The sequence below is a fragment of the Klebsiella sp. F11 genome, assembly GCF_056712265.1.
Genome location: NZ_CM160060.1, coordinates 619591 through 733011, shown reverse-complemented (window position 1 = coordinate 733011; position 113421 = coordinate 619591). Strand labels below are relative to the sequence as shown.

General features: G+C 59.8%; 103 protein-coding genes, 1 tRNA gene, 2 pseudogenes and 1 riboswitch (2 of these 107 cut by a window edge). Of the genes and pseudogenes, 47 read left to right on the top strand and 59 right to left on the bottom strand.

Annotated elements, in window-relative coordinates:
• Together AC1M2H_RS03700 and AC1M2H_RS03695 are read right to left on the bottom strand one after the other, a co-directional pair.
• Positions 1-386 carry the 5' portion of a flavin-containing monooxygenase gene (locus AC1M2H_RS03700; RefSeq protein WP_480150341.1) on the bottom strand. The gene continues 880 nt to the left of window position 1, outside the view, so only the first 386 of its 1266 coding nucleotides appear in the window; it begins with the start codon at positions 384-386; its stop codon lies beyond the left edge, outside the window.
• 343 nt (positions 387-729) lie between these two features.
• Entirely contained in the window at positions 730-1659 is a 930-nt protein-coding gene (locus AC1M2H_RS03695) for a LysR family transcriptional regulator (protein WP_480150340.1), read from the bottom strand.
• A gap of 530 nt (positions 1660-2189) precedes the next feature.
• Here AC1M2H_RS03695 and AC1M2H_RS03690 point away from each other — a divergent pair.
• Positions 2190-3680, top strand: coding sequence for an aldehyde dehydrogenase (locus AC1M2H_RS03690; RefSeq protein ID WP_480150339.1), 1491 nt, complete (start codon positions 2190-2192; stop codon positions 3678-3680).
• A 48-nt stretch (positions 3681-3728) separates the two neighbouring features.
• A complete protein-coding gene (locus tag AC1M2H_RS03685) occupies positions 3729-5111 on the top strand; it encodes an aspartate aminotransferase family protein (RefSeq protein ID WP_480150338.1) in 1383 nt (460 codons plus the stop codon).
• A gap of 64 nt (positions 5112-5175) precedes the next feature.
• Here the strand turns inward: AC1M2H_RS03685 and AC1M2H_RS03680 are convergent, their stop codons facing one another.
• From AC1M2H_RS03680 to AC1M2H_RS03655, 6 genes are all read right to left on the bottom strand, one after another.
• On the bottom strand, positions 5176-6549 hold the full coding sequence (locus AC1M2H_RS03680) for a purine-cytosine permease family protein (protein WP_480152309.1): 1374 nt from the start codon (positions 6547-6549) through the stop codon (positions 5176-5178).
• Positions 6550-6800: 251 nt separating this feature from the next.
• A complete protein-coding gene (locus AC1M2H_RS03675; protein WP_480150336.1) occupies positions 6801-8267 on the bottom strand; it encodes an aldehyde dehydrogenase in 1467 nt (488 codons plus the stop codon).
• Between the two features lie 11 nt (positions 8268-8278).
• Complete coding sequence (locus AC1M2H_RS03670; protein WP_480150335.1) at positions 8279-9316, bottom strand: LLM class flavin-dependent oxidoreductase; 1038 nt, start codon at positions 9314-9316, stop codon at positions 8279-8281.
• Positions 9317-9335: 19 nt separating this feature from the next.
• Complete coding sequence (locus AC1M2H_RS03665; protein WP_480150334.1) at positions 9336-10262, bottom strand: flavin reductase family protein; 927 nt, start codon at positions 10260-10262, stop codon at positions 9336-9338.
• On the bottom strand, positions 10249-11094 hold the full coding sequence (locus AC1M2H_RS03660) for an alpha/beta fold hydrolase (protein ID WP_480150333.1): 846 nt from the start codon (positions 11092-11094) through the stop codon (positions 10249-10251). The genes AC1M2H_RS03665 and AC1M2H_RS03660 overlap by 14 nt, the downstream gene beginning before the upstream one ends.
• Positions 11066-11668, bottom strand: coding sequence for an amino acid synthesis family protein (locus tag AC1M2H_RS03655; protein ID WP_480150332.1), 603 nt, complete (start codon positions 11666-11668; stop codon positions 11066-11068). Before AC1M2H_RS03655 ends, AC1M2H_RS03660 begins: the two co-directional genes overlap by 29 nt.
• Before the next feature lie 493 nt (positions 11669-12161).
• Between AC1M2H_RS03655 and AC1M2H_RS03650 the strand changes: the two genes are divergently transcribed.
• From AC1M2H_RS03650 to AC1M2H_RS03640, 3 genes are all read left to right on the top strand, one after another.
• A complete protein-coding gene (locus AC1M2H_RS03650) occupies positions 12162-12839 on the top strand; it encodes a GntR family transcriptional regulator (protein WP_480150331.1) in 678 nt (225 codons plus the stop codon).
• A 3-nt stretch (positions 12840-12842) separates the two neighbouring features.
• Positions 12843-13133, top strand: coding sequence for a DUF1330 domain-containing protein (locus AC1M2H_RS03645; RefSeq protein ID WP_480150330.1), 291 nt, complete (start codon positions 12843-12845; stop codon positions 13131-13133).
• Positions 13134-13408: 275 nt separating this feature from the next.
• Positions 13409-13597, top strand: coding sequence for a hypothetical protein (locus tag AC1M2H_RS03640; RefSeq protein WP_480150329.1), 189 nt, complete (start codon positions 13409-13411; stop codon positions 13595-13597).
• A 282-nt stretch (positions 13598-13879) separates the two neighbouring features.
• Here the strand turns inward: AC1M2H_RS03640 and AC1M2H_RS03635 are convergent, their stop codons facing one another.
• Complete coding sequence (locus AC1M2H_RS03635) at positions 13880-15061, bottom strand: aminotransferase-like domain-containing protein (protein WP_480150328.1); 1182 nt, start codon at positions 15059-15061, stop codon at positions 13880-13882.
• Positions 15062-15182: 121 nt separating this feature from the next.
• Entirely contained in the window at positions 15183-17054 is a 1872-nt protein-coding gene (gss, locus tag AC1M2H_RS03630; RefSeq protein WP_480150327.1) for a bifunctional glutathionylspermidine amidase/synthase, read from the bottom strand.
• Positions 17055-17275: 221 nt separating this feature from the next.
• Here gss and AC1M2H_RS03625 point away from each other — a divergent pair, with 221 nt between their 5' ends.
• Entirely contained in the window at positions 17276-17836 is a 561-nt protein-coding gene (locus AC1M2H_RS03625; RefSeq protein WP_480150326.1) for a DsbA family protein, read from the top strand.
• 145 nt (positions 17837-17981) lie between these two features.
• Positions 17982-18848 (top strand): glutathione-dependent disulfide-bond oxidoreductase, encoded by an 867-nt coding sequence (yghU, locus tag AC1M2H_RS03620; RefSeq protein WP_480150325.1) that lies wholly within the window; start codon positions 17982-17984, stop codon positions 18846-18848.
• Between the two features lie 32 nt (positions 18849-18880).
• Here yghU and AC1M2H_RS03615 read toward each other — a convergent pair whose 3' ends face one another.
• Complete coding sequence (locus tag AC1M2H_RS03615) at positions 18881-19168, bottom strand: DUF2623 family protein (RefSeq protein ID WP_480150324.1); 288 nt, start codon at positions 19166-19168, stop codon at positions 18881-18883.
• A 79-nt stretch (positions 19169-19247) separates the two neighbouring features.
• Positions 19248-20135: a YghX family hydrolase gene (gene yghX, locus AC1M2H_RS03610; protein ID WP_480150323.1), complete on the bottom strand. Its 888-nt coding sequence runs from the start codon at positions 20133-20135 to the stop codon at positions 19248-19250.
• 147 nt (positions 20136-20282) lie between these two features.
• Here yghX and mgrA point away from each other — a divergent pair, with 147 nt between their 5' ends.
• Positions 20283-21323 carry an L-glyceraldehyde 3-phosphate reductase gene (gene mgrA, locus AC1M2H_RS03605; protein ID WP_480150322.1) on the top strand — a complete coding sequence of 347 codons (1041 nt, stop codon included), beginning with the start codon at positions 20283-20285 and terminating at the stop codon, positions 21321-21323.
• Between the two features lie 41 nt (positions 21324-21364).
• On the opposite strand, the gene AC1M2H_RS03600 is transcribed toward mgrA, so the two are convergent.
• From AC1M2H_RS03600 to exbB, 3 genes are all read right to left on the bottom strand, one after another.
• The gene (locus AC1M2H_RS03600) at positions 21365-21859 is read right to left on the bottom strand and encodes a TIGR00645 family protein (protein WP_464415133.1); all 495 of its coding nucleotides are present in this window, start codon (positions 21857-21859) and stop codon (positions 21365-21367) included.
• A 139-nt stretch (positions 21860-21998) separates the two neighbouring features.
• Positions 21999-22424 carry a TonB system transport protein ExbD gene (gene exbD, locus AC1M2H_RS03595; protein WP_480150321.1) on the bottom strand — a complete coding sequence of 142 codons (426 nt, stop codon included), beginning with the start codon at positions 22422-22424 and terminating at the stop codon, positions 21999-22001.
• Positions 22425-22430: 6 nt separating this feature from the next.
• A complete protein-coding gene (gene exbB / locus AC1M2H_RS03590; RefSeq protein ID WP_480150320.1) occupies positions 22431-23162 on the bottom strand; it encodes a tol-pal system-associated acyl-CoA thioesterase in 732 nt (243 codons plus the stop codon).
• Positions 23163-23411: 249 nt separating this feature from the next.
• Between exbB and metC the strand changes: the two genes are divergently transcribed.
• Positions 23412-24599, top strand: coding sequence for a cystathionine beta-lyase (gene metC, locus AC1M2H_RS03585; RefSeq protein WP_480150319.1), 1188 nt, complete (start codon positions 23412-23414; stop codon positions 24597-24599).
• Positions 24600-24729: 130 nt separating this feature from the next.
• Positions 24730-25389 carry a DedA family general envelope maintenance protein YghB gene (gene yghB / locus AC1M2H_RS03580; RefSeq protein WP_480150318.1) on the top strand — a complete coding sequence of 220 codons (660 nt, stop codon included), beginning with the start codon at positions 24730-24732 and terminating at the stop codon, positions 25387-25389.
• 52 nt (positions 25390-25441) lie between these two features.
• Here yghB and AC1M2H_RS03575 read toward each other — a convergent pair whose 3' ends face one another.
• The gene (locus AC1M2H_RS03575; RefSeq protein WP_480150317.1) at positions 25442-26341 is read right to left on the bottom strand and encodes an AraC family transcriptional regulator; all 900 of its coding nucleotides are present in this window, start codon (positions 26339-26341) and stop codon (positions 25442-25444) included.
• 196 nt (positions 26342-26537) lie between these two features.
• On the opposite strand from AC1M2H_RS03575, the gene yqhD reads away from it, so the two are divergent.
• Together yqhD and dkgA are read left to right on the top strand one after the other, a co-directional pair.
• Positions 26538-27701, top strand: coding sequence for an alcohol dehydrogenase (gene yqhD / locus AC1M2H_RS03570; RefSeq protein WP_480150316.1), 1164 nt, complete (start codon positions 26538-26540; stop codon positions 27699-27701).
• Between the two features lie 145 nt (positions 27702-27846).
• Entirely contained in the window at positions 27847-28674 is an 828-nt protein-coding gene (gene dkgA, locus AC1M2H_RS03565) for a 2,5-didehydrogluconate reductase DkgA (RefSeq protein ID WP_480150315.1), read from the top strand.
• 128 nt (positions 28675-28802) lie between these two features.
• Here dkgA and AC1M2H_RS03560 read toward each other — a convergent pair whose 3' ends face one another.
• From AC1M2H_RS03560 to AC1M2H_RS03540, 5 genes are all read right to left on the bottom strand, one after another.
• Positions 28803-30977 (bottom strand): YgiQ family radical SAM protein, encoded by a 2175-nt coding sequence (locus AC1M2H_RS03560; RefSeq protein WP_480150314.1) that lies wholly within the window; start codon positions 30975-30977, stop codon positions 28803-28805.
• A gap of 121 nt (positions 30978-31098) precedes the next feature.
• Entirely contained in the window at positions 31099-32511 is a 1413-nt protein-coding gene (gene ftsP, locus AC1M2H_RS03555; protein WP_480150313.1) for a cell division protein FtsP, read from the bottom strand.
• Between the two features lie 84 nt (positions 32512-32595).
• Positions 32596-33333: a 1-acylglycerol-3-phosphate O-acyltransferase gene (plsC, locus tag AC1M2H_RS03550; RefSeq protein WP_426812386.1), complete on the bottom strand. Its 738-nt coding sequence runs from the start codon at positions 33331-33333 to the stop codon at positions 32596-32598.
• Between the two features lie 253 nt (positions 33334-33586).
• Positions 33587-35845 carry a DNA topoisomerase IV subunit A gene (gene parC / locus AC1M2H_RS03545; protein WP_480150312.1) on the bottom strand — a complete coding sequence of 753 codons (2259 nt, stop codon included), beginning with the start codon at positions 35843-35845 and terminating at the stop codon, positions 33587-33589.
• A 147-nt stretch (positions 35846-35992) separates the two neighbouring features.
• On the bottom strand, positions 35993-36400 hold the full coding sequence (locus tag AC1M2H_RS03540; protein WP_480150311.1) for a YgiW/YdeI family stress tolerance OB fold protein: 408 nt from the start codon (positions 36398-36400) through the stop codon (positions 35993-35995).
• A 151-nt stretch (positions 36401-36551) separates the two neighbouring features.
• Here AC1M2H_RS03540 and qseB point away from each other — a divergent pair, with 151 nt between their 5' ends.
• From qseB to AC1M2H_RS03520, 4 genes are all read left to right on the top strand, one after another.
• Positions 36552-37211 (top strand): quorum sensing response regulator transcription factor QseB, encoded by a 660-nt coding sequence (qseB, locus tag AC1M2H_RS03535; protein WP_480150310.1) that lies wholly within the window; start codon positions 36552-36554, stop codon positions 37209-37211.
• Positions 37208-38557: a quorum sensing histidine kinase QseC gene (gene qseC / locus AC1M2H_RS03530; RefSeq protein WP_480150309.1), complete on the top strand. Its 1350-nt coding sequence runs from the start codon at positions 37208-37210 to the stop codon at positions 38555-38557. Before qseB ends, qseC begins: the two co-directional genes overlap by 4 nt.
• A gap of 106 nt (positions 38558-38663) precedes the next feature.
• Positions 38664-39245, top strand: a complete 582-nt coding sequence (locus AC1M2H_RS03525; protein ID WP_480150308.1) for an NAD(P)H-dependent oxidoreductase — start codon at positions 38664-38666, stop codon at positions 39243-39245.
• A 35-nt stretch (positions 39246-39280) separates the two neighbouring features.
• Positions 39281-39595, top strand: a complete 315-nt coding sequence (locus AC1M2H_RS03520) for a putative quinol monooxygenase (RefSeq protein ID WP_480150307.1) — start codon at positions 39281-39283, stop codon at positions 39593-39595.
• 85 nt (positions 39596-39680) lie between these two features.
• Here AC1M2H_RS03520 and parE read toward each other — a convergent pair whose 3' ends face one another.
• From parE to nudF, 5 genes are read right to left on the bottom strand one after another with little or no spacing between them, the layout of a single operon-like run.
• A complete protein-coding gene (parE, locus tag AC1M2H_RS03515) occupies positions 39681-41576 on the bottom strand; it encodes a DNA topoisomerase IV subunit B (RefSeq protein WP_464415129.1) in 1896 nt (631 codons plus the stop codon).
• Positions 41577-41606: 30 nt separating this feature from the next.
• Positions 41607-42182: an esterase YqiA gene (gene yqiA, locus AC1M2H_RS03510; protein ID WP_480150306.1), complete on the bottom strand. Its 576-nt coding sequence runs from the start codon at positions 42180-42182 to the stop codon at positions 41607-41609.
• The gene (gene cpdA / locus AC1M2H_RS03505; RefSeq protein WP_480150305.1) at positions 42182-43009 is read right to left on the bottom strand and encodes a 3',5'-cyclic-AMP phosphodiesterase; all 828 of its coding nucleotides are present in this window, start codon (positions 43007-43009) and stop codon (positions 42182-42184) included. The genes yqiA and cpdA overlap by 1 nt, the downstream gene beginning before the upstream one ends.
• A gap of 24 nt (positions 43010-43033) precedes the next feature.
• The gene (locus tag AC1M2H_RS03500; protein ID WP_041147275.1) at positions 43034-43456 is read right to left on the bottom strand and encodes a DUF1249 family protein; all 423 of its coding nucleotides are present in this window, start codon (positions 43454-43456) and stop codon (positions 43034-43036) included.
• Positions 43453-44085, bottom strand: a complete 633-nt coding sequence (gene nudF / locus AC1M2H_RS03495) for an ADP-ribose diphosphatase (RefSeq protein ID WP_480150304.1) — start codon at positions 44083-44085, stop codon at positions 43453-43455. Before nudF ends, AC1M2H_RS03500 begins: the two co-directional genes overlap by 4 nt.
• Before the next feature lie 195 nt (positions 44086-44280).
• Here nudF and tolC point away from each other — a divergent pair, with 195 nt between their 5' ends.
• The 3 genes from tolC (at position 44281) to AC1M2H_RS03480 (ending at position 47759) form a co-directional block, all read left to right on the top strand.
• Positions 44281-45753: an outer membrane channel protein TolC gene (tolC, locus tag AC1M2H_RS03490; RefSeq protein ID WP_480150303.1), complete on the top strand. Its 1473-nt coding sequence runs from the start codon at positions 44281-44283 to the stop codon at positions 45751-45753.
• Positions 45754-45924: 171 nt separating this feature from the next.
• Positions 45925-46593 (top strand): DUF1190 family protein, encoded by a 669-nt coding sequence (locus AC1M2H_RS03485; protein WP_480150302.1) that lies wholly within the window; start codon positions 45925-45927, stop codon positions 46591-46593.
• 5 nt (positions 46594-46598) lie between these two features.
• On the top strand, positions 46599-47759 hold the full coding sequence (locus AC1M2H_RS03480) for a glutathionylspermidine synthase family protein (RefSeq protein WP_480150301.1): 1161 nt from the start codon (positions 46599-46601) through the stop codon (positions 47757-47759).
• Between the two features lie 49 nt (positions 47760-47808).
• Here AC1M2H_RS03480 and ygiD read toward each other — a convergent pair whose 3' ends face one another.
• The gene (gene ygiD, locus AC1M2H_RS03475; RefSeq protein WP_480150300.1) at positions 47809-48600 is read right to left on the bottom strand and encodes a 4,5-DOPA-extradiol-dioxygenase; all 792 of its coding nucleotides are present in this window, start codon (positions 48598-48600) and stop codon (positions 47809-47811) included.
• A gap of 200 nt (positions 48601-48800) precedes the next feature.
• On the opposite strand from ygiD, the pseudogene AC1M2H_RS03470 reads away from it, so the two are divergent.
• A pseudogene (locus tag AC1M2H_RS03470) lies at positions 48801-48920 on the top strand (zinc transporter ZupT); the annotation flags it as partial.
• 55 nt (positions 48921-48975) lie between these two features.
• On the opposite strand, the gene ribB reads toward AC1M2H_RS03470, so the two are convergent.
• Complete coding sequence (ribB, locus tag AC1M2H_RS03465; protein ID WP_045856843.1) at positions 48976-49629, bottom strand: 3,4-dihydroxy-2-butanone-4-phosphate synthase; 654 nt, start codon at positions 49627-49629, stop codon at positions 48976-48978.
• A 105-nt stretch (positions 49630-49734) separates the two neighbouring features.
• Positions 49735-49886, bottom strand: a riboswitch (FMN riboswitch).
• 120 nt (positions 49887-50006) lie between these two features.
• Between ribB and ubiK the strand changes: the two genes are divergently transcribed.
• Complete coding sequence (ubiK, locus tag AC1M2H_RS03460; protein WP_480150299.1) at positions 50007-50276, top strand: ubiquinone biosynthesis accessory factor UbiK; 270 nt, start codon at positions 50007-50009, stop codon at positions 50274-50276.
• A gap of 31 nt (positions 50277-50307) precedes the next feature.
• Here ubiK and glgS read toward each other — a convergent pair whose 3' ends face one another.
• From glgS to AC1M2H_RS03440, 4 genes are all read right to left on the bottom strand, one after another.
• Complete coding sequence (gene glgS / locus AC1M2H_RS03455) at positions 50308-50517, bottom strand: cell surface composition regulator GlgS (protein WP_480150298.1); 210 nt, start codon at positions 50515-50517, stop codon at positions 50308-50310.
• 262 nt (positions 50518-50779) lie between these two features.
• On the bottom strand, positions 50780-52213 hold the full coding sequence (gene hldE / locus AC1M2H_RS03450) for a bifunctional D-glycero-beta-D-manno-heptose-7-phosphate kinase/D-glycero-beta-D-manno-heptose 1-phosphate adenylyltransferase HldE (protein ID WP_283825010.1): 1434 nt from the start codon (positions 52211-52213) through the stop codon (positions 50780-50782).
• 58 nt (positions 52214-52271) lie between these two features.
• Entirely contained in the window at positions 52272-55109 is a 2838-nt protein-coding gene (gene glnE, locus AC1M2H_RS03445) for a bifunctional [glutamate--ammonia ligase]-adenylyl-L-tyrosine phosphorylase/[glutamate--ammonia-ligase] adenylyltransferase (RefSeq protein WP_480151826.1), read from the bottom strand.
• 21 nt (positions 55110-55130) lie between these two features.
• Positions 55131-56429 (bottom strand): CYTH domain-containing protein, encoded by a 1299-nt coding sequence (locus AC1M2H_RS03440; RefSeq protein ID WP_480150297.1) that lies wholly within the window; start codon positions 56427-56429, stop codon positions 55131-55133.
• Positions 56430-56643: 214 nt separating this feature from the next.
• On the opposite strand from AC1M2H_RS03440, the gene AC1M2H_RS03435 reads away from it, so the two are divergent.
• Positions 56644-57264: a TIGR04211 family SH3 domain-containing protein gene (locus AC1M2H_RS03435; protein ID WP_480150296.1), complete on the top strand. Its 621-nt coding sequence runs from the start codon at positions 56644-56646 to the stop codon at positions 57262-57264.
• Positions 57265-57325: 61 nt separating this feature from the next.
• The gene (locus AC1M2H_RS03430; RefSeq protein WP_480150295.1) at positions 57326-58567 is read left to right on the top strand and encodes a multifunctional CCA addition/repair protein; all 1242 of its coding nucleotides are present in this window, start codon (positions 57326-57328) and stop codon (positions 58565-58567) included.
• Between the two features lie 11 nt (positions 58568-58578).
• On the opposite strand, the gene bacA is transcribed toward AC1M2H_RS03430, so the two are convergent.
• Both bacA and folB read right to left on the bottom strand, forming a co-directional pair.
• Positions 58579-59400 carry an undecaprenyl-diphosphate phosphatase gene (gene bacA / locus AC1M2H_RS03425; RefSeq protein WP_480150294.1) on the bottom strand — a complete coding sequence of 274 codons (822 nt, stop codon included), beginning with the start codon at positions 59398-59400 and terminating at the stop codon, positions 58579-58581.
• Between the two features lie 224 nt (positions 59401-59624).
• The gene (gene folB / locus AC1M2H_RS03420; RefSeq protein WP_480150293.1) at positions 59625-59993 is read right to left on the bottom strand and encodes a bifunctional dihydroneopterin aldolase/7,8-dihydroneopterin epimerase; all 369 of its coding nucleotides are present in this window, start codon (positions 59991-59993) and stop codon (positions 59625-59627) included.
• A gap of 230 nt (positions 59994-60223) precedes the next feature.
• Between folB and plsY the strand changes: the two genes are divergently transcribed.
• Together plsY and AC1M2H_RS03410 are read left to right on the top strand one after the other, a co-directional pair.
• On the top strand, positions 60224-60844 hold the full coding sequence (plsY, locus tag AC1M2H_RS03415) for a glycerol-3-phosphate 1-O-acyltransferase PlsY (RefSeq protein WP_480150292.1): 621 nt from the start codon (positions 60224-60226) through the stop codon (positions 60842-60844).
• Between the two features lie 210 nt (positions 60845-61054).
• On the top strand, positions 61055-62524 hold the full coding sequence (locus AC1M2H_RS03410; protein ID WP_480150291.1) for an MFS transporter: 1470 nt from the start codon (positions 61055-61057) through the stop codon (positions 62522-62524).
• A 151-nt stretch (positions 62525-62675) separates the two neighbouring features.
• On the opposite strand, the pseudogene AC1M2H_RS03405 reads toward AC1M2H_RS03410, so the two are convergent.
• Positions 62676-62759, bottom strand: a pseudogene (locus tag AC1M2H_RS03405) (short-chain dehydrogenase); the annotation flags it as partial.
• Between AC1M2H_RS03405 and AC1M2H_RS03400 the strand changes: the two are divergent.
• The 8 genes from AC1M2H_RS03400 (at position 62749) to AC1M2H_RS03365 (ending at position 69479) form a co-directional block, all read left to right on the top strand.
• Positions 62749-63573: an urease accessory protein UreD gene (locus AC1M2H_RS03400; RefSeq protein WP_480150290.1), complete on the top strand. Its 825-nt coding sequence runs from the start codon at positions 62749-62751 to the stop codon at positions 63571-63573. The pseudogene AC1M2H_RS03405 and the gene AC1M2H_RS03400 overlap by 11 nt on opposite strands.
• A 9-nt stretch (positions 63574-63582) precedes the next feature.
• Positions 63583-63885, top strand: coding sequence for an urease subunit gamma (locus tag AC1M2H_RS03395; protein WP_480150289.1), 303 nt, complete (start codon positions 63583-63585; stop codon positions 63883-63885).
• Between the two features lie 9 nt (positions 63886-63894).
• Positions 63895-64215: an urease subunit beta gene (locus AC1M2H_RS03390; protein WP_480150288.1), complete on the top strand. Its 321-nt coding sequence runs from the start codon at positions 63895-63897 to the stop codon at positions 64213-64215.
• The gene (gene ureC / locus AC1M2H_RS03385) at positions 64208-65911 is read left to right on the top strand and encodes an urease subunit alpha (RefSeq protein WP_480150287.1); all 1704 of its coding nucleotides are present in this window, start codon (positions 64208-64210) and stop codon (positions 65909-65911) included. The genes AC1M2H_RS03390 and ureC overlap by 8 nt, the downstream gene beginning before the upstream one ends.
• A 9-nt stretch (positions 65912-65920) precedes the next feature.
• Positions 65921-66418, top strand: a complete 498-nt coding sequence (ureE, locus tag AC1M2H_RS03380) for an urease accessory protein UreE (protein ID WP_480150286.1) — start codon at positions 65921-65923, stop codon at positions 66416-66418.
• On the top strand, positions 66419-67093 hold the full coding sequence (locus AC1M2H_RS03375; RefSeq protein WP_480150285.1) for an urease accessory protein UreF: 675 nt from the start codon (positions 66419-66421) through the stop codon (positions 67091-67093).
• Between the two features lie 8 nt (positions 67094-67101).
• Positions 67102-67719, top strand: a complete 618-nt coding sequence (gene ureG, locus AC1M2H_RS03370) for an urease accessory protein UreG (RefSeq protein ID WP_041147299.1) — start codon at positions 67102-67104, stop codon at positions 67717-67719.
• A 152-nt stretch (positions 67720-67871) separates the two neighbouring features.
• Entirely contained in the window at positions 67872-69479 is a 1608-nt protein-coding gene (locus AC1M2H_RS03365) for a purine-cytosine permease family protein (protein WP_480150284.1), read from the top strand.
• 42 nt (positions 69480-69521) lie between these two features.
• Here AC1M2H_RS03365 and tsaD read toward each other — a convergent pair whose 3' ends face one another.
• Complete coding sequence (tsaD, locus tag AC1M2H_RS03360) at positions 69522-70535, bottom strand: tRNA (adenosine(37)-N6)-threonylcarbamoyltransferase complex transferase subunit TsaD (RefSeq protein ID WP_480150283.1); 1014 nt, start codon at positions 70533-70535, stop codon at positions 69522-69524.
• Positions 70536-70884: 349 nt separating this feature from the next.
• Between tsaD and rpsU the strand changes: the two genes are divergently transcribed.
• The 3 genes from rpsU (at position 70885) to rpoD (ending at position 75070) form a co-directional block, all read left to right on the top strand.
• Positions 70885-71100, top strand: a complete 216-nt coding sequence (gene rpsU / locus AC1M2H_RS03355) for a 30S ribosomal protein S21 (protein WP_001144069.1) — start codon at positions 70885-70887, stop codon at positions 71098-71100.
• A 229-nt stretch (positions 71101-71329) separates the two neighbouring features.
• Positions 71330-73075: a DNA primase gene (dnaG, locus tag AC1M2H_RS03350; RefSeq protein ID WP_480150282.1), complete on the top strand. Its 1746-nt coding sequence runs from the start codon at positions 71330-71332 to the stop codon at positions 73073-73075.
• A gap of 150 nt (positions 73076-73225) precedes the next feature.
• On the top strand, positions 73226-75070 hold the full coding sequence (rpoD, locus tag AC1M2H_RS03345; RefSeq protein WP_480150281.1) for an RNA polymerase sigma factor RpoD: 1845 nt from the start codon (positions 73226-73228) through the stop codon (positions 75068-75070).
• 75 nt (positions 75071-75145) lie between these two features.
• Here the strand turns inward: rpoD and mug are convergent, their stop codons facing one another.
• Complete coding sequence (gene mug, locus AC1M2H_RS03340) at positions 75146-75652, bottom strand: G/U mismatch-specific DNA glycosylase (RefSeq protein WP_480150280.1); 507 nt, start codon at positions 75650-75652, stop codon at positions 75146-75148.
• 124 nt (positions 75653-75776) lie between these two features.
• On the opposite strand from mug, the gene AC1M2H_RS03335 reads away from it, so the two are divergent.
• Positions 75777-75852 (top strand) — tRNA-Ile (locus AC1M2H_RS03335).
• An 84-nt stretch (positions 75853-75936) separates the two neighbouring features.
• On the opposite strand, the gene AC1M2H_RS03330 is transcribed toward AC1M2H_RS03335, so the two are convergent.
• The 11 genes from AC1M2H_RS03330 to AC1M2H_RS03280 form a co-directional block, all read right to left on the bottom strand.
• Positions 75937-77265: an HlyD family type I secretion periplasmic adaptor subunit gene (locus AC1M2H_RS03330; RefSeq protein ID WP_480150279.1), complete on the bottom strand. Its 1329-nt coding sequence runs from the start codon at positions 77263-77265 to the stop codon at positions 75937-75939.
• Complete coding sequence (locus AC1M2H_RS03325; protein ID WP_480150278.1) at positions 77262-79064, bottom strand: type I secretion system permease/ATPase; 1803 nt, start codon at positions 79062-79064, stop codon at positions 77262-77264. Before AC1M2H_RS03325 ends, AC1M2H_RS03330 begins: the two co-directional genes overlap by 4 nt.
• A gap of 50 nt (positions 79065-79114) precedes the next feature.
• Positions 79115-79678 (bottom strand): heme acquisition protein HasA, encoded by a 564-nt coding sequence (locus tag AC1M2H_RS03320; protein ID WP_480150277.1) that lies wholly within the window; start codon positions 79676-79678, stop codon positions 79115-79117.
• Positions 79679-79756: 78 nt separating this feature from the next.
• Positions 79757-82426 carry a TonB-dependent receptor gene (locus AC1M2H_RS03315; protein ID WP_480150276.1) on the bottom strand — a complete coding sequence of 890 codons (2670 nt, stop codon included), beginning with the start codon at positions 82424-82426 and terminating at the stop codon, positions 79757-79759.
• A gap of 134 nt (positions 82427-82560) precedes the next feature.
• The gene (locus AC1M2H_RS03310; protein WP_480150275.1) at positions 82561-83541 is read right to left on the bottom strand and encodes a FecR family protein; all 981 of its coding nucleotides are present in this window, start codon (positions 83539-83541) and stop codon (positions 82561-82563) included.
• 73 nt (positions 83542-83614) lie between these two features.
• Complete coding sequence (locus AC1M2H_RS03305; RefSeq protein WP_480150274.1) at positions 83615-84112, bottom strand: RNA polymerase sigma factor; 498 nt, start codon at positions 84110-84112, stop codon at positions 83615-83617.
• 124 nt (positions 84113-84236) lie between these two features.
• Positions 84237-84794 (bottom strand): histidine phosphatase family protein, encoded by a 558-nt coding sequence (locus AC1M2H_RS03300; protein ID WP_480150273.1) that lies wholly within the window; start codon positions 84792-84794, stop codon positions 84237-84239.
• Positions 84785-85843, bottom strand: coding sequence for an MBL fold metallo-hydrolase (locus tag AC1M2H_RS03295; RefSeq protein WP_480150272.1), 1059 nt, complete (start codon positions 85841-85843; stop codon positions 84785-84787). The genes AC1M2H_RS03300 and AC1M2H_RS03295 overlap by 10 nt, the downstream gene beginning before the upstream one ends.
• Positions 85840-86868, bottom strand: coding sequence for an ABC transporter ATP-binding protein (locus AC1M2H_RS03290; RefSeq protein ID WP_480150271.1), 1029 nt, complete (start codon positions 86866-86868; stop codon positions 85840-85842). The genes AC1M2H_RS03295 and AC1M2H_RS03290 overlap by 4 nt, the downstream gene beginning before the upstream one ends.
• On the bottom strand, positions 86856-88568 hold the full coding sequence (locus AC1M2H_RS03285; RefSeq protein ID WP_480150270.1) for an ABC transporter permease: 1713 nt from the start codon (positions 88566-88568) through the stop codon (positions 86856-86858). Before AC1M2H_RS03285 ends, AC1M2H_RS03290 begins: the two co-directional genes overlap by 13 nt.
• 3 nt (positions 88569-88571) lie before the next feature.
• Complete coding sequence (locus AC1M2H_RS03280) at positions 88572-89549, bottom strand: ABC transporter substrate-binding protein (RefSeq protein WP_480150269.1); 978 nt, start codon at positions 89547-89549, stop codon at positions 88572-88574.
• Positions 89550-89682: 133 nt separating this feature from the next.
• On the opposite strand from AC1M2H_RS03280, the gene AC1M2H_RS03275 reads away from it, so the two are divergent.
• Complete coding sequence (locus AC1M2H_RS03275) at positions 89683-90471, top strand: DeoR/GlpR family DNA-binding transcription regulator (protein WP_480150268.1); 789 nt, start codon at positions 89683-89685, stop codon at positions 90469-90471.
• Positions 90472-90475: 4 nt separating this feature from the next.
• On the opposite strand, the gene dhaR is transcribed toward AC1M2H_RS03275, so the two are convergent.
• A complete protein-coding gene (gene dhaR, locus AC1M2H_RS03270) occupies positions 90476-92389 on the bottom strand; it encodes a dihydroxyacetone kinase operon transcriptional regulator DhaR (RefSeq protein ID WP_480150267.1) in 1914 nt (637 codons plus the stop codon).
• A 118-nt stretch (positions 92390-92507) separates the two neighbouring features.
• Positions 92508-93605 carry a glycerol dehydrogenase gene (locus AC1M2H_RS03265; RefSeq protein ID WP_480150266.1) on the bottom strand — a complete coding sequence of 366 codons (1098 nt, stop codon included), beginning with the start codon at positions 93603-93605 and terminating at the stop codon, positions 92508-92510.
• Between the two features lie 604 nt (positions 93606-94209).
• On the opposite strand from AC1M2H_RS03265, the gene dhaK reads away from it, so the two are divergent.
• The 4 genes from dhaK (at position 94210) to AC1M2H_RS03245 (ending at position 99082) form a co-directional block, all read left to right on the top strand.
• Positions 94210-95280 (top strand): dihydroxyacetone kinase subunit DhaK, encoded by a 1071-nt coding sequence (dhaK, locus tag AC1M2H_RS03260; protein WP_480150265.1) that lies wholly within the window; start codon positions 94210-94212, stop codon positions 95278-95280.
• A gap of 10 nt (positions 95281-95290) precedes the next feature.
• Positions 95291-95923 (top strand): dihydroxyacetone kinase subunit DhaL, encoded by a 633-nt coding sequence (gene dhaL, locus AC1M2H_RS03255; protein WP_480150264.1) that lies wholly within the window; start codon positions 95291-95293, stop codon positions 95921-95923.
• A gap of 10 nt (positions 95924-95933) precedes the next feature.
• On the top strand, positions 95934-97355 hold the full coding sequence (gene dhaM / locus AC1M2H_RS03250) for a dihydroxyacetone kinase phosphoryl donor subunit DhaM (RefSeq protein WP_480150263.1): 1422 nt from the start codon (positions 95934-95936) through the stop codon (positions 97353-97355).
• A 77-nt stretch (positions 97356-97432) separates the two neighbouring features.
• A complete protein-coding gene (locus AC1M2H_RS03245) occupies positions 97433-99082 on the top strand; it encodes a glycerone kinase (RefSeq protein ID WP_480150262.1) in 1650 nt (549 codons plus the stop codon).
• Between the two features lie 84 nt (positions 99083-99166).
• Here the strand turns inward: AC1M2H_RS03245 and AC1M2H_RS03240 are convergent, their stop codons facing one another.
• Positions 99167-99943, bottom strand: a complete 777-nt coding sequence (locus AC1M2H_RS03240; RefSeq protein ID WP_480150261.1) for a siderophore-interacting protein — start codon at positions 99941-99943, stop codon at positions 99167-99169.
• A 236-nt stretch (positions 99944-100179) separates the two neighbouring features.
• Here AC1M2H_RS03240 and AC1M2H_RS03235 point away from each other — a divergent pair, with 236 nt between their 5' ends.
• Together AC1M2H_RS03235 and ygjG are read left to right on the top strand one after the other, a co-directional pair.
• Positions 100180-100725: a PadR family transcriptional regulator gene (locus AC1M2H_RS03235; protein ID WP_480150260.1), complete on the top strand. Its 546-nt coding sequence runs from the start codon at positions 100180-100182 to the stop codon at positions 100723-100725.
• A gap of 253 nt (positions 100726-100978) precedes the next feature.
• Positions 100979-102358 carry a putrescine aminotransferase gene (gene ygjG / locus AC1M2H_RS03230; RefSeq protein ID WP_480150259.1) on the top strand — a complete coding sequence of 460 codons (1380 nt, stop codon included), beginning with the start codon at positions 100979-100981 and terminating at the stop codon, positions 102356-102358.
• Positions 102359-102492: 134 nt separating this feature from the next.
• Here the strand turns inward: ygjG and AC1M2H_RS03225 are convergent, their stop codons facing one another.
• The 8 genes from AC1M2H_RS03225 to lsrA form a co-directional block, all read right to left on the bottom strand.
• Positions 102493-102972, bottom strand: coding sequence for an Hcp family type VI secretion system effector (locus AC1M2H_RS03225; protein WP_480150258.1), 480 nt, complete (start codon positions 102970-102972; stop codon positions 102493-102495).
• 199 nt (positions 102973-103171) lie between these two features.
• Entirely contained in the window at positions 103172-103885 is a 714-nt protein-coding gene (locus tag AC1M2H_RS03220; RefSeq protein ID WP_480150257.1) for a hypothetical protein, read from the bottom strand.
• A 618-nt stretch (positions 103886-104503) separates the two neighbouring features.
• Positions 104504-104797 (bottom strand): (4S)-4-hydroxy-5-phosphonooxypentane-2,3-dione isomerase, encoded by a 294-nt coding sequence (gene lsrG, locus AC1M2H_RS03215; RefSeq protein ID WP_480150256.1) that lies wholly within the window; start codon positions 104795-104797, stop codon positions 104504-104506.
• Positions 104794-105681: a 3-hydroxy-5-phosphonooxypentane-2,4-dione thiolase gene (gene lsrF, locus AC1M2H_RS03210; protein WP_480150255.1), complete on the bottom strand. Its 888-nt coding sequence runs from the start codon at positions 105679-105681 to the stop codon at positions 104794-104796. The genes lsrG and lsrF overlap by 4 nt, the downstream gene beginning before the upstream one ends.
• Positions 105682-105692: 11 nt before the next feature.
• The gene (gene lsrB, locus AC1M2H_RS03205; RefSeq protein WP_480150254.1) at positions 105693-106706 is read right to left on the bottom strand and encodes an autoinducer 2 ABC transporter substrate-binding protein LsrB; all 1014 of its coding nucleotides are present in this window, start codon (positions 106704-106706) and stop codon (positions 105693-105695) included.
• A gap of 21 nt (positions 106707-106727) precedes the next feature.
• Entirely contained in the window at positions 106728-107714 is a 987-nt protein-coding gene (lsrD, locus tag AC1M2H_RS03200) for an autoinducer 2 ABC transporter permease LsrD (protein WP_480150253.1), read from the bottom strand.
• Positions 107714-108748, bottom strand: a complete 1035-nt coding sequence (lsrC, locus tag AC1M2H_RS03195) for an autoinducer 2 ABC transporter permease LsrC (RefSeq protein ID WP_480150252.1) — start codon at positions 108746-108748, stop codon at positions 107714-107716. Before lsrC ends, lsrD begins: the two co-directional genes overlap by 1 nt.
• Entirely contained in the window at positions 108745-110232 is a 1488-nt protein-coding gene (gene lsrA, locus AC1M2H_RS03190; RefSeq protein WP_480150251.1) for an autoinducer 2 ABC transporter ATP-binding protein LsrA, read from the bottom strand. The genes lsrC and lsrA overlap by 4 nt, the downstream gene beginning before the upstream one ends.
• 219 nt (positions 110233-110451) lie before the next feature.
• On the opposite strand from lsrA, the gene lsrR reads away from it, so the two are divergent.
• From lsrR to AC1M2H_RS03175, 3 genes are all read left to right on the top strand, one after another.
• Complete coding sequence (lsrR, locus tag AC1M2H_RS03185; protein ID WP_045856735.1) at positions 110452-111423, top strand: transcriptional regulator LsrR; 972 nt, start codon at positions 110452-110454, stop codon at positions 111421-111423.
• Between the two features lie 37 nt (positions 111424-111460).
• On the top strand, positions 111461-113044 hold the full coding sequence (gene lsrK, locus AC1M2H_RS03180; RefSeq protein WP_480150250.1) for an autoinducer-2 kinase: 1584 nt from the start codon (positions 111461-111463) through the stop codon (positions 113042-113044).
• A gap of 181 nt (positions 113045-113225) precedes the next feature.
• Positions 113226-113421, top strand: the start of a protein-coding gene (locus tag AC1M2H_RS03175; RefSeq protein WP_480150249.1) for an oxidoreductase. The gene runs 1826 nt beyond the window's last position; the window shows 196 of its 2022 coding nt (coding positions 1-196); it begins with the start codon at positions 113226-113228; its stop codon lies beyond the right edge, outside the window.

Sequence of the window (113421 nt, the reverse complement as noted above, 5' to 3'; positions counted from 1 at the left end):
CGCTGCGCTTCGATCACCCCATCCGTCGTTTCAACGGTGAATCCGGGGCGCCCGCTGTTGCGAACCGCGCTTTTGACCTCCACGCCGGTACGCACCGGCAGAGAGAATTTCCTGACGTAATCTTCAAAGTATTGCGCCACGTCGTCCTTGGGAATAAAGCTATCCGGCTGGCCGCCTTTAAACTCCATTCCCGGGAAGCGGTCGTGCCACGCCGGGCCGTTCGCCACCAGAGAATCCCAGCGTCCGGTGCGCCAGGCCTCCGCGATACGGTTTTTCTCGATAACCAGATGCGAGATCCCCAGCTGAGTCAGGTGCTCACTCATGGCAATACCGGCCTGACCACCGCCAACAATCAGCGTATCAATTTCTGTTTTTTCTACGGTCATAAATGTGTCCTTCGAATGGAGTTTAATCGCCAGGAATAAACCACTGCGCAGGACCGAGGTTAATAAACAGTAACAAACAGGTAAATTATTATAAATTTAGAACCTGAGAATAAAATAGTGAGGCAGAGCGCAGCACCTTGAATATAAAAGATAAAATCACGGCATCGCAAAACAGCCGTCGAATATTTTATGCTTAATGATGATTTATCGTGGGTAAGAGAGCAAAGGCGAGAGGGTATAAAAAATATATGCAGAGGATCGTTTTTTTATATTCAGAAAATAAAGCGCGCAATATAAAAACGGCCCATGCGAGCGTGGGCCGCTGCGCTGAATAAAATCCGCGTCAGGCCACCCGCACCTCCTGCTGCGGCGGACTGAGCACCGCGTTGCGGCAATATTCCATAAACAGCTTAGCGGGATTCGTGGGCTCGCTGCTGCGCAGATGGGCCATTACCAGCGTCGAGTTGGCCATCTCATCCTGAATATCGACGCAGCGCACCCGCTGTCCGTCGTAGGTGATATCAGAAACAGGGCGGGTCACCAGAACCGAAAAGCCCAGCCCCTGGCCGACCATGCAGCGCACCATCTCAATCGACGGCGAACTATAGGCCACCTGCGGGTTGTAGCCTTTATCTTTGAAAATACTGATGAAATAGTTACGGCTGGGGACGACATCCAGCAGCACCATCGGCAGATGGCTCAGCTCCGACAGCTTAACCGACGCCCGCTGCGCCAGCGGGTGGCTCGCCGGCAGCAGCGCGTAGGGCTTTTGCGGGGCGTTCAGGCTCTCGGTCTGAATGGAAATATCCAGTTCGAGATCGTACATAAACGCCAGGTCGAAGCGGCCGCGGTGCAGGCCGTGGGTAATTTCATGCTGCTCGCCGTCGTAAATTTTGATGGTGATATCCGGATAAATAGTCTTAAACCCGGCGATCAGCGACGGTAAATAGAGCGGCGCCGCGGTCTCAAAGCAGCCGATAGAGATAATTCCTGACACCAGCTCGTTGTCGGCCCTCGAGTTTTGCTCGAACTGGTACGAGAGCCGGAGCAGCTCCTTCGCTTTTTCATAAAAGCGCTGCCCACTGGAGGTCATGGAAACCCCCTGCGCATGATGGCGAATAAAAAACTGCTGCTCAAACATATCTTCCAGCGTCTTAACCGCAATGGAGATAGACGGCTGCGCGATATGCAGCTGCCGGGAGGCTTCAGCAATGCTCTCCGCTTCGACAACGGCAACAAAGTATTTGAGCTGTTTCAGGGTGAAATGGGGCATACGATACCTTATTTTTTATTGGCAAAGAGATAATCTGAACAGGATTAAACTATGCTCCCCCTCGGGCGCAACCCCGCCGGCAAATAAAGATCAACAATCCGACATCGGTCAGACTTTTACAGAAAATTAACATTCAGGCGCTGAAAAAACGGCGGCCTCGTCACGTGACGGCGGCATTGCGGCGACGGCTAAAAAAGAGCGGTTATATTTTTTTAGTTCCTTTATACCATTTCTGGAAATATTAAATATCGCCAGACGCGCCATCATAAGCCGACGTTAAAAGTCCGTCGTGAAAATAAAATCCCTTTAATTACATATTATTAAAAAATAAGGCAACGAATTCTTTTGAGCAGCGTCACATAAAGCGCCATCGCAGAAATCATCGCGCCGGCGGCTCTTTGCCGGGCTAACAAAGTTTTTTATGGAGGTTACCTAAATTTTTAGTCCTTTCTCACTCCTCCCCCCTCCGGCATCATGAATTAACGGCAACAAATAAATAACAATTACGCAACACAGTAACGGAGAGGCTTATGACTGACAGAAACTATTGGCAGAGCAGGCTGCAGGAGCAGCGCTTTATCAGCCATGCCATTGTCGATGGCCACCCCTACCTCGCCAAAAGCCGCCGCGTTTTCCCGGCGATCAACCCCGCGTCCAACGCGGTGCTCGCCGAGGTCACGGCGCTTCAGGCAGAAGATATTGCTATCGCAGTGCAATCCTCCCGTAGGGCCTTTGACTCAGGCATCTGGTCGGGGCTCTCCGCGCAGGAGCGCAAGAGCGTTCTGCTGCGGCTATCGGCGCTGATCCTCGAGCATCGCGAAGAGCTGGCGCTGCTGGAGAGCGCGAGCATGGGCAAACCGGTCAACGACGCGCTGAACGTCGACGTCCCCGGGGCGGCGCACGTTTTCGCGTGGTACGCCGAAAGCGTGGATAAAATTTACGATGAGGTGGCGCCTGCGAAAAAGGGCTCTCTGGCGACAATCACCCGCGAAGCAATCGGCGTCGTGGCGGCCATCGTGCCGTGGAACTTCCCGCTCGACCTCGCCTCATGGAAGCTTGGCCCGGCGCTGGCGGCCGGTAATAGCGTGATCCTCAAGCCCTCCGAGAATTCGCCGTTTTCGGCGCTGCGCCTCGCGGAGCTGGCGCTTGAGGCGGGCCTCCCGGCGGGCGTGCTGAACGTCGTCACCGGCCTGGGTACCGAAGCCGGCAGCGCCTTAGGCCTGCATAACGACGTCGATACCATCACCTTCACCGGCTCTACCGCCGTCGGCAAAGCCTTTATGGCCTACTCCGCGCAGTCCAACCTCAAGCAGGTCTGGCTGGAGTGCGGCGGCAAAAGCGCCAATATCGTCTTCGCCGACTGTCAGGATCTCGACCTCGCCGCCGAGAAAGCGGCTTTCGGCATCTGCTTCAACCAAGGCGAAGTCTGCTCGGCTAACTCTCGCCTGCTGGTTGAGCGGACGATTTACGCCGAATTTATCGCGAAGCTGCAGGAAAAAATGCGGGCATGGGCGCCGGCTCACCCCTTCGATCCTGAGGCCAAAATGGGCGCGATGGTCAGCGCGGCGCATGCGCAAAAAGTCATCAGCGCCATCCGCGCGGCCGAACGCGCCGGCGCCTGGGTACTCATCGGCGGCCGCGATATCGAGATCGACGGCGTCGCGAACTACGTGGAACCGACGCTGATTGAAGCCTCGAATACCGACGCCGCCCTGTGGCAGGAGGAGATTTTCGGCCCGGTGCTTGCCGTAATGCCTTTTGATGACGAGCAGCAGGCCGTCACCCTGGCCAATCAGCATATTTACGCCCTCGCCGCCTCGCTGTGGACCGACGATCTCCACCGCGCCCATCGCGTTGCCGGACGACTTAACGCCGGTACCGTATCGGTGAATACCGTTGACGCGCTGGACGTCACCGTGCCGTTTGGCGGCAATAAGCAGTCTGGTTTTGGCCGCGACCTGTCGCTGCACGCCTTTGATAAGTTCACCAGCCGCAAAACGACCTGGTTCCAGTTTCGCTAGCACCCGGCAGCTTGCGCATTTTTAGATTCCCCTTACAGGAGAGAGAAGATGACTACCCCGAATAACCCGCAGCGCAGCACCACGGATTATCAAAGCGCGGATGCCGCGCACCATATCCACGCCTTTCTCGACCAAAAGGCGCTGAACGCCGAGGGGCCTCGCGTAATGGTACGCGGGGAGGGCCTGTACCTTTGGGATAACGACGGCAACAAGTATCTCGACGGCATGTCCGGCCTGTGGTGCACCCAGCTCGGCTACAGCCGCCAGGATCTGGCGGATGCGGCGGCGGCGCAGTTCGCTAAGCTGCCGTATTACAATATGTTCTTCCATACCACCCACCCGACGGTGATCGAGCTCTCCGAGCTGCTGTTCAGCCTGCTGCCGCCGCACTACAGCCATGCGATTTACACCAACTCGGGTTCTGAATCGAACGAAGTGCTGATCCGCACCGTTCGCCGCTACTGGCAGATCCTCGACAAGCCGCAGAAGAAGGTGATGATTGGCCGCTGGAACGGCTATCACGGCTCAACCCTGGCCGCCACCGCGCTGGGCGGGATGAAGGCGATGCACAGCATGGGCGGCATGATCCCCGACGTGGCCCATATCGATGAGCCCTACTGGTACATGCACGGCGGCAGCCTGACGCCGCACGAGTTTGGCCTGCGCTGCGCCGGTCAGCTTGAAGAGAAAATCCTCGAGCTGGGCGCGGAAAACGTGGCCGGTTTTATCGCCGAGCCGTTCCAGGGCGCGGGCGGGATGATTTTCCCGCCGGAAAGCTACTGGCCTGAGATCCAGCGCATTTGTCGGAAGTACGATGTCCTGCTGTGCGCCGATGAGGTTATTGGCGGCTTTGGCCGAACCGGCGAGTGGTTCGCGCATCAGTACTTCGGCTTCGAGCCGGATACGCTGTCCATCGCCAAAGGGCTGACCTCCGGCTACGTGCCGATGGGCGGCCTGGTGCTGAGCAAACGCATGGCGGAAGTGCTGGTTGAAAAAGGCGGCGTCTTCGCCCACGGCCTGACCTACTCCGGCCACCCCGTTGCCGCCGCCGTGGCGATTGCCAACCTGAAGGCGCTGCGCGATGAAAACCACGTCACCAACGTGCGCGATAACACCGGCCCGTATCTGCAGAAAACGCTGCGCGAGGTGTTCGACAATCACCCGCTGATCGGCGAAGTTCAGGGCGCCGGCCTCGTCGCCGCCCTGCAGTTCGCGGAAGATAAAAGCACCCGCCGACGCTTCGCCAATGAGAACGAGCTGGCCTGGCGCTGCCGGACCATCGGTTTTGAGGAGGGGGTGATTATTCGCTCGACGCTGGGGCGGATGATCATGGCGCCGGCGCTGATCGCCGGACGCAGCGAGCTGGACGAGCTGGTTGAAAAGACCAAACGCGCCGTCGACCGTACGGCGAAGAAGGCCGGCCTGCTGTAAACACTCTGCCCGCCGACAGACCGGCGGCAGCACAGGCGCGGGCATCCAGCCCGCGCCGCATCCTTCAGGAACCGTTATCCAACAGACCGTGCGTAACGCGCTCCTGCTCACGCATCTCCAACGGCAACGGGTCCCGGCGATGAAAACGCAGATACGCCGCGCTGGTCAGGACCAGGCTTATCATCCACGAAATATCGGCGCCGGGGATCAGGTGCGCCCAGGGTCCGGTAAAAAAGGCGTTTTCAACAAACGGGATCTGAACCAGCACCCCGGCAAAGTAGATCAGCAGCGCGCGACCGTTCACCAGACCGTAGCGCCCGCCGTCCGCGCTAAAGATGGCCGCAATATCGTAGCGCTGCTTGTTGATAACGTAGAAATCGAGCAGATTGATCACACACCACGGGATCAGCACGCCGATCAGCGCCCAAATCAGATTGAGGAAAAAGGCGACAAAGTTGGCCGCTGCCGCCACGGAAACCAGCACGCCCCCCGCCAGAACAATGGCCGAGAAAATCATTCGCACCCGAGCATCCGGCCGCCACTCCGGGCGAAAAGTCTGTACGGCGGTAATCAGCGATAGCACAGATCCATACAGATTCATCGAGTTATGGCAGATAATATTCAACAAAAACAGCACCATCAGAATCGGCCCCAGCCAACCCGTCGCCTGGCGCACCGCCATCATCGCATCGCCTTCACCGCCCACCGTATTGATGGCCACCACGCCGACCATAAACGCCAGAATGGTGCCGCTGCAGGCGCCAAGCCAGGTGCAGATAAATGGTTTAAAGACGCCGATACCGGCGGGTAAATAGCGCGAGTAGTCAGAGGTATAGGGTGAGAAGCTCATTTGCCAGACCGCACAGATGCAGAAGGTCGCAAACCATCCGCTGAGGCTAAACGCGCCGCGATGCCAGAAGCTGGCGGGCAGCGGCTGCAGCAGCATGATGACAAGCCCCGCCACCAGCGCAATCCCCATGATCCAGGCGCCAATTTTATTAATGCGATGGATAAAACGATAGCCAATCACGCCGATAATCGTCGCCGCAATGGCGCCAATAACCGTCGCGCTGGTCACCGGCAGCGTGGGGATCACGTTATTGATGACCTTGCCGGACAGCGTAACGTTAGAGATAAAAAAGCCCAGATAGATCGCGGTGGTAAAAGCCACCACCAGCAGCGAGCCGTAGCGGCCAAACTGGGCCCGGCTTTGGACCATCTGCGGGATACCCACCCGCGGCCCCTGGGCCGACGTCAGGGCCAGAAATACGCCCCCGAACATATGGCCGGCAACAATTGCGCTGACGGCCGACAGAATATTGAGATGGAAGGTCTGGACAGATATTGCTCCGGTCACCACGGCCAGAGGGGCAATATTGGTACAGAACCACAGGGTGAACAGGCTGCGCGCCTGACCATGCCGCTCGTTCTCGGGCACATAGTCAACCGTCTTATTTTCAATTACGTGACTCCGGGACATTCGATCCTCCGCTAATGGGGATTTTTTATTTAATGTGTAGGGTTCGGATACTAAAAAAAGAGCATGACCTGGCCTGGGCTCATCATGATCCCGGTGGACTACAGGCTGGGTGGGTTATTCCATTAAGACAGCGGCCGCGCGCTCTTCATGAGACAACGGCAGCTGCCGTCGCGCCGGCCATAGCGCGACGAATACCGATCGAGCGTGATTCAGCGCATGATAAAAGGGTCGTCGATAGGCTCATCGCTGGTGCGTAGCCATACCGTTTTGGTGGTGGTGAACTCCAGCGCCGCCTCCATTCCCCCTTCCCGACCGTGGCCGGAGAGGCCGTAGCCGCCAAAGGGCGCCAGCGGGGAGACCATCCGGTAGGTGTTGATCCACACCACGCCGCAGCGCAGGTCGCGCGTCGCGCGATGGGCTCGCGCCAGGTCGCGGGTGAAAACCCCCGCCGCCAGGCCGTAATCTGTGGCGTTAGCCAGGCGAATCGCCTCGGCTTCGTCGCGAAAGGTCACGACGGAGAGAACCGGACCAAAGAGCTCGCGAACAACGCTTTCGGCCTGCGGCACGGAGGAGCAGTCGAGTATCGTTGGCGGAAAGTAATAGCCCGGGGAATCGACGGAATAATTACCGACGATGCAGCGCGCGCCCTGCTCCAGAGAACGATTAACAACCTCTTCAATGAGCGATTTTTGCCGTTTGGTGCATAGCGGACCAAACTGCGTCGCCGCATCGTCAGGAGCGCCGATAACGATGCGCTCCACGCGCACCACCAGCTTTTCGAGCAGCCGTTCCTTCACGCTTTCGGCAACCAGCAGCCGCGAGCCGGCCACGCAGCTCTGCCCCGATGTGGCAAAAATCGCCGCCACCTGGGCGTTAGCGGCGCTATCCAGATCGGCATCGTCAAACACGATAAACGGCGATTTGCCCCCCAGCTCCAGCGTGGTTTTACTGAGGTTTCGCGCACTATTACGCACGATATGGCGCGCCGTTTCCGGCCCACCGGTGAAGGCGATATGGGCAACGTCAGGGTGCGTGGTCAGCACGGTGCCGCACTCCTCGGCAAATCCGGTAATCACGTTGCAGACTCCCGGCGGGAAGCCGGCCTCAGCGATCAGGCGAGCAAAGGCCAGCAGGGGCGCCGGTGCGCTTTCCGCGGCTTTCACCACCAGGGTGCACCCCGCCGCCAGCGCCGGGCCGATTTTCACCGCCGACAAAAACAGCTGGCTGTTCCACGGAATAATTGCCGCTACCACCCCTACCGGCTCGCGCCGGGTCCAGCTCTCGGTGTCCGCCTTATCGATGGCCAGCGTCCGTCCCTCCATCTTATCCGCCAGGCCGGCGTAATAGCGGTAGTACTCCGCGACGTAGGCGATCTGCGAGCGGGTTTCGCGAATAATCTTCCCGGTATCCGCGGTTTCAAGCCGCGCCAGCTCTCCGGCATGTTGTTCCACCAGATCCGCCAGCTTCAGCAGCAGCTTCCCCCGCGCGCTGGCGGTCAGCCCGCGCCACTCCGGGGCCTCAAAGGCGCGCTTCGCAGCGGCAACCGCGCGGTTCACCTCGTCGCTTCGCGCCTCGGCTATCTCTGCCCACGGCTGCGCCGTGGCCGGGTTAAGCGATACGAAGCTGGCGGCACCAGATTCAAAACGACCATCAATATAGAGCTTGAACGATTCCATCTCGGCACCTGTTAATGAAATTCGGGCATAACCTGCTGGATAAAGCGGGTCAACGAGGCTTTCTTACGCGCGAACGGCATTCCGCTGTCGATCCACAGGGCAAACTCGTCATAACCCAGCGCCTCATACTTCTTCAGCCGGGTAATCACCTCGTTTGGCATACCGATAGCGAGATTTTTGCGCATCGCCTCCGCGGAGTAGTAGCCGTTAGCCGCAATCTCCTCCTCGCTCAGCGGCTGAATAAGTCCCTGGCTGACCGGACGCTCGTTTTTAAACCAGGCGCCAAAGTAGTTGTAAAAGCGGTTCAGCTCCCGCGCTGCCTGACAGGCATCGGCTTCATCTTCCGCCACAAAACCGTGCTGGAGCAGCATAATTTTCAGCGGTTTTTCCGGCGCCAGGCGGGCGCGCGTTTCGTGGAAGCACTCGGCGAGGCGGACGATCTCCTCTTCACCCTGGTGCAGCGGCGTCACCTGCACGTTACAGCCGTTGGCCACGGCAAACTCATGGCTGTTGGGGTCGCGGGCGGCAATCCAGATCGGCGGATACGGCTGCTGCTTCGGCTGCGGCGAAGAGGTGGATGACGGGAACTGCCAGAACTCCCCCTGATGAGCATAATCGCCCTCCCACAGTTTTTTCACCGCCGGCACCAGCTCGCGCATCCGCTGCCCGGCTTCCCAGGCGGTGAGGCCGGGCATCATGCGCTCATACTCGTAGCTATAGGCGCCGCGAGCGATCCCCAGCTCCAGGCGACCGCCGGTAATTATATCGGTCATCGCCGCTTCCCCGGCCAGCCGCAGCGGGTGGTTAAACGGGGCAACGATGGTGCCGGTACCCAGGCGCACGTTTTTGGTTCGGTTGGCTAAATCGGCAAGGTTGATAAACGGATTCGGCGCAATCGTGAAATTCATACCGTGGTGCTCACCGGTCCAGATAGCGTGCATTCCCGCCTGGTCAGCCATTTCACATAGCGTCATCATCTCGCTGTAGAGCCGATCCTGCGGCTCATCCGGCGAGATTCGTTCCATATGGATAAATAATGAGAGTTTCATCAGAGGCTCCAGATTAGGTTCAGCTGGCGAATTGTTTGACCAGGCCGTTGAGCTCGTCGCCGTAATAAATGCTGTAATTACCGACGGCATTTTCCCGAACAAAGCGGTTCATCAGCGATTTCAGCGCCGAGTCACTAACCGGCAGCGCGGCGATTTTTTCCAGATCGAACCACTGCGCGTTTTGCAGCACCGGCAGCTCGCCTTCCGCCTCGGTCGGCAGCGCGCACAGGAAGACAATATGCTGCTTGTTGTTCTGGCGATCTTCATAAACCGAGTAGACAAACCCCGGACTGGCGTGAACGCCCAGTTCGCTGATTAGCGCGTTGAGGGTATCGCTGACGCTGCCCTTTGCGACGCTGCGGGTCGGCAAACGATAGCTGCCCTCATGCCCGACCATCACCGCCCGGCCCTTGAGCTCAATCAGCGCGCTGACCTCAACGCTGAGCCGGTTAATTAGCGCTTGCGCGTTGTGGTACGGCGTGAAATATGCGCCGCGGTAGTAGCCCAGGCCGGCCGTACCGGTCGAGTCAAAGTCCTCGACCCTGCCAATTAAAATGGCGTGGTCGCCAGCGTCCACCACCTGCTCCAGCGCGCAGTCAAACCATGCGGAACAGTCATCAATCAGCGGCGTACCGTTTTCGCTGGCGCGCCAGTCGATCGCCCCAAAGCGATCGTCGACCTTCTGCGCAAAGATATTGGAAGTCTCCTGCTGCTGCTCGGCAAGAATGTTAATGGCAAAAAAACGGCACTCGGTAAAGTTGGCGTAATTTGCCGAACGCTTATCGATGCTGACCAGCAGCAGGGCCGGATCCAGCGAGACCGATGAGAATGAGTTAGCGGTGAAGCCAATGGGTTCGCCGCTTTTATCGCGGCTGGTCACCACGGTGACGCCGGTCATGAAGGCGCCAAACGCGTCGCGAAGCTGTCTACGTTTATCTGTTTGCATAAGAAAGTCCTGCCGTTTCGGTTCTGTTGCCCTGTGACGCGGGGTCGTACTGCAAAAAGCTCAGCATTTCATGATTTACCCGTCGGGCATCGGTCAGGCTGACCATATGCCGCGCGCCGGCCACGATCACCGCCTGCCCCTGCGGCGCCGCGGCGGCCATCTCCCGCACCATTTGCGGGCTGGAGTTAGCGTCCAGCTCGCCGGTGAGCACCAGCACCGGACAGCGCATCTCCTGCCAGCGATCGGCGTACAGCCGGTCGCCGTCGGCGAAGGCCTGATAGGCCGCGGCGTAGCCCTGCGGATTGACTTCGGCCAGCCAGCCCCCGACCTGCTCGCGCAGAAGAGCCTCGCGCGCATCGTCGCTAAACCAGCGCGAGAGCGGCGAATCGAGCTGAGCTTCGCCCGCCGCCAGCTCACTGGCGCGCTGCCGCACCGCGCGGCTGGCGGCCTCATTGCGGCGATAAACGCCGCTCATCACCACGGCATGGCTAATCTGCTGCGGATGATCGATTGCCAGCCCGGCGGTAATCAGCGCCCCCATAGAGTGCCCGGCAACGGCAAAACGCGCCTCCGGCTGGGTGTGAAGAAAATCGGATAGCCAGCCAACATAGTCCGTCAGGGTGACGGGCTGACGGAACGCATCGCTCTTCCCGTGTCCCGGCATGTCAACGGCGATCACCCGAAAATCACGGCTTAGCGCCTCTATCTGCGGATACCACGAGGCCGCATTCATACCGACGCCGTGAATCAGGACCAGAGGCTTGCCTTCGCCCGCCTCCAGGTAGCTGACCCGCATCTGGCGGTCAGACAGCAGCTGGGTTTTGCGCATCATGGCCTAACTCTTTCAGGTCGGAATAACGGTTGCCAATGCGGTGATGCGGACGGCCGCCGGTTGCGGCGCCTAAGGCCACCAGGATTTCGTCATAGCGCGGCGCATCGCTGATATTGAACTGCATCGTCAGATAGTGCTCGCGGCTGCCTTCGTCGTTTTTATGCATCATCGGGATGAGCACCGCCGAGTTAGCCGGACCGCGCGTATTGTTGAAGGCCAGATAGTTTTTGCTCTGCACCGCGCTGCGGTAATGATTACCGAAATGCAGGGTGTGAATCAGCGCGGAGGCGTGTTCCAGCTCGCCGTCGAGACCGACAACCGCGCTCTTGCCAAAGGCTTCGATATTCTCGCCGCTGCCCGTCTCGTTGATAATCAGGCGGGTCAGCAGTTCGCCCAGAATCGGCGCAAACTCACGGATCTGCGGCGTCAGGTCATCGACAAAACCCTGCCCTGCCCACGGGTTGCGAATGACCGCCGCGGCAGCAATCATCACCAGCGGTTTCGCCGCCGCTTTACCTCCATCAACATAGACCGTTTCCGTTGTGACTAACGTTTTACGAATCGCGGGATGCATAAACTCTCCTCAACATGGTTAATGAATTGCTAATTAAATGTTTCGGGAGTGGTATAGCATTGGCGAAATTAAGCTGTCAAAATATGGTATACCATAATACGGTATGATTAATTTTGCGGTTTTGTCATCTCCCTGACAGCCTGCGGTACGAAGTAACTCAGTGATTACCTTCGCGTTTAGCCAAGGGGAACCGTTGACCGATTTGGCAAATACGTCCCCCGCGGCTCGCCTTCGGGATGGCGGAGAGAGGCGAACAAAAGAATAATAAAATCAACAAAGTAATTAATTTTTCGCCGGGAGATGTTTTTTTATTCAGCAGAGTTTAGATTTGTGAGCCAGCGCAATTTTGCTCATTTCAGACCACGGAAAAGCGGGGTTATCCTGCATGAGCGGGCATTGCGTCACCGAACAAAAGGGTGCTAATAGTAAAACGATTCTCCTCTGCGGGCCGTGTAGCCGCTTTTGACTCATTCGATAAACACAGAGGGATTTGATGGTTGATAACCATTCGCTAAAAATTGAGACCGTACCGGTCACGCTGCGCGAGCTGGCCCTGACCAAGGTCCGTCAGGCGATTATCGCCGGCTATTTCAAAGCCGGCGACCGGCTGGTTGAGCGCCAGCTTACCGAACAGCTTGGCGTCAGCCGCAGCGTGGTAAGGGAGGTCATTCGCTATCTTGAAGCCGAGGGGCTGATCGAAACCCTGCCCAAAAAAGGGCCGATCGTTGCGGTGCTCAATTGGGAGAGCGCCGAGCAGATTTACAACATTCGCATGCTGCTTGAGCAGGAGGCGGCCTGGGATTGCGCCAGGCTGGCAAATGCGGAGGATAAAGCTCGCCTGTATGCGCAGCTGCAGCAAATTGCCCAGGCCTCGCGCGAGCATGACGATATCAAACGCGTTGAGGCTTCTCAGGCCTTCTATGAGACCCTGTTTCAGGTTGCGAAGCACACTATCGCGTGGGAAATCGTGCAGCGCCTCAATAGCCGAATCAGCCGCCTGCGCGCGCTAACGCTGGCGTCGCCCGAACGCCAGGTCGCCGGCTTTGAGCGGATGTCGCGCATTTATCACGCCATCGACAGCAACGATCCGCCGCTGGCAAAGCAGGCGGTTTTTGATCACCTCAGCGAAGCCTCGCTGCTGGCAAAAGAGATCCTTTCCCGACAGGAGTAGACGATGGCAGCGTACTGGATTGCCCACGTGAATATTCACGATCCGGAGCAGTATCAACGCTATATGGATTTAGCGCCGGCGGCCTTTAGCCGCTATAACGCGCGCTTTGTTGCCCGCGGCGGCCAGGCGCAAACCCTCGAGGGCCAGCCCTTCGCCAAACACGTGCTGATTGAGTTTGCCGATATGGAAAGCGCCCTGGCCTGCTACCACTCCGCCGAGTATCAGCAGGCCAGGGCGGCGCGAGCGGAAGTTGCCGAAGCGATGATTACCCTCGTCGAAGGCCTGCCGACCTGATGACCCGAACGCCCACATTCCCGCGGGCGTCCGCCGGAGGCCGGGACGGCACCAATTTCATCTTAAACGTCGCCCCGCCGATGAGTTGCGCAGCACCCGGCGGGATCGACGAAACGTTACGCGATGCGTAAAGGTGAAACAGAAATTATGTTGCAAAAAATCAGGGAGTTCGCTTGCATAACCGTTGGCAATGGCTGCTGTTACCATAAAAAGTAGTTGATCTGATACGCACAAGCTCTTATTTTGCTTATCAGTTTTTCAAACGAGATAAAACCATGCCTACTATTACAGCCGGTAGTATGAAAGAAGCCAAAGAATTAATTAACTGCGGAAAATACAGGGAAATTGTTCTTAACTTTGATATTGATGCCGACGATTTTTTCACCCTCGCGACATCCCAGCACACCACCAAAATCACCATCTCCGACAAAAGCACCCACTCACCGGTAAAATTAGAAAAATAATTAAAAACCTCTGAGGTATTTCTTATGTTGCTATTTATTGGCACAGCGGCAGTTGCTTTTCTCTCTTCATTAATGCTGATCTGGCTCGACGATCGCATCAGCGAGCAGGATTAACCTCCAGCGCGCAGTTCTCTTCTCTTATTTTACATGCCCGTATGCGCTCGTCATGAAGCGCTACGGGCTGTTCCAGCAGGCGTCATTCAACCAGGCTACGGCTCATCGTTGTGCGGAAAAGCGTGAAGGCTCCGCGCCGTCTGGCGACGCGGAGTAAAAGCGCGGTAATTACAGCGACTTTGCCAGGCGTTCGACGGCGGTCAGCAGACCCGCTTCCGACACCGTTGAGTAGGAGAGGCGCAGGGTGCGGGTGTCCGGATTATCGTTATAGAACGCTTCGCCCGGCACGTAGACCACGCCGTTTTCGAGGGTCTTTTTCATCCATTCCATGGTATCGAACGGATAGCGGAAGCGCGCCCACAGGAACATGCCGCCTTTTGGTCGGCTGAACTCCAGATGCTCGCCAAGCTGGCTCTCAAGGGCATCGGCCAGCGCGACGCACTTCTTGCGATAGTCTTCGCGAATCAGGGCGATCTGGCTCTCCAGGCGGTTCATCGCCAGATATTCCGCGGTAATCACCTGCGACAGCATGTTGGTGTGGAGATCCGCCGCCTGCTTAACGATCACCGTCTGCTGCGCCAGCCAGTCCGGCATCACGATCCAGCCAATGCGCATCCCCGGGGCGAGGATCTTGGAGAACGTCGAGGTGTAGACCACCTGGTCTTCGCAACCGAGCTCCTGCGCGTACTGATACAGCGGACGGCGAACTTCGTCGGTAAAGCTGATTTCGCCGTAGGGATCGTCTTCGATAATCACGAAATCATGCTGCTTCGCCAGCTCAACCACCCGACGGCGGCGATCGGCGCTCAGGGTTTTGCCGCCCGGGTTGCCGAAGGTTGGCACCAGGTACACGGCCTTCACCTTCGTTGTCTCCAGCAGGTCCGCCAGCTGTTCCACCAGCATGCCGTCGTCATCGGTATCGACGCTAAGGATATTCGCCTGCGCCAGCTGGAACACCTGCAGCGCGGCCAGATAGGTCGGGCGCTCGACGACGATCGCATCGCCCGGATCGAGCAGCGTACGGGCGACGATATCCAACGACTGCTGCGAGCCTGAGGTGATATAGACGTGGCTTGCCGGGCAGGCAACGCCGCGCGCCTGACACAGCTCGCTGACGGCCTGACGCAGCGGCGGGTAGCCTTCGGTCAAGCCGTACTGGAACGCATCGTTGAAGCGCCCGCCCATCGCCTGCTGCACCGCCAGATTCAGGCCTTCGGTATCAAACAGCTCCGGAGCCGGGATCCCACCGCCCAGTGAAATAACGCCGGGAAGTTTACTGTGCTTGAGAAGTTCGCGGACGGCGGAGGGCTTGAGTTCCCCCGCGCGGGCGGCGAGTCGCCGATCGTGCATATTATTTTCCTTTTCTGTCTGTCTTGTTGTTGTGGTTTGTTAACTATTTGGTACCAAAATACCCCGGCAGCGCGACGCCTGCCGGGGATTTTGCGGGCCGTGCGATTCGGCGCCGCCGGGATTATCGTCTATCGTTGTCTTTCAGCACAATTAGCGGTTCGATATCGCTCTCTTTTTTGACCACCAGCGAATCGTCGCCGCGCAGGCAGGTGCCGCCGTAGTTGCCGCCAACGGTAAAGGTGCACACCTGGATGTATTTACCATCCACTTTCGGCAGGCACCACAGCTGCTGGTAAATATTTTTGCGATCGACAAACCGCCCGCTGGTCTTATCCAGCACCTCGTCGTCGGGGCTTATCAGATCGATGTTGTTCCCGCAGCGCCCGGAGATGGGCTTAATCGCATAGCCGGTTTTCGCCAGATCGTCGTTAACGACAAAATCGGTATCCAGCAGATAGCGATGATTCGGGAACAGCGACCACAGCACCGGCAGAATCGCCTTGTTGCCGGGGATCACCGTCCACAGCGGTTCGAATACCAGCACTTCGGGGCGCAGCAGAACGTCAATCAGCCGCACCTCATTTTGCGGATGGCCGGTGCGGATCGGCACGGCGGCGTACTCGTCGGCGCTGACCTCGCGTACCTGCTCGATGGCGGTTTCCCATGCCCAGGTTTTCCAGACGCAGTTAACCAGCCGCCCGTCGCCGTCAATCAGCTGCCCGGCGGCATCCCAGCGCAGCTCGTCGAGGCCAAAGAGGATCTTGCTGTCGAAGCCGGCCTGGGTGAGCGAGCGCTGGATAAACAGCGCGTGATAGTTCTCCTCCAGATCCTTATCCTGCATGATGTGCACAAAAGGCCGCGCCCGGCTGTGCTTCCACGCCCCCGCCAGCTCATCCAGCAGATCTTCCGCCGGGTTATGCCCGCTGCCGTAGTAGCCCTGCTTCAGCCACTGTTCGAGGATCAGCCCGCCTTCGGTATGACACGAGGCGGAGTCGGCATTGTATTCATAGACCTTCAGCCCGCGATCGTCCATGCAGAAATCCATGCGGCCGGTAATCATATGGTGGCGACGCCGCTGCCAGGAGAGGCGCAGGCGCGGCCAGAGAATTTTTGGGATATCAAACAGCGCCAGCAGGCTGTCGTCTTTCATCACCTTATCGGTGGCGTGCAGGTACATCAAATGCAGCTCGTTGGTCGCCTTGATCAGCTCCTGCTCGGCGCTTTCGGTAATGGTGAAATACTGGTAAGGGTCAGCGTTAATAAAGTGGCCGTTGGCGTCGACGTAGGCTTTTTGCAGCGTATCTTTCTCGTTCAGCCACTTGCCGCGAAACTGCCCGTTGTTCGGCAGGCGGGCGCCGCGAATGGCCATCGCCTCGCCCGGCAGCATCGGCTGCGGCAGGCTGTGCTCGGTATCGGCGGTCTGGATCATCCAGCCGAGGATTTGGGTATCCGCAAAGGTATCTTTCAGGGTATAGACGCCCTCCTTCACCTCGAGGGTTAGCTCACGCGTCCACTGCTGGCCCTGCGGCAGCGGCCTGTGGATAACGTTTTGCTCGGCGATCCTGACCTTATTCCCCACCAGTTGGGTAATCACCGCCACGTGGCCGGTATGCTTGAACTCGCCGCCCTTCTGCCAGACCAGCAGAGAGCCCGCCATCGGCGGACGACGCGAGCCGTTAGCAAAGGCCTGCAGCGGCAGGATATTGTCGTTAACCACCTCGCGCAGAAAGCGCAGGGAGAAGATTTCATACGCCATGCCGACGTCGGTGAAGACAAAACCGTAGGTGAGAAACAGGAAGCGGCGCGCGAACTCGACGCACTGCCATTTGTGCCCCATATACTCGTTGTTGATATAGCTGCGGAACGTGGCGTCATCCGGATAGTCTTGCGGATTTAAGCTGCTGTAGTTCGATGAATAGATTGCCACGCCGCCCGGCGCGTAGCCTAACAATGTACCAAAAGGGGCATCGCTGCTTGTCGATCCTTTGCTCATTAGCCTGACCTCAAATTAATGCAGCCCGGGCAGTTGGCGGAACAAAACTCCCTCTTCTTATCCTGCCGCAGGCACTTACCAGACAGAGGTGGAATAATGATACCACTCATTCGGTTTGCGAATTGTGCCCTTACGGAAAATAACCCTGCGCCGCAGGGCAAAAGTGATATCGTTTATCTCAGATATAACAACAAATCGCGAATTAACGTCAGGAGTTGATTATGAGCACACAACCGCATCTGCAAGCACAACCGCTGGTCTGGGGACATGGTCCGCGTACTTTTGAGGTTTTTCTGGAGCCAACCTGCCCGTATTCGGTACGCGCATTCAATAAGCTCGACGACCTGCTCGACGAGGTCGGCGCGGATAACGTGACCATCAAAATTCGCCTGCAGTCCCAGCCCTGGCATATGTTCTCGGGGGTTATCGTGCGCTGCATTCTGGCGGCCTCCACCCTGCCGCACGGCAGAGAGCAGGCGCATAAAGTGCTTAAAGCGGTGGCCGATCATCGCGAAGAGTTTGAATTTACCGACCACTGCAGCGGGCCGAATATGAACGCCACGCCGCAGCAAATCGTCGAGCGTATCGAGCGCTACAGCCACGTTTTACTGTCCGACGCCTTCGCCCGCCCGGAGCTGCAGGCGGAGATCAAATGGCACAGCAAATATGCGCGCCAGAACGGTATCCACGTCTCGCCGACCTTTATGGTCAACGGGCTGGTGCAGGCGGATCTCGGCAGCGGCGACGATATCAGCGTCTGGGCCGCGCGGATAATGGCCTGATTTAGGGCGTTGCCCCGGCGAGCGTAACGCGGCCGGGGAAGCCGTCCGGGAATATCGGCAGCGGGTGAATAAGCCTCACACTGTTAAATCCTTAATACGCCACCTGCTACACTCCCTGAACACCTCACTACAAAGGCAGAGCAGCATGTCAGAGAATAACTACCAACCCCCGAAAGTGTGGGAATGGAAGCAGAACAACGGCGGCGCGTTCGCCAACATCAACCGTCCTGTCTCCGGCGCAACCCATGAACAAGAGCTGCCGGTCGGCTCGCATCCGCTACAGCTTTATTCCCTGGGAACGCCTAACGGCCAGAAGGTGACGATCCTGCTGGAAGAGCTGCTGGCGCTGGGCGTGAGCGACGCGGAGTATGACGCCTGGCTGATTCGGATCGGCGAAGGCGATCAGTTCTCAAGCGGCTTCGTTGCGGTGAACCCGAACTCAAAAATCCCTGCCCTGAGCGATCGCTCAACCACGCCGCCAACGCGCGTGTTCGAGTCCGGCAGCATTCTGCTTTATCTCGCGGAGAAGTTCGGTTTCTTCCTGCCCAAAGATCCGGCCGGACGCACCGAGACGCTGAACTGGCTGTTCTGGCTGCAGGGCGCGGCGCCGTTCCTCGGCGGCGGTTTTGGCCACTTCTTCAACTACGCGCCGGTGAAAATCGAGTACGCTATCGACCGCTTCACCATGGAAGCCAAGCGCCAGCTCGACGTGCTGGACAAACAGCTCGCCCGCAGCCGCTACGTAGCCGGTGAAGAGTACACCATCGCCGATATGGCTATCTGGCCGTGGTACGGCAACGTGGTACTCGGTGGCGTCTACAACGCCGCCGAATTCCTCGACGCCGGGAGCTATAAAAACGTTCTGCGCTGGGCGCAGGATGTAGGCAGCCGTCCGGCGGTTCAGCGCGGACGGATCGTTAACCGCACCAACGGCCCGCTTAACGAACAGCTTCACGAGCGCCACAGCGCCAGCGACTTCGATACCCAGACCGAAGACAAGCGCCAGGCATAAGCCCCCCAGCCGAAGGCTTCGGCCTTCGGCTATTAGCGCTCCAGGCGGTATCCCGCCATAAAGTAGCGCATCGCGGTGCAGGAGCTCCCCTCCTTAAAGAAATCCATAACCATGTTCCGGTCCAGGCCGTAGCGACGGGTCAGTACCCCCGCCTCCCACGCGCTAAGCTGGCGATCGCCGGTCTTTTCAAACATCCGCTGAGAATAGCCAAGCACAAACCCGCGCATATAGTCGGCACAGAAATTCGCGGCGCTGCTGGCGCTGTCAGCCTGAGCCGCCTGTAGCCCGGCCATTAAACCTTTACCAAAATGGTTATCCATCGCTTTCCCCCCAATCGTTATATACAAAATTATATAGCGATTTTTTAAGCAAGGGGTAGCGCTATTTCAGCCGATCGCGCTAGCGCAAATACTTCCCGAACCAGGCGAGAGTTCTCCGCCACGCCAGCTCCGCGGCGGCCCGGTCGTAGCGCGGCGTAGAGTCATTATGGAAGCCGTGATTAACCCCCTGATAAATATAGGCCTCATAGATCTTATGCTGCGCTTTCAGCGCCTCTTCGTAGGTCGGCCAGCCCTGGTTGATGCCGCTATCAAGGCCGGCGTAGTGCAGCAGCAGCGGCGCCTGAATCTTGTCGACCTCGTTGAGCGGCGGCTGCCGGCCGTAGAACGGCACCGCGCAGGCCAGTTCGGGGATCGCCACCGCGGCGGCGTTGCAGACGCCCCCGCCGTAGCAAAAGCCGGTGATGCCGACTTTTCCCGTCGCCTGCGGATGCTTCGCCATAAACGCCACCGCGGCAAAAAAGTCGTTCATCAGCTTCACGGGATCGACTTTCTGCTGCAGCTCCCGCCCCTCATCATCGTTGCCGGGATAGCCGCCGACGGAGCTCAGGCCGTCCGGCGCCAGGGCGATATAGCCCGCCTTCGCCACCCGCCGGGCAACGTCTTCAATATAGGGGTTGAGGCCGCGGTTCTCGTGCACCACTACCACCGCCGCGGCTTTGCCGGTCATCTTCGTCGGCGTTACCTGGTAAGCGCGCACTTCGCCATGCCCGTCGGGAGAGGGGTAGTGAATATACTCCGCGCGGATATCCGGGTCGGTAAACGCCACCTGTTCCGCAAGGGCATAGTTGGGTTTCAGCAGGTTAAACAGCGCCAGCGCGGTCATTCCGCCCACCGTATATTTCCCCGCCAGCTGGAGAAATTCGCGTTTGCTGATTTTGCCGTGGGCATAGTAGTCATAGTACTCGAGCAGCTGCTGCGGAAAATCTTTGGCCGTCAGTCGCGTCATCGCATGTTCTCCGTAAGTGAAGGCCCTTTAAGCAAAGCATAAGCTCGCCGGGATGCCAGAAATCTCGCGCAGTGTGATCCAGCAAACGCCTGCTCAGCGGTTTAGCGTATAAAGTAGAACGTCGTTTTAAATTAAAAAGGAGAGAGCATGTCCTGGTTCGCTAACCCTGGCCGCTACGATCGGATGCAGTATCGCTACTGCGGCAAAAGCGGCCTGCAGCTGCCCGCGCTATCGCTGGGCCTGTGGCACAACTTTAGCCACGGTAATGCCCTCGATGACCAGCGCGCCCTGCTTCGCAAGGCCTTCGATCTGGGCATTACCCATTTTGACCTGGCCAATAACTACGGGCCGCCGCCCGGCAGCGCCGAGGAAAACTTCGGCCGCCTGCTGCGCGAGGAGTTTGCCGCCCACCGTGACGAACTCATTATCTCGACCAAAGCCGGCTATTCCATGTGGCCGGGGCCCTATGGATCCGGCAGTTCGCGTAAATATCTGCTGGCCAGCCTCGACCAGAGCCTGCAGCGCATGGGGCTGGATTACGTCGATATTTTCTATTCCCATCGCGTGGATGAGAACACGCCGATGGAGGAGACCGCCGCCGCGCTGGCGCAGGCGGTGCAGAGCGGTAAGGCCCTGTACGTCGGCATCTCCTCCTATTCGCCGGAACGCACGCAGCAGATGGCGGCGCTCCTGCGCGAGTGGAAAATTCCGCTGCTGATCCATCAGCCCTCCTATAACCTGCTTAACCGCTGGGTCGACAGCAGCGGACTGTTGGATACCCTCGAGGAGAATGGCGTCGGCTGTATCGCCTTTACGCCGCTGGCGCAGGGCCTGCTGACCGGCAAGTATCTTCAGCAGATCCCGGAAGGTTCGCGGATGTTCTATGAAGGGAAGCGAGATCGCGGCCTGACGGAAACGATGCTCAGCGAGTCGAACGTCCGGAGCCTGCGCCTGCTGCAGGAGATGGCGCACGACCGCGGTCAGAGCATGGCGCAAATGGCCCTGAGCTGGCTGCTGAAGGATAACCGGGTGACCTCGGTACTGATTGGCGCCAGCCGTCCGCAGCAGCTGGAAGAGAACGTCCAGGCGCTGGAAAACCTGACGTTCAGCGCCGAAGAGCTGACGCAGATCGACCAGCACGTGGCGGATGGTCAGCTCAATTTGTGGCAGGCTTCGTCGGATAAGTAAACCGCTGGCCCGGTAGCTAAACGCCGCCGGGCAGTCAGGAATCAGTGCTTAACTTTGGTCAGGCGATCGAGATAGCCCATCACAAACGCCGACAGCACAAAGGTCAGGTGGATAATGACGTACCACATCAGCTTATTGTCCGGCACGTTCTTCGCGTCCATAAACACCCGCAGCAGGTGGATGGAGGAGATAGCGACGATGGCGGCTGCCACTTTATTTTTCAGCGAGGTGGCATCCATTTTCCCCAGCCAGCTGAGCTTCTCTTTGCCCTCGTTGATATCCAGCTGAGAGACAAAGTTTTCATACCCCGAGAACATCACCATCACCAGCAGGCCGCCGACCAGCGTCATATCCACCAGCGACAGCAGGGTCAGGATCAGGTCCGACTCCCCTACGCTGAAGATCTGCGGCAGGATGTGGAGAATCTCCTGAAAAAATTTGATCGACAGCGCCACCAGCCCCAAAGAGAGACCAAAATAAACCGGTGCCAGCAGCCAGCGTGAGGCGTACATGGCATTTTCCAGAAAACGTTCCATAAGACCCTGTAAGTTAAAAAAATGAGCGGCATTATATCGCAACCCGCCAGCCTGAATGCAACATCCCGTCGGCGCAGCGGATCGGCAGACGTAAAAAAGGCTGGCGCAAGGCCAGCCTGGGGAGAGATGTCGGTGAGGGCTACTGCGCTTTAACGGTCTCTTCGCCCACCAGACCAATCTTCAGATAGCCCGCCTGATGCAGGGTATCCATGACCTTCATCATCGTCTCGTAGTCCACGGTTTTATCGGCGCGGAAGAAGACGGTGGTGTCTTTTTTACCTTCGGTCAGCGTATTCAGCGCATTAACCATCGTCTCTTCGGTAACCGGATCGTTGCCGAGGAACATGGTTTTATCCGCCTTCACCGACAGGTAGATCGGCTTTTCCGGACGCGGCTGCGGCTGGCTGGAGGACGCGGGCAGGTTCACCTTCACATCAACCGTCGCCAGCGGGGCCGCCACCATAAAGATAATCAGCAGCACGAGCATGACGTCGATAAACGGCGTCACGTTAATATCGTGCATTTCGCCGTTATCATCGAGATTTTCGTTAAAATGCATCGCCATAAAGCATCAACCTACTCGTAATTTCTGCGCGGTACGTACCGGCGTAGTGCCGCTGGCGCTGAGGTCCAAATCGCGGCTTTGCAGCAGCAGAACCTGGGCAGCAACGTCGCCGAGAGTGGCTTTGTAGCTGCCGATCATGCGGGCGAAGACGTTATAGATAACCACCGCCGGGATAGCGGCAAACAGGCCAATTGCCGTTGCCAGCAGCGCTTCCGCGATGCCCGGGGCGACAACCGCGAGGTTGGTGGTTTGCGTCTGCGCGATGCCGATGAAGCTGTTCATGATGCCCCAGACGGTACCGAACAGGCCGACGAACGGGGAGATGGCGCCGATGGTCGCCAGGTAGCCGTTACCGCGGCCCATATAGCGACCGACAAACGCCACGCGGCGCTCAAGGCGGAAACCGGTACGTTCTTTAATACCTTCGTTATCTTCGACGCCAGCCGAGAGCTCGAGCTCGTTCTGCGCTTCGTTGATAAGCTGTGAGCTCAGGCTTTTAGGATGGAAAGCGTTGGCGATATCGCTGGCCTGATCGAGGGAGCGCGCTTCGCCGAGAAGGTGCTGTTCGCGCTTGAGGCGGCGCTTGCTGGAGAGGATTTCCGCACCCTTGCCGAAGAAGATAGCCCATGTGACTATCGACGCCAGAATCAGGCCGATCATCACGACCTTAACGACAATATCGGCATGATGATACATACCCCAAACGGAAAGATCCGCCTGCATCAAATTATTACCCACTCTGAGTCTCCAGGACGTAAATCACAAAATCTGAGCACAATAATATCAAAACGGCATCGAATTGATAGTGGTTCTCATTAGTATTTACACTGTGCAGCAAATCACGTTTATTTTCCCTGCGCTTACGCAGTAAAAAAGTGGCCGCCGGGGGATTTGGTAAAATTTTTGCCTGTATCCGCCGTAAGCCGGTACACATCCGGGTATTCATGCTAGTTTAGACGTCCAGACGTATAAAAACAGGCAAAAAACATGGCTGACAAACATCTTGATACCTCCCTGGTCCAGGCCGGGCGCAGTAAAAAATATACCTTAGGATCGGTCAACAGCGTGATTCAGCGCGCTTCATCGCTGGTGTTCGACACCGTCGAAGATAAGAAACACGCCACCCGCAACCGGGCGAAGGGCGAGCTGTTTTACGGCCGTCGCGGCACGCTGACCCACTTCTCGCTGCAGGAAGCCATGTGCGAGCTGGAAGGCGGCGCCGGCTGCGCCCTGTTCCCCTGCGGCGCGGCGGCGGTGGCTAATACGATTCTGGCGTTTGTTGAGCAGGGCGATCACGTTCTGATGACCAATACCGCCTACGAGCCGAGCCAGGATTTTAGTACCAAAGTGCTTGCCAGGCTCGGCGTAAGCACCGGCTGGTTCGATCCGCTGATTGGCGCCGATATCGCCCGCCTGGTCCAGCCGAATACCCGCGTGGTGTTCCTCGAGTCTCCGGGGTCGATAACTATGGAGGTTCACGACGTTCCGGCGATCGTCGCGGCCGTACGCAGCGTCGCCCCCGAGGCAATCATTATGATCGACAACACCTGGGCGGCTGGCGTGCTGTTCAGGGCGCTGGATTTCGGCGTCGATATCTCGATTCAGGCCGGCACCAAATACCTGATTGGCCACTCCGATGCGATGGTCGGCACCGCGGTCGCCAACGCGCGCTGCTGGGACCAGCTGCGCGAGAACGCCTATCTGATGGGGCAGATGCTCGACGCGGATACCGCCTATATGACCAGCCGCGGCCTGCGCACTCTCGGCGTGCGTCTGCGTCAGCACCACGAGAGCAGCCTGCGCATCGCCGAATGGCTGGCGCAGCATCCGCAGGTGGCACGGGTCAACCATCCCGCGCTGCCGGGCAGCAAAGGGCATGAATTCTGGAAGCGCGACTTCACCGGCAGCAGCGGCCTGTTCTCGTTTATTCTCAATAAGCGGCTGAACGATGCCGAGCTGTCCGCTTATCTGGACAATTTCAGCCTGTTCAGCATGGCCTACTCCTGGGGCGGTTTTGAATCGCTAATCCTGGCGAACCAGCCGGAGCACATCGCCGCCATCCGCCCCGAGGCAGAAGTCGATTTCAGCGGCACGCTGATCCGCGTCCATATCGGTTTAGAAAATGTTGACGATCTGTTGGCGGATTTAGCGGCGGGCTTCGCGCGTATCGTGTAAAGTGACGGCCAGTGGCAATAATTGCGGACGTTCTGTTAGAGGCGGCCGCTTTTGTTGCGCCCGGGATCAAGGTGTTCTGGGCTCTTCAGGAGTACACTAGGCAAAAATACGGTACCACTTAGGAAAGTCCATGGTTGTTATTCAAGAGATTGTCGCCGCGCTCTGGCAACATGATTTTGCCGCATTGGCGAACCCTCACGTTGTGGGCGTTGTATATCTGGTCATGTTCGCGACCCTGTTTCTCGAGAACGGTTTGCTGCCGGCCTCATTTTTACCCGGAGACAGCCTGCTGCTGCTCGCCGGTGCGCTGATTGCTAAAGGCGTCATGGACTTTGTGCCCACCCTTGCCATTCTGACGACGGCGGCCAGCCTCGGCTGCTGGCTGAGCTATGTCCAGGGGCGCTGGCTCGGCAATACCGAGACCGTGAAGGGCTGGCTTTCCCATCTGCCGCAAAAATATCATCAGCGTGCGACCTGCATGTTTGATAAGCACGGGCTGCTGGCCCTGCTGGCCGGTCGTTTCCTGGCCTTTGTCCGCACCCTGCTGCCTACGATGGCCGGGATTTCGGGGCTCTCCAACCGCCGCTTCCAGTTCTTCAACTGGCTCAGCGCGCTGCTGTGGGTCAGCGTGGTCACCGGACTCGGATATGCGCTAAGCATGATTCCTTTCGTCAAGCGCCACGAAGATCAGGTAATGACCTGCCTGATGGTCCTGCCTATCGCTCTGCTGGTTGCCGGCCTGCTGGGTACGCTGCTGGTGGTCATTAAGAAAAAGTTCTGCAGCGCCTGATTGACCTTTCCGGGAGGGCGCCAGTGCGCCTTCCCGAAGCGTGCGTTTCCCGTTACATCCCCTGAATCGTTCTGATCCGCGCTGCATCTTCGCCCGGCGTCATGCCAAAATAGCGCTTAAACTCCCGGCTGAACTGCGACGCGCTTTCGTAGCCTACGCGCATCGCCGCCGCGCTGGCCTTCATCCCGTCGTGGATCATCAGCATCCGCGCCTTATGCAGGCGATAGCTTTTCAGATACTGCAGCGGCGAGGTGCTGGTGACCGATTTAAAATTGTGATGAAACGCCGAGACGCTCATATTGGCCTCCGCCGCCAGCTGATCGACGCTCAGGTTCTCGGTGTACTGGCTTTCAATGCGTTTGAGGACGCGGCTGATCAGGCTGAAGTGCGTTTGTCGGCTGACCAGCGCCAGCAGCGCGCCGCCGCACGGTCCGGTCAGCACGTAGTAGAGCATCTCGCGAATAATCTGTTTGCCCAGAATGCGCGCATCCAGCGGCCGTTCCATCACGTCCAGCAGCCGTTCAGCGGCGCACAGAATCTCCTCAGAGAGCGCCGCCGAATTGATTCCGCTCGATGCCACCGCGGGCTGGAAGCGCTCATCCTCGCCAATATCCATCAGCAGCTCCTGCAGCTGCAGAATATCCACGTTCAGCCGCAGCCCCGCCAGCGGAACCTCCGGCGTCGCGAAGGTCTCGCACTCAAACGGCAGCGGTACCGTCAGCAGCAGATATTCATTGGTGTCGTAACGGAAAGTCCGCTCATTTATGTAGCCAATTTTATGACCGGAAAAGAGAAAAACGATGCCCGGCTGATACATCACCGGCGTGCGCGTCCCCGGCTGCGTACCGTACAATAAGCGAATATCAGGCAGCAGCTCACTGAGTTTTTGTTCGTTATTTTTCAGCGTATTAACTTTTTCAGTTAGCAGCTGACAGATCCGGGAACGCTTCATTTACGGTGACTCTCCAGTCGTTTTTTCACGACTTTATTGTGCGCATTCCGCAGCTTTTTCTCCAGCCCTACGGAGAAATGGGCAAGACATCGGCAGGAATGTGCATTGAGGGGAACGGGTGACGGGACCACAATGTCCGTCATCTGGCCGGGATATCTTCTCCGTCGGCAGTTTTCTCTTATTGAGGTGATGAGCAATGAACAATTTCGATCTATATACCCCAACCCGTATCCTGTTTGGTAAAGGCGCCATCGAAAACCTGCGCGATCAAATCCCGGCGGGAGCCCGCATTCTGGTCACCTACGGCGGCGGCAGCGTGAAAAAAACCGGCGTGCTGGATCAGGCCCTGAGCGCGCTGAGCGACTTTGAGGTACTGGAATTCGGCGGCATTGAACCGAACCCATCCTACGAAACGCTGATGAACGCGGTCAAAATTGCCCGTGAACAGCAGATCACCTTCCTGCTGGCGGTGGGCGGCGGTTCCGTACTCGACGGGACAAAGTTTATCGCTGCGGCCGCGCATTATGATGAAAACGTCGATCCGTGGGAAATCCTCGAAACTCACGGTAAAAACGTCAAAAACGCGATCCCGATGGGCTCCGTGCTGACCCTGCCGGCGACCGGTTCCGAGTCCAATAAAGGCGCCGTCGTTTCGCGTAAAACCACCGGCGACAAGCGCGCCTTTATGTCTTCCCACGTGCAGCCGGTGTTTGCGATCCTCGATCCGGTTTACACCTACACCCTGCCGCCGCGCCAGGTTGCCAACGGTGTGGTTGACGCATTTGTCCATACCGTTGAGCAGTACGTGACCTATCCGGTTGATGGCAAAATCCAGGACCGCTTTGCCGAAGGCATCCTGCTGACCCTGATCGAAGATGGCCCGAAAGCGCTGCAGGAGCCGGAGAACTACGACGTGCGCGCCAACATTATGTGGGCCGCCACCCAGGCGTTAAACGGCCTGATCGGCGCCGGCGTTCCGCAGGACTGGGCAACGCATATGCTGGGACATGAGCTGACCGCCATGCACGGCCTCGATCATGCCCAGACCCTGGCCATCGTTCTGCCGGTGCTGTGGAATGAAAAACGCGATGCCAAACGCGCTAAGCTGCTGCAGTACGCCGCCCGCGTGTGGAATATTACCGAAGGCTCTGAAGATGAGCGCATCGACGCGGCCATCGCCGCAACGCGCAATTTCTTCGAACAGCTCGGCGTGCCGACTCGCCTGAGCGGCTACGGTCTAGACGGTAGCTCCATCCCGGCGCTGTTGGCTAAACTGGAAGAACACGGCATGACTCAGCTCGGTGAAAACCAGGATATCACTCTCGACGTCAGCCGCCGTATTTACGAGGCTGCACGCTGATTTTCCCCTGCTGATATCCCCTCTCCTTCTCATCTTCGGATGCGAAGGAGAGGAGTTTGACTACCGTTTTTAGCTATTTCGTCCAGACTTAATGCTATCCCTTAGCGAGATGTACCCCGCTAAGCTTCATTAACAGGAGGAAGGCATGACACATCCAACCGTGATAAAACTGCACGACGGCAACCTGATGCCACAGCTGGGTCTCGGCGTGTGGAAAGCAGGCAACGAGGAGGTCGTCTCCGCCATTCACAAGGCGCTGGAAGTCGGTTATCGCTCTTTTGACACCGCCGCCGCGTACCAAAACGAAGCCGGCGTCGGCAGCGCGCTGAGCCAGGCAGACGTCCCTCGCGATGAGCTGTTTATCACCACCAAGCTATGGAACGACGATCAAAAACGCCCGCATGAAGCCCTGCAGGAGAGCCTGAGCAAGCTGCAGCTCGACTACGTCGATTTGTATTTAATGCACTGGCCGGTTCCGGCGATCGACCATTTCGTTGAAGCCTGGAAGGGCATGATTGAGCTACAAGAACAGGGGCTGGCCAAAAGCATTGGCGTCTGTAATTTCCAGGTCCACCATCTGCAGCGGCTGCTTGACGAAACCGGCGTGGTGCCGGTGATTAATCAGGTCGAACTCCATCCCCTGCTGCAGCAGCGCCAGCTGCACGCCTGGAACGCGACGCACAAAATCCAGACCGAATCCTGGAGCCCGCTGGCTCAGGGCGGCGAAGGCGTATTCGATCAGAAAATCGTCCGCGAGCTGGCCGATAAGTACGGCAAAACGCCGGCGCAGGTCGTGATCCGCTGGCATCTCGATAACGGCCTGGTGGTGATCCCTAAATCGGTGACCCCTTCGCGTATCGCGGAAAACTTTAACGTCTGGGATTTCCGCCTCGATAAAGACGAACTGGGAGCAATGGCGAAGCTGGATATCAACAAGCGCCTCGGGCCAGATCCTGACCAGTTTGGCGGTTAACCCTTCTTCCTGACCGCTGAGCGGTTTTCGCTTATCCCGGACGGCGCCGCCGCGGCCGCCTGCTGCGGGCGACCTCATCCCTTTATTCCTTCACCCCGGCAAGCCTTGCGCTGCCGGGGAATTTCGTCTTAGCGGGAGGCCGAGCGCACGCGTTTTTTCGCGCCAGCAGCAGGCGTCTGGCGCTGATGCTCAGCCGGCGTATGCCTGGTCAGTGCCGGGCGAATATGGCGATTCTGGCGACGCGCTTCGCGCATCTCGTCCAGGGTCGGCGCAGGCACCAGGCAGTCGCGGCGCGAGCCGATCAGGTGCTTTTTGCCCATGGCTTCCAGCGCCTGGCGGATCAGCGCCCAGTTGGCCGGATCGTGGTAGCGCAGTAGCGCTTTATGCAGGCGGCGCTGCTTATCCCCTTTCGGCACCACCACGTCTTCGCTTTTATAGCCAATCTTGCCCAGCGGGTTCTTGCCGCTGTAATACATGGTGGTTGAGTTGGCCAGCGGCGACGGATAGAAGTTCTGCACCTGATCCAGACGGAAACGGTTTTTCTTCAGCCACAGCGCCAGGTTCACCATATCTTCATCGCGGGTGCCCGGATGCGCGGAGATAAAGTACGGGATCAGATACTGCTCTTTCCCCGCCTGCTTTGAGTAGGTGTCGAACAGCTCTTTGAAGCGATCATAGCTGCCCATCCCCGGCTTCATCATCTTCGACAGCGGGCCCTCTTCGGTATGCTCAGGGGCGATCTTCAGGTAGCCGCCCACATGGTGGGTCGCCAGCTCTTTGATATAGCGCGGGTCCTCCACGGCAATGTCATAGCGCACGCCGGAGGCGATAAGAATTTTTTTGATCCCCTTCAGATCGCGGGCGCGGCGGTAGAGATTAATCGTCGGCTCGTGGTTGGTATCCATATGTGGGCAGATGTCCGGATATACGCACGACAGGCGACGGCAGGTCTGCTCCGCGCGCGGCGACTTGCAGCGCAGCATATACATATTGGCCGTCGGGCCGCCGAGGTCGGAAATCACCCCGGTGAAGCCGGGAACCGTGTCGCGAATCGCCTCGATTTCGTTAACGATCGAGTCTTCGGAGCGGCTCTGAATAATGCGCCCTTCATGCTCGGTTATCGAACAGAAAGAGCAGCCGCCAAAGCAGCCGCGCATAATATTGATAGAGAAGCGGATCATCTCATATGCCGGGATGCGGCTATCGCCGTACGCCGGGTGCGGAACGCGCTGATACGGCAGCGCAAACACGCTGTCCATCTCCTCCGTCGACAGCGGAATCGCCGGCGGGTTAACCCAAATATAGCGTTCGCCGTGCTTTTGCATCAGCGCGCGGGCGCAGCCGGGGTTGGTTTCATGGTGAAGAATACGCGACGCGTGGGCGTACAGGACCTTATCCCCTTTGACCTTCTCAAAGGACGGCAGCAGAACGTAGGTTTTTTCCCACGGTTTCGGGCGCGGCGGCTGAACGGTGACCGGTTTAACCTCTTGCTTTGCCGGCTGAACGGTTTTGTTATCCGCGCACGGCAGATCTTCGCCGTACGGATGCGGGATCGGATCGATTTTACCCGGCGTATCGAGACGGGTGGAGTCGACGCCGCTCCAGCCCGGCAGCGCTTCTTTCACCATGATGGCGGTATTGCGTACGTCGCGAATTTGCGTAATCGGCTCGCCGGCGGCCAGACGATGGGCCACCTCCACCAGCGGGCGTTCACCGTTGCCGAACATCAGCATATCGGCCTTCGAATCAACCAGCACCGAACGGCGCACGGTATCGGACCAGTAGTCATAGTGCGCGGTACGCCGCAGGCTGGCTTCAATGCCGCCGAGAATAACCGGGATGTCTTTCCACGCCTCTTTACAGCGCTGGGTATAGACCAGAGTGGCGCGATCCGGACGCCTGCCGGCGACGTTGCCCGCGGTATAGGCGTCGTCATGGCGCAGCTTGCGGTCGGCGGTGTAGCGGTTGATCATCGAGTCCATGTTGCCGGCGGTGACGCCGAAGAACAGGTTCGGTTTACCGAGGCGCATAAAGTCATCTTTATTATGCCACTCCGGCTGGGAAATTATCCCGACGCGGAACCCCTGTGCCTCCAGCATGCGGCCGCAGATCGCCATGCCGAAGCTTGGGTGATCGACGTAGGCATCGCCGGTGACCAGAATGATGTCGCAGCTATCCCAGCCAAGTCGATCCATCTCTTCGCGTGACATGGGTAAAAACGGCGCGGGGCCAAAACAGGCGGCCCAGTACTGCGGCCAGGAAAACAGGTCACGATCCGGCTGGATCAGGGATATTGCGCTCATATTGCTTCCGGGGAAAAATGATAAAAAAATAGCCAAAGGGCGGCGATTATAAGCCGGATTACCGCAGAAAATGAAGGGAGATTTTGTTACCCCCGGCCGGGACCCGGCCAGGGGATCGGCATTACGGCGCCGGATTCACCAGGATCTGGCCAATCGAGCCGCGGTCGGCGAGCTCCAGGGTCTGGCTGAGGAACTGGAACGGGAAGTGTGCCCAGGAGGGCTGGGCGTAGTACACCAGCAGCTCCACCTGGCCGTCGATCCAGACGGTATCTTTCCAGCCGCGATCTTCCGGGAACGGCATCGAGCCGTTGACGTTGCGCACCTGGAACATCACCCCTTCGATATGGAACGACTGCGGCATATCGGCGCGTACCGTCCAGCGCTCCCAGGTTCCCTGCAGGGCGGTAATATCAATGCGCTGCGGATCCCACAGTTGACCGTTAATCCCCGGATCGTCGCCGAGAGAGATATCGCGGCTGCGGGTCGGCGTCCCGGTCAAAATTTCCGTCGGCAGCAGGCGCACCGGCAGGCTGTCGGTAACCAGCGGCAGCAGGCCCGTTGGGCGCAGGGTTAACAGCAGGGTCGAAATCAGGATGCTCGAGGGCTCGAAGAAACCGCGAATGCGATCGACGATGCTCGCCGCCTCGCCGCAGGTAATCGACACCTCGTCGCCGTTGGTCATATCCACCAGGATCTCACGCCGCTCGCCGGGAGCCAGAGAGAGCTGCTTCAGCGAGACCGGCGCCGGCAAAAAACCCTGATCGCCGGAGATAACGTGCAGCAGACGGCCGTCGCTCATCTGCAGCTGGTAGCGGCGGGAGTTAGAGGCGTTCAGCAGGCGCAGGCGCACCCAGCCGCGCGAAACCTCCACGTACGGGCCCTGCACGCCGTTCACCAGCAGCGTATCGCCGACGAAGCCGCCGCTGCCCGGTTCGCTATATTCCGGCGTGCCGAAATTATCCAGCCGCTTGTCCTGAATGATGACCGGAAAATCATCAACGCCGTAGTGGTTAGGAATGGGAAGGTTTTTGCTGACCTCGTCTTCCACCAGCCACATCCCCGCCAGGCCGTTGTAGACCTGTTTGGCCATATGGTTGGGCGTGTTCGCCTGGTACCACAGAGTGGCGGCGCTCTGGCGGATGGGCAGCACCGGCGCCCAGTCGGCGTTCGGCGACATCATGCGCGCCGCGCCGCCAATCAGCGGGCCGGGAACCTGCAGGCCGCGAATGGTCATGGCGACGTTTTCCGCCAGCCGATTGCTGTAGATCAGCTTAACGTCATCGCCGTTCCACACGCGAATCGTCGGCCCAAGATAGCGACCGTTTACGCCCCACACCGACGCGCGGGTGCCCGGCGTAAAGGACCAGTGCGCGCGCTGCAGGGTCAAAAACAGCGGCTGGCCGCGACGCGACTCGAGCAGCGGAGGAACGGGCAGTTCTGGCTGCTGGCCGGCGGCATGTGCGTTCAGCGGCACGGCTCCCGCGCATAGCGCTACGCCTGAAGCCTTAATAAACTGACGCCGACTGAGTGACATATTAACTCCATGAAATACTGACAAATCAGAAAGGGAATTCGTTTCCCGCTAGCACCAGGCCCGCGCTATCGCGGCGTTTCCTGTCTATTTCTTACCCGCGGCTTCGCGCTCCGCGACTTCGCGATCCAGCTCTTCAATCTTCGCGGCCATCAGCTCGCGGCAGTGTTTCGCCAGCGCGCGCACGCCGTCTTTACCAAACTCGCTGGTATCAACCGGCGGCAGCATCTCAACAATGACCAGGCCGTTATTCAGGCGGTTGAGTTTAATTTTATTCGAAGTATTAGAAACGCATACCGGAATAATCGGCACGCCGGCAGCAATAGCCGCGTGAAAAGCGCCGGTTTTAAACGGCAGCAGGCCGCGGCCGCGGCTGCGCGTTCCCTCCGGGAACATCCAAAAAGATATTTTGCGTTTTTTAAACGTATTCACCACCTGGGCGATCGTCCCGTGCGCCTTCGCCCGGTTATTACGATCGATCAGCAGGTTCCCCGTCAGCCAGTACAGCAGGCCAAAGAACGGCACCCACACCAGGCTCTTTTTACCCACGGTGACGGTTGGCGGCTGCACGATGTTTGCTGCCGTCACCATATCATAGTTGTTCTGATGATTAGCGATGTATATCGCGTTGCCGTAGCTTTGCGCATCAGCGGGCTTGCGCGTCTCAACCTTCAGGCCGAATACCGGCGAGAGTCGACCAAAAAGATGGCCAAAAGTCGCCACGTGTTTCGGATTACGCGGGCTGAATAAGCAGTAAATACAGCCAAATATGCAGACAAAAATACAGTAAATAACAACGATAATTAGTCGAAAAATAAATAGCATAGCTACCTCTAAAACCCAAACCGCTGAGAATAATACCCGTGATACCGCAGGCTGCGCTCTCCGACCCTTGCGGGCCGCCGCGGGTATTAATCAGGATACAGATTCGTTATTCGCCCGTTGAAGACGCCGGGAGCGACTGACTACCCCGGCATATCTTGAATGATTTTGCGTCTATTGTTAATCGCAACGACCGAATAAACAACGGTTTGGCGGCAAATGTTAACATCCTCCCCCGTGGAGGAGGATGCCCATATTACTCGTCGCTATCGCCCGCCGAGGCGCGATGCGGCGAATCAACGTCCACGCGATCGATTTTCTGCAGCCCGCGCATCAGCGAACCGCGGCGACCGCGCTCGCCGGTGACTTTTTGCAGCTCTTCCGGGCGCAGCTTGATCTTACGCTTGCCGACGTGGATGGTCAGCGTACTCTGCGGCGGCAGGACGAACAGATGCGCCAGGCCATCCTGCCCGGAAGCGGCATCCGCAGACGGAATATTGATAATTTTATTGCCTTTGCCTTTTGACAGCTGCGGCAGATCGCTGACCGGGAACATCAGCATGCGTCCGGCAGAGGTTATGGCCAGCAGCATGTCGGACTCGTCTTCAATCACCAGCGGCGGCATCACCCGCGCGTTGTCCGGCAGCGAGATCAGCGCCTTACCGGCGCGGTTGCGCGCGACGAGGTCGTTGAAGGTGCAGACGAAGCCGTAGCCGGCGTCGGAGGCCATCAGCAGCTTCTGGTCGTCGCCTTCCATCAGCATATGCTCGACGCTGGCGCCCGGCGGCAGCGTAAGTTTGCCGGTAATCGGCTCGCCCTGGCCGCGGGCCGACGGCAGCGTAATCGGGTCGATGGCGTAGCTGCGTCCGGTGGTATCAATAAACACCACCGGCTGATTGCTCTTGCCCTTCGACGACGCTTTCCAGCTGTCGCCCGCTTTGTAGCTTAGCCCCTGAGCGTCAATGTCGTGGCCTTTGGCGCTACGCACCCAGCCCATTTGCGACAGCACGATGGTCACCGGCTCGGACGGCAGCATATCGTGCTCGCTCATCGCCTTCGCTTCTTCCCGCTCGCGCAGCGGCGAACGGCGGTCGTCGCCGAAGGCGTCGGCATCGGCCTGCAGCTCTTTCTTCAGCAGGTTATTCATCTTGCGCTCGGACGCCAGAATAGCCTGCAGATTATCACGCTCTTTTTCCAGCTCGCTCTGCTCGCCGCGGATTTTCATCTCTTCCAGCTTAGCAAGATGACGCAGCTTCAGTTCGAGGATCGCTTCCGCCTGGGTTTCGCTGATGCCAAAGCGCGACATCAGGGCCGGCTTAGGCTCATCTTCGCTGCGGATGATTTCGATGACTTCATCGATATTCAGGAACGCCACCAGCAAACCTTCGAGGATGTGCAGGCGCTTGAGCACTTTCTCCAGACGATAGTTCAGGCGGCGACGGACGGTATCGCGACGGAAGACCAGCCACTCCGCCAGGATCTCCAGCAGGTTTTTGACCGCCGGGCGATTGTCCAGGCCAATCATATTCAGGTTGATGCGGTAGCTTTTTTCGAGATCGGTGGTGGCGAACAGGTGGTTCATGACCTGATCCATATCCACGCGATTAGAGCGCGGGACGATCACCAGCCGGGTCGGGTTTTCGTGATCCGACTCGTCGCGCAGATCGTCCACCATCGGCAGCTTTTTATTGCGCATCTGGGCGGCGATTTGCTCCAGCACGCGGGCGCCGGAAACCTGATGCGGCAGCGCGTTAATCACCACCGCGCCGTCCTCTTTCTTCCACACCGCGCGCATGCGCACCGAGCCGCGGCCGTTCTGATAGATTTTACGGATCTCGGCACGCGGGGTAATGATTTCAGCTTCGGTGGGGTAATCCGGTCCGTGAACGATATCCAGCAGCTCGTCGAGCGAAGTCTGCGGCTTTTCAATCAGGGTGATGGCCGCTTTGGCCACTTCGCGCAGGTTGTGCGGCGGAATATCGGTGGCCATCCCGACGGCGATACCGGTAGTGCCGTTGAGCAGAATATTCGGCAAACGCGCAGGCAGCATTTTCGGCTCCTGCATCGTACCGTCAAAGTTAGGCACCCAGTCAACGGTTCCCTGACCCAGCTCGCCCAGCAGCAGCTCCGCATATTTTGACAGGCGGGATTCGGTATAACGCATCGCGGCGAAGGATTTGGGATCGTCCGGGGCGCCCCAGTTGCCCTGACCGTCCACCAGCGGGTAGCGGTAAGAGAACGGCTGCGCCATCAGCACCATCGCCTCATAGCAGGCGCTATCGCCGTGCGGGTGATATTTACCCAGCACGTCGCCGACGGTGCGGGCGGATTTTTTGAATTTAGCGCTGGCGTTCAGGCCCAGTTCGGACATCGCATACACGATGCGCCGCTGGACCGGTTTCAGGCCATCGCCAATGAACGGCAACGCCCTGTCCATGATGACGTACATGGAGTAGTTCAGGTAGGCGTTTTCCGTAAATTCATGCAGCGCAAGGCGCTCTGCCATATCGCTCATTAATCGTGAATCCTCAATCTGGGTACCGACCGTTCGGGCGGCAAAACTACCCGCGATAATACCCTATCTAACGCCCTGAGTCACAGGGCGTTAGACCGGTTGAGAATTCTGCTACGCGGAGCGGCAGCGGCGCCCCGCTCAGAGGCTTTACGGGGCGACTTTACTTATCTGCTTCACGTCGATTTCCACCGAGTTCCAGTCCTTATCGACCTCACCCTGAATTTCCACCGTATCCTTCGGCGTCACGGTGACGCCATTCCAGCGCTTGTGGTCAATATCGACATTCACCGTCCCGGAGGCATCCTGGAATTTATAAAGATCGTCGGAAATGCGCTCAACGATTTTACCGCGCAGGGTCACCCAGGCGTCGTCACGCAGGGATTTGGCATTCTCCACCGTCGTCACGCTGCCGTTCGGGCCCACAAAGCCGCCTTTTTGCGCGGTTGTCTGGCTGGTTTGCGCGGCGCCAGGGCCGGAAAAACCACCCTGCTCGGCGGCCAGCACCGGCATAGAAACTAAAGCAACGATTGCGGTCATTGCGGCGATTTTCTTCATGATGAGTTCTCCCTTGATGTTGATATCGCCACCATTAGAGCGGGCAAAACTTAACAACTTCTTAAGCGGAAAAAAGAAATTTTATTGCTGTACAGAGGGCGCAGCAACGCGTTTTACTGCGCGTATATCCGCGAGCCACAGGAGCAGGCCAATGCGTATTTTAGTGGTGGAAGACGACAAACTCATCGGCGACGGCATCAAGGCCGGGCTGAGCAAAATGGGCTTTAGCATCGACTGGTTCACCCGCGGCGAAGAGGGAAAAGCCGCGCTCTACGCCGCTCCCTATGACGCGGTGATCCTCGATCTGACGCTGCCCGGCATCGACGGTCTCGATATCCTGCGCGAATGGCGCGATAAAGGTCACCACCAGCCGGTACTGATCATCACCGCGCGCGATGCGCTCAGCCAGCGGGTCGAAGGGCTTCGGCTCGGCGCCGATGACTATCTGTGTAAGCCCTTCGCGCTTATTGAGGTCGCCGCCCGCCTCGAAGCGCTGATACGTCGCGCCCACGGCCAGAGCAGCAGCGAGCTGCGCCACGGCAACGTCACTCTCGACCCCGGCCGCCTGACGATCGCCCTCGCGGGGGAGCCGCTGGCGCTGAAGCCCAAAGAGTTCGCCCTGCTCGAGCTGCTGATGCGCAACGCCGGACGCGTGCTGCCGCGCAGGCTCATTGAAGAAAAACTCTATAGCTGGGACGACGATGTCTCCAGCAACGCCGTGGAGGTCCACGTACACCATCTGCGCCGCAAGCTCGGCAGCGACTTTATTCGCACCGTCCACGGCATTGGCTACACCCTGGGGGACGCATGAAACAGCTGGGTCGGCTAAGCCTGCGCGTTCGCCTGACGCTGCTTTTTTTCCTGCTCACCGGCCTGGCATGGGGAAGCGCCTCGTTTATTGCCTGGCAGCAGACCGCCCACAAGCTGGATAAGCTGTTTGATACCCAGCAGCTGCTGTTTGCCCGTCGCCTGAGCGCGATGAATTTCGCCGAGCTGCATACCTCTCCTCCTCAGGTGCGGACGAAAAAGAAGGTCAGGCATGGCCACCTTGACGACGATGCGCTGGCCTTCGCCATTTTTAGCGCCGACGGCAAAATGGTGCTGCACGATAGCGAAAACGGCGAGGATATTCCGGGGGATAAGCGACGGGAAGGCTTCAGCGACGGCTACCTGCATAACGATGATGATGAGTGGCGCTTCCTGCAGCTCACCACCGCCGACGGCCGCTACCGCATTGTCGTCGGACAGGAGTGGGACTACCGCCGGGAGATGGCGCTGGATATCGTCACCTCGCAGCTGACTCCCTGGCTGGTGGCGCTGCCGCTGATGTTTCTGCTGCTGATCGTCCTGCTCAGCCGCGAGCTGGCGCCGCTCAAGCGGCTCGCCCGCACCCTGCGCCTGCGCGCGCCGGATTCGGAGGAATCGCTCAGCGTCGCCAGAATCCCCAGCGAGGTCCGCCCGCTGGTCGATGCGCTGAATCAGCTGTTTGCCCGAACTCACGACGCCATGATCCGCGAGCGCCGCTTTACCTCCGACGCCGCCCACGAGCTGCGCAGCCCGCTGGCGGCGCTGAAGGTGCAGACCGAAGTTGCCCAGCTGTCGATGGACGACCCGCAGGGCCGTGAAAGGGCGCTGGCGCAGCTGCACGTCGGGATCGATCGCGCCACCCGGCTGGTCGATCAGCTGCTGACGCTGTCGCGCCTCGACTCCCTGGCCGAGCTCGAAGACGTGGATAGCGTCGCCATCGACGAGCTGCTGCAGTCAGCGGTGATGGAGATGTACCATCCGGCGCAGCAGGCGGGCATCGAGCTACGCCTGCATCCGCACGCCGCGAAGGTGACGCGCGTGGGTCAGCCGCTGCTGCTTGGCCTGCTGGTGCGTAACCTGCTGGATAACGCCGTACGCTACAGCCCGCGCGGAAGCCGGGTGGATATCATCCCCGACGCCCGCGGGTTTCGCATTTGCGATAACGGCCCGGGCATCAGCCCCGAAGCGCTGGCGCGTATCGGCGAGCGCTTTTATCGCCCTCCCGGCCAGGATGAGCCGGGCAGCGGGCTGGGGCTCTCTATCGTCCGCCGCATTGCCGCCCTGCACGGCTTGACGATTACCTTCGATAACGCCCCCGACGGCGGCTTTGAGGCGCGGGTCGGCTGGTAGCGGGATTATTGCTAAAAAAGCAAAAGACTTTGCACATTTTGCTCATTTTACCGTCCTGACCGGTGGGCTAAAATAACCGACAAAATTGAAACGCCAGGGGTAAAAAATGAGCAACATTCTGATTATCAACGGGGCAAAAAAATTCGCCCACTCTAACGGCCAGCTAAACGACACCCTGACCGAGGTCGCGGATGGTTATCTGCGCGACGCTGGGCATGATGTTAAAATCGTCCATGCCGAAAGCGAATACGACGTTAAAGAAGAAGTACAAAATTTCCTCTGGGCCGACGTCATCATCTGGCAAATGCCGGGCTGGTGGATGGGCGCGCCCTGGACCGTGAAAAAGTACATCGATGATGTCTTCACCGAAGGCCACGGCTCGCTGTACGCCAGCGACGGCCGCACCCGCTCCGATGCCAGCAAAAAATATGGCTCAGGCGGTTTAATTCAGGGCAAGCGCTACATGCTCTCCCTGACCTGGAACGCGCCGATGGAAGCCTTTACCGATGAAGCGCAGTTCTTCCACGGCGTCGGCGTTGACGGTGTTTATCTGCCGTTCCACAAGGCCAACCAGTTCCTCGGCATGACCGCCCTGCCGACCTTTATCGCTAACGACGTGATTAAAATGCCTGATGTTCCGCATTACATCGCAGAATATCGCAAGCATCTGGCGCAGATTTTTGGTTAACTAAAGGTCTATATACAGAAGGAGTTGAGTACATCATGTTGACAGTGATTGCAGAAATTCGTACCCGCCCTGGCCAGCACCATCGCCAGGCGGTGCTGGATCAGTTCGCCAAAACAATTCCGCTGGTTTTACAGGAAGAGGGCTGCCACGGCTACACGGCGATGATCGACCACGCCTCAGGCGTCAGCTTTCAGAGCACCTCGCCCGATTCCATCGTGATGGTGGAACTGTGGGAAAGCGTAGCGCATCTCGAAGCGCACCTGCAAACTCCGCATATGAAAGCCCACGGCGAAGCGGTGAAGGGCGACGTGCTGGAAGTCAGCATTCGTATCCTGCAGCCCGGGGTTTAAGATAATCCGCGGGCCGGCGGTATTACGGCCAGTAAAAAGGGAGCCAGCGGCTCCCTTTTTTGTACTACGCCTGCCGTCGGCCGGCTCAGGCTTCAATATCCGCCATATCGCCTTTTTCCTGCAGCCAGTTGCGGCGATCTTCCGAGCGCTTCTTGGCTAACAGCATATCCATCATCGCGGTGGTCTGCTGCTCGTCCTCATCGCTGATAATCAGCTGAACCAGACGGCGGGTGTTAGGGTCAAGCGTGGTTTCACGCAGCTGCATCGGGTTCATTTCACCCAGCCCTTTAAAGCGCTGCACGTTCGGTTTACCCTTCTTGCGCTTGAGCTGCTCAAGCACCCCGGCTTTCTCTTCTTCCGTCAGCGCGTAGTAAACCTCTTTGCCGAGGTCAATGCGGTACAGCGGCGGCAACGCTACGTGGACGTGCCCGTGCTTGACCAGCGTGCGGAAGTGCTTAACGAACAGCGCGCAGAGCAGCGTGGCGATGTGCAGGCCGTCGGAGTCCGCATCCGCGAGGATACAGATCTTGCCGTAGCGCAGCTGGCTCAAATCATCGCTATCCGGATCGATACCGATCGCCACCGAAATATCGTGCACCTCCTGCGAGGCCAGCACTTCATCCGAAGAGACCTCCCAGGTATTGAGGATCTTGCCCTTCAGCGGCATGATCGCCTGATACTCGCGGTCGCGCGCCTGCTTGGCAGACCCGCCCGCCGAGTCCCCTTCCACGAGGAACAGCTCGGTACGGTTGAGATCCTGGGCGGTGCAGTCCGCCAGCTTGCCCGGCAGCGCAGGGCCGCTGGTCAGCTTCTTACGCACCACCTTCTTAGCCGCGCGCATCCGGCGCTGGGCGCTGGAAATCGCCATTTCGGCCAGCAGCTCCGCGGCCTGGACGTTCTGGTTCAGCCACAGGCTGAAGGCGTCTTTTACCACGCCGGAGACGAAGGCCGCGCACTGGCGCGAGGAGAGGCGCTCTTTGGTCTGGCCGGCGAACTGCGGATCCTGCATTTTCACCGACAGCACGTAGGCGCAGCGATCCCAGATATCCTCCGCCGAGAGCTTGACGCCGCGCGGCAGAATATTGCGATATTCGCAGAACTCGCGCATCGCCTCCAGCAGGCCCTGGCGCAGGCCGTTAACGTGCGTTCCGCCCTGCATGGTCGGGATCAGGTTGACGTAGCTTTCGGTTAGCAGCTCGCCGCCTTCCGGCAGCCACAGCAGCGCCCAGTCGACCGCTTCGGTTTCACCGGAGAAGTTGCCGACAAACGGCTGTTCCGGCAGCAACGGCAGGCCGTTCACCGCTTCGCGCAGATAGTCCGTCAGGCCGTCCTCATAGCACCAGCGCTGCTCGCTGTTGTTCACCAGGTCGCGGAAAACGATCTCCACGCCGGGGCACAGTACGGCTTTGGCCTTGAGCAAATGGGTCAGGCGCGAGACGGAGAAGCGCGGGCTATCGAAGAAGCTTTCATCCGGCCAGAAGTGCACGCTGGTACCGGTGTTACGCTTACCGCAGGTGCCGGTAACGTGCAGATCTTCAACCTTATCGCCGTTCTCAAACGCAATGCTGTAGACCTGGCCGTCGCGGCGTACGTTAACCTCAACGCGCTTCGACAAGGCGTTGACCACCGAAATACCCACCCCGTGCAGGCCGCCGGAGAACTGGTAGTTCTTGCCGGAAAATTTGCCGCCCGCGTGCAGCCGACACATGATCAGCTCAACCGCCGGAACCCCTTCTTCAGGGTGGATATCAACCGGCATACCTCGCCCGTCGTCGATAACCTCCAGCGATTGATCGGCATGCAGAATGACCTCCACGCGTTTGGCGTGGCCGCCCAGTGCTTCATCCACACTGTTATCAATAACTTCCTGACCAAGATGGTTAGGACGTGTCGTGTCGGTGTACATTCCCGGACGGCGGCGAACCGGCTCTAGCCCGGTGAGTACCTCAATGGCATCAGCGTTGTATGAAGATTGCGTCATGGTGTGTATTCGTAGGTCGTCCAGGGATGCTTAGCGCAGGCCCAGAAAATCGATAATCTGAGTGAAATGATCTTCAAAGCCGACAAATGCATGATTGCCGCCCTCCTCTACCGTCTGCCGGCATGAGGCGTAGTAGCCAACGGCCTGGCGATAATCCAGCACTTCATCGCCCGTTTGCTGCAATAGCCAGAGTAAGTCGGGCGATTCCAGCGGGTCGATTTGCATGACTTTGAGATCGTAAATATGCCGAGACTCTAGCACATATTGCTGCCCCGTGTACGGATTCTCATTGAGGCCGAGGAAATTGTTCAGCAGCTCAAACGGGCGCACGGCCGGGTTTACAACCACCGCAGGCAGCATAAAACACTGCGATAGCCAGGTTGCGTAGTAGCCTCCCAGCGAGGAGCCGACAACGCCCAGCGGTTCTCCGCCGTGTTCGAGAACAATCGCTTCCAGCAGCTCAGCCGCTTCCGCGGGGTAAACCGGCAGCTCCGGTACCACCATGTTAATTTCAGGATAATTTTGCGCCAGCCACGCCTTCAGCGCCGTGGCTTTAGCCGACCGCGGAGAGCTATTAAATCCGTGCAGATAGAGGAGCGTAGCCATCAGTATCCTTCTGAAGCGATATCCGGGTGAAATTTCACGCCGCTAAGGCGGCAAACTTCGGTCGTCAGGGTGCCGTCGGGATGCAGATCCAGCCAGCGCCAGCCGGGAGAAACGGTATCCAGCGTAAAGTTGTCGCAGTGCGGCTTAAACTGCACGCAGGTCGACGGCGTGGCCATCATGCGTCGTCCGCCCCAGTTGAGATCCAGCTCCTGATGAATATGGCCGCACAGCAGATGCCTGACGCGGGGAAAGGCGGCTAGCGCGCGATCGAGCGCCGCGGCGTTGCGCAGGCTATGCTGATCCAGCCAGCTGCAGCCAGAGGCGAGAGGATGATGATGCAGCAGCAGCAGCGTATAGCGTTCAGGTTCTGCCGCGAGCTTGTTCTCAAGCCACTCCAGCTGAAAATCGCTCAGCTCACCGTGGGGAACGCCGAATACCTGGCTGTCCAGCAGCAGTATTTGCCAGCGGTCGCCGAGCAGAACGCGCTTGGCGGAGGAAATGCCTGCTTCCTGCAGCGTGCTGTACATTGCCGGCTGAAAATCATGATTGCCCGGCAGCCAAACGCAGGGCGCAGCAAAACTCGCGATACCCTCAGCGAAGTGCTGATAGGCCGCGGCCGAGTGGTCCTGTGCCAGATCGCCTGTCGCGACAATCAGATCGCACTGGCGCTGCGAGGCGTGGATGGCTTCCAGCACGGCCTGATAGCTTTCCCAGGTATTGATGCCTAACAGCGTTTCATGTTTTTCAGCAAACAGGTGAGTATCAGTAATTTGTAATATCCTGACTCTGGCCTCACCAGCCAAAGGAAGGTTTAACAGGCTTTCCAAATGGTGTCCTTAGGTTTCACGACGCTAACAAACCGGAATCGCCATCGCTCCATGTGCTAAACAGTATCTCAGCCAGTCGGCTAAGAACTGGTTAATTTGATGCTTTTCGTCGCGTTGATGCAACTTTTTATTAGGATAATCATACCGCGCTTTGAAGCGAAAAATCTGCTGACTCGAACACACTTCGGCCACCATCGCATCATGATACAGGCGTACCGTCATGGACGGTAAGCTCCAGTAGCTTACCGCCGGCGCCGTTTGCTCAATCGACACCAGTGTAGTGTAGCGGGTCGATTCAACGATAGTTAGCCGGTACTGCGCACTGCCCACCTGGTAGCCCGCCATATCGCCCACTGCATCGGTTCGCGGCAGCAGGCGGCGCAACTGGGCAAAATTGGTTTCACACAGGCGCATCATTTCCGGGAAGTCAGGCGTATAACGCTTCATTTTGACCACTCATTACGTAAATTGTGATAGTGCAGCTGCAGCCATTGCAGCGCGATGACAGAAGCTGCGTTGTCGATCTTCCCTTCTTCTACCCACTGATAAGCCTGCTCCCTGCTGACCACATGAACCCGAATATCCTCATTTTCATCCGCCAGGCCGTGAATGCCGTTGGCCGTCGTCGCATCGACTTCCCCCACCAGAATCGACAGCCTCTCGCTGGTGCCGCCGGGGCTCGCCAGATAGCTCAGCACCGGCTTTATCCGTCCAACGTCAAGGCCCGCCTCTTCTACCGCTTCACGCCGGGCGACGTCCTCAGGCGTTTCGCCTTCTTCAATCATGCCAGCCACCATTTCGAGCAGCCACGGGCTCTCGCTGGTGTCATATGCGGCAATGCGAATCTGCTCGACCAGCACAACTTCATCACGTATTGGGTCAAAGGGTAGCAAGACGGCGGCATGCCCGCGTTCAAAAATTTCACGCGTCACTTCGCCGCTCATCCCGCCGTTAAACAGCCGGTGGCGAAAACGGTATAGATCCAGCGAAAAAAAACCACGATAAAGCGTTTCGCGTGCAATAATTTCTACATCGTTTTTAGCGAAGGTAATTCCCTGCTTGTTGGGCTTGCTCATTGTCGGTGTCCTGCGAATTCGAAAGTAGGGATTTATAAGCCGTTTGGCTACCGTTTTACAGTCCGTATGTTAGATTGGTGCAAATTACCGCCGGATGGCACGTAACGCCAACTTTTTACGGCGACAGACTCTATACAATCAGCAGATATATTTAGCTTTTGGGCAGCGCTTTATGCTTCACAACAAGGAATGCAAATGAAGAAATTTTTCCCCATCCTTATCGGCCTGGGCCTGACTGGCTTCAGCGCCATGAGCCAGGCAGAAAACCTGATGCAGGTTTATCAGCAGGCGCGTATCAGCAATCCTGACCTGCGTAAATCAGCAGCCGATCGCGATGCTGCATTCGAAAAGATCAACGAAGCACGTAGCCCGTTACTGCCTCAGCTCGATCTGGGTGCAGATTATACCTATACTAACGGCTATCGCGACAGCAACGGCATTAACTCTAACGTCACCAGCGGCTCGCTGCAGCTCACGCAAACGCTGTTCGATATGTCGAAATGGCGCGCCCTCACGCTGCAGGAAAAAGCGGCCGGTATTCAGGACGTCACCTATCAGACCGACCAGCAGACGCTGATCCTGAACACCGCTACGGCCTACTTTAACGTGCTGAGCGCCATCGATACGCTCTCCTATACCGAAGCGCAGAAACAGGCGATCTATCGTCAGTTGGATCAGACCACTCAGCGTTTTAACGTGGGCCTGGTTGCCATTACCGACGTGCAGAACGCCCGTTCCCAGTACGACTCCGTGCTGGCCAACGAAGTCACCGCGCGTAACAACCTCGACAACGCGGTTGAAGCGCTGCGTCAGGTGACCGGCAACTACTATCCGCAGCTGTCGTCGCTGAACGTTGACGGCTTCAAAACCAACAAGCCGCAAGCGGTAAACGCGCTGCTGAAGGAAGCGGAAAACCGCAACCTGTCGCTGCTGCAGGCTCGTCTGAACCAGGATCTGGCGCGTGAGCAAATTCGCCAGGCGCAGGACGGCCATTTGCCGACTCTGGATTTAACAGCATCAACCGGGGTGTCCAATACCACCTATAACGGTTCAAAAACCAACGACCCTTCGCGCTATGGTGACACCGACGCCGGCCAGAACAAAATCGGTCTGAGCTTCTCGCTGCCGCTTTATCAGGGCGGGATGGTTAACTCGCAGGTGAAACAGGCGCAGTACAACTTCGTCGGAGCCAGCGAACAGCTGGAAAGCTCGCACCGTACCGTGGTGCAGACCGTTCGCTCTTCCTTTAATAACATCAACGCTTCAATCAGCAGCATCAACGCCTACAAACAGGCGGTGGTCTCTGCCCAGAGCTCTCTGGATGCGATGGAAGCCGGCTATTCCGTTGGTACGCGTACCATCGTTGACGTGCTGGATGCGACAACTACGCTGTATAACGCCAAGCAGCAGCTCTCCAGCGCGCGTTATAACTATCTGATTAACCAGCTGAACATCAAGTCCGCGCTCGGTACTCTGAATGAGCAGGATCTGACTGCGCTGAACAATACCCTGGGTAAACCTGTCGACACCTCACCGGATAGCGTTGCGCCGGAGAACCCGCAGCAGGACGCCAGCGCCGACGGCTACGGCAGCAGCGCGGCGCCTGCGGCAACGCCGGCTTCTACCCGCACCACGAAAACCAGCGGCGCGAATCCTTTCCGCCAGTAATCTTCGTTGCGTCATCGCGCTCCGCGTAACGGATTCCGTTAAGCGGAGCGCTAAACGTAAGGCAACGTAAAGATCCCCTGCTTTCCGCCCCTCTTCGCTTCATTTTCCACCACTCATCCTCTATCCTGAGCGTTAACAAAACGCCATACCACTGGGTCCAGGAAGACAAACATGAAACGGACAAAAAATATTAATCATGCCTCGTTCCGCAAAAGCTGGAGCGCTCGTCATCTGACGCCGGTCGCGCTCGCCGTGACGGCCGTCTTTATGCTCGCCGGCTGCGAAAAAAGCGACGAGACGGTTTCTTTGTATCAAAACGCTGACGACTGCTCCGCTGCCAACCCTGGCAAAAGCGCAGAGTGTACAACCGCCTTCAATAACGCGACCAAAGAAGCCGAACGTACCGCACCGAAGTACGCTACCCGCGAAGATTGCGTAGCAGAGTTCGGTGAAGGCCAGTGCCAGCAGGCGCCGGCTCAGGCCGGCGTCGCGCCGGAAAATCAGGCCCAGGCGCAAAGCAGCGGCAGCTTCTGGATGCCGCTGATGGCCGGCTACATGATGGGCCGCATGATGGGCGGCGGCATGGGCGCGCAGCAGCCGCTGTTCAGCTCGAAAAACCCGGCCAGCCCGGCCTATGGTCAGTACACCGACGCCGGCGGCAAGAGCTACGGCGCCGCGCAGCCAGGCCGTACGATGAACGTACCGAAGACGGCGATGGCGCCGAAACCGGCAACCACCAGCACCGTGACCCGCGGCGGTTTCGGCGAGTCGGTGGCGAAGCAGTCCGCCATGCAGCGTAGCGCCGCAGGCACCTCTTCTTCGCGTTCAATGGGCGGCTAACGCTCATGGAAAGAATCAGCATCACGGAGCGCCCGGACTGGCGCGAAAAGGCGACCGAATACGGCTTTAACTTCCATACCATGTACGGCGAGCCGTACTGGAGCGAAGAGGCCTATTACAAGCTGACCCTGGCGCAGGTTGAGAAGCTGGAAGACGTTACCGCCGAGCTGCATCAGATGTGCCTGCAGGCGGTGGAAACCGTGATCGGCAGCGATGATCTGATGGCCAAATTCCGCATCCCCAAACACACCTGGGGCTTCGTGCGCCAGTCGTGGAAAACCAACCAGCCGTCGCTCTATTCGCGCCTTGACCTGGCGTGGGACGGCGTTGGCGAGCCCAAGCTGCTGGAGAACAACGCCGATACGCCAACCTCGCTGTATGAGGCGGCGTTCTTTCAGTGGATTTGGCTGGAAGATCAGCTCAACGCCGGCCTGCTGCCGGCTGGCAGCGATCAGTTCAACAGCCTGCAGGAAAAGCTGATTGAGCGCTTTACCGAGCTGCGCGAACGGTTTGGCTTCCAGCTGCTGCACATGGCGTGCTGCCGCGATACCGAAGAGGATCGCGGTACCGTCCAGTATCTGCAGGACTGCGCTGCCGAAGCCGGCGTCGCCACCGAATTCCTCTATATCGAAGATATCGGCCTGGGCGAAAAGGGCCAGTTTACCGACGTTCAGGATCAGGTTATCGGCAATCTGTTCAAGCTTTATCCGTGGGAGTATATGCTGCGCGAGGTCTTCTCCACCAAGCTGGAGGACGCCGGCGTACGCTGGCTTGAGCCGGCATGGAAGAGCATTATCTCCAACAAGGCGCTGCTGCCGCTGCTGTGGAAGATGTTCCCGAACCACCCTAACCTGCTGGCATCCTGGTTCAGCGAAGACGCGCATCCCGAAATGGAGAAGTACGTCATCAAGCCGATTTTCTCCCGCGAAGGCGCAAACGTGTCGATCGTTGAAAACGGCAAGGTGCTGGAAGCGGTAGAAGGCCCGTACGGCGAAGAAGGCACCATCGTGCAGGAGTTCTATCCGCTGCCGAAGTTTGGCGACAGCTATACGCTGATCGGCAGCTGGCTGATCGACGATAAGCCAGCCGGGATCGGCGTTCGCGAAGATCGGGCGCTGATCACCCAGGATCTTTCACGTTTCTATCCGCACATTTTCGTCGAGTAGTATCCCGCCCCGGCAGCGCTGCGTCTGCCGGGGCAGCTCCATTTTCCCGCTACGCCCCAACCAGCACCGACAGCATGCTTAACGATCCCATCTCCATTCCTTCTACCGGTATGGAAATCGGCTCTTCGCCGTCCCAGGCGCCCAGCACGTACAGCAGCGGCAGGAAGTGTTCCGCCGTCGGGTTTGACAGCGACCCGCCCTCATGCGCCAGGTAGTTCACCAGCGGATGTTCCTCAGCCGGCCCTTTCCAGGTCAGATTCGTTTTCACATATTCATTAAACGACTCCGCCCAGGGATACGGCGTGCTTTCACCGTGCCAGCGCGCCGTGCGCAGGTTATGCACCACGTTACCGCTCGCGATCAGCATAATGCCTTCATCGCGCAGCGCCGCCAGCCTGCGCCCCATCTCCAGGTGCCAGGCCGCCGGCTTGCTGCTGTCGATGCTCAGCTGCACCATCGGAATATCGGCGTCGGGGTACATTTTGATGAGCACGCCCCACGAGCCATGGTCGAAGCCCCATGCTTCTTTATCCAGCGCCACCGGTACCGGCGCCAGCAGCTCAACCAGGCGCTGTGCCAGCTCAGGGGAGCCCGGAGCCGGATAGTGCGTATCGTACAGCGCCTGCGGGAAGCCGCCAAAATCGTGGATCGTTTTCGGGGCTTCCATCGCCGTGACGCCGGTACCGCGCGTAAACCAGTGTGCGGAGACCACCACAATCGCCTGCGGACGCGGCAGGGTTTCGCCCAGATGCCGCCAGGCGCGAGTATAGACGTTATCTTCCAGCACGTTCATCGGGCTGCCGTGGCCTAAAAACAACGCCGGCATTCGGGTAAGGGACATGATGATATCCTTGAGTAGAGGAGATTTGATGCCTTCACATTACGCGTTTTTGCATCAGGATAAACTCAGATAAGCGTGATGATCATCATCAGAAAATTTGAATGTAAGCCGCGGTAAAGGACGCGTTTTCCTCTCACTGCTTATCTCGCTGATGGAAATGCTCCCCGCCGCGCCGGGCGCCGAGGGGATGTCGGCGTTGATCGGTTGATGAGCTCATGCCGCTGGCAAAAGAGATCGATCGGCAAAGCAACCCAGGCTATGGCGTGCTGTGCGGTATGGGATTTAGCCTCGTGGCCCTGCAGGCGATGGGCATTGGCTGACGCCAAAACAACAAAGCCCACGGTGACGTGGGCTTTGGAGCACGGCTAAGCCGGATCAGCTGGCTTTACGCTCGTGCTCGCGACGGTAGGCCACCAGATCTTCAATGGTGACCACCGCCATATTGTGCTGCTGAGCAAATTCGATGCACTGCGGCGCGCGGGCCATCGAGCCATCGTCGTTGGTCAGCTCACACAGAACCCCGGCCGGCTTGAAGCCCGCGAGAGTCACCAGATCGATAGTGGCTTCGGTGTGGCCCCCGCGGGTCAGCACGCCGCCCGCCTGGGCGCGCAGCGGGAATACGTGGCCAGGACGATTCAGGTCGGATGGTTTTGCGCCATCGGCAATCGCGGCGCGCACGGTGGTGACGCGGTCGGCTGCGGATACGCCGGTGGTGACGCCTTCCGCGGCTTCGATGGTCACGGTGAAGCCGGTGCCGTAGGCGCTGGTGTTATTTTCCACCATCATCGGCAGGTCGAGCTGCTTGCGGCGTTCATCGGTCAGGCACAGGCAAACAATACCGCTGCCGTGGCGAATGGTCAGCGCCATCTGCTCAACGGTCATGGTCTCGGCGGCGAAAATCATATCGCCTTCATTTTCACGGTCTTCATCATCCAGCACCATCACACCGCGGCCTTCGCGCAGTGCATTTAAAGCGTGTTCCACACGTTCAAAAGCGGTACCAAAAGAGGAAAGGAGCGTCTGATTCATGGTAAAAAAACCTCATTAAAATTATGGTTACCAGAATCAGGGCAGTCTTAGGAGTGCCGGTTAAGCGGCAAAAGTCAACGCAAGCGGATCGCAATCCGGCTGAGCCGTTACTCTCTCCCATCCGGACTCTAACCGTCGGCCCCGGAATTACACCGGGTCTGCTGACCTTTCTGCTGTCGCAAAAAGCGCTCGCGGGCTTTCAACGCTATGGTTGATTTACCGCCGGTGGGGAATTTCGCCCCGCCCTGAGAATAAGCGGGATAACTATAACGCTATTGATTATCCTCGGCAATGCATAAGCTTCAAACATTTCTGGTTTATAGGCGGCGCCGATCGCACTACAATGGACGGTAAATCGACCAGAGCAGGAAACCACCATGATTGACCCGAAAAAAATTGAACAAATTGCCCGCCAGGTCCATGAATCGATGCCGAAAGGCCTTCGTGACCTTGGGGAAGACGTGGAGAAAAAGATCCGTCAGGTGCTCCAGTCACAGCTGACCCGCCTGGATCTGGTAGGCCGTGAAGAGTTTGACGTACAAACCCAGGTGCTGCTGCGCACCCGCGAAAAGCTGGCTTTACTCGAACAGCGCATTAACGATCTGGAAAGCCGTTCGGCCGCGCCGGGCGCTGAAGAGAAGCAGTAAAAAATAACGGGCCATCAGGCCCGTTGTTGTATCAGTGTTCCAGCTCTCGTGCCGGCGCCTCCGCCTGGCAGACCTGACGACAGTAGAGCTCGTACCGCTGGCAAAACCATTCACGATGATCCTCATCCATATTGCCGACGATGGCCTCAAGATCAACGACGTGGCCCTGCGCGCGCATTCTGGCAAAGCTCAGCGCCAAAAAGTCAAAATTATTCATTGAATACAGGTCGTTATGGTTCATCCGCATACTCCTTCAGCCGTTGGTGTTCTGAGTGGTCATATGCTTTACTGACTTCAGTATTTATCTTTACGTTAACTTTTTTTGCGCGAAAAATGCGCAAAACAAGAACAATTCTTGCGCTGAATCATTTCCACCATCAATAAATAAAAAAAGCCCGCGATCGGACGATCGCGGGCCGCTTTAAGTACAACTTTTTCGCTACTTTCCCGATCGCGCCATGCTTATCGGGACCATCGTCAAGCCACCGTTCGGCGGGAAAACATTACTTCCCGCTATCTTTCTGGATCTTCTTAATTATGTTGGTGGTCGAACAGCCATCTTCAAAATTGAGCACCAGCACTTCACCGCCGTTTGCCCAGACCTCTTCGCTTCCGGCAATCTGTTCTGGCCTGTAATCCCCGCCTTTCACCAGCAGATCCGGCAGGATCCCGGCGATCAGGCGCTGCGGCGTGTCCTCTTCGAAAGAGACTACCCAGTCAACGGCCTCCAGCGCGCCCAGCACGATCATCCGCTGCTCAAGCGGGTTCACCGGACGGGACTCGCCTTTCAGACGTTTCGTCGACGCATCGCTGTTCACCGCCACAATCAGGCGATCGCCCAGCTTGCGCGCGTTGGCCAGATACGAAACGTGGCCGGCGTGCAGAATGTCAAACACGCCGTTGGTCATCACCACTTTCTCACCGCGCTTGCGCGCTGCGGCAACCGCCTGCTTCAGCTCTTCTTCATTCATCACGCCAAAACCGGTCTCCGCGCGCCCGCGCACCGCGTTTTCCAGCTCGATCGGCGAAACGGTGGAGGTGCCCAGCTTGCCGACGACCACGCCGGCCGCCGCGTTGGCGAAATAGCACGCCTCTTCCAGCGTGTTGCCCGAGGCGAGCGTCGCCGCCAGTACGCCAATCACCGTATCGCCCGCGCCGGTGACGTCATACACTTCCTGTGCCTGGGTTGGCATATGCAGCGGCGGTTTGCCCGGCTGCAGCAGCGTCATGCCCTGTTCGGAGCGGGTCACCAGCAGCGCGGAGAGTTCAAAATCAGCAATAATCTTCAGGCCGCGTTCAACGATTTCCGCTTCGTCCTTACATTTCCCGGCCACCGCTTCAAACTCGGAGAGGTTCGGGGTCAGCAGAGTGGCGCCGCGATAGCGCTCAAATTCGGTACCCTTCGGATCGATCAGCACCGGCACGCCCGCGTCCCGAGCCAGCTTAATCATCGTCTGCACGCTGGCCAGCGCGCCTTTCGCATAGTCAGAGAGGACCAGCGCCCCGATAGAACCCAGCGCCTGCTGGATGCGTTCGTGCATCGGCTGCGGATCGACGCCGGAGAAGCCCTCTTCAAAATCAAGGCGGATCAGCTGCTGGTTGCGTGACAGCACGCGCAGCTTGGTGATGGTCGGGTGCGTCGGCACCGAAACGAAGTCGCACTTCACGTTGACGTCGGCCAGCGCTTTACTCAGCGCGCGGGCGGCATCGTCAATCCCGGTCAGGCCCACCAGGCGCGAGGTCGCGCCGAGCGACGCGATATTCATCGCTACGTTTGCCGCGCCGCCGGGGCGTTCTTCTATATTTTCCACTTTCACCACCGGCACCGGGGCCTCAGGGGAAATACGGCTGGTGGGACCATACCAGTAGCGGTCCAGCATCACATCGCCAACCACCAACACTCCTGCTCGTTCAAACTCCGGCAGCGTTACTTTCATTACTCTCTCCTGCGAGATGCAAATTTTGCGCGCGATAATAGCACACCCGGTTTTTTAGTTAAGCCATCAACCACTTCTGCCAGCTGGCGCTAACCTGCTCACGCTCCTGAGCAAAGGCCTCCGGCGCGACGTTTCCCGGCTGCTCCTGCAGCGCCAGATGGTGCAGCGCATCGCGCAGCGTGGTGTAGGCATGGGTCAACGCCCGGGCCTCTTCTTCGTCCATAATGTCGTTCTGCGCCAGCAGCTCCAGAATGCGCACATTATCGGACCAGCGCGTCAGCTTCGGCTTGTCGTGGGCATAGCGTAAGACCAGATACTGGGTGATAAATTCAATATCGGTGATCCCGCCGGCATCGGCTTTAATATCAAAGCGATCGCTCTGCTTATTGCCAAGATGGGCGCGCATTTTCTCACGCATTTCCCGCACCTCGGTCTGCAAAGTAGCCCCCTCGCGCTGGCGGGTGAGAATGGCGCGGCGAATCTCATCAAACCGCGTCTGCAGTTCCGGATCGCCGTAGACCACCCGCGCGCGGACCAGCGCCTGATGTTCCCAGGTCCAGGCTTCGTTTTGCTGATAGTCGGCGAATGAGTCGGCGGTGGTGACCAGCATGCCCGCGGCGCCCGACGGACGCAGGCGCGCATCCACTTCATAGAGGATCCCGGAAGAGGTGCGGGTGCTGAAGAGATGCATAATGCGCTGCGCCAGACGCAGATAGAACTGGCGGCCGTCAATCTCGCGTTCGCCGTCGGTCATGGCCTCCTGCGGGCAATCATGAAGGAACACCAGATCCAAATCGGAGCTGTAGCCCAGCTCCCAGCCGCCCAGCTTGCCGTAGCCGACGACGGCAAAACCGCGGCCCTGACGGTCGCGCAGGTGCGTCGGCTGGCCATAGCGCGCCACCATCTGCATCCACGCCTGCTGAACAACCGCGTCGATCATCGCCTCGGCCAGCCAGGTTAAGTGATCGCTCACTCTCATCACCGGCAGCGTGCCGGCGATGTCCGCGGCGGCAATATGCAGCAGCTGCGCCTGCTTGAACTGACGCAGCGCCTCCAGCTGCTGCTCTTCGTCCTCTTCCGGTACGCGCAGTAAATACTGGCGCAGCTCATCGCGATAGGCGTCGGTTGCCGTCGGCTGATAGAGCGTATTCGGGTCCAGCAGCTCGTCCAGCAGCAGCGGATGGCGCGCCAGCTGGCTGGCGACCATCGGCGAGGCGGCGCACAGGGCGATCAGGTGCTTCAGCGCGCCGGGATACTCGCTGAGCAGCTCCAGATAGGTCGTGCGGGTCACGATGCCGGTCAGCAGCGGCGTAATGCGCGCCAGCGGCAGCGGCGCATCGGCGCGGGAGCAGACTTCGCTGAGCAGGTGCGGCATCAGTTGATCCAGCACCTGCCGCCCGCGCGGGCCAATGGTGCGCCTGTCGAGCTCTTTGCGGAAATCGGCGATCAGCGCCAGCACGCTGCGCCGATCGCCATCATCGAGATGCGCCAGCGCCGGACTGGTATCATCCTCCTCCAGCGGGTCCTGCCACAGCTCGCGCCAGTACTCGGCAAGCTGTTCATCCGGCGACTGGGCTTCGTCATCGCCGATCAGCTCGTTAAACACCCGCCGGACGCTGGCCATTTTCTCTTCCAGCTGCGCGCTGAGCGTCTCCCAGTCGGCAACGCGCATCCCCCACGCCAGGCGAGCGCGGTTAAGCTCATCCTGCGGTAGGGTTTGCGTCTGCTCATCGTTGATGCTTTGCAGCAAGTTCTCGAGGCGACGTAAAAACAGGTAGGACTCACGCAGCCGGGAAGCATCGCCTTCCGGCAGCAGGTGCAGTTGATCAATGGCCTCCAGGGTTGGCAGCAGCGCCCGCAGCTGCAGCGCCGGCTCGCGGCCACCGCGGATCAGCTGAAAGACCTGAACGATAAATTCGATTTCGCGGATCCCGCCGGCGCCGAGCTTGATATTGTCCTTCAGCCCGCGGCGGCGAACCTCGCGGGCAATCATCCCTTTCATATTCCGCAGCGACTGGATCACGCTGAAGTCAATATAGCGACGGAAGACAAACGGCCGCAGCATGGCGCGCAGCTCGCTGGCATAGATGCCTTCGTTGTCGCCCATGATCCGCGCCTTCACCATCGCATAGCGCTCCCAGTCTCGCCCCTGCTCCTGGTAGTAATCCTCCAGCGCGGCGAAGCTCAGCACCAGCGGGCCGCTGTCGCCAAACGGGCGCAGGCGCATATCCACGCGGTAGACAAAACCGTCCTGGGTGGCCTGATCGAGGGCCTTAATTAAACGCTGGCCGAGGCGGGTAAAGAACTGGGCGTTATCCAGCTCGCGGCGGCCGCCGCGGGTTGCGCCGTGCTCCGGCCAGGCAAAAATCAGATCGATATCGGAGGAGAAGTTAAGCTCTCCTCCGCCAAGTTTGCCCATCCCGAGGATCAGCAGCGGCTGCGGCTTACCTTCGGCGCTGCAGGGCGTGCCCCACTCCCGGCAGCAGGCGGCATACAGCCAGTCCCGGGCGGCGACAATCAGCGTCTCCGCCAGCGCGCTGAGCTGCTGCAGACTGCTCTCTTCGCTGACCAGCGACAGCGCCTGGGCCCAGGCGATGCGCACCATAATCCGCCGGCGAAACAGGCGCAGCTCGCGCATCAGCGCCGCTTCGTCGTTGACCTCCGCCAGCGCAGCCCGCAGCCAGTCGGCATAGTGGCGCCACTCGTCCGCTGCCGGCGGCGAGCTCTCCAGCTCCGCCAGCCACTGCGGCTGGGCAACCAGGCTCTGCTCGACAAAATCGCTGAACGCCATAACCGACTGCGCCTGCGGACTTAACGTTGATGATGGAAAATCCGCCGGCAGCCGGTCTACAACCGTCTGCCAGTGCTGCTGTAACTGCGAAGAAAGCGGCATTATAGGGGTCTCCCTGGCCTGAAATTATCGTTTTCCACTATGCAGCCAGAACGGTTCCGCGGCCAGCGCCTGGCGACGGAAATATTCAATGACGCTGCTGTCCCGGTGCTCAACGGCCCGCCGAAGCTCTTTCCAGTTTTCCAGCCACGGCGATGCGGCCTCGGCGTAGGCGCCGGCTAACAGCTGAACAGTGTCGATTTCGCGCGCCAGCCGCGGCAGCTGGCCTGCATACTCGTCGCCCAGCGACTGCAGGAATGCCTTTTTTAACTCCGCCGCCGCCCGCGAAAGCTGAATATCGGCAAAGCGTTTAAACGACCCGGCAATTTTCTTCTGCGCATTTTCATTGAGGAACCCGCGCCAGCCGCGGCTTATTAGCCATTCCGTCAGCATCAGCTTCGCGCCGACGGTGGCGGTGCTGAACAGCGCCGCCTGGGCGTTTTCGGCCTCTGATAGCGCCGCCTCCGCTTCGCTTAGCTGCTCGCGCAGCGCCGCGGTGGCTTTACGCGGCACGATGCCGCCAAACAGCGCCAGCGTATGGCGCAGGCGGGCAATCGCCCGCAGAATTTCGCCTTTTGCCGCAGGATTGCCGCGGCTCCAGACTTCATCATGATAAAGCCAGTGGGCCAGGGCGCTCTCCAGCGCCGCCTCCATGCCCTGCTCGACGCTGGACTTCGCTCTAACCAACAGGACATCCAGCGCGGTCAGCGGACGTTCGCCGCCGCCCTGAGCCAGATGGTAGCCTCGCGCCGCTTTGCTCAGGCTTCCCTGACGCAGCGCGCCGGTATCCAGCAGACGACGGGCGAGGGTCAGGACATCTGCGGTATTACCGGACAGCAGTTCCAGTTCCAGTTCACAGATGGCTTCCCGATGCTCGCCGGCCTTCACCTCGCCGCGATCGAGGGCGATCTCAATCTGGCTATCGCCTTCGCTTACCAGCCATTTTTCGCGTTCAAAATCCGTGCTGAAGAGCGGCTGTACGCTTTGCGCCAGCTCGGCCGGCAGTTCGCCCTGCGGCCAGACCTCCGCCGGCAGCAGGCTCAGGGCCAGCTCCGGTTTCTCCAGCGGGATATTGTACTCCGGGCGCTGGTGCAGCCCTCCCACCACCCGGCCGGCAACTTTCAGAGTCATTTCGTAGCGACCGCGATCGCCGCGAATACGCAGCCCCATATCGTGACGGCGCAGCCAGCTATCCGGCGTTTCATAGTAAATATTGAGCAGCTGTCCTGCGGGCGCATGCTGCGCATTGAGCGTATTAAGGTGCTGACGCAGTGTTTCCACACCGCTGTCGGAGACGATAAATTTTAATTCGATTTCTTGCGCCATGACTGAATTCTTCCGCTTCTGTGCTCTGCAGGGAAAATACGGCGAACTAACGCCAATATTTCTTGTCAGTAGATAATATTTTGCGGCGAATAGCCATGCAATGCGCATTTTGCCGGGCCACCTCCTGGATGTTTCCGATTGTGGCGGAAAACTTTGCGTCGCCATGGTGATGCCACTACTATCGTTCAACTTTTTATGACCAAACGATGACCTGATGCCTAAATTACGCCTGATTACGATAACTTTGCTGGCGCTTAGCGCCGCTACGGCGGTTCATGCAGAAGAAAAACGCTATGTTTCTGATGAACTTAACACCTGGGTCCGCACCGGTCCTGGCGATAATTATCGCCTCCAGGGAACCATCAATGCCGGAGAGCAGGTCTCTCTGCTGCAGACTAACGACAGCACCAATTACGCCCAGATCCGCGACGGCAACGGCCGTACCGCCTGGATTCCGCTGAAAGAGCTGAGCAATGAGCCCAGCCTGCGCACCCGCGTACCGGATCTCGAAAATCAGGTTAAGACCCTGACCGACAAGCTTAACAACATCGACACCACCTGGAACCAGCGCACGGCGGACATGCAGAAAAAGGTCGCCGGGAGCGATAACGCCATCAACGCCCTGAAAGATGAGAACCAGAAGCTGAAAAATGAGCTGGTTATCGCGCAGAAAAAGGTCAACGCCGCGAACCTGCAGCTTGATGATAAGCAGCGCACCATCATCATGCAGTGGTTTATGTACGGCGGCGGCGTGCTGGGCGTTGGCCTGCTGCTCGGTCTGGTGCTGCCGCATCTGATCCCGAGCCGCAAGCGTAAAGACCGGTGGATGAACTAATTCGTCTTCTCTGCCAGACTTACGTATCATCCAGCGCAAAGTGGAGACGGGAGAATCAGGCGTGAAGATTTATTTGGTCGGCGGTGCCGTCCGGGATGCATTACTCGGACTACCGGTCAAAGACAGAGATTGGGTGGTGGTGGGCGCCGAGCCCTCAGAGCTGCTTGACGCGGGCTACCAGCAGGTAGGCCGCGATTTTCCCGTGTTTCTGCACCCGCAAAGCCGGGAGGAGTACGCCCTGGCGCGAACCGAGCGTAAATCCGGCGCCGGCTATACCGGCTTCACCTGCTACGCCGCGCCTGACGTCACCCTCGAACAGGATTTACTCCGCCGCGACCTGACGGTTAACGCCCTCGCCCAGGATACGGACGGCCAGATTATCGACCCCTACGGCGGCCAGTCCGACCTGCGCCAGCGCCTGCTGCGCCACGTTTCCCCGGCCTTTAGCGAAGACCCGCTGCGCGTTCTGCGCGTCGCGCGCTTTGCCGCCCGCTACGCCCATCTTGGCTTCCGCATTGCGGATGACACCATGACGCTGATGCGCGCGATGGCCGATGCCGGCGAGCTGGCGCACCTGACGCCGGAGCGGGTATGGAAAGAGACCGAGAGCGCGCTGGGCACCCGCAACCCGCAGGTCTTTTTCCAGACCCTGCGCGACTGCCGCGCGCTCGGCGTGCTGTTTCCGGAAATCGAGGCGCTGTACGGCGTCCCCGCGCCGGCCAAATGGCATCCGGAAATCGACACCGGCCTGCATACCCTGATGACCCTGACCATGGCGGCGATGCTGTCGCCGGAAATCGACGTGCGTTTCGCCACCCTGTGCCACGATGTGGGCAAAGGGCTGACGCCAAAAGAGCTCTGGCCTCGTCATCACGGCCACGGGCCGGCCGGCGTCAGGCTGGTCGAGCAGCTTTGCGCCCGCCTGCGCGTCCCGAATGAGATCCGCGATCTGGCGAAGCTGGTGGCCGAATTCCACGATCTGATTCATACCCTGCCGATTCTGCAGCCCAAAACCCTGGTCAAGCTGTTCGACAGCATCGATGCCTGGCGCAAGCCGCAGCGGGTGGAAAAAATTGCCCTTACCAGCGAGGCCGACGTCCGCGGCCGAACCGGCTTCGAGGCCTGCGACTATCCGCAGGGGCGCCTGCTGCTGGAAGCGTGGCATGTCGCCCGGTCGGTCTCAACGAAAGCGGTGGTGGCGGAAGGTTTTAAAGGGCCGGAGATTCGCGAGGAGCTGACGCGGCGGCGCATTCTGGCGATCGCGCAGTGGAAGGAAGAACGCTGCCCTCAGCCGCAGGGCTGAGGGCCAGGGCCTTAGAAGAAGACCACGTAAACAGCCGCCGCCACGATAAAGCGGTAGATAGCGAACGGAATAAACGAAATACGTTTAATCAGCTGCAGGAAGGTTTTAATCGCAATCAGCGCCACAATAAACGCCATAATAAAGCCGACGGCAAACATCGGAATATCGCTGGCGTTCAGGAAGCCGATGCTTTTATATACGTCCAGCACGGTGGCGCCCATCATCATCGGTACCGCCAGCAGGAACGAGAACTCCGAGGCCGCATAGCGGCTGACGCCCATCAGCATACCGCCGGAAATCGTCGCGCCGGAGCGGGAAAAGCCCGGCCACAGCGCCAGGCACTGGAAGCAGCCAATCACGAACGCCTGACGATAGGTCATATCGTCAACGCCTACCGCACGCGGCTCCTTCGGCTTCAGCACCTCGGCGGCAATCAGCAGCACGCCGCCGACAATCAGCGCGTACATCACGTTGACCGGGTTAAATAGCGACTTAATGGTATCGTGGAATATCAGGCCCATCACTACCGCCGGAATCATCCCCAGTAAAATATGGATAAGCGATAAGCGTCCGCTGCCCAGCCCTTCATGCGCAGGTGCTTTACCGAAATGAATGCCGATCAGGCCAAACAGGCGACGCCAGAACATAACGACCACGGCAAGAATAGAACCTAGCTGAATGACCACCTCAAACGTATTTGCAGTATCACCTTCAAACCCCAGCAGATGGCCCACAATAATCATATGACCCGTGCTGGAAACAGGTAAAAACTCCGTCAAACCCTCAACCACACCCAATATTGCCGCCACCAGCAGCGAGTGTATATCGCTCATCCAATAAACCCTTTAAAAGTAAAATGAAAAAACCAGGCACTACGAGCCATGCCATCAGGCGTCATTGGGGCAGCCAGTTTGGCCTCGGACGGCGCGTCAATTCCGGAGCGTACACGGAGTACGCGCGGAATTCGAGCCCCGTTCGGGGAGAATATGGCAAATAAAATAACCTGATGGCCGGCACTAAGACCTGTATAAGCCCAAATTGTTTAATCAATATGACCTTAAAAGTTTTGTTTCAGATTAAGGCCACGCTCAATGATGACGCCGACGTTGGCCGCGCGGGCAACCGCTCCCGGTTTACTGACTTTAATCCGCACCCACGGTGAGGAGAATTTTGCCAGCAGCAGATCGGCAACTTCTTCAGCCACGCGTTCCACCAGCGCAAAACGCCCGCCCTCAACGTGGTTAATCACCAGCTCGCTAATATCGGCATAGCTCAGGCAATCGCTGACGTCGTCGCTGGAGGCCGCCTTACGGTTATCCCACGCCATTTCGATATCGAACACCAGCTTCTGCTCAATGGTTTGTTCCCAGTCGTAAACACCAATAGTGGTGATTACCGAAAGTTGCTCTATAAATACAATATCCATCACGACCTGCCCGCTTTTTGGCTAAACCGGATACCACTTCCGGCGAATTATGCGTATTATCCACAGATGCAAAGACATCCCCTAAATAATTTGCGTTGCAGGAAGGCGGCGGCGCAGCGAGCTTCCGGGAGCATAGCGTCACTATGTATCCGGGCGCGCGAGGAGAGCCAACGCACCGGCCGCGCCAAGGATGACGGGGATAAAACGACACTTTCAAAATGGAACAGCTGATGAGTGCAATCGCGCCTGGACTCGTTATCCTTGCCTACCTCTGCGGCTCAATTTCCAGCGCCATTCTGGTTTGCCGCCTCGCCGGCCTGCCCGACCCTCGCGATAGCGGCTCAGGCAATCCCGGGGCGACCAACGTCCTGCGAATTGGCGGCAAGGGAGCGGCCGTAACGGTGCTTATTTTCGACGTGCTCAAAGGCATGCTGCCGGTCTGGGGCGCATGGGCACTCGGTCTGACCCCTTTCTGGCTGGGCCTGGTGGCGATCGCCGCCTGCATTGGTCATATCTGGCCGGTGTTCTTTAATTTTCGCGGCGGCAAGGGCGTTGCGACCGCTTTCGGCGCTATCGCGCCCATCGGCTGGGATCTCACTGGCGTCATGGCCGGAACCTGGCTCCTGACCATTCTGCTCAGCGGCTACTCTTCGCTAGGCGCCATCGTCAGCGCGCTTATTGCCCCGTTCTACGTCTGGTGGTTCAAGCCGCAGTACACCTTTCCGGTATCGATGCTCTCCTGCCTGATCCTCCTGCGCCATCACGACAACATCCAGCGCCTGTGGCGTCGCCAGGAGACCAAAATCTGGGCCCGGCTGAAGAAAAACAAGCAAGAGCCCGGGCAGAAATAATCTCCGCGCCCGGCGCCGCCGGGCACGATTTTCCCCGACAATATCTTTTGATTCCCCGGCCTTATAGCCAATCATTCCGCCACATCGCCGTTTAAAAGATAATCCTTTCACAACAATCACTTAGTTATGTCTTATAACCAAAAGTGATTTATTGCCCCGCCCCGTGATGTTTACTCTGAATCTTCGGATAAAACACAACAGAACAATAATATGACAGACGTAATCAACGCGACGCCGGCTGCGGCGGCAGGGTCGCCCGACGGGGAAGTTCGATGGATACGCGGCGCGGCGGACGTTTCGCGCCTGATTAACGAGGGCGGCAGCGGGCGCAGCAACGCGCGCATCGTTATGGGCATCGCGCTCGGCGGGATTTTCCTCGATGCCTACGACCTTGGTTCCCTGGCCTTTGGCCTGAAGGATATTACCCGCGAATTCGGCCTGACGCCCGCCGGCACCGGCATGGTGGCCTCGGCCATCACCTTCGGCGCCATCGTCGGCGCGCTGCTGGGCGGCTATCTAACGGATAAAATCGGCCGCTACCGCGTCTTTATGGCGGATATGCTGTTCTTCGTGGTTGCCGCTATCGCCTGCGCGCTGGCGCCCAACGAATATGTTCTCACCGGCGCCCGGTTCGTCATGGGGCTCGGCGTAGGTATCGACCTGCCGGTGGCGATGGCCTTCCTGAGCGAATTTTCTAAGCTCAAAGGGCCGGGTAACAAAGCCGCCAGCGTCGCCATGTGGTGCCCAACCTGGTACGCCGCGATTAGCGCCTCGTACCTGCTGGTGCTCTTTTTCTACGCCGTGCTGCCGGAAAGCCACAGCGACTGGCTGTGGCGGCTGATTCTCGGCTTCGGCGCGATCCCCGCGCTGGTGATTATCGCCATTCGCAGCCGCTACATGAGCGAGTCGCCGGTTTGGGGCGCCAATCAGGGTAACCTGCGTGAAGCGGCCTCCATTCTGCGCCAGGCATACAACATCAACGCTCACGTGGCGCAGGACGCGCTGGATAAACCGGCGCCGGCGGTGAAAAAAGCGCAGTGGAGCAACTATTTACGCCTGTTCCAGGGGACTTACCTGCGCCGTACGACCCTGGCGACGCTGCTCTCCGTGGTCTCATCCTTTGCCTACAACGCCGTCGCCTTTGGCCTGCCGGTGATTATCTCCAGCTTCTTCGTCCAGTCGATGCTGACCACGATCCTGATCTCGCTGGCGCTGAACCTGCTCTTCGCCTTCGTCGGCGGGCTGCTGGCGGTACGGCTGGTGCCGCGCCTGGGGGCGTGGAAAATGTCGCTGGCGGGATACGCCTGCCAGCTGACGGCGCTGCTGGGGCTGGCGCTGATTGGCCGCCCGGAAGGCGCCGCCGAAGGGATCGCCGCGGTCGCCATGCTGGCGCTGTTCCTCTTCGGCCAGGGCTTTGGCCCCGGCGCGCACACCATGACCTTCGCCTCGCTGAGCTACCCGACTTCGCTGCGCGGCGTCGGCGTCGGCCTCAACCAAACCCTGATGCGCAGCAGCTCGACGCTGTCGCTGTTCCTCTTCCCGCTGCTGGTCGCGGCGCTGGATACGCGCGTATTTTGGGTTATCGCTGCGGCGCCGCTTATCGGCCTGCTGTCGCTGCTGGCCATCCGCTGGGAACCTTCGGGCTACGATATCGACGCCGAGGATTACCAGGATAAATAGCGTTACCCCCGGGCGCTCGTGCTGAGCGCCCTTTATCCCACCGTCCCTTAACTTTTCAACATGTAGCCATCCCGCCTGCGGGGGAAGGTCCAGGGACGGGCCCCATCCGCGCCACCGGTCTGCCTGCCGGATAACAACCATAAGCTTTTCATATGATCGGGATGCTTTGCGGCCGATCAATACTCATCGCTGCTGTTTTATCTTGAGTTCGCAGGGGCGCAACATTGCACGGCACCGTGTTACCACAGACTAAAAAAGGCTGGCAGGCTACGCTGGATCTCCGCTTTCAACCTATCGGCGGTAAAACGGTCCTGACCGCTTCCCGCCACGCTGGCCCGTTAACCGTTCAGCGCCCTTTTTACCCTGAAGAAGAAACCTGCCACCTCTATTTATTGCATCCGCCGGGCGGCATCGTTGGCGGCGACGAGCTGACGATTAGCGCCGTCCTCGACGGCGGCAGCCACGCGCTGATGACCATGCCCGGCGCCAGCAAGTTTTACCGCAGCAGCGGCGCGCAGGCGCGCCTGCACCAGCGCTTCACCGTCGCGCCGCACGCGATTCTGGAGTGGCTGCCCCAGGACGCCATTTTTTTCCCCGGCGCGCGGGCTAATCTGCATACCAGCTTTCACCTTTGCGCCACCAGCGCTCTTTTAGCCTGGGATCTGCTGTGCCTCGGCCGCCCGGTGATGGGCGAAGACTTTAGCCACGGCACCCTCATGAACCGGCTGGAGGTGTGGATTGACGAGTCGCCGCTGCTGGTGGAACGGCTACACCTCGCCGATGGCCAGCTGGATAGCATCGCCCGCCGGCCGTGGGTGGGAACGCTGCTGTTCTATCCGGCACATGAGGCCCTGCTCGACGGCGTGCGCGAACGACTGACCGGGCTGGGCAGCTACGCCGGCGCCAGCCTGACCGACGGCCTGCTGACGGTCCGACTGTTAAGTGATGATAATTTGCTGTGCCAGCGGGCGATGCGCGATATCTGGCAGTTTATGCGCCCGCATCTGACCGGGAAACTCCCGGTTCCTCCCCGAATCTGGCTGACCTGAGAGAGCGCTATGGAACTGACACCCAGAGAGAAAGATAAGCTGCTGCTGTTTACCGCCGCGCTGGTGGCGGAACGTCGCCTGGCCCGCGGGCTGAAGCTGAACTACCCGGAAGCGGTGGCGTTAATTAGCGCCTTTATTATGGAGGGCGCCCGCGACGGCAATAGCGTAGCGGCGCTGATGGAAGAGGGCCGCCACGTCCTGACCAGCAGTCAGGTGATGGAGGGCGTGCCGGAAATGATCCCCGACATCCAGGTCGAAGCCACCTTCCCGGATGGCTCGAAGCTGGTCACCGTCCACAATCCGATAATCTGAGGCTTCGCAATGATCCCAGGCGAGTATCAAGTCAAACCCGGCCAGATAGCCCTTAACGCCGGCCGCACGACCCGCAGCATAATCGTTGAGAATCACGGCGACCGGCCGATCCAGGTGGGATCGCACTACCACTTTGCCGAAGTGAATCCGGCGCTGAAGTTCGACCGCGAGCAGGCGACTGGCTATCGCCTGAATATCGCCGCCGGTACCGCGGTCCGTTTTGAACCGGGGCAAAAGCGCGAAGTAGAGCTGGTTGCTCTGGCCGGCGCCCGCGCGGTGTACGGCTTTCGCGGCGCGGTAATGGGAAAACTGGAGGCAAACGATGAGTGAAATTTCACGCCAGGCCTATGCCGATATGTTTGGCCCCACCACCGGCGATAAGGTGCGCCTTGCGGATACCGAGCTGTGGATCGAGGTCGAGGACGATCTCACCACCTACGGCGAAGAGGTGAAGTTCGGCGGCGGAAAGGTGATCCGCGACGGCATGGGCCAGGGGCAAATGCTCTCAGCGGAGTGCGTCGATCTGGTGCTGACCAACGCGCTGATCGTCGATCACTGGGGGATCGTGAAAGCGGATATCGGCGTCAAAGAGGGGCGCATCTTCGCCGTCGGCAAAGCGGGCAACCCGGATATCCAGCCCAACGTCACCATCCCTATCGGCGCGGCGACGGAGATCATTGCCGCCGAAGGTAAGATAGTCACCGCCGGCGGCGTCGATACGCATATCCACTGGATCTGCCCGCAGCAGGCGGAAGAGGCGCTGGTCTCCGGCGTCACCACCATGGTCGGCGGCGGCACCGGACCAGCGGCGGGCACCCACGCCACCACCTGCACCCCCGGGCCGTGGTATATTTCGCGGATGCTGCAGGCGGCGGATAGCCTGCCGGTCAACGTCGGCCTGCTGGGTAAAGGCAACGGCTCCAACCCTGACGCGCTGCGCGAGCAGGTGGCGGCAGGCGTGATTGGTCTGAAAATCCACGAAGACTGGGGCGCGACGCCCGCGGCCATCAACTGCGCGCTGACCGTCGCCGATGAGATGGACGTTCAGGTGGCGCTTCACAGCGATACCCTCAACGAGTCCGGGTTTGTCGAAGATACGCTGGCGGCGATTGGCGGGCGCACCATCCACACCTTCCATACCGAAGGCGCCGGCGGCGGCCACGCGCCGGATATTATTACCGCCTGCGCGCACCCCAATATTCTGCCCTCCTCCACCAACCCGACGCTGCCCTACACCGTCAATACCATCGATGAACACCTCGATATGCTGATGGTTTGCCATCACCTCGACCCGGACATAGCGGAGGACGTGGCGTTCGCCGAATCGCGCATTCGCCGCGAAACCATCGCCGCCGAGGACGTCCTGCACGATATCGGCGCCTTTTCGCTGACTTCGTCCGATTCGCAGGCCATGGGCCGCGTCGGCGAGGTGGTGCTGCGCACCTGGCAGGTTGCCCACCGCATGAAGGTCCAGCGCGGCCCGCTGGCGGAAGAGCGCGGCGGCAACGACAACTTTCGCGTTAAGCGCTATATCGCCAAATACACCATTAATCCGGCGCTGACCCACGGTATCGCCCACGAGGTCGGCTCGATTGAGGCCGGCAAGCTGGCGGACCTGGTGCTGTGGTCCCCGGCGTTCTTCGGCGTGAAGCCGGCGTGCGTGGTGAAGGGCGGGATGATTGCCGTCGCGCCGATGGGCGATATTAACGCCTCTATTCCTACCCCGCAGCCGGTGCACTATCGGCCGATGTTCGGGGCGCTGGGCAGCGCCCGCCATCGCTGTCGGCTGACCTTCCTGCCGCAGGCGGCGATAGACAGCGGCGTGGCGCAGCGCCTCAATCTGCACAGCGCCACGGCCGCGGTGAAGGGCTGCCGAACGCTGCAGAAGGCCGACATGATCCATAACGGCCTGCAGCCCAATATTACCGTTGATGCGCAAACCTACGAGGTGCGCATTGACGGGGAGCTGATAACCAGCGAACCGGCAGAAGTGCTGCCGATGGCGCAACGTTACTTTCTGTTTTAAGGAGTCCGGATGCTGTATCTGACCCAACGCGTGGAGACGACGGCGCAGGCAACGGCCAGCGTCACGCTGCCGATTGATGTGCGGGTAAAAAGCCGAATCAAAGTCACCCTTAACGACGGGCGCGAAGCGGGCCTGCTGCTGCCGCGCGGCCTGCTGCTGCGGGGCGGCGACGTGCTGAGCAATGAAGAGGGCAGCGAGTTTGTCGCGGTCGTTGCCGCCGATGAGGGCGTCTCCGTGGTGTGCTGCGAGGATCCGTTTACGCTGGCGAAAGCCTGCTATCACCTCGGCAACCGCCACGTTCCGCTGCAGATTATGCCCGGCGAGCTGCGCTACCACCACGACCACGTGCTTGACGATATGCTGCGCCAGTTCGGCCTGGAGGTGATCTTCGCCCGGCTGCCGTTCGAACCGGAAGCCGGCGCCTACGCCAGCGAGAGCCACGGGCACGGCCACGGTCATCATCATGGCCATAGCCACGACGACCACCACCACGAGCACGGTCACTAAATGCCGACGCCGGAAAAGCGCCTGCGGCTGATGCAGCTGGCCAGCAGCAACCTGCCGGTGGGCGGCTATAGCTGGTCGCAGGGGCTGGAGTGGGCGGTAGAGGCGGGCTGGGTGGCCGATACTCAGGCCTTCGAGCGCTGGCAGCTGCGGCAGATGGAGCAGAGCTTTTTTACCGTCGACCTGCCGCTGTTCGCCCGCCTCTATCGCGCCTGCGAGGATAACAGCCTGCCCGATGCCCGGCGCTGGGCGGCGTATCTGCTCGCCTGCAGAGAAACCCGCGAGCTGCGCGAAGAGGAGCGCAATCGCGGGGCGGCGTTCGCCAGGCTGCTTGCCGACTGGCAGCCGGAGTGCCCGAAAGAGTGGCGCACGCTGTGCCAGCAAAGCCAGCTGGCCGGGATGGCCTGGCTTGGCGTGCGCTGGCAAATCCCCCTTGCCGATCTGGCGCTGAGCCTCGGCTACAGCTGGATTGAGGGCGCGGTGATGGCCGGCGTTAAGCTGGTACCCTTTGGCCAGCAGGCCGCGCAGCAGCTGATCATCCGCCTGTGCGACCGCTATGCGGCGGATATGGCCAGCGCGCTTGCCGCCCCGGACGAGGCGATCGGCTCCTCCACGCCGCTGGCCGCCATCGCCTCCGCCCGGCATGAAACGCAGTATTCCCGATTATTCCGTTCTTAGGAGAAAACATGAACAACTACAAACATCCGCTGCGCGTCGGCGTCGGCGGCCCGGTCGGTTCCGGGAAAACTGCCCTGCTGGAAGCGCTGTGTAAAGCGATGCGCAACACCTATCAGCTGGCCGTCGTCACCAACGACATCTACACCAAAGAAGATCAGCGCATCCTTACCGAAGCCGGCGCGCTGGAGCCGGAGCGGATCGTCGGCGTCGAAACCGGCGGCTGCCCGCATACCGCCATCCGCGAAGATGCGTCGATGAACCTGGCGGCGGTGGAGGCGCTAAGCGAAAAGTTCGGCAACCTCGAGCTGATCTTCGTCGAAAGCGGCGGCGATAACCTCAGCGCCACCTTTAGCCCCGAGCTGGCCGATCTGACCATCTACGTTATCGACGTGGCGGAAGGGGAGAAGATCCCGCGCAAAGGCGGGCCGGGGATCACCAAATCGGACTTCCTGGTGATCAACAAAACCGACCTTGCACCGTATGTGGGCGCCTCGCTGGAAGTAATGGAGCGCGACACCATGCGGATGCGCGGCGAGCGTCCGTGGGCCTTTACTAACCTGAAAAGCGGCGACGGCCTGCAGAGCATCATTGACTTCCTCGAAGACAAAGGCATGCTGCGCCGCTAGGCCCTGCACCATCCGAACGCGCCCGCGCAAGGATGGTGCATTCAACGCCCTCTTTTTATCCTCTCCTCCTCCTCCGCTCCCGGCGGCGCCTGCTCTACGAAGTGGCATAAGGTTTGCTAATTACAGTCATACCTGACCATTAAGGAATGACTATGTCATCACTGGATATAAAAACCGAGCTACCTGCACAAACCGGCCCATCCGGCTCCCGTGAAACCCTGGAAGATTACACTCTGCGCTACGCCCCGCTGAGCTTTCGCCGCTGGGGGCCGGGCGTTGTCGCCGTCACCGCGCTGGGCGGCATTGCCTATCTGGCCGACTTCTCTATCGGCGCCAGCATCGGCATGGCGTGGGGCACCACCAACGCCATCTACTCGATCCTGCTGGCCGCGCTGGTGATTTTCCTCACCGGCATTCCGCTGGCGATCACCGCCGCCCGCTATAACATCGACCTCGATTTAATCACCCGCAGCGCCGGGTTCGGCTATTTTGGTTCGGTCATTACCAGCATTATTTTTGCCGGATTTACCTTTATCTTCTTCGCCCTTGAGGGCTCGATTATGGCCCAGGGGCTGCTGGTCGGCCTCGGGATCCCGCTGTGGATGGGCTACCTCATCGCCACCCTGATGGTGCTGCCGCTGGTCGTTTACGGTATGAAGGCCTTGACCCGTCTGCAGGTCTGGACCACGCCGCTGTGGCTGGTGCTGATGGTCGTGCCGGTGGCCTGGCTTATCGCCAAAGACCCGGCGCTGGTGGACGGCTTTATGAACTTCGCCGGCAAAAACGACGCCTCGCGCGTGGACTTAACCGCCATTATGCTGGGCGCCGGGGTCTGCCTGTCGCTGATCATGCAGATCGGCGAGCAGATTGACTATCTGCGCTTTATGCCGCCGAAAACGGCGCAGAACAGCAGGAGCTGGTGGCTGGCGGTCTTTTCCGCCGGTCCGGGCTGGGTGGTGCTGGGCGCGATTAAGCAGATTATTGGCGCCTTCCTCGGCTTCTACCTGCTGACCCGCTTCCCGGCGGTACATAACACCGAGCCGGTTCAGCAGTTCGTCAGCGTCTTTGACAATCTGGTGCCCGGCTGGCTGGCGCTGACCCTGGCCGTGGTGCTGGTGGTTATCTCGCAGATTAAAATTAACGTCACCAACGCCTACTCCGGCTCGCTGGCCTGGACCAGCGCCTGGACGCGCACCACCCGCAGCTATCCGGGGCGGATCGTCTTTGTTGTCGTCAACCTCGCCATTGCGCTGGCGCTGATGGAGGGCGATATGTTCAGCGCCCTGTCGTGGATCCTCGGCTTTTACTCCAACTTCGCCATTGCCTGGGTCGTGGTGGTCGCCACCGATATCACCGTTAACAAAGGCCTGCTGAAGCTGGCGCCGGCCCAGCCGGAATATCGCCGGGGGATGATCCATAACGTTAACCCGGTGGGCGTGGTCTCCTTTGCTCTCGCCGCCGGGCTCTCTATCTGCTCCTTCTTCGGCCTGCTTGGCGCCACTCTCGCCCCGTTCTCGCCGCTGATTGCGCTGGCCGTAGCCCTGGTGATGACGCCGCTGATGGGCGTTCTGACCCGCGGCCGCTACTACATCAAACGGCACGATGACGGCATTGCCGAACCGCGCTACGACGCGCAGGGGAACGCCTCCACCACCGTGTACCGCTGCATTACCTGCCGGGAAGAGTACGAGCGTCCGGACGTGATGCACTCGGCAAAACATCAGGGGGCGATCTGCTCGCTGTGTAAGAGTATGGAATAACGCAGAAAGGCGGGCCGACGCGAGGTCGGCCCGTAAGCGGGATCAGGCCGCCGGCAGCTCGGCGAGCGGCCAGCGTGGGCGCACGGTGACGCCAAGCTCGGTCTTCGCGCCGGTACGCAGGCGCACCATTCCGGCGTAGGCGATCATCGCCCCGTTATCGGTACAGAACTCGGGGCGGGCGTAGAACACTTCCCCGCCGCGCTTTTGCATCATCTCAGCCAGCTTCGCGCGCAGCGTGCGGTTGGCGCTTACGCCGCCCGCCATCACCAGGCGCTTAAAGCCGGTCTGCTCCAGCGCCCGACGGCACTTAATCATCAGCGTATCCACCACCGCATCTTCAAACGCCCGCGCGATGTCCGCCCGGGTCTGTTCGTCATCCTCATTATTGCGGATGGTGTTGGCGGCAAAGGTCTTCAGGCCAGAGAAGCTAAAATCCAGCCCCGGACGATCGGTCATCGGCCGCGGGAAGACAAAACGCCCTTCGCTGCCCCGGGAGGCCATTTTAGAGAGCATCGGGCCGCCGGGATAATCGAGGCCCAGCAGCTTCGCGGTCTTATCGAATGCTTCCCCTGCCGCATCATCGATCGATTCACCCAGCAGCTCATACTGACCGATACCGGTCACGCTAATCAGCTGGGTATGGCCGCCGGAAACCAGTAGCGCCACAAAAGGATAGTCCGGCGGATTATCTTCCAGCATCGGCGCCAGCAGATGCCCTTCCATATGGTGCACCGGGATCGCCGGCACGTTCCAGGCGAACGCCAGCGAGCGGCCTACCGTGGCGCCAACCAGCAGCGCGCCGACCAGCCCCGGCCCGGCGGTGTAGGCAACCGCATCAATATCTTTTGCCGTCAGCCCGGCCTCTTTCAGCGCCGCCTGGATCAGCGGCACCGTTTTACGCACGTGATCGCGCGAAGCCAGCTCAGGCACCACGCCGCCGTAGTCAGCGTGCAGTTTCACCTGACTATACAATTGGTTGGCCAGCAGGCCTTGCTTATCGTCGTAAATGGCGATGCCGGTTTCATCGCAGGATGTTTCAATACCCAGTACACGCATGTCTTGTTTTACCTCGCTCTAATAGCGCGCAGTTTAGGACCAATGCGGGTTGATGTATACCCTAAGAATGCCGGGCGGCAGCGCGACACGGCCCGACGCCCGCAGGGGATACGCGGGCCGGGCGGGCGAGGAAAGCCCGGCCCGGGACGCTCGCCGGGGCGGCGGATATAAAACTTTGTTCGCCCCAGGAAGAACCCTCGTGTATACTCCTCACCCTTATAAAAGTCCTTTCAAAAAGGGCGCAGGTGCTTTACAAAGCAGCAGTAGTTGCAGTAAAATTCCGCACCATTTTGAAATAAGCTGGCGCTGATGCCAGCAGCAAACCGAATTAATCAAAGGTGAGAGGCACATGCCGGTAATTAAAGTACGTGAAAACGAGCCGTTCGACGTAGCTCTGCGTCGCTTCAAGCGTTCCTGTGAAAAAGCAGGTGTTCTGGCGGAAGTTCGTCGTCGTGAGTTCTATGAAAAACCGACTACCGAACGTAAGCGCGCTAAAGCTTCTGCAGTGAAACGTCACGCGAAGAAACTGGCTCGCGAAAACGCACGCCGCACTCGTCTGTACTAATCTGTTGAGGGCTAAAGCCCTCAATTCAGGCTGAGTTGTAAGTTGTAAGGCCGTGCTTCCGCAAGGAATGCGCGGCTTATTTTCGTTTATGCATTAGCATATATGCCCCACCCTTCAGGATGCACCAAAGCAGCAAAAGAGCGAATCCTAAGAGCTGGCTGACGCCGGCGGCAGGAACGCATCGGCGCTGAAGCAGCTTGTCGGATAAGGTGTATAATTTACGGGGCCTATGGCTGGACGAATCCCACGCGTATTTATCAATGACCTGCTGGCGCGCACCGACATCGTCGATCTTATCGACGCGCGGGTAAAGCTCAAAAAGCAGGGCAAGAATTACCATGCGTGCTGTCCATTTCATAACGAAAAAACCCCCTCTTTTACCGTCAACGGTGAAAAACAGTTTTACCACTGCTTCGGCTGCGGTGCGCACGGCAACGCCGTCGACTTCCTGATGAACTACGACAAGCTCGAGTTCGTGGAGACGGTCGAAGAGCTGGCCGCCATGCACAACCTTGAAGTGCCGTACGAAGCGGGTAACGGACCCAGTCAGATTGAGCGCCATCAGCGGCAAAGCCTCTATCAGCTGATGGATGGTCTGAATGCGTTTTATCAGCAGTCTTTGCAGCAACCCGCCGCCGCTCCTGCGCGCCAGTATCTGGAGAAGCGTGGTTTAAGCAGCGAGGTCATTGCGCGCTTTGCGATTGGCTACGCGCCCCCCGGTTGGGATAACGTTTTAAAACGTTTTGGCGGCAATCAGGAAAACCGCCAGTCGCTTATCGACGCCGGCATGCTGGTGACTAACGATAAGGGACGCAGTTACGACCGCTTCCGCGAACGGGTGATGTTCCCGATCCGCGATAAGCGAGGCCGGGTCATTGGTTTTGGTGGTCGCGTGCTGGGCGATGCCCTGCCGAAGTACCTTAACTCCCCGGAAACCGATATTTTCCATAAAGGTCGCCAGCTGTACGGCCTGTATGAAGCGCAGCAGAACGACGCCGAACCGCCGCGATTGCTGGTTGTCGAAGGCTATATGGACGTCGTAGCCCTGGCGCAGTACGACATTAACTATGCCGTCGCGTCGCTGGGTACGTCGACCACCGCCGATCATATTCAGCTGCTGTTTCGGGCGACCAATCAGGTCATCTGCTGCTACGACGGCGACCGGGCGGGCCGCGAGGCCGCATGGCGAGCGCTGGAGACGGCGCTGCCCTATATGTCCGACGGCCGTCAGCTACGCTTTATGTTTCTGCCCGACGGCGAAGACCCGGATACGCTGGTGCGTAAAGAGGGCAAGGCTGCGTTTGAAGCGCGGATGGAGCAGGCTCAGCCGCTCTCGACGTTTTTGTTTAACAGCCTGCTGCCGCAGGTTGATTTGAGTACCCCGGACGGGCGCGCGCAGCTCAGCACGCTGGCGCTGCCGCTGATCACTCAGGTTCCGGGCGAGACCCTGCGCATCTATCTGCGCCAGGAGCTGGGCAACAAGCTGGGGATTTTAGATGACGCCCAGCTTGAGCGTTTAATGCCAAAAATGACAGAAAATGGCGCGCCGCGCCCTGCTCCACAGCTAAAACGCACGACCATGCGTATACTGATAGGACTGCTGGTGCAAAATCCGGATCTGGCACCGCTGGTACCGCCTTTAGCGGGCCTGGATCAGCGTAAAATACCGGGACTGGGCCTGTTCAGCGAACTGGTTAACGCCTGTCTGTCGCAGCCGGGTCTGACCACCGGACAACTTTTAGAGCAGTATCGCGGCACAAATGAGGCCGCGACCCTTGAAAAACTGTCGATGTGGGACGATATAGCAGATAAAGATATCGCTGAAAAAACCTTCACCGACTCGCTTAACCATATGTTTGATTCACTGCTTGAACTGCGACAGGAAGAGTTGATAGCCCGCGATCGCACGCACGGCTTAAGCAGTGAGGAACGCCGGGAGCTCTGGACTATCAGCCAGGAGCTGGCAAAAAAATGAATTGCACGGCTTAAGTGCCGAATATCGCTCGGGAAGCCCCCGACAGCCGCGCTGAGGCGCAGCGGCAATAATATAAGTACGCCCTCGCTTTAAATGCTGGCAGCTTGTCTGCCAACACCAATCAAACGAATTAAGTGTGGATACCGTCTTATGGAGCAAAACCCGCAGTCACAGCTGAAGCTTCTTGTCCAACGTGGTAAGGAGCAAGGCTATCTGACCTATGCCGAGGTCAATGACCATCTGCCGGAAGATATCGTCGACTCCGATCAGATCGAAGACATCATCCAAATGATCAATGATATGGGCATTCAGGTGATGGAAGAAGCGCCGGATGCCGACGATCTGCTGCTGGCTGAAAACAGCAACAACACCGACGAAGATGCAGAAGAAGCTGCTGCACAGGTTCTGTCCAGTGTTGAATCAGAAATCGGACGCACGACCGACCCGGTGCGCATGTATATGCGCGAAATGGGTACCGTGGAACTGCTGACCCGCGAAGGCGAAATTGACATCGCTAAGCGCATCGAAGACGGGATCAATCAGGTCCAGTGCTCCGTTGCCGAATATCCGGAAGCCATTACCTACCTGCTGGAACAGTACGATCGCGTTGAAGCTGAAGAAGCGCGTCTGTCAGACCTGATCACCGGATTCGTCGATCCGAACGCCGAAGAAGACCTGGCGCCAACCGCCACGCACGTCGGCTCCGAACTGTCTCAGGAAGAGATGGATGACGACGAAGAAGATGAAGAAGAAGAAGACGACGACAGCAGCGATGACGACAACAGCATCGACCCTGAGCTGGCGCGCGAGAAATTCGCCGAGCTGCGTACGCAGTACGAGCTGACCCGCGACACCATCAAAGCAAAAGGCCGCAGCCACGCCGCAGCGCAGGAAGAGATTCTCAAGCTGTCTGAAGTCTTTAAGCAGTTCCGCCTGGTACCGAAACAGTTCGATTACCTGGTCGGCAGCATGCGCAACATGATGGACAGAGTGCGTACTCAGGAACGCATCATCATGAAGCTGTGCGTCGAACAGTGCAAAATGCCGAAGAAAAACTTCATTACGCTGTTCACCGGCAATGAAACCAGCGAAACCTGGTTCAACGCGGCCGTTGCCATGAACAAGCCGTGGTCTGAAAAGCTGCACGACGTCAAAGAAGACGTTCAGCGCGGCCTGATGAAGCTGCAGCAGATTGAAGAAGAAACCGGCCTGACCATTGAGCAGGTTAAGGATATCAACCGTCGTATGTCCATCGGTGAAGCGAAAGCCCGCCGTGCGAAGAAAGAGATGGTTGAAGCAAACCTGCGTCTGGTTATTTCTATCGCCAAGAAATACACCAACCGCGGCCTGCAGTTCCTCGATCTGATTCAGGAAGGTAACATCGGCCTGATGAAGGCGGTAGATAAGTTCGAATACCGCCGCGGCTACAAGTTCTCCACCTACGCAACCTGGTGGATCCGTCAGGCGATCACCCGCTCCATCGCGGATCAGGCGCGCACCATCCGTATTCCGGTGCATATGATTGAGACTATCAACAAACTCAACCGTATCTCCCGCCAGATGCTGCAGGAAATGGGCCGCGAGCCGACGCCGGAAGAGCTGGCCGAGCGCATGCTGATGCCGGAAGATAAAATTCGTAAGGTGCTGAAAATCGCCAAAGAGCCGATCTCCATGGAAACGCCGATCGGCGACGATGAAGATTCGCATCTGGGTGATTTCATCGAGGATACCACCCTCGAGCTGCCGCTGGATTCCGCCACCACGGAGAGCCTGCGCGCCGCCACCCACGACGTTCTGGCTGGCCTGACCGCCCGTGAAGCGAAGGTCCTGCGTATGCGTTTCGGTATCGACATGAATACCGACCACACGCTGGAAGAAGTGGGTAAACAGTTCGACGTTACCCGCGAACGTATTCGTCAGATCGAAGCGAAAGCGTTGCGCAAGCTGCGCCACCCGAGCCGCTCTGAGGTTCTGCGTAGCTTCCTCGACGATTAATCGTCAGGTAATAAATGCAAAAAGCTCCCTGCGGGGAGCTTTTTTTTGCCCGGCGTTGGCCTCCAGACACGAAAGCTATAGCCCACGCGACGCCAGCGCGTCGTCAAGCTCGCGATACGCCTCCACCAGCTTATCGAGCGTCGCCCGGTTCAGCCCGCTGGGATTGGGCAGCATCCACAGCTCGGTCGCCCCGATGGTCGCCTGCTGCCTGCCCCACTGCACGCTACGGACCTGAAACGCCTTCTCAAAGGCCTGCTTGCCAAGAACCGCCAGCGCCCGCGGCTGATACTCTTCTATTTTCCGCACCAGCTCTCGTCCCCCGCTGCGCAGCTCCTGCAGCGCTACTTCGCTGGCCTGCACCGTCGGACGCTCCACCAGCATGGTGATCCCGCAGCGGGTGTCGAGCAGCTGGAGCTCCTCTTCCGGCTTCAGCAGCCGGTCGGTGAAGCCCGCCAGGTGAATCACCTTCCAGAAGCGGTTCCCCGCATGCGCGAAGTGAAAGCCGGTATGGGCGGAGGATTTTCCCGGATTGATGCCGCAGAAGACCACCCGCAGGTTCGGCGCCAGAATATCGTTAATCATCTTGTCCCCTGCTCAATAGCTAAAAGCTAATTATAAAGGATTGAAAATGCGTTGTTTATAAAAACAGCAGCCGCGCGTTTTAGGCTGGATTGCGTCTGCCAGTTACTTTATAATCCCTCGCCACGGCCCCTTAGCTCAGTGGTTAGAGCAGGCGACTCATAATCGCTTGGTCGCTGGTTCAAGTCCAGCAGGGGCCACCAGACAAGAAAAGGACTTAACCATGAAAATGGCTAAGTCCTTTTTATTTTCCCGCTCGCCTGAAACCCGCTTACCGGCAGGCCCCCTCAGGATTCGGTCAGCGCCAGGTGCAGGCGGTCGGTCAGCGGCTTCAGCAGATAGTTCATCAGCGAACGCTCGCCGGTGCGGATAAACCCTTCAACCGGCATGCCGGGCCGAATCGTCAGTCCCTGCAGCTTGTCCATCCCCTCCCGCGTGACCTTAACGCGGAGCGCGTAGTAGGGTTTCCCGGTCTGTTCATCGACCAGGCGGTCGGCGCCGACCATCGTCACCTCCCCCGCCACGCGCGGGGTGGTGCTCTGATCGAAAGCGGAAAAGAGCAGCTCCACCGGCAGGGCCTGATGCACCTTATCGATCAGCTCGACCGGCACGCGGGCTTCGACCTCCATCGGCGAATCCTCCGGCACGATCTCCATCAGCTGCTGCCCGGCCTGAATCACGCCGCCCTCTGTAAATACCGCCATCCCGACCACCGTTCCCGCCTCCGGCGCCTTAATCTGCGTATCCTGCAGATCGGCCTGCGCTTTCTCCAGCTGGTTTTTCAGCGCGGCGATCTGCGCCTGGCCGTCCGCCAGCTGGGTATTGACCTCTTTACTGTACTCATCCCGGCGCTGCTGCGCCTGCAGCCGCAGCTCGATCGCCTGCCGCTGCAGCCGGCCGATGCTGCCGTGGGTTTGCGCAATCTCCCCCTCCACGCTGGCGAGCTCCCCCTCCATCGACAGCAGCTGATTGCGCGCCACGTAGCCCTTTGCCGCCAGCCCGCGGATGCCGGAGAGCTGCTCGTTGAGCAGGCGCTTTTGCTGCTGCTTGCTGCTCAGTAAAGACTGCATGCCGCTGAGCAGCGCCTGGGTGCCGGCCACGCCTTCATCAATGGCCGCCAGCTCGCTGCGCAGAGCCGCGCGACGGTTGATTAACAGCTGACGCTGCAGCGCCAGCTGCTCCACCACCTCCGGTTCATCCCGCACTACCGCCAGCTCGGGCAGCAGCACGATCTCATTCTGCCCCGTTCGCTCCGCCGCCCAGCGCGCCATCTGCAGCTGCAGGCTGCGCAGCTGGCTTTGCAGCGCGTCGCGCCGGGTTTGCGTAGTCGCGGTATTCATCACCGCCAGCACCTGGCCCGCCTGCACCTTCTCGCCGTCGTGGACGCGCAGCTGCGCAATCACCCCGCCGCCGGGATGCTGCACCGCTTTACGGTTGCCCGTCACCACCACGCTGCCGGAAACCGGCACCCCGCGGTCGAGCGGCGCGAAGCTGGCCCAGCAGAGAAAACCGCCGAACCCAACGAGCACCAGCCACAGCCCCCAGCGTAAATAGGCGCGCTCGCTGAAGGCCGCCTCGTACCCGGCCAGCTGCTCCGATAACGTCAGCGCTTTCATGATTTGCCCTCAGCCCTGGCCCGCGGCGACACCGCGGTATAGCCCACGTTAAAACCGCCGTGCCGTCCCGCGCCGATCGGCGTCACCGCGCCGGAGCTCGCCGCGCGGGCCATGCCCGGCAGCTTTTTCAGCACTTCGGCGCTCGGGCCCTCGTGCTGCATCCGGCCGCCGGCCAGCACCAGCAGGCGATCGGTAATCGCCAGAATATCCGGTTTATGGGTCACCAGAACCACGCTTTTTCCTTTCTCCTTGAGGGTCAAAATCGCCTGCTGGAGCGCCGCTTCGCCCTCTTTATCGAGGTTGGCGTTCGGCTCATCCAGCACCACCAGCGCCGGTAGGCCGTAGAGCGCGCGGGCCAGCGCCACCCGCTGGCGCTGGCCGCCGGACAGGCCGCTGCCGCCTTCGCCCAGCACCGTGTCATAGCCCTGCGGCAGGCGTAAAATCAGCGCGTGGATGCCGGCCATCTGCGCGGCCAGCACCACGCTGTCGGCATCCACTTCGCCAAAGCGGGCAATGTTTTCCGCCAGCGTCCCGGCAAACAGCTGAATATCCTGCGGCAGATAGCCGATATGCGGCCCCAGCGCCGTTTTATCCCACTGGTGGATTTCGGCGTCGTCCAGCCGCACGCTGCCGGAGAGCGGTTTCTGCACGCCAACCAGCTGCTTCATCAGCTGCGTTTTACCGGAACCGGAGGCGCCAATCACCCCCAGAACGGTGCCGGCAACCAGCGAAAACTGCAGCTGCATTAATATGGGCTGACGGCCTCCCGGCGCCGTAATCGTCAACTGCTCAACGCGTAAATGTCCCTGCGGCGCGGGCAGCGGTAAACGCTCAGGCTGCGGCGGATTCGCGGCCAGCAGCACCTGCAGCCGCTGCCAGGCCTCACGGGCCGCCAGCCACTGCTTCCAGCTGCCGATCAGCTGATCGATAGGCCCCAGCACGCGACCGATCAGGATCGAGCCGGCGATCATCATGCCGGAGGTGATATCGCCGTTGACCGCCAGCAGCGCGCCGCAGCCGAGCATCAGCGACTGCAGAGCCAGGCGCAGCGTGCGCGTCAGGGAGGTGATCAGCGCCATTCTCTCGCTGCCGCGGCTTTGCAAATGTAAAAACTCGGCGTGCCGGCAGCGCCAGCGCTGGCGCAGAGTTTGCAGCATCCCCATCGCCTCTATCGCTTCGGCCTGCCGCAGCTGGCCGTTGGCCCGCTGGCTGGCGTGGAGCGCCACCTTTCCCGCCCGCTCCAGCAGCGGCTGGCTTAAGCGCAGGTTGAGCCAGGCCAGGGCCAGCAGCAGCGCCGCGCCGAGGGTCGCCAGAACGCCAAGCCACGGATGCAGCAGATAAACCACCAGCAGATAGAGGGGGAACCAGGGGGCGTCAAAAAAGGCGAACAGCGCGCTGCCGGTGGCGAACTGGCGTAAGCTGGTGAGGTCGTTTAACGCCTGGCCGGCCAGGACATTGCCCGTTTTCAGGTTGGTGCCAAACGCGGCGTCAAACACCCGCGCGTTAAGGCGCATATCCAGCTGCGCGCCGAGGCGGATAACCAGCCCGCTGCGCACCCACTCCATCAGGCCAAGAAACAGCAGCAGGCCGACGATCATCAGGGTCAGCATCGTCAGCGTCATAAGGTTGCCGGACGGCAGGACCCGATCGTAGACCTGCAGTATATACAGCGCCGGCGAAAGCATCAGAATATTGATCGCCGCGGTAAACAGCGCCACGCACCAGAAGCCGCGCCGGCAGGTCGCCAGCGCCGCCAGAATCTCCTGCCGTCCTGCCAGAGGCGCCTGAGTTTCGCTCATTCTTTCTCCTGCCTGAACCGTTTCCCCGCCGCGGCGGGGAAACGGTAGGGTTATGCCGCCAGCAGGTCCGTATGGTCTGCGGTTGCCGATGAGCCCACGACCGCCGCGATCTGATCGAAGGTCGAATCGATGCTCAGGTTGTACTGGTCAAGAATGCCGTTCAGCGCGGTTTCCAGCGCGCTGGTATCGCCGGACATCAGGCCATAAACCACCTCATGCACGATGCCGTCATGACCTTCGGACTGCGCGCTGCTCAGGCCCAGACCGCTGAAGCTAACGTCCAGCGCCTGGATGTTGTACGGCGAAGAGCTGCCGCCCTGCAGGCCGTCGCCGAACGACAGGCCGTCGAGGGAGCCGTACAGCGTGTGCGCCGGGTCGGCAAACAGGGTATAGGTTAAGTTTCCTTCCGCCACGAATGAGGTGATATTGTTCGCGGTGCTGGTGATCGCGTACTGGCTTCCGGACAGCGAACCGCCGTAGAAGCCGCCTGTGTTGCTATCATCCACGTTACAGTTGGTATGGTTAACGTCACCAAACGTAGCTGACCATTCAGCCAAATAATCATGAATGCTATAGCTGCCTACAGAGCTGTCGTAATCCACTGAAAATGCCATATTGGTCTCCTGATATTACAGATATCGCGGCCTTTTTACGTGCCGGGCACGCCCGAACTGCGCCGCGTCATACGGGGGTTAAAAGCGGTATTCGATGCCGCCCTGCACGGTGCGGCCGCGGCCCAAGGTATTGCCCAGAGTCTCGCCGTAGCTGACCACGTAGGCGCGGTTGGAGACGTTCTCCACGGAGCCGCGCAGCGTCAGGTTGTCGGTCACGCGGTAGCTGGCGTAAAGGTCAAACAGGGTGTAGCGCGGCCAGTCGGCCAGATAGGGGTAGTTGCTCGGCACGCTGTGATCCTGATAGCCAGGCGCAAAGCGCACCGTGACGCCGGCGTCGAGCTTGCGGTCAAAGGCGCGACCGCCGAGGGTCAACGAGCCGCGATCGCCGGGGAGGAACGCGGCGGAGCTGAACTGACTGCCGCCATCGCAGGTCACGAAGTTGTTCGCCTCGTCATTATCTTCCCAGTACCAGTTATTGGCGCTGCCGGCCCCCTGCTGCTTGCCGCCCAGCCACGCTTTCCGCGCACAAAATTCGTTTTTGCCGATCATGTGCGTGTAGGTGAAGTCGGTATACACGAAGCCCGCATCGTAGTTCAGCTGATACTCGATCCCGCGAAAACGGGTGCTGTTGAGGTTATTGACGTAGGCGGTGTTGCCTAGCCCCGGCTGGGTGATGCCCGGCTTTTCGCGGTCAATCGCCATGCTGATGTAGTTCGATACCTTGGTATCGAAGTAGGCCACCTTCACCGCCAGGCGATCTTCTTCCTGCAGCAGACCGCCTTTCAGCAGGTTCACCCCCACTTCCCAGGCGCGAGAGCGTTCCGCCTGCAGGAACGGGTTGGGATACTGCGTGGAGTCGCCGTGGGCGCTGCCGCTGGTCAGGGTTTCGGTAATCGCCGGCGGACGCCAGGAGCGGCCGTAGGTGGTATACAGCTCCAGCCAGTCGACGCCCGGTTTCACCGCCAGCGCCAGCGTCGGCGACACCCGGGACTCTTCGCGATCCACCAACCATTCATGGTAAGAGCTGGAGATGACGCAGCCGCTCAGACGACGCGAGGTGCAGGGATTATCAATGGTGTAGGTCGCTTCGGGATAGTTCATGCCGGTGGTGCCGCGCAGACGATAGCGGTCATAGCGCAGCCCGCCTTCGACGGTGAGCCAGTCGTCGTACTCGTAGGTCAGCGTCGAGAACAGGCTGAATATCGAACGATTTCCGCCGGGCGTCACGCCCTCCATATCCTCAGACGTTGAGCGGCTGGTGGCTTTGTCATAGTAAAACTCGGCGCCGTAGTTCGCCTTCAGCGTATGCTCCGCGGCCAGCGAGAAATGTGAGGTGTTTTGCAGCTGGGCGCCGTAGGTGCGCAGGCGGGTTTGCGTCCAGTAATCGTCCGTCGTCCCGCTGCCGTAAGTATCGCTGTTCGAGTCGGTATCGACGTAGTAGAGCTTGGCATGCAGATCGAGCCAGTCGCGATCGTAGGGCGCAAGGCTGTAGTCGAGGGCGACGTTGCGCGCCATCACCATGTCGTAGCCGCTCTGCTTCCAGCCCAGCGACCGATCATCGCCTTCGCCGACAGCGGTCAGGGTGCTGGCCGTCGGCGAGCTCACCTGGGTTTGCAGATAGCTCAGCTGCAGGCGCTGGTTGGCGGGCAGATTCCAGCCCACCTTCGCCATCCGCGACAGCATCTTGTAGCGGCTGTCGGTAATCTGATTGTTTTTTAACGCGCTGGCGTAGCGATCGTAGTTACCGGTGTCGTTGTTGACGCGAATGTCGCCGATATCGCCTTTATTGCCCGGCCAGTAGTCGCTCAGGTGGCGCTCGCTGGCGGCCAGCAGAATATCCCCCGTCTCATTGCCCCACGCCAGCGCGCCGCTGCCGATAAAGCGGGTGCCGTTATCGCCGGTGCTGGCGTGCAGCTTGCCGCCCAGCTCTTTGCCGTCATAGATAAAATCGCTGGCGTTGAGGGTGTTAAAGGTGGCGATGCCGCCCAGCGTGCCGGCGCTGCCCATGCCGCCGGTGGTGCCTTTGTCGACGGTGACGCCGCTCAGCAGCTCCGGATCGATATACATGGTGCCGTTACGCTGGCCGTGGCCGCTCTTCTGGAAGTTCTGCCGCATGCCGTCGATGTTCATGTTGACGCGGCCATAGTCCTGCATCCCGCGAATATTCACCGACAGCGCCGGGTCCTGCTGGCTCACGCTGGAGTAAACGCCGGCGGTCTGTTCGAGGATATCCGCCGCGTGCCGCGCTGGCCGGTCGTCCATCTTCTTGCGATCGATCACGCTGACGGAGCGAGGCTGCTCGTAGACCCAGTCATCGGCGGAATAATTTAAGGTGGCGGTCACGGTCAGCGTATCGTCATTCACCGGCCCGCCGATGCGGGTTTCATCGGCGCGCCGCGCGCGGAGAATAATCTGCCCGTCGGCGGTAAATTCCGGCGCCACGGCGTTATTGCCAATCAGCTGGCGCAGCGCGGCGGCGATGGGCATCGTGCCGTTCAGCGGCTGCGACTTCATCCCCTGGACCGTGCTGTCTTCAAAAAAAATCTGCACGCCGGACTGCTCGCCAAATCGCAGCAGCGCGCTTTGCAGAGATTGCGGGGGAATGGCGAAGGTTTTGTTCTGTTTTACCGCTTCCGTTGCTGCCGACGCGGCCTGGCTCAGAGCCGGCGCGGTCAGCGCTAACGTCAGCGATATGGCAAAAGCAAGGCGACGACGGCTTTTGCAAAATTGGGGCTGTAATGGGTGCATGTGTGTACTCAATTATCGTTGATAATAGTAATCAATCTCATTCAACAATAAAGACGAACGACGTACACAAACCCGTAAAAATTTTTTAGAAAAAGTAAAAATATAAAAATGGCCCCGCAAAACGCCCGCGGGACTTAGTACAGGAGCGTCATACCCGGCAGCGTCACCTGCTTTGCCCCGAGGGTCTGACGCAGGGTTTCAACGGCGCGATCGGGCTGATTGAGCGCAAACGCGCCGCTGACGGTCCGCTTTCTCAGCGCCGGATTGACGACGACAACCGTTTGGTTCTGGTAGCGGTTTATCCGCGCGATCGCCTCGCTTACCGGCTGCCGGTCGATAATCAGCCAGCCGCGCCGCCAGGCGAACTGCGCCGGCGAAACCGAGTGCCGCGTCAGGCGATTATCGGCATAGCGCGCGCCCTGCTGCTCAGCCAGCACCAGCGACTGCCCTTTATAGCTGACCCGCACGCTGTGCTCGTGCACCGCCACGTCCGCCCCGCTGCCGTCTAGATCGACGCTGAACTGCGTACCCAGCGCCTGGGTGGTGCCGCCGTTCGCCTCTACGCGAAAGGGCCGCGTCTCGCGGCTGCTCAGCGGCGCCACGGTAAACCAGGCGTTGCCGGAGAGCAGCGTAACCCGCCGCTCCCGGGCGTTGAAATGCAGCTCGATGGCGCTGCGGCTATCGAGATCGACCCGGCTGCCGTCCGGCAGCGTCACCTGGCGAACTTCGCCAGCGGCGGTGTAATAATCGGCCTGCCAGCGCAGCCAGGCGTCGGGGAGCAGAAGCAGTGCAGGCAGGGACGCCAGCACGACGACGGCGGCGGTCGCCCAGTAGCGCCAGCGGGAACGAGCGCTCGCCGCCGGCGGGACGGGCAGAGGTAGAGGAACCACCCTGGGCGATAGCGTATCCGCCGCCCGGGCGCCCGAGGCCGCTCGCGGCAGCGTGCCGAGCATCAGCCACAGCTGCTGCGCCTGAATCAGCGCGTCGGCATGCTGCGGATCGGCCTCCCGCCACGCGGCCATCTCCCGCTCCTCATCATCCGTCAGCGACCGCTCGGCCATTTTCACAGCCCATAGCGCGGCCTGCTGACGTATTGCCTCACTCAACTGACTCATTTCACTGCTTCCTGACTATCCGGGTTAATCATTAAGACGTTTGAACCAGGTAAAACCCGTAAAAAAAATGCCATTATTTCTGTATTCCGCACATCAGGGTAGCCAGCGCCTGCGCCAGATGTTTCTCTACGGTGCTGAGCGATACGCCCAGCCGCGCCGCAATTTCCGCCTGCGGCAGCCCCTCAAGCCGGCTGAGGCGAAAAATAGCCTGCGTCCGCTCCGGCAGGTTCATCAGCTGGCCGATAATCCTCTCAACCTGCTGCCGATCAATCACGCGCTGCTCGGCGCCCGGATCGTCGCTGGGAAAATGGGCCATCTCATCATCGCTGAATGCCGTGGTTTGCCGTCGCTGCTGCTGGCGGTAATGATCGAACAGCAGATTCCTCGCCGTACGGAACAGATAGGATTCGCTATCCTGAATTTTTCCCTGCGGATAATGCTCAAAGAGGCGGGCAAAGCTCTCCTGCATCAGATCGTCAGCCAGCTGCGCATCGTGAAGCTGGCTTTTGAGATACGCCAACAGCGGCTGGGCATGACGCTCAAACAGCACCTGCAGCTCAATATTGGACATTAACTTTTCCCTGCGGAGCCTGCATCAAAGCCACTATAAATCACATAAATGATTCTCATTTTCAACTGGCTTTTTTGACCGCGCCGGGGCGGAAGCGTTCGGAAGGAGGCGGATGGGGGCGGGCTTAGCGCTCGTCGGCTTCCTCCAGTGGGACGATGCGCCACTCGTTCGGCTGCTGTCCGGGTGAAATCCACATCGGCACCACGTTACCGAGACGGAGGCCGTAGGGAGTGCCGAGCGCATGGCGGCGCAGCACGCGAAACACGCCGGAATGGGCGATAATCAACGGCCGCTCGTACTGCGACAGGATCGTATTCAGCGCGCCGGTCACCCGGTGGCAAAACGCTTCCCAGCTCTCCCCACCCGGCGGCGTCTCTTCATAGGGCGGCTGCTCCGTCCACGGACGCTGCTCTAACTCCCCCCAGTCCCGCTCGCGCAGATCGTCGAACACCGTATAGGGTACGTCGGGGAGCGCCAGCTCGGCCGTTTGCCGCGCGCGCAGCAGCGGGCTGACGGCGACGCCGTTCCAGCGATAGCGGCCCAGCAGCGCGCGGACCTCCTGCGCCTGCAGTTCGCCCTCCTCGGTGAGCGGCACGTCCGTACTTCCGCCGATCAGTTTATCCCGGTTCAGGGCCGTTTCGCCGTGGCGAACGAAGACAAAAGGCTTACAGATTATTGGCATAGTTCCATCTCTATCGTCGGATGAGTCATAATTTGGCAGCCCAGCGCCTGCTGCCACTGAAGCGGGTTGTCAATGGCGGTAAACAGCGGCGCGAAATAGCGGCAGGCGAGCTGAGAGACCAGCGTTTGCAGGCAGCTGACGGTGGGGTGAACGTTCCAGCGGCAAAAATCGACGTCGCCCGCCAGCCACTGCTGATGCGCAAGCTGGTTCAGATGGCCGGTAAACAGGGTTCGATGCTGAAAATCCTCCCGCGCCCGCAGCGCGCCCGCCATGCCGCTCATGCCGTCGGGGTCGGCGGCCAATACCAGCGGCGCGCGGGGCGAAAAGAGCGGAAGCGCCGCGGCCAGCGACCGCAGCTCCGCGGCGGCGCCATGCTGCAGGCTGCCGTCGTCATGCTCCGCCATCTGCGTCAGCATGCTCAGGCAGGCGGCGTCCATGGCGATATCCGCGCGGTTTTCGCGCGCCATCAGCAGCGCCAGCTCGGCGGCGCGCCCGGAGGGCGGCACCGGGCAGAGGGTCGGCTGCAGCAGATGCGCGCGCAGCTTTTCCCGCTGCCGGCTTTGCGGCGCATCGTATAAGCCGTAGGAGGCATCCACCAGCGCCAGCCGCGCGGGCGGCGGCACGTCAAAGCGGAACAGCAGTGACTCCATGCTGATATCACCGCTGTAAAACAGGCCGCCCGCCACGTTCAGATGGAACCACATCCCGCCCCAGGCGTGGCCGCAGCTGCCGGTGGTGACGGTTATTTCGCCGAGGGAAAATTGCCCGCGCACCACCACCGGGTGGACGTTGCGGCCCGCAGGCAGCGCCTGGGCGGTGACGGCGCTGCAGTAGACGGGAATCTCCGCCGGCAGGCGGTTCAGCCCGGCAATATGATCCACATGATCGTGGCTTAGCAGAACCGCGTCGATATCCGCCGGAACCGGCCACGGCGCCTCGTCCGGCTCCAGCGCGCCGCCGGCATCCAGCAGGATGCGCTGGCGCGGCGTGCTCAGCAAAATGGCCGCCGGCGCCTTGCGGCCCTGGCCGCTAATGACCTCGATCTTCACGCCGCCTCCAGACGCCAGCCCTGGGTCAGGCGTACGCTGACGCTCTGCTGCGCCCGCAGCGGCGAGTGGTGGAAGGCGCTCAGCGGCTGTCCGTCCGCGAGGCGTAAATCCACCAGATAACGCTCTCCCTGATAGATACAGTTTTCCACCTCCGCGCTCAGCCCGCTATCCGCGAGCTGCACGTGTTCCGGGCGCACCAGCACCGGCTGCGCCGCCGCATGCTGGCTGGCGGAGAAGCCCGCGTGCAGCAGCGCGCAGTCCAGCTGGCGCTGCTGGCCGGGGATCGCCAGCGACAGCACCTGCCCCATACCGATAAAGCGCGCCACCCAGGCGTTTTGCGGCTGCTGATAGAGCTCCTGCGGCGCGCCCCACTGCATGAGCGCCCCCTGATGCATCACCGCGATATGGCTGGCCAGCGCCATCGCCTCCGCCTGGTCGTGCGTTACGTAGACAAAGGTCGCGCCGGTGCGGCGGTGAAACTCGCGGAACGTCTGCTCCATCGTCGCCCGCAGGTGGCGATCGAGGTTCGCCAGCGGCTCATCCAGCAGCACCACCTGCGGCTCGGAGACCAGGCAGCGCGCCAGCGCCACCCGCTGACGCTGACCGCCGCTCAGCTCCTGCGGCGAACGCCCGGCGTAGGCTCCAAGCTCGACCACTTCCAGCGCCTCCATCACCCGCTTCTGCCGGGCGACGCCGTTAACTTTACGCAGCCTGAGCGGATAGCCGACGTTCTCCGCCACGGTCATATGCGGCCACAGGGCGTAGGACTGAAACACCATCCCCATATCGCGCTGCTCCGGCGGCAGGTGGACGGCGCTATCCGCCAGCAGGCGATCCCCCAGCAGCAGGCGCCCTTCGCTCAGCTGCTCGAGGCCGGCAAGAATGCGCAGCGTGGTGGTTTTGCCGCAGCCGCTCGGCCCCAGCAGCGCGGTAAAGGCGCCCTGCGGGATGGTCAAACTCAGGTCCCGCACCACGGCCTGGCTGCCGAACACTTTACCGAGCCGCTCCAGCCTCAGTTCTGCCATGGGATCACTCCTTTGGGTAAATATCTGCCGAGCGCGCTGAGCAGTAGCATCACCACCGCCACCACCGCCACCACCAGTACCGACACCGCCGACGCCAGCACCTTATCTCCGCTCTCATCAAGGTTGAAAATCATCACCCCCAGCGTCTCTTTCCCGGCGCTCCACAGCAGCGCCGATACCGTCAGCTCGTTGACGGCGGAGAGGAACACCAGCAGCGCGCCGGCAAACGCCGCCGGCGCCATCAGCGGCAGCACGATGTGGCGCAGGCGCTGCGAAACGTTCGCCCCGGCGAGGCTGGCGGCCTCCTCCATCGCCGGGTCCAGCTGCAGCATGCTGTTGTGTACCGGCTTGAGGCAGACGGTTAGGAAACGGGCCAAATAGGCAAAAAAGATAATCGTCAGCGTCCCGATAAGGCTGATATTCAGCAGCGGCAGCGGGCGGGCGAACAGCAGGATGCAGGCGATCGCCAGCACCACGCCGGGCAGGGTGTAGGGAATATCGATAATGGCGTGCAGCCAGCGCAGCGGCCGCGTGGGATGGCGCACCAGCAGCCACGCCAGCGGCAGGCTGAGCAGCATCAGCACCGCCGCGGCGCAAATCGAGAGCAGCATGCTGTTGGTCAACGCGCGCCAGGTGGCGCTCTGGGCGTCAACGACGCCGCGCCAGGCGGCAAAGGTCAGGGTCTCGCCGTTGAGCGGCACGCCGAGCGTCGGCACCAGCGAGGTGGCGATCAGCGCCAGCAGCGGCGCCACCAGAATAGCGAACAGCACGACGCCCAGCAGCGCCTCCGTCGCCAGCCGCCACTTACCCAGCGAGAACCCCAGCGCCCGCCCCGCCATGCCGATCAGCGGCAGCGCGTAGCGGCGCTGCATATGGCCCTGGACGATGACAATCCCGATCGCCAGCACGCCCATCAGCACCGACAGCGCCGCCACCTCGTTGAGCATCGACGGGCCGAAGCTGGAGAGCGTCTGGTAGATATAGACCGGCAGCACAAACAACGAGATCGGGATCCCCAGCATCGCCGGAATGCCGAAGTTGCCGAGGGCGGAAACAAAAGCAATCGCCGCCCCGCCCCATAAGGCCGTGCGGCACAGCGGCAGCACGATATCGAAAAAGACCCGCCACAGCGAGGCGCCGTTGAGCCTTGCCGCTTCGATATGCTCCTTCGGCAGGCACTGCAGCTGCGTGCGCAGGGCCAGAAACACCAGCGGCGCATGCTGAATGCCGAGCAGCAGGGCGATCCCCTCGGCGGAGTAGAGCGGATTAGCGCTGCCAAATCCCGGCGCCAGACCGATGCTGTTGAGCAGAATGCTGCTCGGCCCGAAGAGCTGTAGCCAGCTCAGGGCGGTGACCTGCGGCGGGATCATCATCGGCAGCATAAACAGGAACACCCACACCGGTTTAAAGCGGATATTGGTTAGCGCCAGGCAAAAGGCGAACAGGCTGCCGAGCAGCAGCGAGATCAGCGTTCCCAGCCCGCTGGTATAGAGGCTGTTGTACAGCGCGTTCCAGGTCGCGGGGTTGCTCAGCACGCGCCACAGGCTGCTGTCGCTGCCCTGCCGCCAGTCGAGCAGCGCCGCGATGAGCAGGCGCAGGCTGGGCAGCAGGCTGACCAGCGCCACCAGGCATAATAACAGCCACAGCAGCCCCTTCAGCGAGCCGCCGCCGGCGTTTTGCCGCAGGGTCATATCGCTCATCGATTAGCGGCTGCCGAACAGGTCGGCGAAGCGCTTTTTGTTCGCCTCGGTGTCGGCCAGCGCTTTGGCGGCGTCGAACGGCATCAGCTTAATGCTGTCGCGCGGCGGAAAGCCCTTCGGCACCGGCAGGGACGCATCGGCCGGCAGGTAGCCCTGCTGCAGCACAAGCTTCTGCCCCTCGGGCGAGAGCAGGAAATCGATAAACGCCTTCGCGCCCTGCGGGTTTTTGGCGTTCTTCAGCATCGCCACCGGCTCGGTGACGATGCTGACGCCCTCTTTCGGGAAGGTAAACTCGATGGGCGCGCCCTTGGCCTTTTCGCGAATGGCCATGTAGTCCACCAGCACGCCGTAGGCCTTGCTGCCGGAAGCGATGGCGTTCATCACCGCGCCGTTGCCGCTTTGCGGCATCGCGCCGTTCTCTTTTAGCTTCTCGTAGTATTGCCAGCCGAGGTCGGGAGCGCTCATCAGCGTCGCCTGATGGATTTGCGCCGCCCCGGAGTATAGCGGACTGGGCAGCGTGGTCATGTTCTTCAGCTCCGGCTTGAGGAGATCCAGCCAGGAGGTGGGTTTAACCGGCGCCCTGGTATTCCAGGCGATGCCGGTGGTGATAAGCTTAGTGCCGTAGTAGTAGCCGTCTTTATCATACAGCTGGGCGTCAAAGCGGCCGGCCTGCGGCGAGCGATAGCCGGCCAGTAAATTCTGCTGCTTCAGGGCTTCCATAGTGACGCTATCGGCGATCAGCAGCACGTCCGGCGCGCCGGCGCCGGCGGCTAATTCGGCCTGCAGGCGGGCGGTCAGTTTCGTGGTTCCGTCACGGATCCATTTCACCTCAATGTCAGGGTGCGCTTTTTCAAAGGCGCTGACGGTGGTCTGCGCGTCTTCGTTGGGCTGGCTGGTGTAGAGCGTCAGCGTCGATTTGGCAAAAGCCGATGCGCTCATGATGGTCAGCAGCATCGCCGCCAGCGCGTTTTTGTTATTCATCGTTCCGTCCCCGTGTTTTCGTTGCGACGATTAAAACAGGGGAATCTGACAAAAATATGACCACCTTCTTTCGTAGTCATAGTTTCATATTGCCGCGCTAGCATGGCCGAAAATAGCGTGACAGGAAGGAAACATGACACCGGAAACCCGTCGCAGCGCCATTGTCGCCCTGGCGACAGAACGCGGCGAAATCAGCATTGAAGCGCTGTCCAGGCACTTTGGCGTCTCGCTGCAAACCATACGCAGCGATCTGCGGGAGCTGACGGCGCAGGGGCTGCTGCTGCGCCGCCACGGCCTGGTCGCGCCTTTCGCCCGCGAAAATATCGCTTACCAGCAGCGGGAGATCGTCAATATCAACGGCAAACGCTGGATTGGCGAGCAGGTTGCGCAGCTGCTCTGCGGGGTGCAAAGCTGCTTCCTCGGCACCGGCACCACGGTGGAGATGGCGGCGCACGCCCTGCCGAAGAGCGTTTCTCTCGCCGTCTTCACCAACAATCTGCACGCCGCGCAGCCGCTCAGCCAGCTTCCGGAGTGCGCGCTGACCATCGCCGGCGGGCGTATCCGCAAGCGCGATCTGGATATTATCGGCGGCGACGCCCTGGCGTTCTTTAGCCGCTACCGGGTGGATATCGGCGTGGTCTCCGTCGGCGGCATCGACGAAGCCGGCGAGCTGTACGATTTTAACGATGATGAAGTAGTGGCGCGGCGGGCGTTAACCGCCGGCGCGGACGTCACGGTGCTGGCGATCGACAGCACCAAGTTTGGCCGCACGGCGCTGTGCCGCAACGGCCACGTCGGTGATTTTGACTACGTCGTCAGCGAGCGTCCCCCGACGGCGCAGCAGCGGGCGAGGCTGGCCCAGCGCCGAACGCAATGGCTGTGCCGCGACGCCGCCGCTGCCCTGCCGCTGTACGGCGAGTAGGCGCCTACTCCAGACGTTTACGCTTAAACTGGCCGGCGTCGATGTCGTACTGTTTCATCTTGCGCCACAGCGTGGTGCGCCCGATATTCAGCAGCTGCGACATCTCCTGAACCCGGCCGCTGGTCACCCGGGCGGCGTGGATAATCGCCTCTTTTTCAATGGCGCTGAAGGTCAGGCTGGCGGGAAGCAGCGACGAGGAGGTATCGCTGCCGGTACGTTCGGTAAACAGGTACTCCGGCAGGTTGCTCAGGCGCACGTGCCCGTTGTCGCTGCTGATCGCGACGTTTTCAATAATGCTGTTCAGTTCAAAATCATTCCCCGGCCAGGAGTAGTTCACCAGCTGCGCCAGGGCGTCGTCGTCCACCTTCAGGCGCGACGAGAAGCGCTTTTCCAGACTCCGCAGGCGGTTATGCACCAGCGAGGTGATACTGCTGCGCCGCGCCCGCAGCGGGGGGATCACGATTTCAAATGAGTGCAGCGCGTAGTACAGCTGGCGGCTAAAGCGGTTCTGCTCCACCAGGTTGGCGAGGTCGACGGTGGTCGTCGCGATCACCTTGACGTCCACCGGGATCAGCCGCCGGGCTTCGAGGCGGGTTAATACGCCCTGCTTAATGACCTGCAACAGCGCCGACTGCAGCTCCGGCGCCAGGTATTCGATTTTTTCCAGAAACAGGGTGCCGCCGTTGGCCAGCTCCAGCCGGCTCAGGCGGCCGTTTTCGTCGTCGGTCGGCGCGCTGCCCATAAAGTCCTGCCCGAGCGCGCCGTCGGCGTACAGCTGGCAGTTCACCGCGATATAGGGGCCGCCCGCGCGCTCGCTTTCGTTATGGATCGCCTGGCCGAGCAGCTCTTTGCCGACGCCCTCCTCCCCGCACAGCAGCACCGGAAAAGCGCCCCTCGCCGCCTGGCGACCAAAATGGATCAGCCGCCGGGTTTCCGGATCGTCCGCCGACATCTGCTCGAAGGTGTGGCTCACCTTGCCCAGCTGGCTGGTCATCAGCTGGCGCATCTGCTCTACCGGGTGCAGCAGCAGAATAAAGCTGTTGCCCTGCTCTTCGACAATCGGCTTCAGCGTAATCACCGCATCGACGAACTGGTGCTGGCTTTCGAAGGTGACCTCCGCATGGTTCAGCCCGCGCGCGTGCTTAATCGCCCGGCGCAGCAGCGCCGGCAGGGTGACCAGCTCATTAATATTGCGCCCCTGGCTGGCCTGCGCGTCGAGATGCAGCAGCGTCGCGGCCCGCGCGTTAAGGAACTGCAGGGTCCCCTGTTCGTTCCACGCCATCACCCCGTCGTCCATGCTTTCCAGCAGGCCGTACATCTGATTCAGATGGCGGTTGGACTCCGCCAGCAGGCTGTCGGTGAGCAGAGAATTGCCCACCTCCCGAGCGATGGCGAGGGTTAGCGACAGATCCGACGTCGCCTGTTGCTCCGTCAGGCAGCACAGCGAGATCGAGCCAAACAGCCGGCCGTGGTTATCAAACACCGGCGTCGAGCTGAACGACCACGGCCGCAGCGCCTGCTTAAAGTGGCTGTCGCCGGCGGTTTTTACCGGCTGCCCGAGCATCGAGGCCAGGGAGAGCGCGCAGCTGCCGATGATGCTTTCCGCGCAGTAGCTGCCGTCGCGAAAGCCCAGCCCGGCAAGCTGGTCAAGGGTCTGCGGATCGCCGCAGCGGCTGAGAATGCAGGCGGATTCGTCGAGGATAAACAGCCCGCAGGGGCGGTTATCCATAAACTCCCAGGCGTCCTCCAGCGCCGCCTGGCCAATCGTCAGCAGCGCGGTCTTGCGCCGGCAGATCGATTCAAACGTCAGCCCCTGCGCCTGGTGCGGCGCCTGCCAGGTTTCCCGCTGCATAAACTTGCTGCAGCGATGCCATGACTGGGTTATCACCGAAGAAAAGCTCTGAGTCTGCGCAGTCATATCCGTTTCCGCTGTGTTAAAAACGACTGTGTTAAAAACGACAACCCCTCCGGCAGTCGCTGCCGAAGGGGAGAAAAGGCCTCTTTGCTCTCCGGAAAAGAGGCTTAGCGGCGCGCTGTCACCGCGCCAGCCACTGCTGCCCCAGCAGATCGGCGGTCAGAATCGCGGCGTAGACGCTGCTGGCGGTGACCGGGAACGGCATATTGTGGATGGTTTCGCCCGGCGCGCAGGTCGCCTGCGCCACGGCCGCAATTTTCCCTTCGATATCCTCCTTGACGCCCATTTGCGCAAGGGTCACCGGCAGACCCACCTTCTGGCAGAAGTTCAGCACCGTTTCAATCTCTTCCAGCGGGCTGTTTTGCAGCACCAGCTGGGTCAGGGTGCCAAACGCCACTTTTTCGCCGTGGTACAGATGGTGGCACTCTTCCAGAATAGTAAAGCCGTTGTGGATCGCGTGCGCCCCGGCGAGACCGCTGCTTTCAAAGCCGATACCGCTGAGGTAGGTATTGGCTTCGACGATGCGCTCCAGGGCGTCGGTGACCACTCCCGCCTGGGCGGCAAGACGCGCCTTTTCCCCCTCGGCCAGCAGCGTATCATAACACAGGCGCGCCAGGCTCAAGGCCGCCGCCGTGGACTGGCCGCCCGCCATGCTGGTAGCTCTGGCGTCAAAGCAGGCCTTCGCTTCAAACCAGGTGGAGAGCGCGTCGCCCATCCCGGCCACCAGCAGGCGCACCGGCGCTTTGGCGATAATCGCCGTATCCATCACCACCATATCCGGGTTTTTCGGGTAGATCAGATACTCTTCAAACTCCCCCGCTTCGCTGTAGATAACCGACAGCGCGCTGGTTGGCGCATCGGTGGAGGCGATGGTCGGGATAACCACCACCGGCAGCTTCTGGTAAAAACCGATGGCCTTCGCCGTATCAAGCGTCTTGCCGCCGCCAACCCCCACCACGCCGCGGCAGCCGTGCTGCTGCAGAATCGCGCTCAGGCGGTTGATTTCCGCATGGCTGCACTCGCCGTTAAAGCGCTCGGCGTGGCAGCTAATATTGTGGCTATGCAGGCCGTTAAGCACCTTGTCTCCCGCCAGCTTCATGACGAAGTCGTCGGCAATCACGAAAAAGCTGTCCGCCAGGTTTTTGGCGTACTCGCCGAACAGCGTGGATGCATCGGGTCCCTGGAGATATTTGGCTGGAGATTGAATAACTTTTAGCATTCCTTTCATCCTCAAATAAGTGCATTTTTTTACATGATGAGCTCTATGAGCTCTGGCGCCGCTGCGTTCAGCCTTCTACTAACGAGGGGAACGGGAGCGCTGCCGGAGCGATGCAATCACTGTAGGGCGAGCGGAGAGCAAAAAAATCTTTCGCCTTTTTGTTCTGATATGGAACAGTAAAAATATTTTTGCGTTTCATATTGAAACATTAATCGCGATGAAACGCCGGGATTGCGATCCCGATCCGCCCGTTCAGCGAAAATTTGCGCAGCAGGCAGCATAGCTGACCGGTAAATCGGCCTCTTGCCGCGAAAAAAAACTAAAAACCCGCTTCGTCATCGCCGCTTATCCGCCGTGCGGCGGTATGAAAAAAACTGCTCTGGGTCGCATTTTGCTTTTTTCTTCGCAATAAACGTTTCATTACAGAACATTTATTAGCAATCGCGTTCCGGAATGAAACCAACTTCGGGCAGATTTTATTTTTCGTCAACTCAGCCAGAATCACTACATCGCCGGGCATCTCTCATCAGCTGGCGAAACCCTACACGATGACCGCCTCCGCCAGCAGAGAGGCCGCATCGAACCACTGCGACGGAGCATGAAGATGAAAAAACTGATTAATCGTGTCGAAGATGTCCTGAGCGAACAGCTGGCGGGCCTGGCGAAGGCCCATCCCGAATTAACGCTGCATCAGGACCCGGTGTACGTCACCCGCGCCGATGCGCCGGTCGCCGGCAAAGTGGCGCTGCTCTCCGGCGGCGGCAGCGGGCATGAGCCAATGCACTGCGGCTACATCGGTCGGGGCATGCTCTCCGGCGCCTGTCCCGGGGAGATCTTCACCTCCCCGACGCCGGATAAAATGTTTGAGTGCGCGATGAACATCGACGGCGGCGAAGGCGTGCTGCTGATCGTCAAAAACTACACCGGCGATATTTTGAATTTCGAAACCGCCGCCGAGCTGCTGCACGAGAGCGGCGTCAAGGTCACCACCGTGGTGATCGATGATGACGTGGCGGTGAAGGACAGCCTCTACACCGCCGGCCGCCGGGGCGTGGCCAACACCGTGCTGATTGAAAAGTTGGTAGGCGCCGCCGCCGAACGCGGCGACTCGCTGGAAGCCTGCGCCGAGCTGGGCCGCAGGCTCAATAACCTCGGCCACTCCATCGGCGTCGCCCTCGCGGCCTGCACCGTTCCGGCCGCCGGGCAGCCCTCCTTTGAGCTGCAGGATAACGAAATGGAGTTCGGCGTCGGCATCCACGGCGAACCGGGGATTGACCGCCGCGCCTTCAGCTCTCTCAACCAAACCGTGGACGAAATGTTTGCCACCCTGCTGGAAAACGGCACCTACAGCCGCACCCTGCGCCAGTGGGACCCGGCCAAAGGCTGCTGGCAGGACGTCCAGCAGAGTAAACAGGCGCTACAGAACGGCGACCGCGTCATCGCGCTGGTCAACAACCTCGGCGCCACGCCGCTGTCGGAGCTGTACGGCGTCTACAACCGCCTCGCCGAACGCTGCGAAGAGAGCGGGATCGCCATCGCCCGCAGCCTTATCGGCAGCTACTGCACATCTCTGGATATGGTGGGCTTTTCCATCACCCTGCTGAAGGCCGACGACGAGACGCTGGCCCTGTGGGATGCCCCTGTCCACACCCCGGCGCTGAACTGGGGCCATTAAGGAGCACAACATGTCACTGAACAGAACCCAGATCGTTAACTGGCTCTACCGCTGCGGCGAGATCTTTACCAAAGAGCGGGATTTTCTCACCGGGCTGGATAAAGAAATCGGCGACGCCGACCACGGCCTGAACATGCATCGCGGCTTCAGCAAGGTGGTGGAAAAGCTGCCCTCGATTGCCGATAAGGACATCGGTTTTATCCTTAAAAATACCGGGATGACGCTGCTCTCCAACGTCGGCGGCGCCAGCGGCCCGCTGTTCGGCACCTTCTTTATCCGCGCGGCCCAGGTGACCCAGGCGCACCAGAGCCTCAGCCTCGACGAGCTGTACCAGATGATGCGCGAAGGCGCGGACGGCGTGGTCAACCGCGGCAAGGCGGAGCCGGGAGATAAAACGATGTGCGACGTCTGGCTACCGGTGGTGGAATCGCTGCGCCATTCCAGCGAGCAGCATCTGTCGCTGCACGCCGCGCTGGACGCCGCCAGCCAGCAGGCGGAGATCGCCGCCCGCGCCACCATCACCATGCAGGCGCGCAAGGGCCGCGCCAGCTACCTCGGCGAGCGCAGCATCGGGCATCAGGATCCGGGCGCGACCTCGGTGATGTTTATGATTCAGGAGCTGGCCGCGGCAGCCAAAGAGTAAGGAAAAAGCGATGGTAAACCTGGTGATTGTGTCTCATAGCGCCCGTCTGGGCGAAGGCGTCGGCGAGCTGGCCCGGCAGATGTTAATCGGCGACGGCTGCCGGCTGGCGATCGCCGCCGGGATTGACGATCCCGAGAGCCCGATCGGCACCGATCCCATTAAGGTGATGGAGGCCATTGAGTCCGTTGCCGACGCCGATCACGTGCTGGTGATAATGGATATCGGCAGCGCCCTGCTGAGCGCCGAAACGGCGCTGGATCTTCTCGATCCGGCCATCGCCGCGAAGGTTCGCCTCTGCGCGGCGCCGCTGGTCGAAGGTACGCTGGCGGCGACGGTCAGCGCGGCGACGGGATCAACGATCGACAAGGTTATCGAGGATGCCATGAACGCGCTGGAAGCCAAGCGCCTCCAGCTGGGGTTACCATCGCCCGCCCAGGCCGCCCCCGAGGCGGCTCCCTTTGCCGATGACGACGGCGCGCGGTCGGTTTCGGTGGTGATTCACAACCACAACGGCCTGCACGTTCGTCCGGCCTCGCGCCTGGTGGCGGCGCTAGCCGGCTTCAGCGCCGATCTGCTGCTGGAGAAAGACGGCAAGTGCGTGGCGCCGGACAGCATCAATAAGATCGCGCTGCTGCAGGTGCGCCGCGACGACAGGCTAAGGCTGCTGGCCCGCGGGCCGGATGCCGAGGCGGCGTTGGCCGCATTCCAGGCGCTGGCGGCGGAGAATTTTGGCGAGCAGCCGGATGCCGCCCCGGCGTCCCCCGCCCCCTGCGCCGCGCGGGTCCAGGGGAAGGCGCTGCTTTATCCCCTGCCGCATGCCGAGCCGCGGCGGCGAAACAGCGCCAATAGCGTCAAAGAGCAGCGGCGCCTGAAGCAGGCCATCGACCAGACGCTGGCGGATCTCAACGCCCTGACCCGGCTGGCGGAGGAGCGCTACTCCGCCGATATCGCGGCCATTTTCTCCGGCCATCATACCCTGCTCGACGACCCGGAGCTCTATGACGCCGCCTGCGCCATCCTGAGCAAGGAGCAGTGCTGCGCCGAGTGGGCGTGGTACCAGGTGCTGGTCGATCTCAGCCAGCAGTATCGCCGGCTGAGCGATAGCTATCTGCAGGCGCGCTATATTGATATCGAAGATCTGCTCCACCGCACCCTGCACCATCTTCAGGGCCGCAGCGAGCTGCCGCTGGCGGTAAATGAACCGGTGATTATCATCGCCGATAATATCTTCCCCTCTACCGTCGTGCAGCTCGACGCCCGGCAGGTCAAAGGCATCTGCCTGCAGGAGGGAAGCGACGTTTCCCACGGCGCGATTATCGCGCGCCAGGCCGGGATCGCCTGCCTGTGCCAGCAGGGCGACGCGCTGAAAACGCTGCGCAGCGGCGATGCCATCACCCTTGATGTCGCCGGAAGGCGCATTATCCGCAGGTAGCCCGCTTCCTGCCGACTGACCTCACGCCGGAGGCCGCGCCTCCGGGGATTTTTTTCGCTCAACCTCCAGGAACCGTTATGTCTCAATTCTTTTTTAATCAGCGCAGCAGCCTCGTCAGCGACGTTATTGAAGGGGCGATTATCGCCAGCCCGTGGAATAACCTCGCGCGGCTGGAGAGCGATCCGGCGATCCGCGTGGTCGTGCGCAGCGATCTGAATAAGAGCAACGTCGCGGTGATCTCCGGCGGCGGATCCGGCCACGAGCCGGCCCACGTGGGCTTTATTGGTAAAGGTATGCTCACCGCCGCCGTCTGCGGCGATATTTTTGCCTCACCGAGCGTCGACGCGGTGCTGACGGCCATCCAGGCGGTCACCGGCGAAGCGGGCTGCCTGCTGATCGTCAAGAACTATACCGGCGATCGCCTGAACTTTGGCCTCGCGGCGGAGAAAGCGCGCCGTCTGGGCTACCGCGTCGAGATGCTGATCGTCGGCGACGATATTTCGCTGCCGGATAACAAACATCCGCGCGGCATCGCCGGGACCATCCTGGTACACAAGGTGGCGGGCTACTTCGCCGAACGCGGCTACAACCTGACAACCGTGCTGCGTGAAGCGCAGCACGCGGCGAACAACACCTGCAGCCTCGGCCTCGCGATCTCCAGCTGCCACCTGCCGCAGGAGGCTGAAGAGGCCCCGCGTCGTCATCAGGATCGGGCCGAGCTGGGGATGGGCATCCACGGCGAGCCCGGCGCCTCAGTTATCGCCACCCAGAACAGCGCGCAGATTATGCAGCTGATGGTGGAGAAGCTGACCGCGGCCCTGCCGGAAACCGGCCGCCTGGCGGTGATGCTCAATAATCTCGGCGGCGTGTCTGTCGCGGAAATGGCGATCCTCACCCGCGAGCTGGCTAACACCCCGCTCCATCAGCGCATTGACTGGCTGATTGGCCCGGCTTCGCTGGTCACCGCCCTGGATATGAAAGGCTTCTCGATTACCGCGATCGTGCTGGAAGAGAGCATTGAGAAAGCGCTGCTCTCCGAGGTGGAAGCCGCCGGCTGGCAGAAGCCGGTTCAGCCGCGCGCCGTCGGCGTTATGCCCTGCTCGCTGCGCAGCAGCCGCGTCGAGTTCCAGCCTTCAGACCATAGCGTGGTGGCGGGCTACGTCGGGACGGTGACCGCCACGCTGTCCGATCTTGAGGCTCATCTGAACGCGCTGGATGCCAAAGTCGGCGACGGCGACACCGGCTCAACCTTCGCCGCCGGCGCACGCGACGTGGCCGACATGCTGACTCTCCGCCAGCTGCCGCTCGCCGACCTCGCCACCCTGTTTGCGCTGATCGGCGAACGCCTGACCGTGGTGATGGGCGGCTCCAGCGGCGTGCTGATGTCTATTTTCTTTACCGCCGCCGGGCAGAAACTGGAACAGGGCGCCGGCGTCGCCGAAGCGCTGAACGCCGGTCTGGCGCAGATGAAGTTTTACGGCGGGGCGGACGAAGGCGATCGCACCATGATTGACGCGCTGCAGCCGGCGCTGGCGTCGCTGCTGGCGGCGCCTGAAGACCTGCGGGCGGCGTTTGCCGCGGCCGAGGCCGGGGCGGAGAGCACCCTTCACGCCAGCAAAGCCAACGCCGGGCGCGCGTCGTATCTCAATAGCGACAGCCTGCTGGGCAATATGGATCCGGGCGCCTACGCGGTGGCGATGGTGTTTAAGGCCCTGGCGGAGAAATAGAACGAGTCGGACATTCCCGCAGGCGCCTGCGGGAATGTAGGAAAGCTGGGAGTTTTGGCAATACGGCCCGGGATTGCGCGGCGCTTACTTACTGTGCCAGTAGGCCTGGGAGCGCACCAGCTGCGGGTCAATCTCTTCCCCCTTAAAGCGCTCAAGCAGCGATTTCACCACCGCGCCTTCACCGGTCACCCAGATAAAGTAGTCCTCCGCCGGGACGTTCACCTGCGCCAGACGTTCGGCAACGGCGGACGGATTATGGCCCACCAGCCACTCAATGTTGAAGCCTTCGAACTCCGCCAGATAGTCTTTATATGATTCATCGGCGATGGTGACGATCGCCGTCACCTGCGGCCGAACCGGCAGCTGGCTTAATGCCCGCAGGCGGCGAAGCAGCGCGGGCATGCCGGACTCATCGCCAACGTACAGCTGCCAGGCATAATCTTCCGGCACCACCAGCGAGCCGCGCGGCCCGCCAATCACCAGCTTATCGCCAACGCCTGCCTCCAGCGCCCAGCGGCTGGCGATACCGCCGTCATGAATAAAGAAATCATAGGCCAGCTCGTGGCGTTCGGCGTCGTACAGCGGCGTGTAGTCGCGGCTCGCCGGGCGCACGCCCTCGCCCCAGTTAATACCTTCATCCGTCACCTGCGGCGGCGTAAAGGTCGCCCCCTCCTGCGGGAAAAAGAGCTTGGTATGGTCGTCAAAACCCTGCGAAACGAAACCATCCAGCGCTTCGCCGCCCAGCACGATACGCTGGAAGCCGGCGCCCACGCGCTCCACGCGCAGCACGGTGAGCTCGCGGAAACGGAGTTCGTTTTGTACGCGTTGCGGATACTGCGTTTTTTTCATTGTTGTCATCATCAGCGGCCTTCGTGAAATTAAATAGATATATCTAAACTTGCTGCAAATGATAATGATTGCCATTAAAAAAGAATGCAAGATCTTTTTTGATATAGCCTAACCAAAGGGCATAAAAGTCCAAAAAGTAACTTAATATCCTTTTATTTCAATTCATTGAAATTAACACCTTCATCATGCTTGCCTGGTAAATACATTTAGATATAAATTAGATATATCAAAATAAACAGGAGCTAACGATGCACAACCATCATGAAGAAGAGCACGACTCGCGCGATCATCACGCTGAACGAGGCGATCGCGGGCGAAGAGGCGGCGGGCGGCGCCAGCGCTTCTTCGGTCACGGCGAGCTGCGGCTGGTTATCCTCGATATCCTCACCCGCAGCGCCAGCCACGGCTACGAGCTGATTAAAGAGATCGAGAGCCTGACCCAGGGCAACTACAGCCCGAGCCCGGGCGTTATCTACCCCACCCTCGACATGCTGCAGGATCAGGGGCTGATCGGCGTTGAAGAGGAAAACGGGCGCAAAAAAATCTCAATCAGCGAAGACGGTCGCCGCCTGCACGAGGAAAACCTGCCGTCCCTGACCCATATTCAGGAGCGTCTTCAGGCGCGGATGGTCGGCTACGAGCTGCGCAAAAATCCGCAGATGAAGCGGGCGCTGGGGAATTTTAAAGCCGTGCTCGATTTAAAAGTGAATCAGCAGGCCATCAGCGAAGCGCAGCTCAAGCAGATTATTGCCGTCATCGACCGCGCGGCGATGGAGATTTCCCAGCTCGATTAAACCGTCGCGGTGCGCTTCTGCCCCGGCGTTGGGCAAAGCGCACCGCGGCGAAGCACGCGGCCCAGGTCCGCGGAGCGCATGCCGCGCCCGCTCAGGAGTAAAGCATGCCAATAATATCGCTATAAGATTAAATATTGCGCAATCGCGCTTTCACGCTGCGTTTATCCCGATTTTCAGCTCCTGCACCGAAGTGGCGTAATCCCTGCAATACTTAACTCAGTATCATGTGATACGCCCATCCCAGGAGCACACTTTGAACAGGTTACCTTCCAGCGCATCGGCTCTGGCCTGTAGCGCACACGCACTGAATCTCATTGAGAAGCAAACGCTCGATCATGAGGAGATGAAAGCACTTAACCAGGAGGTCAGAGAGTACTTTAAAGAGCACGTGAATCCGGGGTTTTTAGCATATCGAAAATCTGTTACCGCTGGCGGGGATTACGGAGCCGTAGAGTGGCAGGCGGGAAGTTTAAATACGCTTGTCGACACCCAGGGGCAAGAGTTTATTGATTGTCTGGGTGGCTTTGGAATTTTTAATGTAGGGCACCGTAATCCAGTCGTTGTTTCCGCCGTAGAGCACCAGCTCGCTAAGCAACCTCTTCATAGTCAGGAACTGCTCGACCCCCTGCGGGCCATGCTCGCCAAAACGCTGGCGGCCCTGACCCCGGGCAAGCTGAAGTACAGCTTCTTTTCCAATAGCGGCACCGAATCGGTCGAAGCGGCGCTGAAGCTCGCTAAAGCCTATCAGTCCCCGCGCGGCAAGTTTACCTTTGTGGCTACCAGCGGCGCTTTCCACGGCAAATCGCTGGGCGCGCTGTCCGCTACCGCCAAATCGACGTTCCGTAAGCCGTTTATGCCGCTGCTGCCGGGATTCCGTCACGTGCCGTTTGGCGACATCAACGCCATGCGCACGCTGCTCAGCGAGTGTAAGAAAACCGGCGATGACGTCGCGGCGGTGATCCTTGAGCCGATCCAGGGCGAAGGCGGAGTGATCCTGCCGCCGCAGGGCTATCTCCCGGCGGTGCGTAAGCTGTGCTACGAGTTTGGCGCGCTGCTGATCTTCGACGAAGTGCAGACCGGTATGGGCCGCACCGGCAAAATGTTTGCCTGCGAGCATGAGAACGTCCAGCCGGACATTCTGTGTCTCGCCAAGGCGCTCGGCGGCGGCGTGATGCCGATTGGCGCGACGGTTGCCACCGAGGAGGTGTTCTCGGTGCTGTTCGACAACCCGTTCCTGCACACCACTACCTTCGGCGGTAACCCGCTGGCCTGCGCCGCGGCGCTGGCGACGATCAACGTTCTGCTGACGGAGAATCTGCCGGCGCAGGCCGAGCAGAAAGGCGACCTGCTGCTGGACGGCTTCCGCCTGCTGGCTCGCGAGTATCCGGAACTGGTAAACGAGGTCCGCGGTAAAGGGATGCTGATGGCCATTGAATTCGTGGATAACGAAATCGGCTATAGCTTTGCCAGCCTGATGTTCCGCCAGCGGGTGCTGGTGGCCGGCACCCTGAACAACGCGAGGACGATCCGCATCGAACCGCCGCTGACGCTGACCCTCGAGCAGTGCGATCTGGTGCTGAAGGCGGCGCGGAACGCGCTGGCCGAGCTGCGGGTTTCAGTGGAAGAGGCCTGAGGATAGTCAACAAAAAGCCCGGTGAAAACGATATTCACCGGGCTTTTTTACGCCTGCCGTTCCGTCATACTGACCCGGGAGACGCGTTATCGCCCGGCTTTCATCCTTATACAATGCGCCGTTTGCCCATCAAGTTAATATGTCGCCCATTCATTCCATGAGTCAGTATAGATAATATTACCATCGCAATGCTTCCAGGTAATTTTTTCATAGCGCATAAGAACCGTTTCAAGATGCGTTCCTGTATTTGCTCCTGGGTATAAATCCGGTGTGATTGACGTCAGCTTTACGTTTTCAAGAATAATATTGAAGTACTCCTGCTCTAATCCAGCCTCAATAATCTGGTACATTTTGAACGTCGCCGATTGCAGGGTTTTCCCGGTGCTTAGCGCGCGATAAAGCATTGGAGTCACGCGATCGAATTCTTTTTGGAACATGATCGGCATATGAACACGCGTACCGGTCAGTTTTCCGGTATTGCCGTCAACTGGAATATTGACGTTATCGGTGAACGATTTCAACTCGATAGCACCTTCACGACCCAATACAAGCGATGGGCCAACCATCGGTGAACCATTTTCATCCGTCAACCATAAATAAGCTGGGTTCGACATAAAAGATCCTTTTCGTAGTAATTATTTGTCGTACTTATCAAATCGTGCCGTAAACTTAGGTAATATAATGATTAGTACTATGATTGAAACTACTGTTAGTGCCAACCAATATCTCGGGAAGAATTCAAGATAAAAAAAAGCAAACCCTATAAGGCAAACCAAAAGAAGTCCTTCATTAAAAATAAGTGACAGTATGGTTTTAAACATAGTATTTTCTCTTTACAGCAGAATAAAAACAATCGAAATTCTGATAATATTTTATCTGAAAATTTTTTATCATGTCGGATAAAATGGGTTCAAGAAAGTAGTAAAGCATTTCTAATTCTGCGTTGTAGAGTATTGCGTAGTATTTTGGTTCCAGCATTTTTAGCCTACGGGCAGCAAGAGCACATTTCTGATCGCTCCCAAATACCTGGAATATCCAAACAACTTTAGGAACCCGCACTGCAAGCCTTTCAACAATCGTACGAGATACTAACTCTGACATTGATAATGCCTCAGACAAGGCAACTGCAAGGCCCAAACGCGTAGCCCTATTTGCTGGCATACTGGCAACAATCCCTGCGGCTATTGAATCAGTAGAACGCATCATGCCCTTTTGGTTTCCATTTTCCGTATCATCTATGACCATTTGAAAGTAGAGGTAGAGCATATGACCTATCACGTCACGGTATCGGTAAATGGAACGGATGGAATATATCATCCTTTTTTCTTCGGAGTACAATTGCTCGCAAATATCGTGATATGACGGGATAAGACATGAGGAATACCAGCTTACCCGCTCAATTCCTGAGTAAATATCAGAACCAATACCCTTCATTGCTTTCCATGTGGAGGTCACGCCCTGTTGTCCATAAACAGCTAACTGCCTGTCACTTTGTAACTTCATCTTTAAATAGCTTGAGGCCTTCATAAAGTGTCCTTACTTTTAATATTGTTACATGGAATATATGCCGAAAAAACAAACAACTCAAATAAAAATCACAAAAAAACTTTAAACTCTCGAAGTGTTCATTCGTAGAGTGCTAATTAATACTTTAATTAGCAGTTCATTTCTGGATGTATAAACATGCTGAATATATCAAGAGTGGGATTCATTGGAGCCGCTAACGGTATTAAGGCATAACCATACACGCGACATAAACAATAAAAAAAGATCGCAGTGCGCTGCGGTAAGAATAGTGAAGGATGATACATCTAAACCGAATATTGTAGAAGCGACGTGAGAATAAATTCATTCTGTTGTACGAAAGGATTATTTATGGAGGGAGGCTCTCAATTGAAATTTAAATTCCCGAAGCAAATTATATTTTCCAGATCAATGAATGGATAAGGCCCATACTGCGAACCACTCTTTGGTTTACTGAGCAATAAAATCTTTCTTCACCACGGCGTTAAAATCGCCACCAATGACCTGGCCCCTAAAGTGGTACATCCCCGTATCCACGGAAATGTCCCTCGCCCCCCTCCAGCCGGGACGTGGCCTGCGGTAATCCGTTCGCCGGACGATCCCGCAGGCCAGTTTCCGATGCTATTCCGGCAGCAGGCCAATAAAGCTGCGCTTCTGCCGCGGCTGCGACATCATCTCATCCAGCTTCTCGACGCAGGCCAGATAGTGCGGCGTTTTTTTGTGTGCCAGCACCGCTTCGTCATCCGTATAGGCCTCATAGATGAAGAACCGCGTCTTCACCTCCGGGTCCTGCAGAACGTCGAAGCGCAGGTTGCCCGGCTCCTGCAGCGCCCCTTCATGGTTCGCGCGAAAGACCTCGAGAAACTCACGCACCCGCTCCGGCTTGATATTAATTTCGACCAGCGTCACATTCATTTCAGCTCCCCCTGCTTCTCCTCCTGCCAGAACTGATACGCCTCGCGGGCGCTCATATTCTCGTGGACCACTTTCTTCACCGCCTTCAGCATAGCGCGCGGCGCGCTGGACTGGAAAATATTGCGCCCCATATCGACGCCGGATGCGCCCTGGTCGATCGCTCGCCAGCACATCTCCAGCGCCTCCTGCTCCGGCAGTTTTTTGCCGCCGGCGATCACGATCGGCACCGGGCAGCTGGCGGTGACTTTTTCAAAGCCTTCCTCAACAAAATAGGTTTTTACGAACTGCGCCCCCATCTCGGCGGCAATGCGGCTGGCCAGCGAGAAATAGCGCGCGTCGCGGGTCATCTCTTTGCCGACCCCGGTAACCGCCAGCACCGGCATGCCGTAGCGGTTCCCGGCGTCCACCAGCTTAATAATGTTGCCGATCGACTGATGCTCGTATTCGCTGCCGATATAGACCTGCGCCGCGACCGCGCAGACGTTGAGGCGCAGCGCGTCCTCCATCGTCACCGCCACGCACTCGTTGGAAAGCTCACTGAGGATCGAGTTACCGCCGGAGGCGCGCAGCACCACCGGCTTGTTGGTGCCCGCCGGTACCGTGCTTCTTAAAATACCGCGGGTACACATCAGCACATCGGTCTCAGCGAACAGCGGGGCGATGGAGAGATCGATCCGCTCCAGCCCGGTGGTCGGCCCCTGAAAATAGCCGTGGTCGAAGGCCAGCATTACCGTGCGGTTGCTGTGTGGGTTAAAGATGCGCGCCAGCCGGGACTGCATCCCCCACTCCAGCGAGCCGCAGCCCTTCAGGCCGTAGAGCACGTTCTGCTGCGGTCGACCCAGGCCAAAGTCCTTCCCCTCTTTGATATCGTCTAAATCTGCCATTTCATCCCCCGTCAGAAGTCGTAGTTATTGATGTTCTCTTTGGTGAACACCACGCGCTCCGGCAGCAGCACGATGCCGTTGCCTTTCGCCTCATACTGGTAGCCCTGGACGCTGTTCGGCTCGACCTTCAGCGTCCCGATATCTTTCACATCCACGCTATCGCCGACGTTAAGATCGCCTTTTTTCAGCAGACGATCGGCGACGTTAACCGCAATTTTCCCCTGCTGGACCACGTCCCACAGGCCGAAAGCCTTCACCGTGCCGCGCTCGACGTACGGACGCATGACGTTCGGGGTGCTAAAGCCGACGATCGCCACTCCCTGACGTTTGAGGTTCTCCGCCGCCTGCGCCGCCGCCGGCAGCGCGTTGGCGTCCGGGGCGATAATGGCGTCGAGATCCGGGTAGGCTTTTAAGATGCCTTCAGCGGTTTGCAGCGATTTGGTGGCATCGTTATAGCCGAACTGGGTGGTCACCACCTGCCAGTTCGGATGCTCTTTGGCAATCTTCGCTTTGGCCTCTTTAACCCACTGGTTCTGGTCGGTTACCGTCGGGCTGGAGTAGAAGAACGCCACCTTAGCGGCGGGTTTGGTCACCTGCTGCGAGGCCATATCCACCAGCAGGCCGCCGAGCTGCTGCGGGGTGCCCTGGTTGATGTAGATGCTGCGGCACTCGGGTTTGGTATCGGAGTCCCAGGTCAGCACCTTCACGCCGCGCTGCATCGCGCGCTTGAGCGCCGGGCACAGGCCGTCCGGCGACACGGCGGAGACGATAATCGCGTTGTAGCCCTGATTGACGAAGTTGTTGATCAGCTGAACCTGCCCGGAGACGCTCGGTTCGGTCGGGCCGTCGTAGGTGACGTCGACGCCCAGCGCCTTGCCCGCCTCTTTCGCGCCGTTGCCGCCGCTGGTAAAGAAGCCCACGCCGACGAGTTTAGGGATAAAGGCAATGCGGTCTGCGGCCTGGGCGGTCGCCACGCTCAGCGCCAGCGCCAGGGCGCTCATCTGCAGGATTCGTTTGGTGTTCATCGTATGTTTATGCTCCGATTGTTATTGAGGGTATGCGCGAGAAAGGCGTCGCCAGGTCATACGCACCCATTCACGGTGCAGGCTCAGCGAGCGCCCCATCACCACCACAACCAACAGCGCCCCTGACAGCGCGCTCGACACCTGGTTGGGGATGCCGACCATCTGTAGACCTTGCTGTAAATATCCCACCAGCAGCGCCGCCAGCGCCGTGCCGATAATGGAACCTGAACCGCCGTAGATATTGGCCCCGCCAAGCACCGCGGCGGTCAGCGCCGGCATCAGCAGGTCGCGGCCGAGGTCCGAGCGCGCCGAGCCAAAATAGGAGACCATCACCAGCGCGGCGATGGCCGAGGCCACGCCCACCAGGCCGTACAGCACGTACGGTATGCCGTTAACGGAGAGCGCGGCATAGCGCGCGGCGCGCGGGTTTTGCCCGAGCAGAAACAGATGGCGGCCAAAGCGCCCGCGGTGGGCCAGCAGCCAGAAGAAAAAGGTGATGACGATAAACAGCACCAGCGGCAGCGGCAGGCCGAACAGCGTCAGGTTGGCGAAGGCGGTGAAGGCGTCGGGGAAGCCGCCAATCCCTTCATAGCCGGTCGCGCCCGCCATGCCGGAGAGCAGCAGCGCCCCGCCGCCGTAGAGGTAAAGAGTGCCGAGGGTGATCACCAGCGGGCTGATGCCGGTGTAGTGGATCAGCGCCGCGTTAATCAGCCCGCACAGCAGGCCCAGCGCCAGGGTGAGCGGGATGGCCAGCCCCATCGGCCAGCCCGCCTGCATCATCACCCCCAGCGCGATGGCGCACAGGCCGATGGTCGAGCCGAGCGAAATATCGATGCCGCCGCTAATGATCACCAGGGTCAACGGCAGGGCCACGATGCCGATACAGATAAAATCGCTGGTGCTGAACAGCAGCATATTGATATCCAGCATCCGCGGGTTAATGGCCCCGAACAGCAGAATTTCCACCACCAGCAGCGCCAGCAGCGCGCTTTCCCAGCTGAGCTTCATCACGCCACCTCTTTGTTTTTACGCTTTGTGAACGGGGCCACGCGCTTTCCCCCCTTGTTACCGGGCTGAAAGCGGGCATATTTCAGCGCCCGCTGGTGGCGGCTCAGCGCCTGGCGCAGCCGCCCGTCGAGCACCAGCACGCCGAGCAGCACCAGGCCGGCGATAAAGTCGTTCCACCACGCCGGGAGCCTGAGCAGCACCAGCACGGTATCAATCTGAGTGAGGAAGAAGGCGCCGAGAAACGCGCCGATAAGCGTCCCGGTGCCGCCGAGCAGGGAAATCCCGCCGAGCACGCAGGCGGCGATGGCCTTCATCTCCAGCCCGCTGCCGGTCTGGTTGGGCACGAAGCCAATCTGGGCGGCAAAAACGACGCCCGCGCAGGCGGCCAGCATGCCGTTAAGGGTGAAGGCGAGCATCCGCGTGCGGTTGACCGCCACGCCAAGCTGGCGCGCGGCGGTCAGGTTGTCGCCGACGGCGTAGAAATCGCGGCCGGCGGCGGTGCGCGACAGCGTCCAGGCGCCGGCCAGCAGCAGTATCAGCACCAGCCAGCCCAGCGGCGAGACGCCGATAAATGCCGGCTCCGAGAGCGACTTGAGGCTATCCGGCAGGCCTTCGATCCATTTACCGCCGGTCCACAGCAGCATCACCCCGCGGTACAGCCCGAGTGTGCCAAGAGTGGCGACAATCGCCGGGATGCGCAGCCCCACCACCAGCAGGCCGTTAAAGGCCCCCGCCAGCGCGCCGATCGCCAGCGCAAACGCAATGGCCGCCATCAGACCGTAGCCACCGTTGAGCGCCACGCCCACCGCGATGGCGCTCAGGCCGACGGTTGAACCGACGGAAACGTCGATGTTGCGGGTCAGCATCACCAGCGTCGCCCCGAGCGCCAGTAGGCAGAGGATCTGCGAGCTGGCGAAGATCATCCCCAGGGTCTGCAGGCTGAAGTAGGCCGGGTTGAGCGCCACCAGCCCGGCAAACAGCACCACGATGGCGAGAAAGGCGCTCAGTTCGCGATTTTTCAATAACGTTTTCATGCCGCTCCTCCAAATGCCAGCGTCATCATGCGTTCGACGGTCACCGCCTGCCGCTCCAGCTCGCCGCTCTGTCGACCCTGATGCATCACCAGCACCCGCTCGGCCAGGCCAACGAACTCGTCCAGATCGCTGGAGATCATCAGCACCGCCACGTTCTGCGCGGCGACGCTTTTCAGCAGCTGGTAGATATCGGCGCGAGCGGAGACGTCCACGCCGCGCGTCGGCTCGTCGACGATCAGCAGCAGCGGGTTGGCCTCAAGGCAGCGCGCCAGCAGCACCTTCTGCTGGTTACCGCCGGAGAGGGTGCGCACCGGCTGGTCGCTATCGGCAAATTTGATCCCCAGCGCCCGGTGATAGCGCTCCACCACCGCCGCCTCGCGTTTATCCTGCTGCCACAGCGACGGCTGGTTAAACATCACCGTATTCCAGCGCACCGGCGCATCGAGAAACAGCCCGGAGACCTGGCGGTCTTCCGGCAGATAGACCAGCCCGCCGGCAAGCCGCGCGCGGACGCTGGCGCCGCTGATGTCGCGGTTCTCCAGCCAGACCCGCCCCGCCCGCGGCGGCCGCAGGCCGTAGAGGGTTTCGGCAAATTCGGTGCGCCCGGATCCCACCAGCCCGGCGAGGCCGACGATCTCCCCGGCGTAGATCTCAAGGTTTAGATCGATAAAGCCCTCGCCGGTGAGATCCTCCACCCGCAGCACCGGGAAGTCCTGCGGCTGGGTGCGTCGGTTGCCCGGCAGCGCCAGCCACAGCGTCTGCGTATCGCTGAGGGCGTGCTCCCGGTCGGCGGGGGTCATAGCGCTCACCAGCTGATTGTCGCTGTAGTCTGCGGTGTGCCCGCTGAGCACCACCGCGCCGTCGCGCATGACCGAGACGTGGCTGGCGATCTGGCGGATCTCCGGCAGCTTGTGGGAGATAAAGACGATGCCGACGCCGAGATCCTGCAGCGCGCGGATCTGGCAAAACAGACGCGCCGTTTCGCCCGGCGTTAAGGAGGCGGTGGGCTCGTCGAGGATCAGGATCTGCGCTTTGCGCATCAGGCCGCGCAGAATCTCGACCATTTGCTGATCCGCCACCTCAAGGGTGCTGGCCGCCGCGTCGAGGTTCAGCTGGCAGCTGAGCTGCTGCAGCTTTTCCTGCAGCAGCGCGGCGCTATCGGCGCGCTTCGGCAGGCGGAACAGGATGTTTTCCCGCACCGTCAGGTTGGGGAACAGCATCGGCTCCTGGGGCACCAGATAGACGCCCTGCTGATGGGCCAGCGCAGGCGTCAGACGCGCAAAGGTGCTGCCGCCGAGGGCCAGCTCGCCGCTGTCGGGGGTTTCTACGCCGGCGACAATCTTCATCAGCGTCGATTTTCCGGCGCCGTTGCCGCCCATCAGGGCGTGCACCTGGCCGGAAAATAACGTGAAATCAATCGCCTTCAGCACGCTAATGCCGGAGAACTGTTTGCAGATTTGGCGGGCTTCAAGCAGTGGCTTCATTATCACGCCTCGGTTTGAACAAATGATTTTTTAATTTAATAATGTTCAAAAGCGTAGACCCTGAACTATATTTACAACCGTGCGAGGATCACAGTTTTATGCTTTAGATCGTTTGGAAAAAACCAGCGAACAGCCAAAGATCGGTTTTGCCGGCCGGCTCACATTTTCCGACCGTGCAAGAGCGAACATATGATCTAAATTTTTATAAGAGTTCACTTTATGAGCGAAAAACGCATTACGGAAGAGAGCCGCTACGCCGGGCTGGCGTTAGCCGAGGAAGAGCTGGTGGCGCGGGTCGCCTGGTGCTACTACCACGATGGCCTGACGCAGAACGACATTGGCGAGCGCCTGGGGCTGCCAAGGCTGAAGATCTCCCGGCTGCTGGAGAAAGGTCGCCAGTCCGGGGTGATCCGCGTGCAGATCAACTCCCGCTACGAAGGCTGCCTGGCGCTGGAGACCGAGCTGCAGCGGCGTTTCGACCTCAAGATTGCGCGCGTGCTGCCGGCGCTGAACACCCCGCCGATGAATACCCGCCTGGGGATCGGCGCGGCGCAGTCGCTGATGGGCGTCCTGGCGCCGGGGCAGCTGCTGGCGGTCGGCTTTGGCGAAGCCACCATGAGCTGCCTGCAGCATCTGAGCGGTTTTATCAGCTCTCAGCAGGTGCGGCTGGTGACCCTTTCCGGCGGCGTGGGCCCCTACATGACCGGCATCGGCCAGCTGGACGCCGCCTGTAGCGTCAGCATTATCCCGGCTCCGCTGCGGGTCTCCTCCGCCGACGTCGCCGAGATCCTGCGTCGGGAGTCGAGCGTACGCGACGTGATCCTCGCCGCCACCGCGGCGGACGCGGCGGTGGTGGGCATCGGGGCTATCGACCAGCGCCGCGACGCCACCATTCTGCGTTCCGGCTATATCAGCGAGGGCGAACAGCTGATGTACGCCCGCAAAGGGGCGATAGGCGACATTTTAGGTTACTTCCTGCAGGCCGACGGTAGGCGGGTTGAGGGTCTGGAAATTCACCGGGAACTGCTCGGCGTAACCCTCGACGAGCTGGCGCAGCTGCCGACCATCGTCGGCGTTGCCGGAGGAACGGAAAAAGCGCAGGCGATTTACGCGGCCCTGATCGGCAAGCGGATTAATGGCCTGGTAACGGAAGAGACAACAGCACGCGCGGTGCTCACGCTGGCCTCCTGACGGCCCTGCGCCGCGCAACACCAGCGAGGCGCATGTCATGAGTTACCTGTTAGCGTTAGATGCCGGGACCGGCAGCATTCGGGCGGTCATTTTCGATCTTGCGGGGCGCCAGGTGGCGGTCGGCCAGGCCGAATGGAAGCACCTGAGCGTGGAAAATGTTCCCGGCTCGATGGAGTTCGACCTTATCACCAACTGGCAGCTGGCCTGCCAGTGCATCCGCCAGGCGCTCGCCGCCGCCCACCTCGGCGCGGCGGATATTCAGTCCGTTGCCTGCTGCTCGATGCGCGAAGGCATCGTTTTATATGACCGCAACGGCGAGGCCATCTGGGCCTGCGCCAACGTCGACGCGCGCGCCAGCCGCGAGGTGGCGGAGCTCAAAGAGATCCACGATTTCCGCTTTGAGTCCGAAGTGTATGAGGTTTCCGGTCAGACCCTGGCGCTCAGCGCCATGCCGCGCCTGCTGTGGCTGGCCCACCATCGCCCGGATATCTATCGCCAGGCGGCCACCATCACCATGATTAGCGACTGGCTGGCGGCAAAACTCTCCGGCGAGCTGGCCGTCGACCCGTCAAACGCCGGCACCACCGGGATGCTCGATCTCTTCAGCCGCGACTGGCGTCCGGCGCTGCTGGATATGGCCGGGCTGCGCGCCGATATGCTCTCGCCGGTGAAAGAAACCGGCACGCTGCTGGGGGCGGTCACCGACGCCGCGGCGCAGCAGTGCGGGCTGCGGGCGGGCACGCCGGTGGTAATGGGTGGCGGCGACGTGCAGTTGGGCTGCCTCGGTCTCGGGGTGGTGCGCGCGGGGCAGACCGCCGTGCTGGGGGGTACCTTCTGGCAGCAGGTGGTCAACCTGCCGCAGCCGCGCACCGACCCGGAGATGAATATTCGCGTCAATCCCCACGTCATTCCCGGCATGGCCCAGGCAGAGTCGATTAGCTTCTTTACCGGCCTGACCATGCGCTGGTTCCGCGACGCCTTCTGCGCCGAAGAGAAGCTGGTAGCCGAGCGCCTCGGCGTTGATGCCTACTCCCTGCTGGAGGAGATGGCCGGCCGGGTTCCCGCCGGCTCCCACGGGGTGATGCCGATCTTCTCCGATGCGATGCATTTTAAGCAGTGGTACCACGCCGCGCCGTCGTTTATTAACCTCTCCATCGACCCGGAAAAGTGCAATAAAGCGACCCTGTTCCGCGCGCTGGAAGAGAATGCGGCGATTGTCTCCGCCTGCAACCTCGCACAAATCTCCCGCTTCTCGGGGGTCACCTTCGATAGCCTGGTCTTCGCCGGCGGTGGTTCGAAAGGCGCGCTGTGGAGCCAGATCCTCAGCGACGTCACCGGCCTGCCGGTGCGCGTCCCGGTGGTGCGCGAGGCCACCGCCCTCGGCTGCGCCATCGCCGCCGGAACCGGCGCCGGGCTGTACGCCGATATGGCGGAGACGGGTGAGAAGCTGGTGAGCTGGCATCGGGTGTTTACCCCTGACCCGGCGCATCGCGAGCTCTATCAGGAGATGATGAGCAGATGGCAGTCGGTCTACGCCGACCAGCTCGGGCTGGTGGACAGCGGCCTGACCACCTCCATGTGGCAGGCGCCGGGGCTGGAGCCGGCTGCCCGCCGCTGCTAAACTCAGCCCGTCGTTCACCGCGCCATCGGGAAGAGAGCCGATGGCGCCCGGCCGCGCATCATTCTTTGAATCCCATCACAATCGCCGCACTCCCCTTTTCCCTTTTTGCCCGCGACGGCTAAATTAGTAACTCATCCGACCACATAACAATAATGTTACATATTCGCTACTGGAAGCCATTATGAGCCACTATCCGTCGTTATTCGCTCCGCTCGATCTGGGCTTTACCCAGCTTAAAAACCGCGTGCTGATGGGGTCGATGCATACCGGGCTGGAGGAACACGCCGACGGCGCGGAGCGGCTGGCGGCCTTTTACGGCGAGCGCGCCCGCCACGGGGTCGCGCTGATTGTGACCGGCGGCGTGGCCCCCGCCGCCT

Bases quoted from the DNA above. Each gene is read 5' to 3' on its own strand.
- AC1M2H_RS03695 (WP_480150340.1), bottom strand. From the start codon at position 1,659: ATGCCCCATTTCACCCTGAAACAGCTCAAATACTTTGTTGCCGTTGTC.
- AC1M2H_RS03690 (WP_480150339.1), top strand. From the start codon at position 2,190: ATGACTGACAGAAACTATTGGCAGAGCAGGCTGCAGGAGCAGCGCTTT.
- AC1M2H_RS03685 (WP_480150338.1), top strand. From the start codon at position 3,729: ATGACTACCCCGAATAACCCGCAGCGCAGCACCACGGATTATCAAAGC.
- AC1M2H_RS03675 (WP_480150336.1), bottom strand. From the start codon at position 8,267: ATGGAATCGTTCAAGCTCTATATTGATGGTCGTTTTGAATCTGGTGCC.
- AC1M2H_RS03670 (WP_480150335.1), bottom strand. From the start codon at position 9,316: ATGAAACTCTCATTATTTATCCATATGGAACGAATCTCGCCGGATGAG.
- AC1M2H_RS03665 (WP_480150334.1), bottom strand. From the start codon at position 10,262: ATGCAAACAGATAAACGTAGACAGCTTCGCGACGCGTTTGGCGCCTTC.
- AC1M2H_RS03660 (WP_480150333.1), bottom strand. From the start codon at position 11,094: ATGATGCGCAAAACCCAGCTGCTGTCTGACCGCCAGATGCGGGTCAGC.
- AC1M2H_RS03655 (WP_480150332.1), bottom strand. From the start codon at position 11,668: ATGCATCCCGCGATTCGTAAAACGTTAGTCACAACGGAAACGGTCTAT.
- AC1M2H_RS03650 (WP_480150331.1), top strand. From the start codon at position 12,162: ATGGTTGATAACCATTCGCTAAAAATTGAGACCGTACCGGTCACGCTG.
- AC1M2H_RS03645 (WP_480150330.1), top strand. From the start codon at position 12,843: ATGGCAGCGTACTGGATTGCCCACGTGAATATTCACGATCCGGAGCAG.
- AC1M2H_RS03640 (WP_480150329.1), top strand. From the start codon at position 13,409: ATGCCTACTATTACAGCCGGTAGTATGAAAGAAGCCAAAGAATTAATT.
- AC1M2H_RS03635 (WP_480150328.1), bottom strand. From the start codon at position 15,061: ATGCACGATCGGCGACTCGCCGCCCGCGCGGGGGAACTCAAGCCCTCC.
- gss (WP_480150327.1), bottom strand. From the start codon at position 17,054: ATGAGCAAAGGATCGACAAGCAGCGATGCCCCTTTTGGTACATTGTTA.
- AC1M2H_RS03625 (WP_480150326.1), top strand. From the start codon at position 17,276: ATGAGCACACAACCGCATCTGCAAGCACAACCGCTGGTCTGGGGACAT.
- yghU (WP_480150325.1), top strand. From the start codon at position 17,982: ATGTCAGAGAATAACTACCAACCCCCGAAAGTGTGGGAATGGAAGCAG.
- AC1M2H_RS03615 (WP_480150324.1), bottom strand. From the start codon at position 19,168: ATGGATAACCATTTTGGTAAAGGTTTAATGGCCGGGCTACAGGCGGCT.
- yghX (WP_480150323.1), bottom strand. From the start codon at position 20,135: ATGACGCGACTGACGGCCAAAGATTTTCCGCAGCAGCTGCTCGAGTAC.
- mgrA (WP_480150322.1), top strand. From the start codon at position 20,283: ATGTCCTGGTTCGCTAACCCTGGCCGCTACGATCGGATGCAGTATCGC.
- AC1M2H_RS03600 (WP_464415133.1), bottom strand. From the start codon at position 21,859: ATGGAACGTTTTCTGGAAAATGCCATGTACGCCTCACGCTGGCTGCTG.
- exbD (WP_480150321.1), bottom strand. From the start codon at position 22,424: ATGGCGATGCATTTTAACGAAAATCTCGATGATAACGGCGAAATGCAC.
- metC (WP_480150319.1), top strand. From the start codon at position 23,412: ATGGCTGACAAACATCTTGATACCTCCCTGGTCCAGGCCGGGCGCAGT.
- yghB (WP_480150318.1), top strand. From the start codon at position 24,730: ATGGTTGTTATTCAAGAGATTGTCGCCGCGCTCTGGCAACATGATTTT.
- AC1M2H_RS03575 (WP_480150317.1), bottom strand. From the start codon at position 26,341: ATGAAGCGTTCCCGGATCTGTCAGCTGCTAACTGAAAAAGTTAATACG.
- yqhD (WP_480150316.1), top strand. From the start codon at position 26,538: ATGAACAATTTCGATCTATATACCCCAACCCGTATCCTGTTTGGTAAA.
- dkgA (WP_480150315.1), top strand. From the start codon at position 27,847: ATGACACATCCAACCGTGATAAAACTGCACGACGGCAACCTGATGCCA.
- AC1M2H_RS03560 (WP_480150314.1), bottom strand. From the start codon at position 30,977: ATGAGCGCAATATCCCTGATCCAGCCGGATCGTGACCTGTTTTCCTGG.
- ftsP (WP_480150313.1), bottom strand. From the start codon at position 32,511: ATGTCACTCAGTCGGCGTCAGTTTATTAAGGCTTCAGGCGTAGCGCTA.
- plsC (WP_426812386.1), bottom strand. From the start codon at position 33,333: ATGCTATTTATTTTTCGACTAATTATCGTTGTTATTTACTGTATTTTT.
- parC (WP_480150312.1), bottom strand. From the start codon at position 35,845: ATGAGCGATATGGCAGAGCGCCTTGCGCTGCATGAATTTACGGAAAAC.
- AC1M2H_RS03540 (WP_480150311.1), bottom strand. From the start codon at position 36,400: ATGAAGAAAATCGCCGCAATGACCGCAATCGTTGCTTTAGTTTCTATG.
- qseB (WP_480150310.1), top strand. From the start codon at position 36,552: ATGCGTATTTTAGTGGTGGAAGACGACAAACTCATCGGCGACGGCATC.
- qseC (WP_480150309.1), top strand. From the start codon at position 37,208: ATGAAACAGCTGGGTCGGCTAAGCCTGCGCGTTCGCCTGACGCTGCTT.
- AC1M2H_RS03525 (WP_480150308.1), top strand. From the start codon at position 38,664: ATGAGCAACATTCTGATTATCAACGGGGCAAAAAAATTCGCCCACTCT.
- AC1M2H_RS03520 (WP_480150307.1), top strand. From the start codon at position 39,281: ATGTTGACAGTGATTGCAGAAATTCGTACCCGCCCTGGCCAGCACCAT.
- parE (WP_464415129.1), bottom strand. From the start codon at position 41,576: ATGACGCAATCTTCATACAACGCTGATGCCATTGAGGTACTCACCGGG.
- yqiA (WP_480150306.1), bottom strand. From the start codon at position 42,182: ATGGCTACGCTCCTCTATCTGCACGGATTTAATAGCTCTCCGCGGTCG.
- AC1M2H_RS03500 (WP_041147275.1), bottom strand. From the start codon at position 43,456: ATGAAGCGTTATACGCCTGACTTCCCGGAAATGATGCGCCTGTGTGAA.
- nudF (WP_480150304.1), bottom strand. From the start codon at position 44,085: ATGAGCAAGCCCAACAAGCAGGGAATTACCTTCGCTAAAAACGATGTA.
- tolC (WP_480150303.1), top strand. From the start codon at position 44,281: ATGAAGAAATTTTTCCCCATCCTTATCGGCCTGGGCCTGACTGGCTTC.
- AC1M2H_RS03485 (WP_480150302.1), top strand. From the start codon at position 45,925: ATGAAACGGACAAAAAATATTAATCATGCCTCGTTCCGCAAAAGCTGG.
- AC1M2H_RS03480 (WP_480150301.1), top strand. From the start codon at position 46,599: ATGGAAAGAATCAGCATCACGGAGCGCCCGGACTGGCGCGAAAAGGCG.
- ygiD (WP_480150300.1), bottom strand. From the start codon at position 48,600: ATGTCCCTTACCCGAATGCCGGCGTTGTTTTTAGGCCACGGCAGCCCG.
- ribB (WP_045856843.1), bottom strand. From the start codon at position 49,629: ATGAATCAGACGCTCCTTTCCTCTTTTGGTACCGCTTTTGAACGTGTG.
- ubiK (WP_480150299.1), top strand. From the start codon at position 50,007: ATGATTGACCCGAAAAAAATTGAACAAATTGCCCGCCAGGTCCATGAA.
- glgS (WP_480150298.1), bottom strand. From the start codon at position 50,517: ATGAACCATAACGACCTGTATTCAATGAATAATTTTGACTTTTTGGCG.
- hldE (WP_283825010.1), bottom strand. From the start codon at position 52,213: ATGAAAGTAACGCTGCCGGAGTTTGAACGAGCAGGAGTGTTGGTGGTT.
- AC1M2H_RS03440 (WP_480150297.1), bottom strand. From the start codon at position 56,429: ATGGCGCAAGAAATCGAATTAAAATTTATCGTCTCCGACAGCGGTGTG.
- AC1M2H_RS03435 (WP_480150296.1), top strand. From the start codon at position 56,644: ATGCCTAAATTACGCCTGATTACGATAACTTTGCTGGCGCTTAGCGCC.
- bacA (WP_480150294.1), bottom strand. From the start codon at position 59,400: ATGAGCGATATACACTCGCTGCTGGTGGCGGCAATATTGGGTGTGGTT.
- folB (WP_480150293.1), bottom strand. From the start codon at position 59,993: ATGGATATTGTATTTATAGAGCAACTTTCGGTAATCACCACTATTGGT.
- plsY (WP_480150292.1), top strand. From the start codon at position 60,224: ATGAGTGCAATCGCGCCTGGACTCGTTATCCTTGCCTACCTCTGCGGC.
- AC1M2H_RS03410 (WP_480150291.1), top strand. From the start codon at position 61,055: ATGACAGACGTAATCAACGCGACGCCGGCTGCGGCGGCAGGGTCGCCC.
- AC1M2H_RS03395 (WP_480150289.1), top strand. From the start codon at position 63,583: ATGGAACTGACACCCAGAGAGAAAGATAAGCTGCTGCTGTTTACCGCC.
- AC1M2H_RS03390 (WP_480150288.1), top strand. From the start codon at position 63,895: ATGATCCCAGGCGAGTATCAAGTCAAACCCGGCCAGATAGCCCTTAAC.
- ureC (WP_480150287.1), top strand. From the start codon at position 64,208: ATGAGTGAAATTTCACGCCAGGCCTATGCCGATATGTTTGGCCCCACC.
- ureE (WP_480150286.1), top strand. From the start codon at position 65,921: ATGCTGTATCTGACCCAACGCGTGGAGACGACGGCGCAGGCAACGGCC.
- AC1M2H_RS03375 (WP_480150285.1), top strand. From the start codon at position 66,419: ATGCCGACGCCGGAAAAGCGCCTGCGGCTGATGCAGCTGGCCAGCAGC.
- ureG (WP_041147299.1), top strand. From the start codon at position 67,102: ATGAACAACTACAAACATCCGCTGCGCGTCGGCGTCGGCGGCCCGGTC.
- AC1M2H_RS03365 (WP_480150284.1), top strand. From the start codon at position 67,872: ATGTCATCACTGGATATAAAAACCGAGCTACCTGCACAAACCGGCCCA.
- tsaD (WP_480150283.1), bottom strand. From the start codon at position 70,535: ATGCGTGTACTGGGTATTGAAACATCCTGCGATGAAACCGGCATCGCC.
- rpsU (WP_001144069.1), top strand. From the start codon at position 70,885: ATGCCGGTAATTAAAGTACGTGAAAACGAGCCGTTCGACGTAGCTCTG.
- dnaG (WP_480150282.1), top strand. From the start codon at position 71,330: ATGGCTGGACGAATCCCACGCGTATTTATCAATGACCTGCTGGCGCGC.
- rpoD (WP_480150281.1), top strand. From the start codon at position 73,226: ATGGAGCAAAACCCGCAGTCACAGCTGAAGCTTCTTGTCCAACGTGGT.
- mug (WP_480150280.1), bottom strand. From the start codon at position 75,652: ATGATTAACGATATTCTGGCGCCGAACCTGCGGGTGGTCTTCTGCGGC.
- AC1M2H_RS03330 (WP_480150279.1), bottom strand. From the start codon at position 77,265: ATGAAAGCGCTGACGTTATCGGAGCAGCTGGCCGGGTACGAGGCGGCC.
- AC1M2H_RS03325 (WP_480150278.1), bottom strand. From the start codon at position 79,064: ATGAGCGAAACTCAGGCGCCTCTGGCAGGACGGCAGGAGATTCTGGCG.
- AC1M2H_RS03320 (WP_480150277.1), bottom strand. From the start codon at position 79,678: ATGGCATTTTCAGTGGATTACGACAGCTCTGTAGGCAGCTATAGCATT.
- AC1M2H_RS03315 (WP_480150276.1), bottom strand. From the start codon at position 82,426: ATGCACCCATTACAGCCCCAATTTTGCAAAAGCCGTCGTCGCCTTGCT.
- AC1M2H_RS03310 (WP_480150275.1), bottom strand. From the start codon at position 83,541: ATGAGTCAGTTGAGTGAGGCAATACGTCAGCAGGCCGCGCTATGGGCT.
- AC1M2H_RS03305 (WP_480150274.1), bottom strand. From the start codon at position 84,112: ATGTCCAATATTGAGCTGCAGGTGCTGTTTGAGCGTCATGCCCAGCCG.
- AC1M2H_RS03300 (WP_480150273.1), bottom strand. From the start codon at position 84,794: ATGCCAATAATCTGTAAGCCTTTTGTCTTCGTTCGCCACGGCGAAACG.
- AC1M2H_RS03290 (WP_480150271.1), bottom strand. From the start codon at position 86,868: ATGGCAGAACTGAGGCTGGAGCGGCTCGGTAAAGTGTTCGGCAGCCAG.
- AC1M2H_RS03285 (WP_480150270.1), bottom strand. From the start codon at position 88,568: ATGAGCGATATGACCCTGCGGCAAAACGCCGGCGGCGGCTCGCTGAAG.
- AC1M2H_RS03280 (WP_480150269.1), bottom strand. From the start codon at position 89,549: ATGAATAACAAAAACGCGCTGGCGGCGATGCTGCTGACCATCATGAGC.
- AC1M2H_RS03275 (WP_480150268.1), top strand. From the start codon at position 89,683: ATGACACCGGAAACCCGTCGCAGCGCCATTGTCGCCCTGGCGACAGAA.
- dhaR (WP_480150267.1), bottom strand. From the start codon at position 92,389: ATGACTGCGCAGACTCAGAGCTTTTCTTCGGTGATAACCCAGTCATGG.
- AC1M2H_RS03265 (WP_480150266.1), bottom strand. From the start codon at position 93,605: ATGCTAAAAGTTATTCAATCTCCAGCCAAATATCTCCAGGGACCCGAT.
- dhaK (WP_480150265.1), top strand. From the start codon at position 94,210: ATGAAAAAACTGATTAATCGTGTCGAAGATGTCCTGAGCGAACAGCTG.
- dhaL (WP_480150264.1), top strand. From the start codon at position 95,291: ATGTCACTGAACAGAACCCAGATCGTTAACTGGCTCTACCGCTGCGGC.
- dhaM (WP_480150263.1), top strand. From the start codon at position 95,934: ATGGTAAACCTGGTGATTGTGTCTCATAGCGCCCGTCTGGGCGAAGGC.
- AC1M2H_RS03245 (WP_480150262.1), top strand. From the start codon at position 97,433: ATGTCTCAATTCTTTTTTAATCAGCGCAGCAGCCTCGTCAGCGACGTT.
- AC1M2H_RS03240 (WP_480150261.1), bottom strand. From the start codon at position 99,943: ATGATGACAACAATGAAAAAAACGCAGTATCCGCAACGCGTACAAAAC.
- AC1M2H_RS03235 (WP_480150260.1), top strand. From the start codon at position 100,180: ATGCACAACCATCATGAAGAAGAGCACGACTCGCGCGATCATCACGCT.
- AC1M2H_RS03225 (WP_480150258.1), bottom strand. From the start codon at position 102,972: ATGTCGAACCCAGCTTATTTATGGTTGACGGATGAAAATGGTTCACCG.
- AC1M2H_RS03220 (WP_480150257.1), bottom strand. From the start codon at position 103,885: ATGAAGGCCTCAAGCTATTTAAAGATGAAGTTACAAAGTGACAGGCAG.
- lsrG (WP_480150256.1), bottom strand. From the start codon at position 104,797: ATGAATGTGACGCTGGTCGAAATTAATATCAAGCCGGAGCGGGTGCGT.
- lsrF (WP_480150255.1), bottom strand. From the start codon at position 105,681: ATGGCAGATTTAGACGATATCAAAGAGGGGAAGGACTTTGGCCTGGGT.
- lsrB (WP_480150254.1), bottom strand. From the start codon at position 106,706: ATGAACACCAAACGAATCCTGCAGATGAGCGCCCTGGCGCTGGCGCTG.
- lsrD (WP_480150253.1), bottom strand. From the start codon at position 107,714: ATGAAGCTCAGCTGGGAAAGCGCGCTGCTGGCGCTGCTGGTGGTGGAA.
- lsrC (WP_480150252.1), bottom strand. From the start codon at position 108,748: ATGAAAACGTTATTGAAAAATCGCGAACTGAGCGCCTTTCTCGCCATC.
- lsrA (WP_480150251.1), bottom strand. From the start codon at position 110,232: ATGAAGCCACTGCTTGAAGCCCGCCAAATCTGCAAACAGTTCTCCGGC.
- lsrR (WP_045856735.1), top strand. From the start codon at position 110,452: ATGAGCGAAAAACGCATTACGGAAGAGAGCCGCTACGCCGGGCTGGCG.
- lsrK (WP_480150250.1), top strand. From the start codon at position 111,461: ATGAGTTACCTGTTAGCGTTAGATGCCGGGACCGGCAGCATTCGGGCG.